This window comes from Streptomyces phaeolivaceus, from assembly GCF_009184865.1.
In the GTDB taxonomy this organism is placed as follows: Bacteria; Actinomycetota; Actinomycetes; order Streptomycetales; family Streptomycetaceae; genus Streptomyces; species Streptomyces phaeolivaceus.
In genome coordinates this window covers 4,242,284-4,357,626 of the sequence record NZ_CP045096.1, presented here as the reverse complement: position 1 = coordinate 4,357,626, position 115,343 = coordinate 4,242,284, and the positions used below count along the sequence as shown (strand labels likewise).

The following is a 115,343-nucleotide window of genomic DNA, read 5'->3' as shown; positions in this document are numbered from 1 at the left end:
CCTGGCCACCAGGGACCAGAGCGCCTCGAAGAGGAGGTCGCGGGGCGGGGAGGCCAGATCCGGTACGGCTTCGGCGGCCGGGCCGAGCGCGATACGGGCCTCGGCGCGGCGCTCCACGGCGTGCAGCCGGAGCTCGGTGAGCCGCGAGCGCTCGGCCCGAGCCCAGGGTTCGTCGGCGTGCACGGCACGGCCGCGGCCGTCGGCTTCCACCTCTACCTCATGGCCCAACCGCCCGGCCTGACCGAGCAGTTGATCGGCGCCGCCCCGGACGCCTTCTTCGGCTCCTCGACGCCTGGACCCGGGACCCCGAGGCGCTCCCGGACGACATCCGCGCCGCCTACCTCCGGGCCTCCCGCGAGGCCGTCCCCTCGATCGTCGCCGACTACCGCGCCTCCGCCGGTGTCGACGTCCGCCACGACCGGGACGACCGCGCCGCGGGCAACCGGCTGACCATGCCCGTCACCGTCCTCCAGCAGGACTGGGGCGCCGCTGTCGGCTACGACGCCACCGCCGTCTGGCGCGCCCGGGCCCCCGAGCCGCACCACTCCACGGTCCCCTACGGCCACTTCATGGCGGAGGAGGCCCCCACCGCCGTCACCGAGGCCCTCCGCGCCCTGCTCGCCCGCTGACCACCGACCCGCTCCCCGCCCAACAGCCAACAGCCGTGAGGGCCGCCCCGGTTCACTCCCGGAAGCGGCCCTCACCCCCTCAGACCCCGCTGGGCCTGGCCGCGCCCTTCCCGTGGTTCCCGTGGTTCCCTTGGTTCTCCTGGGCCGGTACCGCCGCCGCGGCCCCCGCACCGCCCTTGCCGTCCCCGTCGCCGTCCGAGTTGATGATCTCGATGATGGCGAGCCGCTCGGGGGTGTCCTCGGGCTTGATGAAGCCGATGACGATGTAGAGGACCAGCGAGACCGCCAGCGGGATGGACACCTGGTACTGGAGCGGCACCCCGTCCTCCAGGCTCCAGTCGATCGGGTAGTTCACCAGCCAGAAGGCGAACAGCCCGCACGCCCAGCTGGTGAGCGCCGCCGTCGGACCGGAGCGGCGGAACGGCCGCAGCAGACCGAGCATCATCGGGATGGCCATCGGGCCCATCAGTCCGGCGACCCACTTGATGACGACGGTGATGATGTCCTTGAAGGCGGGCGAGTTCACCTGCGTGGCCGCCGCCATCGACAGACCGAGGAAGACGACCGTGGTGATCCGGGCGACCCGCAGCCCCTGTCCCTCGCTCCACGTCCGTGCCCGGCGCCAGATCACAGGCGCGCAGTCCCGGGTGAAGACGGCCGCGATGGCGTTGGCGTCGGAGGAGCACATGGCCATCGTGTGGGAGAAGAACCCGACGATGACGAGGCCCAACAGGCCGTGCGGCAGCAGCTGTTCGGTCATCAGGGCGTACGAGTCGGAGCCGTCGCCCTTCTCCGAGGTCACCAGCAGCGGCGACATCCACATCGGGAAGAACAGCACCAGCGGCCAGACCAGCCACAGGGCCGCCGACAGCCGGGCGGAGCGCTCGGCCTCGTACGGGGTGGCCGTGGCCATGTAGCGCTGGGCCTGGTTGAGCATGCCGCCGTTGTACTCGAAGAGTTTGATGAAGAGGAAGGCGAGCAGGAAGATCGTGCCGTAGGGGCCGACGAGCGGTTCGGCGTGACCCTGCAGCTTCGGGTGGTCCCAGACGCCGAAGAAGCCTCCGTAGTCACCGAGTTTGGCGACGACGGCAATGAACATCGCGATGCCCGCGAGGAGTTGGATGACGAACTGGCCCAACTCCGTGAGCGCGTCCGCCCAGAGGCCGCCGATCGTGCAGTAGACGGCCGTGATCGTGCCGGTGATCAGGATGCCCTGGTTCAGGGACACGCCCGTGAAGACCGACAGCAGGGTCGCGATCGCGGCCCACTTCGCGCCGACGTCCACGATCTTCAGCAGCATGCCCGACCAGGCCAACGCCTGCTGGGTGCCCAGGTTGTAACGGTTCTTCAGATATTCGAGCGGGGACGCCACATGCAGTCGCGAGCGCAGCCGGTTGATACGCGGCGCGAACAGCTTGGAGCCGATGGCGATACCGAGGGCGATCGGGAACGACCAGGTCACGAAGGAGGTGACGCCGTAGGTGTACGCGATGCCGGCGTAGCCGGTGAACATCACCGCGCTGTAGCCCGACATGTGGTGCGAGATTCCGGAGAGCCACCAGGGCATCTTGCCGCCGGCGGTGAAGAAGTCGCTGACGTTGTCCACGCGCTTGTGCGACCAGACGCCGATGGCGACCATCACACCGAAGTAGCCGATGAGCACGGCCCAGTCGAGACTGTTCATGGGCCCCCTTCCAGGGTCCGCCGCCAGAGTCGGTCATGTGCACGGTCAGGCATGTGAACTCTGGATTCGGTGGCATGCCCACGGCAAGGAAGCGGAAGGTCAAGAGGAGGCAAAGAAGTTCCGAGCGATGACCTCAGTTTATGTATATGAACAGTGAGTGGCTGGAAAGGATCACCCTCGCCGCCCCGTGGGACCTCGGTGAGGGCAGGTCAGCGCATCAGTTCCCCGGCGTTGACGAGCAGCGACTGGCCGGTGATCGCCCGTGCGCGGTCGGAGGCCAGGAAGACCGCCGCGTCCGCCACGTCCCCGTCCGTGGCCAGCTCCGGCAGCGCCATCCGCTCGGTGAGCCGCGCCAGCACCTCCGCCTCGGGCACGCCCTCACCGTGCGCCGTGAACCGTACGTACGCCTCCACGGGCGGCCCCCACATCCAGCCCGGCAGCACGGTGTTGACCCGGATCCGGTGCGGCCCCAGCTCCCGGGCCAGCGAGTACATCGCGCTCGTCAGCGCGCCCTTGGACGCCGCGTACGCCGCCTGCTTCACCCGGGAGGGCGCGGCGACCGCCGACTGGGTGCCGATGATGACGACCGAGCCGCCGCCGGATGCCTTCAGGCCGGGCAGACAGGCCCGGGTCATCCGCAGGGTGCCCAGGAGATTCACATCGAGGACCGCCTGCCAGGTGGTGAAGTCGGCGTCCTCCAGGCCCCCGAAGTAGCTGTCCCAGGCGGCGACATGCACCACCGCGTGCACGCCCCCGAACCGCTCCCGCGCGAGCGCCGCGAGCGCCGTGCACTGCGCCTCGTCGGTGATGTCGGTCGCCCGGTACGCCGTGTGCGCGCCGTCCGGGTCCACGTCCGCCGCGGCCTTGGCGAGATTCGCCTCCGTACGCGCCCCCAGCACGGCGTTCCCGCCGTCCCGGACGACGGCCGCGGCGACCCGCTGGCCGAGTCCGGCCCCGACTCCCGAGACGACCACGGTCTTCCCCGCGAGCAGTGACATCGGAGACATCGGAGACATCGGAAACCTCCCGGCTCTGGCGCATTATCTGACGGAGCGTCAGAGTATGGGCGACCGCAGGTGGACGGAAGGGGACGCACATGACCGAGCGCGAGCACGACCGCACGGGCGAGGACACCCGCAGCGCCACGTACGCCGAACTGGCCGCCGTCGGCCCGTACGGCGTCCGCCCCGGCCATGCCCTGATCACCATGGTCGAGCCGCACCCGGGCCATGAGTACGCGTACAACCGGTGGTACGAGGACGACCACTACTACGCGGGCGCGATGGCCATGCCCTGGATGTTCGCGGGCCGCCGCTGGGTCGCCACCCGCGATCTCCAACTCCTGCGTACGCCCGAGAAGTCGGCGATGGTCCAGCCGGTGACCGCGGGCTGCTATCTCTCCACGTACTGGATCACCGACGGCCGCTACGACGAGCACATGCGCTGGACCGTCGCCATCAACAAGCGGCTGAATCGCGACGCTCGGGTCTACCAGGACCGTACGCATGTCTTCACGGCCTTCCAGGACCACGAGGCCACCGTCTACCGCGACGGCGCCGCCGGCCCCCGGGACTTCCACGCCCTGGACCACCCGTACGCGGGCCTCGTGCTCCAGGTGATCGACGCCGAAGGGCCGGGCGAGCGCGCCGAGTTGCTGGAGTGGCTGCGGGCCCGCCATCTGCCCAAGCGCCTCGCCGGGTCACCGTCCGCGATGGTCACCGTCTTCCGGCCGACCCCGCTTCCCCTCGACCGGATGTCGTACGTCAAGCAGGTCGAGGGCGTGGACACCCGCCTCACCCTCCTGTGGTTCCTGGAGGCCGATCCCCGCGACTGCTGGGAGTCCCACTTCGCCGGCCTGCCGGAAGCGGTCTCCGAAGCCGGCCACGGCCGGGTCGAGTTGCTGGCCCCCTTCGTCCCGACGGTCCCGGGCACGGACCGCCATGTGAGCGAACTGCGCTGACGGGGGCGGGGGTTGCGGTGGCGAGTCGGGGCTGGTGCCGGGCGGGGGCACAAGCCGAGCCCCCTCGGCCGGGACGGCGGGCCAGTCGAGAGGGCTCTGTCGGTGATGCTTGTGCGCTTGTCGTCGCGGATTTACGGCTTGATCGACGCCACGAAGGCATTCCACGCGTCGGTCGGGAAGGACAGGGAAGGCCCGTCGTGGACCTTGGAGTCGCGGACGCCGAGGGAGGCGGGGGCGGGCGACCTGACCTCGACACACTCACCGTTTCCGATGGAGTACGAGGACTTGATCCACTCGTCCGTGACGCCTTGCTGAATTGCCATTTCTGCTCCGGTGCGGTTCGTCGCTGAACTGCTGTCAGCGAACCCTGAACTCCGGCTGGAATCCATGGTTCAGTTTTCGCCAAGGCTGTTGCGCCCTGGCGTGATCGACGCTACTCGTCGCGATGAGCAGTCGAAGCGACTATTCACCCGTGCGGGTGGCATATTCGAGGAGCCATCACGTGGGAGCCGTGGATGGTGTACATTCCCGCCCCTCCAGGCTCGGACGCCACGCGATTGCTCAGCGGGCGTAGTCCTTCGCGATGTCCGCGATGAACTGGCGGGTCTGATCGGTGCTCAGGGCCTGGGCCCGCAGGTGCTCGTACATCACGCTGTAGTTCTGCACGTCGGGGGCCTTCTCCAGATAGAGATCGCTGGTGACGCCCTCGATGTAGACCACGCTCGAATCCGTGGTGTCGGGAAACTCCAGAATGGAGTACTGCCCGTTCAGGCCGGGGTGCGCGCCCGCGCCGAAAGGCAGCACTTGCAGGGTGACGTGCGGCAGTTGGGACGTTTCGACGAGATGCTCCAACTGCTCGCGCATCAGGGAGCGGGAGCCGACCACGCGCCGCAGCGCGGCCTCGTCCAGCACCGTCCACAGGCGCAGCGGGCCGTCCTCGGTGACGCGGTCCTGCCGCCGCATCCGTACCTGGACCCGCTTCTCGATCTCCTGCGTGGGGGTCTCGGGCAGCGCCCCGGTGATGACGGCCTCGGCGTACGCGCGGGTCTGGAGCAGTCCCGGGACGACCTGCGGGGCGAACACTCTGAGGCTCGCCGCGGCGGTCTCCAGGCCGATGTAGACGCTGTACGGGACGTCGCCGAACGCGTGCCACCAGCCCTGCTGGCGGGAGTCCTTGGCCATCTGCATCAGGGAGTCGACGATGCGCTGGTCCTCGACCTCGTAGACACCGCAGAGGTCACGGACGTCTCGCTGGCTGATGCTGCGGCGGCCGTTCTCCAGACGGCTGATCTTCGACTGGGAGACCAGCAGCCGCTCGGCGACCTCCTCGGCGGTCATGCCCTTGAGCTCGCGGAGCCGACGCAGCTCCTGGCCCAACCGGCGTCGCCTGACGGTGGGATTGACATTGGACGCCACGGGACGTGCACCTCCGGCTGCTGCCTCTACTTTGCGTATCTGCTGTTCAGCAGATTGCCACCAAGGTGCGGAGTACCGCTGGAAAACAGCGGATATGCGCTGTGCACGCGCCGTTTGCGCCGGTGTTTTTCCGCCGCGCGCATCGTGACGATGAGGCCGTGACCGCGAGGCCATGACCATGACGTCGTGCTTATGACGCCGTGCCCATGGCATCTGAACATGCGGTCGCGCGGGGCGTGTGCGGCCGTACGTACGGCCGCACACGCCCCGCGCGAACCTGCGGCTCCCGAACCGGGTCCTGGGGTCCCTGCGGCGGTTCGGCGCCGGCGGTGCAAGTAGCGCGAGCGGTGCGAGCGGGCAGCGCGGGCGAGAGGCGCGAGCGGTGCGCGTGACGCACGTGGTGCGGTGGGATGGGGACCTGCGGCTCCGGGGTCCTGCTCCCACACGCACCGCGATGCGTCGGCGCGTTGCTTCGGTGCTTCAGTGCTTCGCGTGCCGGTGCTGCCGTTGCTCAGTGCGCCACTACGCGGGCCATCGAGCCGCGGCGTGGCTGCATCGGAACGCCGCGCGCGGGTTCCGGTGCGGGTGGCCTGGCGCCGGGGGCGGCCTGACGGCCGGTCGGTGCCGGGCTGCGACGTGGCTGTGCGGCCACGCCGTTCTGCACGTCCATGACGGCGTGGGCCACCAGGCCACCCATGGGGTCGTGCCGGATCAGGTCCCGCAGCCGGGAGCGGGACGAGCGTCCCTCGTTCCCCGGATACAGGTGCTTGCCGAGGCCGACCGCGTGCGCCAGGGCGGCGAGCGCCGCGGTCCGCGGGTCCGGCGGTACGCCGGTGCGGATCGCGGAGTCCAGCCGGGTTCGGATCTCCCGGCTGATCTCGGTCTGACTCGCCTGATAGCGAGTCGTCGGCAGCACTCCGCACATCTGGCCCGCCACGGCATGCACCATGCCGCACCGCTCCAGATGCGAGAGGTAGGTCTGGCGCAGCCCGAGACGCGGCCCGCCAATCCAGTGGACCGCCCGTACGGGAGCGCCACGCCTTCGCAGCAACTCCAACGCGCAGTCCAAGGTCGGATCTCCAGTCGGCCGTGGGGACACCACGGCGATACGATCCCCGTCTGGGGCTATCCGTCCGGCCAGCGCCAGCTCCACTAGCTGCGCTCCGGCCAGACCAAGGTCGAGCGACTGCGGCTGTGCGGTGGTACCCGTGGCCGGGTCCAACGCCAGCAGCAGAAGCTCTTCCGGAAGTGTTCTGCGGCTCCTGCCCATCCATGCCTCCCCGCGTGGATGTACGACAGGGTGACCCCTCTCACATTGGTCTGTCGAGGGCGCGTGACCGGAATGTAGTGGAACCGGTAGGTATGTCGTTCTCGTCTACCGCGGTGGTTAAGCCCGCACACAGGACACTGGTACATGGTTCGGACAGCGGCGCGGCGCGGTGGCGCGGCGATGACTAGTGTCCGGGCGGCGGGATTTCACGGATTCTGGATCCACGGTTCGGTTGGGCGCGCGCCCTGGGACGGGCGGCGCGCGGGAGGAGGCATCGGTGGCGGGCACGTCCCCCGACAGGTCGAAGCGGTACGAGTCGTCGACGGAGTCGACGTCGGGGAGCGAGCCACCGGTTCCGGACCCCGGACGCTCGGCCCCGGCCCGGCCCTCCGGCACCCCGGACCCACGCCTCTCGATGTCCCGCCCCACCACCCCCCAACCCGACCAGGCAACAGCGGTCTTCTCCCGCCGAGCCCTCTTGGAGGCGGCGGAGTCGGAGGACGTGAGGCCGGAGGACGCGAGGCCGGACGCGACGGGGTCGGAGACGGGGTCGGAGACGGGGCCGGACTCCGGAACGGCGACGGAGCCCGCGGCACGAGAGGCCACGGGGACGCGATCCGGCGACGCGAAGACCGACCGGGCCACCACGGACGCCGCCGACGGTCCGGACGAGGCTCACGCGGACGCTGAGGGCGCGGATGCCGGGTCGGGTGCCGCCGGGTCGGGCGCCGCGGACTCGGGCGACGGGTCGGCCATTGGCACCGAGGGGTCGGCCGAGATCGCCGAGATCGCCGAGATCGCTGAGGACTCCGACGCCTCCGACGCCTCCGACGCCTCCGACGGCTCCGACGGTGACGAGGTCGCCGACGCGGAGCCGACTGCCGGGCGCGGGGCCGAGGAGACCGAGGAGGGCGACACGCATCCGCGCGAGCGGGGCGCCGCCGCGCCGGCCGACGCCGCCTCGCCGGTACGACCGACCGCAGGCGGGACGGGGGACACCACCGGCCCTGAGGCCGTCGACCCCGCCCAGGGTGCCGCTGACGATCACGGCGACGCCGACGTCCACGGCGACGCCCCCGAGGCCGCTGGTACCCGCGCCGGGGGCGACCTCGGCGTTCGGCGTGACGCCGCGCCGGTCGATGCCGCGCAAGCCGCTGCCGAGGCCGCGCGAGCCGAGGCTTCGGTCGATGCCGCGCCCCATGCCTCGCAGGACGGCGTCCGGGACGGCATCGCCGCCGACACCACCCCCGTCGCCGAGCCGAAGGCCGACAAGGCCGCCGGTTCGGCCGATGTGCGGTCCGGTTCGGCCGACGTGCGGTCCGGGGCGGCAGCCGCGGACCCGGATGTCGACGGACCGGTGGTCGATGAAGCGGCAGCGTCCGGCGCGGAAGTCGCCGATGGCGTGGAGCCCTCGCAGGGGCCACCCACGGGTGGCGACGAAAGCCGCGCGGGTGGCGACGAAAGCCGCGCGGGTGGTGCGGGTGGGGAGTCGGGGGGCGAGGGCGTAGCCGAGCCGGGGCGGGGGGTCGATCAGCCGACGGCGGTCTTCCGGGCGCCCCGGGTGCCCGCTGTCGACCAGCCGACCACCATGCTCAAGCTGGGCAACGTCCCCAGGCCCGCAGCCGAGGCCAAGGTCGACGCCGACGCCGACGCCGACGCCGATGCCAAGGGTGCCGTCGAGGTCGAGGGGGCCGGTGACGAGGGGTCGGCCGGGGGCGTCCAGGGGGCGCCGCCAGTCGAGCGCACCAGCAAATTCGTAGCACTGAAGTCACTGGACGAGACCGCCCCGCCCAAGCCCCCGGCGGCGACGACACCCCCGGCGACCACGCCCCCGGCGGAGGCGACGCGGGCCCTCCCGCAGGTGGGTCCGGAGCGGACGACGCAGCAGCCGCTGCCGCCGAGGCCGCCGCTGGACCTGCTGGCGGAGCTGACGAACACCCCGCCGCCCCGCCAGACACCGGTGCGCACGATCATCCGCCGGGTCAAGATCTGGACCCCGCTGGCGATCCTGCTGGTGATCGTGTTCGCGATCGCACAGGCCGTACGCCCGCTCCCCACCCCCGCACTCGCCCTGACCGCCGACGGTTCGTACGCGTTCAAGGGCGACAAGGTGGCCCTCCCGTGGCCCGACGAGGGCCAGGGCTGGATGGACGTCAACGGCATCGGCACGATGGACAGCTTCGGCGAGCAGAAGCCCGTGGCCATCGGCTCCGTCGCCAAGGCGATGACCGCTTACGTCATCCTCAAGGAACACCCGATGAAGCCCGGCGCGAAGGGCGCGACCATCCCCGTCGACGCGAAGGCGGAGACCGAGGGTGGTTACGACAAGGACGGTGAGTCCACGCTCAACACCGTCAAGGAGGGCGACCAGCTCACCCAGTACGACGCGATCGCGGCCATCATGATCCCGTCCGCGAACAACATCGCCCGGCTGCTCGCCCGTTGGGACAGCGGCGGTTCCGAGGAGGAGTTCGTCAAGAAGATGAACGCCGCCGCCAAGGACCTCGGGATGAAGAACACGACGTACACCGACCCGTCCGGTCTGAAGGAGACGACCGTCTCCACCGCCGAGGACCAGGTCAAGCTCGGCAACGAGCTGGTGAAGATGAAGGCCCTCACGGACATCACCAGGCTGCCCTCCTGGAAGGACCCCTCGGGCCAGCCCTGGACCAACTACAACCGTCTCGTCCCCTACAACAACTCGATCGGCATCAAGACCGGCACCACCTCGGCCGCGGGCGGCAACCTGCTCTTCGCCGCCACGCAGGAGGTCGGCGGCGAGACGGCGATCGTCGTCGGCGCGATCCTCGGCCAGCACACCCCGCCGATCATCGACACCGTCAACGCGGTCAGCAAGACCGCGATGATCGCCGCCCAGGAGGCGCTGACCTCCGACACGATCCTGAAGAAGGGCGATGTCGTCGGATACGTGGACGACGGGCTCGGCGGACGGACCCCGGTCGTGGTCACGAAGAACGTCTCGGCGGTCGGCTGGGCAGGCAAGACGGTCAAGCTCGAACTCGACGCGAGCGCGACCATCCCGCACGAGGCGAAGTCCGGTACCGAGGTCGGCAAGCTGATCGTCGGCGAGGGCTCCGGCGAAGGCGTGGAGGTCCCGGTCGCCCTCCAGCAGGACCTCACCGAGCCCGGCTTCCTCACCAAGCTGACCCGAGTGACCTGACCGACCGGAACCGACCCCCGCGGCGCCCCTTCCGACATCCGGACGGAAGGGGCGCTTGCGCGCGTGTGGGACTTGTTCCCAAGGTGGCGAGCGTCTCTTTCCTCACTGTCCATCGCCACGGGGAGATCGTCCCGACCGGAACAGAGGGCCCGACGAGGGTGGACCTCGGGATCGTCCCTCCCGTCCAGCTCGTCCAACCCGTCGGGGAACGACTCGCGCCGCTACGCCCTGGTGCTCGACCGGACCGGCCACGTCCGTGTCGACGACGGCCGGCGGAGCGTCGCGCCGGCCCCGGGCGACCTCACGTTCTGCGACACGGACCGCCATCTCCACGACGTCGTACGGCAGGCCGGCAGGCCGACAGGCCGACAGGCCGGGAGGACGTGCTGACGCGGGACTGCCTCGAAGCGAAGGGATGGACTGGACGCCCCGCGCGCCGGTGCGGCCCGCCGACGCGGACCCGCCGAACCGGCGCCGCTACGACATCCTCAACCGCCGTGCCCCGCGCGCCTTCGAGGAGTCACGGCGCGACCCCGGGGTGCGCGCCGTGTTCCGGGAGTGGAGCGCCTGTATGGCGAAGGACGGCTTCCGGCGCGCCGATCCGCCGGCCGCGGTGAACGACCCGCGCCGGGGCGGCTCGACGGGCCCCTGCGCCGACGAGATCGACACGGCCCGCGCCGACGTCCGCCGCAAGGCGGAGACCGGGGTGGTGGTCGTCTGGCGCGCCGCCGAGCCTCGGATCCAGCGGGCCGCGATCACCGCCGACCCGGCGGACCTCCGGGCCCTGAAGGCGCCCCGGGAGTCCCATCTCGCCGCCGCCCGGCAGGTGCTGGACCGGAAGGCCTGACCGCCCCCGCCCCCGCCCCCTCCTCCCGGCTCCCGCACCCGCTGCCGCCCCGCGGCGCTACTCCTCCCCGTCCCCCTGCTCCGCCTTCTCGTCCGCCTCCTTCTCGCACTCCAGGGCCGTCGTCCGGGACGGCCCGCCGTACTGGGAGCTGATCCGGACGTCCCCCGGCTCATGCACGGTGAGGCGGGTGAACTCGGTGAGGTCGCCGTCGGACTCGCGGTCGGCGGTGAGGCAGCCGTTGTCGGCCCAGAGCCAGGGGGAGTAGGCGACCCGGACGATGACCTCGCCGGCCTTCGGCATATGGACGACGAGATTGGCCCCGTCGGCGCTGACCACGGTGGCCGGCCTGTCGACCAGCGGGGTCGCGTTCCTCACCCGGTAGATCTTCCAGTTGGCGTCCTGCCAGACCGGCTCCAGATAGTCCGGCCCGCTGCTCACCAGCGCGTGTTCCAGCTCGGCGGGCCCGTCCGGCTCGCCGTTGACGAGGACGACGAAGCCGACGGCCCACTGCGACAGCCACGCCTTGTAGGCGGCCGGGGTGAAGGCCCCCTCGGGCACCTCGGTCCCGCCGTGGCCCTCGTAGAACAGCCGGCCGCGCTCGACGTCGGCCTGCCGGTTCCAGCCGCGCGCCATGTTGATGTACGGGGCGAGGATGGCGGCCTCGCGGTGGTCGCGGGCCGGGACCACCTCGACGCGGGTCTTCCAGGCGCCGAGCCGCTTCAGCTCCTTCACCACCCCGTCCGTCTTCACCGCCCACTCGGGCACCTTGGTGTTGGTGACGATGTCGGCGGTCGTCTTGCCGGTCAGCCAGGTCACGGACAGCACCAGGGCCACCGCACCGGCGACCACACGCCGCCGGGGCGTGAACCAGGACAGGGGGAAGCGGGCGCTGTCCGTACGCGCCTCGCCCCGGTACAGGCAGATCGCCAGGGCCGCCGCCGGGCCCGCCAGTTCGAGCAGACGTTCGACATTCGTGCCGATGGGGGTGGGGATCAGATAGCAGAGGACCACGCCGAGCGCGTAGATCCCGGCGCTCAGGCGGAGCACGCGCCAGGCGCTCGGCGCGACCAGCACCACCACCGCGCACAGCACGACCGGCGGCCATATCCGGCTGAACGCCATGGGCTGCTCGCCCTCGAAGGGGAACAGCAGTGTGGTCACGGCGACCACGGTCACCGGCGGCGCGATCAGCGCCGCCGCCCGGCCCCACTCACGGCACAGCAGATACGCGGCGCCGACCACGAGGAGGAACAGCCCGGAGACGGGGCTCCCCAGCGTGGAGAGCGTCGCGCACACCGCCGCCACCGCGAGCTGCCGCCCGCCGCGCCCGCTCAGCACCGCCAGCAGGGCGCCCAGCGAGAAGGCCGTGCCCAGCATGAACGTGGAGCGCCCCGACACCACCTGGCACCACAGCGAGAACGTCGCCGCCAGCGCGACCGGCACCGGCGCGCGTACACCCGTACGAGTGACGACCGCACCGGCCAGCCAGGACGCCGAGAGCCCCGACACCAGCGTCACCGGGACGACACCGAGGGCCGCCATCAGATACGGCGAGAGCACGCTGTAGTTCGCCGTGTGCAGACCCCCGTACCAGAACAGGTTGACCGCGGAGTCCGGGTACATCTTCGCGAACTCCGCCCACGCCACCTGGGCCGCGAGATCGCCGCCGCCGGTCGCGAAGACCGCCCACCACACGAAATACAGCGGCAGGGCGCACAGGGCGGCCGTGAGAGGCACCCGGTGGCGCCGCCGCCACACCCGGTGGCGCCGCCGCCACGGCTCGCGCGGCGGGGACGGTTCGTCCGCCCGCGAGACGGGTCGTCGTGGGGTCAGCTCGGCAAAGGCCACTGCGGCTCGTCCGTTCCGTTTCGACTCGTGCGGGCGGGTGTTCCTTGTTTGTTTGTGTAGACGCTAATCACCCGCTGACAGTTGGCCGACAGGAGCGGTGCGATCCGCCACGGCCGTAGGGAAACCCCTACGGTCGTACCCGTGTACCCGTACTACACGGCCGAGGACGCGACCGGGAACGCCACGTCGCACACCGGGTCCTCGGGGCCCGCCGCGTCCCAGTCCGCGAAGTAGATCTCCCGGCACGGGCCGGTGACCTCCAGGCCCCGCCCGGCGATCCACCGCTCGACCGCCTCGAACGCCGCGAGGATCTGCGGATGGGCCACCTGTGCCTTGCTGATCCGGGTGTACACGAGCCGTCCCGCCGGCTCCACCCGCACCCTCGTCTCCCAGGCCCGCCCGTGCTCCGCCGCCCACGCCCGCGCGGCGCTCTCGTCCGCCACCGGCACACACGACTCGGCGGGCCCGTCGCTCTCCATCGACACCTCGGAGTGGTACACGACGAACGGCGCGCCCGTGGTCCCGCCGCAGGCCGCCGCGCCCTCCTCCAGCCGCCCCAGCGACGCCCCGATCCACGCCGGCAACTCGTCGGCGAGGGTGTGCCGCGACTGGGTCAGCAGCACCTGCGGGGGCGTATCGACCGTTTCGACGGTGAAGTTCCCACATGTGTCGCTTTTCTTCTCTTCCATGCCTGACTCCGTTCCTGACAACCGTCCACGGAGGTAGGCGACCAGGGTCCGCTGGGACGCGAACCGCTCCTCGGCACCGGCCCAGTACGCGGCGAGCCGTTCGGCGGCGCGCCGGCCGTCCGTGTCGACGACGTCCACGATCTCGGCGATCCGCGCGAGCGGCATGTCCAGCTGCCGCAGCAGGGCCACCAGACGGGCACGTTCGGCCTGGTCGGCCCGGTAGTACCGGTAGCCGTTCACCTCGTCGACGTACGCCGGCGGAAGCAGCCCCAGCCGGTCGTACAGCCGCAGCGCCTTCGCCGACAGCCGCGCGCGGGCGGCGAAGGCTCCGATGGTGAGCAGGTCGTCCATGTCCCTCGGGTCCCCTGGTCGTCCTCCGTCGCCGGACGCCCTCCGCCCGGCGAGAGGGACGGTGCCCCTTGCCCCAGGGGGAAGGTCAACGGCGGCACCGGGCACTGTCGGCCTGGACCGAGAGTGTCAGCCGATGGCCTTCTCGACGGCGGCGACCAGCTCCGCCGACTCCGGCTCGGTCTGCGGGGAGAAGCGGGCGACGACCGAGCCGTCGCGGCCGATCAGGAACTTCTCGAAGTTCCAGCGGATGTCGCCGGTGTGGCCCTCGGCGTCCGCGTGGTCCACCAGCCGCTCGTACAGCGCGTGCCGGCCCTCACCGTTGACCTCGACCTTCTCGGTCAGCGGGAAGGTGACGCCGTACGTCGCCGAGCAGAACTCCGCGATCTCCTCGGCGGAGCCGGGCTCCTGCCCGAGGAACTGGTTGCACGGCACGCCGAGCACGGTGAAGCCCTGGGCGGCGTAGCGGGCCTGCAGCGCCTCAAGGCCGGTGTACTGGGGGGTGAGGCCGCACTTGGAGGCCACGTTCACGACGAGAACGGCCTGGCCGGCGTACTGCGTGAGGTCGGCGGAGCCGCCCTTCAGCGCGTCGATCTCGACGTCCAGGACGGAGGGGGTGGCGTTGTCTGTAGTCATAAACGGATGCTATCTCCGGAAGCGTTTTCGCCTCCGCGCCGCCCCTGCCGAGGGGAGGCCGCCCGCAGCAGCACCTCCCCCTCCGCCGTACGCGCGTACAGCACCGAGCGGCCCGCCCGGCCGCGCCGGACCAGCCCGGCGTCCAGCAGCACCCGCAGATGACGGCCGACGGACCCGAGCGCCTGCCCGGTCACCGCGCACAGCTGCGTCGTACTCATGGGGGAGTCGAGGAGGACGAGGATCCGGGCACGGTTGTCCCCGAGGAGGGGCCCGAGGGCGGCGGGCACGACGGTGGTGCTGCCGTAGCTGCCGCCCCCGTCCCTGTCCCTGTCCCTGTCCCTGTCCCTGGCCCCGTCTCCGTTTCCGTTTCCGTCTCCGTCGGCGAGGACGCCCGAGCAGGGGTAGACGACGGCGTACCGCTCCCGCTCCTCCCACGCCACCCACCCCGTCCGCTGCGGGGTGACCGGCACGAAGACCAGCCGCGCCCCGGAGATCTCACGCGGCGGGTACTCGTGCGCGTTGACCTGGAGCCGGTTCTCGCCGAGCCACCGCATCCCCGGCCGCAGCGCGTCCAGCACGGCCGCCCAGCCGCCCTGCCCGAGCCGCGCGGTCCGGGCGAGCACATCGGCCTCCAGCACCCGTCGCCGCCGCTGCCAGTACGGCCGTACGGTCTCCTCCCACACGTATGTCAGGAGGTCGGCCGCGCGGCCCGGCAGGTCGTCCCGGCGGAGGACGGCGGGCACGGGGCCGCGCAGGGAGAGCGCGAGATGGGCGCGGGCGGCGGCGGGATCGGCGCCCCGGACGCGGGCGACCTCGGCGGCGAAGGTCTCGTCCTCGCGGGGTGTGGGGGTCAGGAAGTCGGCGATCCACTCCTTGCCGAGTCCCGCGCGGACCAGCGGCGCGGTCACCGGGTCCCGGGCCAACTCGCGGCGGTACGCGGGCAGATGGGCCCGCAGCCAGGCCCGTTCCCCGGGGTGTGTGCCCGTGCCCGCGTGCAGCGTCTTCAGACTCGCGAACGTCTCCGCGAGCGGCGACACGACGAACCGGCTCCCGGCGAGGGTGTCGGCGTTGACCTGCCACCAACCCATGCGGAGACCTCCGGGATCCGACGCGAGCGTGCCCGTCCCGGCTTCGGTGGGGCGGCGGAGCTTTCGCGGGTGGGCGAAACATTACGGCGGGCGGGCGGCGGGCCGGAGGGTCCTGTCCCATGCGCAGCTATCAAGCCCTCTTCCGTACAAGGGAGTTCACCCCTCTCTTCCTCTCCTCCGCCCTCCAGGTCGCCGCCGTGACGATCGGCGGCCTGGCGCTCGGCACGTCCGTCTACGAGGCGACCGGCTCCCCGCTGCTGTCCGCCCTCAGCATGTTCGGCCCGTCCCTGGTCCAGGTGGTCGGCGCGACGACGCTGCTCTCGGCGGCGGACCGGCTGCCGCCGAGGACGACGCTGACGGGCCTGGCCGTCGTCTGCGCGGCGAGCACGGCGATCCTGGCGCTCCCCGGCCTGCCCCTGTGGACGGTCTTCGCGGTGATCGCCGCCCAGGGCCTGGTCGCCTCCCTCGGCGGTGGCGTCCGCTGGGGCCTGCTGAACGAGATCCTCCCGAAGGACGGCTATCTGCTCGGCCGCTCGGTGTTCAACATGCTGCACGGGCTGACACAGGTCGCCGGATACGCGACCGGCGGCGCCCTGGTGGTGTGGCTGTCCCCGGCGATGACCCTGCTGGTGGCGGCGGGCCTCTACACGGCGGCGGCCCTCTGCACGGCACTGGGCCTGACCCGTCGCGCCCCGCGCGCCTCCGGCCGCCCGTCCGTCGCCGAGACCTGGCGCACCAACGCCCGCCTGTGGTCGTCGGCCCCGCGCCGCCGCCTCTACCTCGGCCTGTGGATCCCCAACGGCCTGGTCGTCGGCTGCGAGTCCCTGTTCGTCGCGTACGCCCCCGACCGCGCGGGCCTCCTCTTCGCCTGCGCGGCGCTCGGCATGCTGATCGGCGACGTCACGGTGGGCCGCCTCCTCCCACCCGCCACCCGCGACCGCCTGGCCACCCCTCTTCTCCTGCTCCTGGCCACCCCGTACCTCCTCATTGCCCTCCACCCCCCGACCCCGGTCGCGGCGGCCTGCGCCGCCCTCGCCTCCATCGGCTTCGGCGCCAGCCTGATCCAGCAACAGCGCCTCCTCGCCCACACCCCACCCGAACTCACCGGCCACGCCCTGGGCCTGCACTCGGCGGGCATGCTCACGATGCAGGGGGCGGGCGCGGCCCTGGCGGGCGGCACGGCCCAACTGACCTCACCGGGCGTGGCGATGGCAGCGATGGCGGGGGCGTCTGCGGCGGTGACGGTGGGGTTGTGGGCGGCGGGGAGGAAGGGTGAGGACGCGAGGGCCGCGTCTACGGCGGATGCGTCGTGATCCCACCCGTCACACTCAGGTGCGACCTGGGCCACTGGCTCAGGCGGTCGCGGGGAGTCGGTCCAGGGACCGGCAGTCCCGGCACCGGCTGTGCCCCGAGGAGCGGAACCCCCGGTCGCAGCCGTCGCAGTTGCGCATGGTCAGGACCGCCGGACGTGATGGGGGTTCTGTGCTGCCGGTCGCTGCGGATGTCAGCGGGGACTCCTTGAGCCGGTAGGCGAGGATGCCGGCCGGGCGGACGAGCAGGTGGTCCGGGAGCCGTGTCGTGAGGTGGTCGGTGATATGGGTGGGCAGCAGACCTGCCGTCAGCCATCGGGTGACGGCAGGCGCGAGGCGGGCTGCTTCCCGCTCGGACAGGACGAGGCGGGGGTCGACGCGGCGCAGACCGGCGAGTACGGCAATGGCCCGGGGGTCGGTGTCGGCGAGCGGGCCCGGTGCCCCGGATGCGGTCTCGGCCTGCGCTTTCGGCCCCGCCTCCTCTTCCGCCGGTACGGGTGCCTCCACTGTGTCCCTTACGGCCCCGGCTCCCGACGCGGGCGCGGCAGCGGCGGGCCGCTTCCCGGGCCGACGGGGCGCGGGCGGCCTGGGCGGGCGGTCCGGACGCGGGTCGGGGTCCGGGTCGCAGTCGGGGTCGCTGCCAGGGACGTCGTAGAAGTACGTCCGGGTGCGGACCTGTCCGGTGGGCGTTCGCTCGCGGCGGCGTTCCAGGTACCCGGCCGCTTCCAGTTCCCTCACGCCGGACACGGCTTTCGCTTCGGAGCGCGATGGCGACGGCCGGGTGACGGCCGTGGAGTTGTGGGGAGCTGACGGCGCGTGGACGCGCGCCGAGGACGGTGGCGTACGGCAGGCCGGGCCGCGTCTGCTGTGGGACGCGGTAGAAGCGGCACACGAACTTTACGTCGAGTACGGCCGGCCGGGCCGGGAGCGCTTCGGCGTGACCTTGACCGCCGAAGGGCAACGGATCTGGCTCGACGCCCCCAACCGTCCGGTACCGGTTGCTGCCACCGTGGCCCAGCACCACGGTGCCGATTCCGGGGCGGGCCGCAGAACTCGCCTGTCCTGAACGTCTTCACCATGGCCGGAGCCTCCACGGACACAGTGCTCGACGCCGACCTCTCGGACAGCCTCCTGACCATCGTCGGCCCGTTCGTCCTAGGGCGGCACGGTATGGGAGGGGCGCGTCTGGAGGCCACGTCCGGAGCCGGGCGTCCGGCACACCCGACTTCTGTCTCCGATTCTGCCTCCGACCACCCATCGCTCGCTGGAACTTCGAAACCGGCCGCCGGTAAAGACCCTCAACCGCGCCGGCCTCCGGCCCACCTCGGCGCGACATACGGGCGGGCCACCGGAGGAGATCCGGTAGCCCGCCCCGGGGACCTGGTCAGCAGGAGAAGGCCGCTGATCAGCCGGCGTCGGACGTGATCAGCTGACGTCGGACGCGTCCAGGCGGTACAGCCCGCTGTCGCTGTAGTCGTTCACGGCGCTGCCGTTCGCCTTGACCCACTCGGCGATCTCGGAGGCGGCGGTGCTGCTGCCGCCCCGGCCGCTGTCACTGTCGCTGACGACGATGTAGTGGAGCTTGCCCGCCTTCACCAGCTCCTTGAGCTTGGCGAGGGTCATGGCCTCGTCGCCGCCGGACCAGCCGCCCATGGAGATCACGGGCTGACCGGACTCCAGGATGATCGAGGAGGCCGTCTGGTCGGTGGCCACCGCCACCAGCCAGGTCGCACCGTCCTGGTTCTTCTTCAGATACGTGATCATCTCGGACGAGACCTGGGAGCCGCCGCCCATGCCGCCACCCGTACCGCCGCCACCGCCCATGCCGCTCCCGGTGTTGGGCCCGGCCGTCGGGCTGGTGCCGTTGGCCGAGGCCGTGGTGGCCGCCGACACCGAGTACGCGGCGGGCCCGGCCAGCAGCGCGACGACCGCCGCGATCGAGGCCAGCCCCACGAGCTTGCGGCGCCGCATGAACCGTCCGACGAGCAGCCCGATCACCGCGACCGCACCGGCGACACCGGCCACCACCTGGGCGACCGTGTAGAGCGTGCCGGAGCCGGAGACCCGCTGGAGGACGTACGCCTGCATCATCTTCGTGTTGAAGGCGAAGCCGATCGCGACGCCGGACCAGACGAGAGGCATCGCGCGGCCGGTGCGTACGGCCTTCATGAGCGCCGCCGCGCCGAGCAGCATCAGGAAGACGAGGATCGGGTCGGGGTTGGTGTCCCGGGTGATCGCGACCGTGATCGGGGTCAGGGTGAGCGCGAGCGCGGCGATCGTGCCCGCGACGGCCCCGAAGTCCCGCTTGACCATGCGGTACAGCAGCGCCACGGACCCGACACCCACCGCGACCATCGGCAGCATCATCTGCCAGGTGCCGTAGCCGAACACCCGGGCCGACAGACCCATCACCCACAGCGCGAACGGCGGTTTGTCGACGGTGATGAAGCTGCCCGAGTCCAACGCGCCGAAGAAGAACGCCTTCCAGCTCTTCGTGCCGCTGTAGACGGCCGCGTTGTAGAAGGTGTTGCCGGTGATCGAGGACAGGTTCCAGGCGTACAGCGCCGTGGCCGGCACGAGGATCGCCCACAGCGCGGGGTGCGCCCAGCGCGGGTCCTCCGGCGCACCGGTGAACATCCGCCGGACCCGGGCGGCGGGACCGCCACCGACTCCGGTGACTCCGGTGGAAGGAGCTTCGGCCCGATGCCTCGGGCCACTGTCCCGCCCGGTGGCGGGCGGCGGAGCGAGGGTCGTCATGACGCGTACTCCATGTCCTTGAGGTTTCCGGGGAGTTGGGGGAGCTGTGGGAAGGAAGAGGGGGCGGTGGCGGCCGTACGAGGACGGGCGGCCGTATGGGCTTCGGAGTCGGCCGTACGGGCTTCGGAGTCGGCCGGGACCCAGGAACGGCGCGCCCGGTGCGGTACGTCGGCCACGCGCACCCGGCGTGCGGCGGTCGCGCGGAGCATGCGCCCCATGCCCCTGAGGTCGTCGACGGCCGTACGGACGAAGTCGACGCGGCTGTCGGGGCCGTCGACCCAGTCGACGGGGACCTCGTGGATGCGGAGCCCGTTGCGCTGGGCCAGCACGAGGAGTTCGGTGTCGAAGAACCAGGCGGTGTCCTCGATGCGCGGGGCGAGCGCCCGGAAGACGTCGGCGCGTACCGCCTTGAAGCCGCACTGCGCGTCGGAGAAGCGCGCGGCGAGGCCGAGCCTCAGCAGCAGGTTGTAGGAGCGGGAGACGAACTCACGCTTGGCGCCGCGGATCACATCGGCCTGCCGGTGCAGCCGGCTGCCGATCGCGAGGTCGCTGTGGCCGGAGAGCAGCGGCGCGACCAGCGGCAGAAACCCTTCGAGGCCGGTCGAGAGGTCGACGTCCATGTAGGCGACGACATCGGCGGTGGACCGGCTCCACACGTGCTTGAGCGCGCGCCCCCGCCCCTTCCGGTCGAGGTGGACGGCGTGGACGTGCGGGAGCCGGTCGGCCAGGGCGCGGGCCGTCTCCCAGGTGGTGTCCGTGCTCGCGTTGTCGGCGATCGTGATCCGGAACGGGAACGGGAAGGACGCTTCGAGGTATGCGTGGAGACGGCCGATGCTGCCGGCGAGGACGTGCGCCTCGTTGTACACCGGCACGACGATCTCGACCGAGCGCCGCCGGACGCCTCCCGCGTTCATTTCGTTCATGGCAGCGACTGTCGAGGCCGCTTCTGGGGCGACGCTGAGCGAGTACTGAGGGAAGAATGAGAATCAGCGAACTCACAGCTTCCCCACAGCGGGAGGCCTCAGCCCGTTCTCATGACCGGTACGGACTCATGACCGGTACGGCCTGATGGCCGCCAAGCCCTCATGACTGGTACGGCTGCTGCTGGGGCTGGCCGTGCGACTGGCCGCCGTGGACGCCCGCGTTCTGCGCCTGGAGCCGTTCGGCCTGCTCGGCGTCGATCTTCTGCTCGGCGCCGCAGAAGGTGCACTGCGTCTGGTACTTGGTCGAGATCGGGATCAGCGGCACGAAGAACAGCGTGAACTTCGTGACCCGCTTCCTGAGCGTGTGCGCGGCGGGGTTCCCGCACTGCCCGCACACCAGCGTCAGTATCGCGAGCTGGTACAGGTATCCCTTGGTGCCGAAGATGATGAACATCTGATCCTTCCCGGGGCTGTCTATCGACGCACTGCCATCCAGTGTGCCCGTCCGTGCCGGCCTCTTGCTTCTTCGCCTACTTCTTCACTTCACCGGTGAAGACCGCTTCCTCGGAGTCGTAGTCGGGGGAGACCTCGACCTGGAGGAACGTTTCGTCCTTGGGAAGTTCGCAGGCCCAGGGAACGGTGAGGGAGCGTCCCGCGAGGATACGGGTCTCGGGGAGCCCGTCGAGCCCGTCGTCGTAGATCGCCTCGCCCTCCTTGCCCTCGTCGCCGTAGGCGCAGTCGACGGTCATCTCGTTGGCGTCGACCGTGGCGTCCGACCCGTTGACGATCTTGATCGTGAACTTCGCGTACGGCGTGTTCTCCGGCGCCGCGTAGTCGCTGGACACCCCACGGTCGAACCCGGAGAGCGAGACCTCGACATCACTGTCGTAGATCACCGTGTCGTCGAGCGCGAAGACCCCGTCGTCGTCGGAGGCGGTGTCGCTCGCGTCGCCGGAGGAGTCCTCGGTCCCCTGGCTGCCCTCGCCCTCGCCCTCGCCCTCGCCGTCGTCGCCGGTGGTGTCGGCGTCCTCGGCCGCGACGGTCTTCGTGACGGTGACCGTCGGCGCGGGCGAGGCCGTCCCGTCGCCGTCGTTCGTCACGACGATGCCCGTGCCGATGACACTCGCGACGACGGCGACGGCACAGCCCACGATGATCAGGTTCGTCCGGTTCCCGCCCGGTGGCTTCGGCTGCTGTGGCGGCATCGGCGGCCCGTAGCCCGGCATGGGCGGTGGCGTGATGTCGTGGCTCATGTTCCCCCCCCGCGATGGTGCAGTTGAAGGGTGAATCATCCCGTACGCGAGCGATTTTTTGGAGACTGTGTGGCTGGATCGTGACGGTGAGGCGCAGGACACTCGCGTACGGCGGACCGTCAGGGCTGTGTGACGGCGACCTTGATGCCGAACCCGATCAGGACGACCCCGGTCACCCGGTCCATGGCCCTGCGCACGGCGGGCCTCTCGAAGAACCCACGAGCCCTGGCCAGCAGCATCACGTAGCCACCGAGCCAGACGAGGGTAAGCCCGGCGTGCAGCAGCACGAGGAGCGCCATCCCGGCCTCGGGGGACGGGCCGGTGGGCGCGAGCGTGGGCAGCAGACCGGTGTAGAAGACGGCGATCTTGGGGTTGAAGACGTTGGTGACCAGCCCTGTCCGCCAAGGATTCCCGGCCGGCGCGGACGCCGGCGTGGACGCGGGCGCGGATGCGGGCGCCGACGTGGGCACGTCCGTCCCGCCCTCACCGCCGTGCTTCCGCCGGCTGCTGAGCAGCGACTGCACGCCGAGGGCGACGAGATAGGCGGCTCCCACCAGCTTGACGACGGTGTAGGCGGTGGAGGACGCCGCCAGCACGGCCGCGAGTCCGGCCACCGTGAGCACACCCCAGATGAGCAGCCCGGCGGTTATCCCACCGACGGTCCTGAGCCCGTCCCGCCATCCCCCGACGACCGCCCGCTTCGTCACGACGGAGCGCCGCTGCGATCGTGTCGGCGATCGGTGTCGTCGGACGCCCGATCAGCCGGGCCAGGTCTCCGTTCGCTCCGGCCAACTCGCCCTTCGCGAACGACGCCTCCGCGCCCGCGAGGATCTCGGCGTACAGCGCGGGCATCCCCGCACCGGTCAACAGATCGACGTACGCCTCGACCTCGACCGGCGTGTAGACGATCTCCCGGCCGGTCTGCCCGCCCAGCTCGGCCGCGAACTCGGCGAAGCTCCAGGCACGGTCCCCGCTCAGCTCGTACGCCCGGTTCTCATGCCCCGTGCCGGTGAGCACGGCGACGGCCCCGGCCGCGTAGTCGGCACGGGTCGCGGACGCGATACGGCCCTCTCCGGCGGCCCGGACGAGAACACCGTGCTCGACCACCCGGTCCAGCCCGTCGACGAATATCTCGCTGTACCAGTTGTTGCGCAGCAGGACGTACGGCAGCCCGGACTCCACCAGCACCTTCTCCGTCCCGCGATGCGCTTCGGCGAGCGGGGTCTCATGGGTGCCGGCGGCGCTGGTGTAGGCGAGGAGCGCGACCCCGGAGGTCCGGGCGGCGTCGACGACGACCTTGTGCTGCGCCACGCGGTCCCGCCCCATCTCACTGCTGGAGATCAACAGGACCTTGTCACCGGCCGCGAAGAGGCCCTCGAAGGTCTCGGGCACGTTGTAGTCGGCGACCGCGATCCGCACACCGAGGGCTTCGAGGCCGACCCCCTTCTCCTCGCTCCGCACGACAGCGATGATCCCGTCGGCCGGAACCCGCTCCAGCAGGCCCTGGACGACAAGACGGCCGAGATGCCCGGCGGCTCCGGTCACGACAATGCGCATGATGCTGACAACTCCTGGTGAAGAGGAATAAGTGGGATGAAAGCGGTGAACCGCGTGAATGGTTCTCCGCCCCACCCTAGGAGCTACGGTCACTCTGCGTGAGTACGTACTTTGAAGTACGGTGCCGACATGGCGGCGAGCACCGAGAGGGACGACACGGCGGCCGGCGGGCGCGGCCCTGACTCCGGCCCCGGCCCCGGCCCCAAGGCCCTGTGTCCCCAGCGGCTGACCATGGAGCACGTCACCAGCCGCTGGGGCGTCCTCGTACTGATCCGGCTGCTGGAGCGCCCGCACCGCTTCGCCGAACTGCGCCGCTCCATCACGCCCGTCGGCCCGGTCAGCGAGAAGATGCTCGGTCAGACCCTGCAGAGCCTGGAGCGGGACGGCCTCGTCGACCGCGACGCCAAGCCGGTGGTCCCGCCCCACGTCGACTACTCCCTGACGGACCTGGGCCGTGAGGCGGCCGATCAGATCCGCGCGCTGGCCCTGTGGACCAACGACCGGATGGACGAGGTGGCGCAGGCCCGGCGGGACTACGACTCGGCGAAGGGCCGCGCCTGAGCGACGCCCACCCCTGGGTGACCGTGCCTGGGTGACCGCACCTGGGTGACCATCCCTCGATGACTGCCGCTTACTACCCCTCGCTTACTACCCCTCACTTACTACCCCTCGCTGACGATCCCTCGGTCGAGTCGACTGCAACCTGAGAGGCAGAAGAGGGTCCCTCTGCGGAGCGATGCGGTCTACGCCCCCGGTCCGGAAGGCTGTCTGTCAGGACCGGCAGGACGGATGGATGAGGGAAGGCAGCATGGAAGCGATCAAGGAGCCTGACTGGAACACCGTGGGCGTGCTGGGGGCGGCGCGGGGCGCGAGGGCCGACGGAGACGCCATCGGCACCGAGCACCTGCTCGCAGGCATCACCACGTCCAAGGGGCCCGCCCGCGAAGCCCTCGAACGCGAAGGGGCCACGCGGACCACGCTGTTGGCGGTATTACGGGACAGAAGGGCCCGGGGTGCCGAGTGGAGCGGTGCGGACGACACCGAGGCGACCGTCGGCGTCCGGGAGGTGCTGGGGGAGGACGGAAGCGACCGCTTCACGGGCGCCGCGGCCAGGGCGCTGACCGCGGCGATGGGGCAGGCGGGACACGAGGGGGCCGCGAAGTTCGGCGCGGTTCATCTGCTGCGCGCGCTGCTGGCGGAGGACAACCACGCGATGGAGCTGCTGAACGCCTGCGGCATCGCACCGGAGGACGTACGGACCCACCTCGACGCCGCCCGCGCCACCCGGAAGGACGGCCTGCCCCCGCTCCTCCACCCCACCCGCGACATACTCCTCGGCCGCACCCACTACCGCCACCTGCCCTTCTGGAAGCGATGGCTGGTCAAGGCCTCCGGCGTCAACTGGGCGTCGAGGCCCGCGTGGTGGGCCGCCCTGGAGACCCATGAACAGGCCCGCCGCCTCGGCCACCGCACGGCCGGCACGGAACACCTCCTCCTGGCGATCCTGGCCACCCACGAGGTCGCGCTCCGCTACCCGCACCTGGCGGCGGAGAACGCCCCCACCCCCGACCTCCGCTACACGGGCGGCGAACGCCTGACCCACCTGGGCCTGGACCACGCCACGGTCCACCGGGCCCTGACCGCCGCCCGCATCCCCCTGAAGCCCGACCCCCGCCCCCTCAAGCAATACCTCGACGCGGCGACAGCCCGCCCCACGACAGACCCGCCCGCCCCCACCGACGACCCCTGGCCCGACCAGGGCACCGGCCCCCTGCTCGACTCCCTCCTGACCGACCGGACCCGAGCCCGCCAACTGATCGAGGCCCTGACCACCAATCCCCATTGACGGCGCCCCCGATGACGGGTCGATGGCGCCCGGCCGCCGGTCCGCGACGTTCCGCTCGCCGTCGCACACCGCGCGACCCTCGCCCTCCCCCCCCCGGGTCCCGTCCCGCCCTTCTCGGAACCGTGAACCGTGCGTTCGATGTCGTGTCATGTCATGCACACAGCCGAGCCGGGATCCCCTTCCTGTCTCCCCTGGGCGGGCTCAGCGTTGTTCGGAGCCGTCATGGGCTGCGTCGCCTGGTCGCTGACCGTCTGGGCGCGCGCCTACTGCGACGCGGGTTACGACGCGGGCGGACGCTTCGAACTCAACTTCCTGCTCCCTCTCGTCGTGGGAGCCGAAGCACTCGTCGGCCTCGCGTCCCGGGCCATCGGCCGACGCCTGACGCTTCTGCCGCCTCGCATGCCGACGGCGATCCGCCGCTCACTGCCGACACTGCTGGTGATCGTCGCGACGGTGTGGTCGGCATGGTGGTTCTTCGCGACCCGAGGAACGCTGGACGGCTATCCCGGCGACTCCGGCCTCTGCCCCGCGAGTAACGTCCCACCACCGTGGCCCGACTGGATACCCGCCTGACCAGCCGCAGTTGAGGAGCGAGGAAAAGAGCGGGACGACGCAACCCCGAAACCGTCACAGCCGTATTGACGTACAGGTACGGGGAGCACCTGTGACGCCGTCCCGGATCGGGACATGACCGCACAGGCCGACAGATGGATGCGAGTACGGGCCACATGGATGAAATCCACGACGATGTAGCGGAGTTCGCGTTGCTGCTGACGCGTCTGAAGGAGCGAACGGACCGCAGCTACGCGGCGCTGGCCCGCCGCCTGAACATGCATGCCTCCACGCTGCACCGTTACTGCGTCGGCGAGGCGGTTCCCCTCGACTTCACCGGGATCGAGCGGTTCGCCGCGCTCTGCGGAGCCTCCCCCGAGGAGCGCGTGGAGTTGCACCGCCGATGGATCCTGGCAGTCGCGGCACGTCAACGAACCCGCCCATCCGCCGCCCGCCGGGCACCGAAGCCCCACGACACCACGAGCACCACGTGCACCACGAGCACCACCGCGCCATCGGCCGCACCCGAGACCCACAGCAGCCCCTCGACCACGCCGCACGCCCCCACAACTGGACCCCTCCCCCTACCCCTCCCCCTTCCCGTCCCCCTCGCCGTCCCTCTCCCCATCCGTCCCCGACGACGGCTCATGCGATCGATAACACTGGCGGCCTCGCTCGCCGTCGCACTCACCGGCCTGACCGCATCCGCTGCCGGACCCCCCTCGGGCGACGGCGAGTCGACGGCCTCAGCCCGCACCGCACCAGGCCCCTCGGCATCGCCCACACACAACGGCGACAGCCCGCACCCCTCCGCCGGATCCCCCTCTGCGGGCACCCCCTCCACCGGCGGCGAATCATCGGCCTCGGACCGCACCACACCAAAGCCCTCGGCATCGCTCACGGGCGGTGCCAGCCAGCAGGAGAACAGGGAGAGCGCAGACACAGGGGCGCCCCCGACGGCCCCACTCACCTGGACGGCCAACTCCCACATCTGGCGACCCGAATGCGACCACGACTACGTCGTAGCCAAGCCACCGCAGCAGGTCCCGCCGCCCCCGGCCCCACAGGACGCGGCGGCCTGGGCCTCGTCCCTGGGGGCGGTGCACGGGCGCACCACCCATCTGCGGATCTCGGTGCAGGGACGCGGCTCCGCAGCCGTCGTCCTGGAGGCACTGCATGTACGGGTGGTCGACCGCACGACCCCCGCTGCCCGCCGAGGCATCGCGTACTCCATGTACGAAGGCTGCGGCGCGATCCTCATCCCCCGCCACTTCTCCGTGGACCTGGACGCGCGCCGCCCCCTGGCCCGTTCGATTCCCGGCAACGAGACGGACAGGCCGAGCCCCGCGATCGACTTCCCGTACCAGGTGTCGCTGCAGGAGCCGGAGGTCCTGCTGCTCTCCGCGCGCACCGATTCCTGCACCTGCGACTGGTACGTGGAACTCGACTGGTCCTCACAGGGCCGGACCGGCACGGTACGCATCGACGACCACGGCCGCCCGTTCCGTACCACCGACATCAAGGGCCTACCGCACTACTGGTACCGCGACCCCGCCGGCTGGGTGCCCATGACCACCGTCTACGAGGAGGGGGAAACCGGCGACGGCGCCTGACGAGGCAACTCGACGAGGCAACACGACGAGACCACCGGGGCCGCCCGGCGCCCGGCGGACGGCGGACGCGATCACGCGCGCCACCCGCCCGGCATTCCCGCGCATTCAGCACCTGGAACTGCTGGATATCCGTATCCCGTTGACGATGTAGGAACTGCTGAACACGGTCTGGGTGTTCGGCCCGAGGCAGATCGAGCCCCCGCTCTGGAGCCGCAGGTGCACCACGTCGTCGTTCCGGGTGTTCAGGACCCCGTAGTGCGGCCGGGGCGTGACCGCCTGATAGCCACTGGTGACGTCCTTGTACTTCGAGAGCGGATTGCCCGCGATCAGGGCCCCGTTGTCCACGTAGAAGCAGACGTAGGGGTAGGGGCAGCCCTGGGTGGGGGACTCCGCGTGGGCCGCGGACGCACCGCTCATGGCCATGACCGCGACGGCCAGGCTCACCCCCGCGAAGCTTGCGACCTTACGGATGACGGGCTTCATCAGACCTCCAAGAATCAAGAATGACGTGAATGTTGCAGTCCGCCCGTGACAGGCGGCGGATCTGCCGGAAGCGGTCCCGATCGGGGCCCGTCACCTCGACATGATGAAATCCAGGGCGAATCCGGGAGCGGTCGTCCAGTAGGTGACGCGCTGGAAGTCGTTGGCGTACAACGTCTCCACGGGCATGGGGACGTCGATCGGCTTGCCCACGCTGCTGCCGGCCTTGCGCCCCTGGAGGCCGAGGGTGATGCTCTTGGCCTCGTACTCGTCCATGGGGCCGTTGACGACCAGACCGGCGTACCCCTCCTCACCCGGAGCGAGGGTGACGGGAACCCCCGGGTGCGGGTCGCTCTCCGCGATCACACGGGCCGTCTTCCGACCGTCGCCGAGCCGCACGAGGGGGTAGCGGTAGAGGTCGCACTTCTTGTCACCGGTGTTCTGAACGGTGAGAAGGAGATGCCTGGCATCCGCACTGTCCGCGGGCTCCTTGCTGGCAGACACCCCGAGCACCCTCTGGTCACAGACGGCAACGCCGCCCTTGGCCACACCGCCACCACTGCCACCGGTGGCGGAGGCCTGCGCCGACACACCACAACCGAGCGCCAACACAAGACCCGCAGCCACGGCCGCACGGCGACCGGCAAGGGACTTCACGTTCATCTGCGTATTCCTCTTCTGTTCAGTAGATAAATGAAACGGTGAAACGGTGAAACGGTGAAACGGTGAAACGGTGAAACGGTGGACGGGCGAGCCGGAGCGCCGTGGTGCCGCCGGGCGGCCGGCCGCTTCAGCCGGTGCGACAGCCGTAGCATCGGACGCCCCGCCGACCCGGGACAACAGCCGCCACCCCACCCGCAACAGCGGAACAATCCCAACCCGGTGACCTGCGGAAACACCGAAGCCTGGGATGCCCACCTGGGATGCCACCCCCCTGAGACGGACGACCGCCCACCCACCGAAAGCCCCCGGCACCGCCACCCTCACCCTCACCCCCACCCACGTGGATCGCCCGCTCAAGAGCCGCCCGGCTGCGACTGACCGCCCTCGCCGATGTCAGAAGCGAACGCCAAAGGCCCCGGACCAAGGTCGGATGCGGTTGGTTAATCCGGGGCCTGGCGTGACGTCGGCCTTCAAGACCCGGTTGTGGTCTTGAAGGCCGACGTTGTCGTATGGGGTGGGTGCGGATGTCGATGCAGCCGAAGGGATCTGGAGAGATCCCGGCGGAGACGGTGCGGGTGGCGCGGGCCGCGTTCCCGAAGGGGAGCCTGGCGATCCGGGTGCGGGACGAACTGGGGTCGCTGTTCACGGACGAGGAGTTCGTGGATCTGTTCCCGGTGCGGGGCAGGCCTGCCTGGTCACCGGGTCGGCTCGCGCTGGTCCTGGTGTTGCAGTTCGTCGAAGGGCTCACCGACCGGCAGGCCGCGGAAGCGGTCCGGGCCAGGATCGGCTTCAAGTACGCGCTCGGCCTTCAGCTCGACGATCCGGGGTTCGACTTCTCGGTGCTGTCGGAGTTCCGGGACCGGCTGGTGGAGGCTGACGCCGGGCGGCGGATGCTGGACGGCATCCTGGCCGCGGCCCGGGAGAAGGGCCTGCGATGCGGGACTGCCTGCCCGGTGAGCACTGGGTCGATGCCGGATATCCCACCACCGGCCAGGTCGTGACCGCCCGCCGCGAACACGGAGTCGTCCCGCACGGGCCGATGGCCGCCGACACCGCGGCATCGGCCGACGGCCCTTTCGGGCAGGACGCCTTCACCATCGACTGGGACCGCGAACAGGTGACCTGCCCCAACAGCGTCGTCAGTACGCAGTGGGCCGAGCGGCGTTCCCAGCAGAACCTGCCCGTCATCCGGGTCCGATTCAGCCCGGCCGACTGCCGCCCCTGCCCTCACCTGCGTGACTGCGTCAACTCACCCACAGCCCAGCGCCGCGAGCTCAACCTCCGGCAGGGCCGCGAAGAACACGAAACCGTCCGCACGGCCCGAGCCGAGCAGCGAACCGATGCCTGGAAGGAGCGGTACAAGATCCGTGCCGGTGCCGAGGGCACCATCTCCCAGGCCGTCGGGCGCTGCGGTCTGCGCGGATCCCGCTACCGAGGCCTCGCGAAGACCAGCCTCCAGCACCAGCTCACCGGCGCCGCGATCAACCTCGCCCGCATCGACGCCCACCTCACCGGCCAACCACGAGCCCTCACTCGCACCAGCCACTTCGCAGCACTTCGCCCCGCCGATCAAACGATCGACGGGGCGAAGTAGGCAAGCCCCGGATTAACCAACAGCATCCCTGGTCGGTCCGGGGCCTTTCGATCGGTGCCCCCGGCTGGGTGGGCGGCGTCTCGTCAGACTTTCTCCACTCGGACGGGGTGTCCCGCGAGGAGCTGATTCATGTCGTCGGTGTCGGAGGTGAAGACGGTTGCCTGAGCTCCCCGCATGGCTTCAAGCCCGGCCACAGCCGCCAGAACGGCGTCGATGGCGTACTTGCGCCCGTGCAGGCCGGCTGCCTTCAGCATGTCGCGCGCCATGGCGATCACCTGGTCGTCCGTGTGCACGATGCGGATCCGGGACAGCGTCCAGGTCCACAGTGCCTGCTTCGACGTTTCGCGAGGGTCCCACGCCTCCAAGGTCGTGAGCGAGGAGGTGACGATCGGGATGTCCAACCGCGGAGCCGTCTTGATCAGCGCGGCCACCTCCCGATCGCCCTGAACCGCCCTGGAGAGAGCCTCGGAGTCGAACACGAAGACTCTCTGCCGCGGCCGGTGCAGCTTCGCTCGGGCGGTGTGGCTCACGCGGCCTCGTCCGAACTGGGCCGCTGTTCGTCATGCCAGCCGTCAATCGCGGCGATGCGGTCCAGCGCTGCTTGCTGCTCGTCGTCCGTCACGGCGCCGTGCTCTTCTTCGAGACGTTCGGCCAGTTCGCGCAGTCGGTCCATGGCGTCCTGATGAGCGGCGGCAGCCGCGATGTAGCCGGACACACCGCGCGCATCGACGCGCTCTTTGATCGATTCCACCAGCTCTTCCGGCACGGTGATGGTGATCTTCCGAGTTGCCATACTTCGAGTATGTCAGATCTCGCCCGGCGCGGCTCGGCCTCCTCGGGGTCCCCGCCTGCCCAGGCTGCTCCCCGACGGATTCGCATGGGGACGTGGACTCTTTACGAACTCCAGACATGAGGAAGTACTGCTGGAGTAGAAGACCCCCGTCCGAACAGAACGGGGGCCTGCAACCCTCTGACCCGCTACGCAGGCGGTGCCCCCGGCAGGATTCGAACCTGCGACACCCGCTTTAGGAGTGGGATCGAATCCTTGCCGGGTGGTGCCGGAGACTGCCGCGTGGGGCTGTTGCACCTGGTCAGCGCCACGCCGCCTCGTGCTCAATCCTGCTCGTTGACACCTCGTGCCGGACTATCCGCTCACGCATCGCTCACGCGCCCGGAATGCTTCTCGCTCAAGGGGAGCGGGCACTGGTGCACGCGAGTCTCGACGACGGCCGAACGCTGGTTCTGGATCACTTTCCGTGCAGCACTGACGGACGGTCACGGGCCCGCCCCGGTCGCCGTACGGTCACCCGGCCAGGAGGACGCGCTTGCGGAGCAGGGCCAAGCCCGCGCGGCCGAACATCTGCCGCTTCAGCATCTTGATCCGGTTCACCTGCCCCTCCACCGCTCCCGAGCTGAACGGCAAGGTCAGCCCCGCCTCCACCGCCCGCAGATCACATCCGATCCCGTTCACGAACGACAGCGACGACTTGTGATCACTTTCGGTGCTTCCCTGCGCCGTCATCGCCGTATACCTGACGATCCAGGTCTGTGAGTGACATAGAGGTGGAGGATGTCCTGTTCGCCGACCTGGACGGCCTGCGGGTCGACGATGTCGGGCTGAGTGAGGAAGCGATCACCGTGACGGCCCGTGCACGCGCGGGTGACGCCGCCTGCCCGAGCTGCGGGGCAACATCACGGCGGGTCCACAGCGGTTACGAGCGTCGCTTGGCGGACGCTGCGGTGGGTGGGCGGCCGGTGGTCGTGCACCTGCAAGTCCGGCGTTTCCGCTGCCCGGTCGCGGCTTGCCCCCGAGCGACGTTCGTCGAGCAGATCAACGGACTCACCTTCCGGCACGGGCGGCGCAGTCAGCGGCTGCACAACGTCTTGCAGGTGGTCGCGCTGATGTTGGCCGGACGAGCCGGCGCCAGGCTGGCCGAAGTGCTGAGCGCCGACGTCAGCCGTTCCACTCTGTTGCGGTTGATCCGGGCCCTGCCCGATCCGCCGACCATGACGCCGCGCGTGCTCGGCGTCGACGACTTCGCCCTGCGTAAGGGCCACGTCTACGGCACTGTGCTGATCGACGTCGAGACCCGCCGCCCGATCGACCTGCTTCCTGACCGCGAATCGGCGACCCTGGCCCGCTGGCTGGCCGACCACCCCGGCGTCGAGATCATCTGCCGGGACCGCGCCAGCGGCTACGCCGAAGGCGCCCGCCTCGGAGCCCCCGATGCCGTGCAAGTCGCAGACCGCTGGCACCTTTACCACAACCTCACCGAAGCCGTGGAACGCTGCGTGGCCAGGCACTCCACTCAGCTGCGGGCCCCCGAACCAGCGCCCAGTCCCGAGGCGTCCGCCGCTGCGACCGCCGAGTTGGAGAAGATCACCGAGGCCGCGAAGGCGGAACGGAGCGCCCACCGTTGCGCCGACCGCACCCGCGACCGCCATCAGGAGATACACGCCCTGATCGGTAAAGGGCTCACCCTGCGTGCAATCAGCCGCGAGCTCGGCCTGGCCCGCAATACCGTGCGCAAGTTCGCCCGCGCGGACACGGCCGAGGAGCTGAGCGAGGGCAAATGGCAGGGCCGTGCGAGCATCCTCGATGACTACAAGCCCTACCTCCACCAGCGGTGGCAAGAGGGCTGCACCAGCGCCAAGAAGCTCTCCGACGAGATCACGGCTGCGGGCTTCCGCGGCGGTTACTCGGTCGTCCGCGACTATCTCAAACCCTTGCGTGCCGGGGCCAAGCCCGCCGACCGGAGGCGGCCCCCGTCGGTCCGGGACGTGACCAGCTGGATCGCTCGGCACCCCGACAACCTCACCCAGGACGAGACCCTGCGGCTCAAGGACATCCTGGCCCGGTGCCCCGAGCTCAACGCCACCGCTGAGCATGTCCGGGCCTTCGCCGAGATGATGAACGCGCGTGCCGGCGAGAAGCTCGGGACCTGGATCGACAGCGTGAAAGCCAGCAGCCTGCCTGAGCTGCTGTCGTTCGTGAACGGGATCGGATGTGATCTGCGGGCGGTGGAGGCGGGGCTGACCTTGCCGTTCAGCTCGGGAGCGGTGGAGGGGCAGGTGAACCGGATCAAGATGCTGAAGCGGCAGATGTTCGGCCGCGCGGGCTTGGCCCTGCTCCGCAAGCGCGTCCTCCTGGCCGGGTGACCGTACGGCGACCGGGGCGGGCCCGTGACCGTCCGTCAGTGCTGCACGGAAAGTGATCCAGAACCCGAACGCTGACCCTCTGACGGCGGATCAAAACTGACCCACTTGGTGATCTTCGTCTGACTCTGGCCTTGGTGATCAAGGGCAGGAGGGAAGGTGATCCTCGTGGAGGACTGGGCAGAGATCCGTCGGCTACACCGGGCCGAGCAGATGCCGATCAGGGCCATCGCACGGCATCTGGGCATCTCGAAGAACACCGTCAAGCGTGCCCTGGCCAGCGACCGGCCGCCGCAGTACCGGCGGCCGGCCAAAGGCTCGGCCGTCGACGCGGTCGACGTGCAGATCCGGGAACTGCTGCGGGAGACCCCGACGATGCCCGCGACGGTGATCGCCGAGCGGATCGGCTGGGAGAGGGGCATGACCATCCTCGAGGACCGGATCCGGGAACTGCGGCCGGCCTATGTCCCCATCGATCCGGTCTCGCGCACGGTCTATCGGCCCGGTGAGCTGGCCCAGTGCGACCTGTGGTTCCCCGACGCGGACATCCCCCTGGGCTATGGGCAGAGCGGACGCCCGCCGGTCCTGGTATCAGGGGATTTGGCTGCCATGTTCGTCTGAAGAGGGTGTTGGGATCGGCCTGTCCGCTCGCGCGCGTGGGCCTGTCGGAGCTCCTCTTGCTGAACGGGCTACCTCCGGTCGCTCTGTTGACTCCCCATGCCGGGACCTCGATGGGGATCCGGCGACCGCCGAGGCCACAGCCGGCTCGTACCGCGCGCCTGGGGCCCTTGGCTACTACCGGCGATGGTAGACTGTGAGAAAGTTACAAAGTTGGAGAGTCGCAGAGTCGCAATTTAACTAAATCCTGGGTAGTCTGAGTAGTGGAGAAGACATGGAAGGTGAGAGTGGGAGGTCATCCATGGCTGCGGCTACGTTCCAGGCCAGCGTGCGCGACAAGGGGCAGCTGACGCTGCCCGCAGGCGTACGCGAGGCGCTGGGGGTCTCCCCAGGTGACGAGCTTGAGTTCGAGATCAACGACGCCGGAGTCGTCGAGGTTCACGGGCTGAGGAAGATCCGCACCGATCAGGCATGGTTCTGGGCGGAGCGGTGGCAGGCGGGTGAGCGCGAGGCCAGCGAGGACATCGCGGCTGGGCGCACAACCCGTCACGAGGACGTGGACGGCATGTTCGCGCACCTCGACAAGGAGAGCTGACCCCGACCCGCCGGAGGCCCTATTGCCGACTTTCGCGACGACTGCCCGCTTCGACCGCGATTTCAAGAAGCTCCTTCCGCAGGAGCGAGAGCGGTTCGAGGACGCCGTCCGGAAGAAGTTCGTACCGGATGTCGCGACTGGGCAGTTTCGGCCCGGCCTCCGGGTCAAGCCGGTACAGGGAGTCAGGCTCCCTGACGGCGATCGTCCCATCATGGAAATGACTTGGGCGCCTGACGGGCGCGCCACCTGGCAGTACGGAGATGAACTCCGCCAAGGTGAGCCGCACGTTATCTGGCGCCGGGTTGGTGGACACGAGATCTTCGATCCCGGTCCCGCCTGAGAGACCGAGAGCGGCCCACCTGATACACGTGGTGGGCCGCTCTTGTGTGTGCGCCCAGCATGGGCGGTTGCTTGGGGGTGGAAGTCCCCTGGGGGAAGAGGTGGTGCTAACCCCGAGCCGGAGGCAAGGGCGTCATCGTGAGGTGGGGTCTGGAGGAAGCCCGAGGCGAGACCTGGGTACCGAGGAACACGAACCGTGTATGAGGCGTACTGGTCGGGTGAGCCTGCACGCGAAGGTGAAGCCCGTCACTGCCAAGAAGGCCAGTGCGTAGACGCGGCGGGGATCCAGGGACAGTGATCGTTCTTACCTGGGGAGATCTGTCCGGGTGTCGGTTGTGCTGAAGATGTCGCCGCGCCGACGGTCCGTGCTGGAAGGTGCGGGCTGACCGGGCAGAAGTCAGCAGAGGCCGTAGTACCAGCCGGGATGGGCACGGTGGCTGGGAAGGGCTGAACATCGAGTGGAACGGGTGATGTGGTGGTTGCTCGTGCTGGTCACAGGGACCGCAGCAACACTGCTTCGGCGGTGCCGCGGGGGGAGGAGCCGGTGCATCCGGCGGAGCCCACGGCGGAGCGTAGTGGCCGGTCGGCGCACTCCACGGAGGACGTTCACCGCGAACAGCGTTCCTCGCTTTGGGAGTTGATGCTCTCGAAGGAGAACCTGCTCGCGGCGCTCAACCGTGTCGAGGTGAACCGGGGTGCTCCCGGGGTGGACGGTATGACCACGGCCGAACTCAGGCCGTGGATCGCGGTGCACTGGCCCGAGGTCCGGGCCGAACTCGATGCGGGCATCTACCGGCCGGCGCCGGTCCGTCAGGTGATCATCCCGAAGCCTGGCGGCGGTGAGCGGATGCTGGGGGTGCCGCGGGTGCTGGACCGCTTGATCCAGCAGGCCGTCGCGCAGGTGCTCGTGCCCATTTTCGACCCTGGTTTTTCGGGGTCGTCCTTCGGGTTCCGTCCCGGCCGGTCCGCCCATCAGGCGGTCAGGGTCGCGCGGCGTGCCATCGAGGACGGCAACCGGTGGGTCGTGGACCTTGATCTGGACCGGTTCTTCGACCGGGTCCAGCACGATGTCCTGATGGCACGGGTCGCGCGCAAGGTCACTGACCGCAGGGTCCTGAAGCTGGTTCGCAGGTATCTGGAAGCCGGGGTCATGGTGGACGGCGTGAAGACGCCGGGCAGGGAGGGGACCCCGCAGGGCTCCCCGCTCTCGCCCGTCCTGTCGAACATCATGCTCGACGACCTGGACCGGGAACTGTTCAGGCGCGGTCACCGGTTCGCACGTTACGCCGACGATCTGCGGATCTTCGTGCGGAGCAAGCGGGCTGCTCAGAGGGTGCTCGACTCGGTCACGGCCGTGGTCGAGCAGCGGCTGAAACTGAAGGTCAACCGGGTGAAGTCGAAGGTGGTCCCAGCTTCCGTCATGACGATGCTGGGGTTCGGCTTCTACTTTGTCCGGGGTGGGAAGGTCAGGGTCCGGGTCGACCCGAAGGCGGTCGAACGCCTGAAGGTTCGGCTCAAGGAGCTGACCTCGCGCCGGTGGAGCGTTGCGATGGCTGACCGCATCGCGCAGATCAACCGCTTCACCACAGGCTGGATGGGCTACTTCCAGCTCGCGGACACTCCCAAGGTGTTCCAGGAGCTGGACAAGTGGTTCCGTCGCAGGATGCGGCAGATCCGCTGGAAGGAATGGAAACGGTACGCGACCAGACGTCGTAACCTGCGGGCGCTCGGGATCGGTGAGCGTGATGCTCGGGAATGGGCGGCCAGCAGCAAAGGCTACTGGCGGGTCGCGAAGTCACCTGTTCTGGACAGGGCACTGCCCATCTCCTACTGGGACGACCTGGGCCTGAAGATGCTCAAGCCGACCTGGCAACGGTTGAGACCAGCTTGGTGAACCGCCGGATGCGTGACCCGCATGTCCGGTGGTGTGGGAGGAGGGACGGGCGACCCGTCCCTCCTACCCGATTGCCCTGCTGGGGTCGTGCTGCCGAAAGTCATGGCGGGGTTTCACCGGTTGGAACGGAGAACCGATCCACCTCGCCCGCGTCACCAGGCGGTTCATCGAGCTGTGCGAGGAGAACGCCTCGCGCCGGTCCTGCTTCACGACCTGCGCGACGGCGCGGCAACGCTGGCCTATGCGGCCGGGTGTTCGCCATTCCTCGATCACCGTCACAGCCGACACGTATGTCAGCCTGCGCCCAGGCGGACTTGGCGATCACCGAGGCCGCAGGCCGGCTCGTACCGCGCCCGTGCCAGTTCCGAGAACGCCGTTCCTGGAGCGGAGGCCGAACCCCACAGCACACGGAGATACTCGACTCGAGTTCGTTTCGGATGCTCATCCGTTGGGAGATTCTCGGGAGATCAACTCCCCGTCCGCTCACGGAAACGGCCCCGGACGAGGAGTCCGAGGCCGATTGGAGCGCCTCCCTGGGGAGGAAACCCCAGGTCAGCGGCGTACTACATGGTGCCCCCGGCAGGATTCGAACCTGCGACACCCGCTTTAGGAGTGGGATCGAATCCTTGCCGGGTGGTGCCTGGCGCTGCCGCACGGTGCTGTTTGCCCTGGTCAGAGCCACGCGGTGAGCCACTTGATCCGGCTCATACCGCCCTGTCTCGGACCGTCCGCTCACGCATCGCTCACGCATCGCTCACGCATCGCTCACGCATCGCTCACGCCCTGCCGACTGCTGAGAAGCTGGTGGTCAGATCTGGCCGAGGTCGATCTCCACCGGGAAGGGGGCTGCTGCCTTGAGGACGCCGGTGAAGACGTCTCCGTCCCGATAGGTCTTCGTCGCGGGGTCGAGAACGTAGGTGTAGACGAGAGCCACGCCTGTCGCGGCCTGCTCGATCCGCCAGTAGAAGCCGATGCCTGCCTTGGCGTACTGATCGACCTTCACGATCCGGTCGGTGGTCTCCGAGCCCGGCGACACCACCTCCGCGACCAGCAGCACGTGTTCAGGGCGGGTCGGGGTGATGTCGATCGTGTCTGCGCGGTACACGACGACGTCCGGGCGACGATTGGTGAGCGGGACGTCCTGAAGCCGGACGTCGAAGTCCGTGTCGGCGTTCCACTCCGGGCCCGCGGCGGCATCCAGGGCGTTCGCGAGAATCCGCGCCAGTCGGTTGTGCCGCTTGGACGCGCTCGGACTCACGACGACCATCCCGTCCACGATCTCGATACCGGCGCACTGCTCCTCGGACCAGGACTCGTAGACCTCCGCCGTGATCTGCTCATGCATCCACGCCGGGGCCACCATCTCGGCCGTCATGAAGCACCTCCCGGACACTGTGCCGCGGGCCCGATCCCGCAGGATTCAGCGTACTGTCTGCCGTCCGTGCGGCATGCTGATCTCGCTCACGCCCACCCCCGTTACCTTTTCCGTGGCCCCGCAACGGGGCGCCTGGCCCCCGGGTCCGGTATGGCTGTGTGCCCCCTGTCGAAGTGCATGACCTGGGGGGTGTTGCCGCCGGGCTTCGGGGCACCGCTTGACCGCTGATGAGGGGCCTGACGACCGCCTGGTCCGGCGCAATGCCGGGCCGCTTCACGGGCGGCATGTCTGCGTAACGTGGTTGCCGGCGTGTGGTGCCGCAGGGACGGCCGGGAGTTTCAGGAGACGAGTGGCGAGGGGCAGGCGCGCATGGTCGACACGACCGCGATAGATCTCTTCCTCGGCCTGGACCTGGGCAAGGAGTTCCACCACGCCCACGGCCGGACCGAGGACGGCAGAACGGTGCACGACAAGCGGCTGCCCAACACCGAGCCGCGACTGCTGGAGCTGTTCACCAGGCTGGTGGCGAAGTTCGGCACCGTTCTGGTGATCGTGGACCAGGTCGCCAACATCGGTGCGCTGCCGCTGACGGTGGCCCGCGCGGCGGGCTGCCGGGTGGCTTACCTGCCGGGGCTGTCGATGCGGCGGGCCGCCGACCTGCACCCGGGTGAGGCCAAGACCGATGCCCGCGACGCGTTCGTGATCGCCGAGACCGCCCGCACCATGCCGCACACCCTGCGCGCGGTGGACCGCGACGACGAGGTACTGGCCGAGCTGACCATGCTCACCGGCTACGACAACGACCTGGCCAGCGAGGTCAACCGCACCACCAACCGGCTGCGCGGCCTGCTCTCCCAGATCCACCCTTCCCTCGAACGCGTCCTCGGCCCCCGCCTGGCCTACCCCTACATCCAGGCCCTCCTCCAGCGCCACGGCTCCCCGGCGAGGCTGAAGAAGCTGGGCCGGGCCCGCTGCGAGGCCCTGCTCAAGGTGCACGGTTCGCGCAAGGCCCATCACCTCACCACCGAGATCTTCGACGCGCTCGCCGAGCAGACCCTCGTCGTTCCCGGCACCGAGGCATCCGCGCTGATCGTGCCCGGTCTGGCCGCCCAGCTCGCCGCCGCCCACACCCAGCGCCGCCAGGCCGAGCAGGAGATCGCCGCCCTGCTGGAGGCCCTCCCTCTTTTCCACCTCCTGACGTCGCTGCCCGGCCTGGGCGTCAGGACCACGGCCGCCGTGATCGTCGCGATCGGTGACGGCACCGGTTTCCCCAGCTCCGGACACCTCGCCTCCTACGCCGGGCTCGCCCCGGCCACGAAGTCCTCCGGCACCTCGATTCGTGGCGAGCACGCACCCCACCGCGGCAACCGGCTCCTCAAACGTGCCCTGTTCCAGGCCGCGTTCGCGGCGATCGGCTGCAAGTCCGACCCGTCCTCCCGGATCTACTACGACCGCCAGCGCGCACGCGGCAAGACCCACACCCAGGCGATCCTCCGCCTGGCCCGCCAGCGCGTGAACGTCATCCACGCGATGATCCGCACTGGGGCTCTTTACGAAGCACGCACCCCGGGCGATGTCGGCCTCGCTGCCTGACGCCTCCGCCGCCTCTGCCCTCCAGGCCCCATCACACCCGCGCACCGGCACGGCCACTGCGGCCCTGGCCGGCCACCGGGCTGCCCATCAGCCACCCGATCCACCGGGAACATCCCGCTTCGCGGAACGTTCCCGAAAACCAGGATCAACCCCTACAAGCCGGCCCCACCAGGGTTGACGAAACAGATAGGGGCACCCCCCCGCGGTCGACCGGCAACGACGCGAGCCGGTCGACTTGTCAGCCACACCACTCGGCGACGTGAGCCGTCGCAGAACCCGGACCGCGGGACGCACCGAAACGCCGAAGCGCGGTCGAATTCGATGGTTCTGGCGTGAGCAGATCAGGCTGACTGGAGGACTGGGCCGAGATCCGTTGGCTGCAACGAGCCCAGAAGATGTCGCTCGCCGCCGTGATGGCGGAGCGAGAGCCACTCTTACGGCGTCGCCGAGGTGCCTGGGCCGTCCGATGCCGCGCTCCCACTTCACCTCGTCCGGCGTCTGTCCTGTCGTGCGATCGTCGGCTCCACCGACGTGGCCCCGTCCGACCGTCAGTCCAGGCAGCTCTCCACACCTTCCAGGAACGCAAGTACCTGTCCCCGAGCTGCTTCGACGCAACACCGAACCAGCTGACCACGATCGGCCCACACCAGGCCGCGGAGCGGGCGCCGAGTCGAGCGCTCGGCGCGCCACCGCCTACAGCGCCAACGGCCTCCGTACACCCATTCTTGTCATAGTGACAGGAATTGAAGTAGCTTAATCCGTATGCAAGTTGACGCGTGGTCACCCATCCCCGTACTGCTGACGGTCGATCTCGTGATCCTGACGCTGCGTGAGGGGCGACTGTGTGTCCTGCTCGTCGAGCGGGGCGAAGACCCTTTTCAGGGGATGCAGGCTCTGCCTGGCGGATTCCTCAATCACGCTGGTGAGGAGATCCTGGACGCCGCCCACCGCGAGTTGAGTGAGGAAACCGCTCTGGGTGCCCGGTCGGTGCATCTTGAGCAGTTGGCCATCTACGGGGATGCGGCCCGTGATCCACGGGGACGAGTCGTTTCTGTGGCCTACTTGGCGATCGCACCGGGACTCCCCGAACCGGTCGCGGGAACAGATGCCGTGGATGCCGCGTGGGTTCCGGCGGAATCCGTCCTGTCCGGTGAGCTGGAACTGGCCTTCGATCACCGCCGGATTGTGGCGGACGGAATCGAACGCGCTCGTACCAAGCTCGAATTCTCGGCGCTGGCCACCGCATTCTGCGGAGAACTCTTCACCATAGCCGAGTTGCAGAAGGTGTACGAGGCGGTTTGGGGTACCGAACTCGACACCCGTAATTTCTACCGGAAAGTCCAGGCTGTAAAGGGATTCCTTATACCCGCCGGCTCGGGGCGCAGAACCACGGGAGGACGCCCCGCGCGGCTGTACCGAGCCGGGCCGAAGACAGTGTTGTCTCCACCGCTGATCCGACCCATGCCGTCCGGGTTGGAAGAGGACACGGGAGAGGAAGGGGAGTAGATGTCGAATGACCTGGTGGTGATTCTCACCGCCCTCAATCTCGAGTACGAGGCTGTGCGCCGGAAACTGGCCGGTCCACAGCTTCACCGTCATGAGCGTGGAACGCGGTTCGAGGTGGGAACCGTGCAGGGCACTTCATGTCGTGTCGCGCTCGGTCTGGCGAACAAGGGGAATCATTCCGCCGCGGTGATCGCTGAGCGTGCGATTCAGCAGTTTTCGCCGGTGGCCGTGTTGTTCGTCGGCGTCGCAGGTGCCCTGTGGGACACCGCCAGGCTGGGCGACGTGGTGATGGCGACACACGTGTACGCCTACCACGGTGGGACCAGCGAGGACGACGGACTCAAGGCCCGTCCCCGCGTGTGGGAGACGGCGCACGGTATCAGCCAACTCGCCTCGCATCTGGCTCGTGTGAACGACTGGGCCGACTACGCACCCAGTCACGGGCGCGCGCCGCACGTGCACTTCGGCGCGATCGCCGCCGGCGAGGTCGTGCAGAACTCGACGATCTCGGCCGAGGCGCGGTGGATCCGGCAGCACTACAACGACGCGCTCGCGATCGAGATGGAGGCCGCCGGTGTGGCCCAGGCCGGTCATCTCAACGGGGCGCCGGTGGCCATCATCCGAGGAATCAGCGACCGGGCGGACGGTACGAAGGGCAGCGCGGAGGACCGTAATTGGCAGCCACGGGCGGCGGCGAGCGCGGCGGCATTCGCCACACGGCTGGCCGTGGAACTGGTCGGAGAACAGGAGCAGATCGCGATGTCCCAGGCAGACAAGGCACGTACGGCCAACGGACTCAAGGAGCACATCAGCAATACCGCACACAACAGCACCGTTGGCATCATGGCCGGCTCGGTCACCGGGAGCAGCGTCTATGTGAATGCGGACCCGAAGGTGACCGGTCCGGCGGACTTGGTCGCGGAACTGGACAGGTTCCGGGAGCATTTGAATCGTCACCACGCCGACGGCGCCCCCGACGACGACACCTACCGAGAGGCACTGGCCGAACTGGGCTTTGCCCGCCGGGCGGCAAGGGAGAGCACGCCCGAATCGTCCAAGAGGGCGACCATGGCACTCAAGAGGTTACGCGGTCTGATCGCGGAGTTTCCCGAGCTGGTCTCCAGGCTGGCACCACTGGTTGTCGCGGCGGGTGACTTGTCATGATCGACGGAAGCCCTGTCACGAACAATTCGGCCAGTTACTCCACCGTCGGAATCCAGGCCGAGACCGTACACGATTCCAACGTCTACTTCGTCCATCCTGATGCGTCGCCTCAGGAGAAGTACAGCGTCGGTGTCCGCTTCCTGGAGGATGGCATCCCCAGCCGTGCCCGCGACATGATCAGTGACGCGATCGCTCACGGATACGACAACGCGGAGGTCCGTTTCCACTGGGTGCTCGCCATGCTCAGTGGACGCGCCTACCACGACCTCAGCACAGAAGAACTCCATCGGCTGCACCATGCTTCCGGGCTCGTACGGAACTACGTCGACGGAGAGTGGAAAGACGCTCTGAGCATCGCCTTCGAACTGCTGGCGATGCTCAGCACCGCGGATGGCGAGACAAGACGCGTACTGGAGCGGCTGCGGGCCCTGTCACCTCGTCGGCGTGACGTGATCCTCCGCCACTTCGACCTCGTACTCACCGGAGGTCTGAAGGACGGTCTGTGGGCCGAGAACCGCGAACGGGCCGAGACGGATCGCTTCGCCAACGAACGGGTCAAACGGGTCTGGGCCTATTTCGAACCCGACCCGATCGGGGCACGGGCCATGCTGCCCCGTCCGAGCACCGCCGCTGCCGCCCGAGCAGCCCTCCCGGTCCGCGCCGGACTGTTCGCCGTCAGCAGCGCATTCCTCTGGATCCTGGCGCTGATCGCGAATCCGGCCGCAGCCGTCATCGAGTTGCTGGTGGCGCTCGGTGCGGGCCTGGCCGCGGCCTTCTCCGGGAGCCGATGGTGGTACCGGGAACATCAGCTGAAGGCCAAGAACGCTCAGCCCCACATCCCGCACCCACGTGATCCCGCCTCTCCCGGGGACGGGTTCACCAACCGCGTCCGTCATTCGTTCGACCATTACTTCAGTGTCCGCGCGCCGCATGGATTCGCCCCGCAGGAATGGCTCGGTCATACCATCCACATCCGTAATAGCCTCGTCGCCGAGATCGCGTTTCTCTACCGCGAGAGCCGAATCAGCGTGGACCGGGTCAACTGGCTTATCCGCTATCTTGCCGAGGATGCCCGAGACCGCCACAACAGAGGAACTCTGTTCGATCAACGTCGCCAGAACCAGACGGCTGCGGTGGCGCAAGGGCTGTGCGTGATTGCCCTCATCGCTCTCGGCGTCACCACTCTGGGCATGCTCGGAACAGTGGCTGCAGGTTCCGGCGAGTCGCTGCTGATGGCTGTCCTGGCCGTAGTCGGTGCGGTCTTGTCCGGACGCGCGGCCGCTTTCTCGTGGCTGGAGGCCCGAGGCGAAGAGCGCCGAATGGCCGAGGAAACCCAGCAGTATCAAGAGCAGTTGACCGCGCGGCAAGTCGCTTACCAGAACTGGAAGTCGTTCCTGGACACCACGCGACCCAGCGAGCTGGAAATGGAGAACTGGCTCACGTGCGACAAGACGCTGTTCGTCGACGAAGCACTCCGCCACCACCAACTCACCTGGCGTGACCTGATCACCCACGCCATCCTGATGACACCCGCACGCCCCTACAAGCGAGGGCGGGTGAAGGGCGGTCCTTGGCGATACTCGCGCTACAACTTCCGTCTTTTCCTGGTCACTCAGGATGGCGTTCGTGAAATCAGCACGGAATTCGATTTCACCGATGCGAAACGCGAGAAAGAGCAGCGAAGTAACTATCGGTTCGACGCGTTTTCCTCCGTGCAGGTCACGGAACGCACCGATGTTGGCTACGACCTGGAGCTCATCCTCACCAACGGGCCGGCCAGGAACATTCGTGTCAAGGACGCCGACACCCATCAACTGGCACCGGATGAAAACGCCCGGGAAATCGCCGAGATCAACCTCGCTTCGGCTGGTTTCACCCACACCTTCCGCCTCTTGGAGGGAATCGCGGCGGACGGAAAGGGTTGGCTCGAACGAAACAACCCCAACAACCTGCCGCCCTTCCGCGCCGCCGACTGACTCTTCCGGGTCCTTGGGGTGGGCAGGGGCCGGAGCGCCGGAGCCCTGCCCACCCACTCATCAGCCCAGCCGGGTTCCCAGCTCAGGAATGGCCATGACCGCCCCAGAAGACCTCACTGAGAGCAGACTGCTGCTGGCCGAGTACGGACCGCATCAAGGAGGAGCAGAAAACCCGGATAGGATTCCGTGACAACCTGCTCTACTTCACACTCGCCGCGTCCACCGCGGTCCTGGCCATCACCGTCCAGAGCAGGCAGGCTCAACTGCTGCTCACCATCCCTGTGATCTGCCTGGTCCTGGGCTGGACCTACCTGGTCAACGACGAGAAGATCTCGGCGGTGGGTCGCTACATCCGCGAACAACTGGGACCGCGGCTGGCCGAGCTCAGCGGCGCTCACGGCGCAGTGTTCGGCTGGGAGATCTACCACCGCGACGATGCGAGCCGCACCACGCGCAAGCGACTACAGACCGCTGTGGATCTGCTCACGTACTTGGCCTTGCCGATGATCTGCGTGACCGCGTTCTGGTGCTCTGCCGCCGTCCAGCCACTACTCGTGATCGTCTCCCTCGCTCAGACACTTGCCCTGGCAGTACTGGGGTGGCAGTTCCTTCGCTATGCGGAGCGGTAGCCCTGCTCTGCCGCCACGCTTCACGTTCAATTCGTCGTCCCGACCGGTACGGCCGAGTACCCCGGCCGCTCTCGCTGTTCCGATCCGGGAGACCTGGCCGGACCAGCTCCGGGCACTCGTGGCAAAGCACGATCTGCAGTGCCTGCTCCCTGAAGCGGCGGATCTGGCGATCGCCGAGGCCGCGGCCCGGCTCGTACCGCGAGCCCGCGCCACCTCCGAGAACACCGCTCCTGAAGCGTAGCCCGAGCCCGACGGCGCGGAGCATCCCAGCCCGGAGTCCGTGCCAGATGATGCTGATCCGTTGGGCGGTATTCGGGAGATCAACTCTCCGTCCGCTCACGCACCGCTCACGCAAACGGCCCCGGACGAAGAGTCCGAGGCCGAATAAGCGCCTCCCTGGGGAAGAAACCCCAGGTCAGAGCGGTAATGCGTTGTGCCCCCGGCAGGATTCGAACCTGCGACACCCGCTTTAGGAGAGCGGTGCTCTATCCCCTGAGCTACGAAGGCAGAGGCTTGTGGGAAACCTTGTCGGAAAGTCTGGGACGCAGACTCTCGGCTAGGACACAAACCTGCTGGTCGGTGGTGGTGTCATGTTCTCTGCATCGCTGCTCGGGCTGACAACATGGCGTACCGGCTACTGACCAAGGACAGGGTAGCGGATGTGGGCGGGCGAGGGTGGCGGGGATGGCGGCTGAAGTGGCCGATGGTGGGGGTGGATGCTCCTGACCTGCTGGTTCCGTCGTTGATGCAGAACGGTCGGTGGATGCTGAAGGGGACGGAAGAGGGAGCGGTTGGTCCGTTCCGTTCCCTGTGTTGGCTTGTGGGTGTGCTTGGCTGTGCGGCGGACTGACCCGGCGCGACGCTGCTCCTGGGGGATGTGTCCATGGCCGTGTGCGCGACCGCTCTGTGACGGTGTCGATAGGCGGTGTCGCTGGTTTCGTAAGGTCGTGGTTCGCGTTCCTGGGCTTGTTGTTCTTCTTCTCTCTCCTTGCTGACGGATTCATTGCGGCAGTACGAGGGGTCGACCAGTGTGATCGTCGGCGCACTGCGCTGGGACATCCTGATCGACTGGGTCCGGTATCTGAGCGATGAGGCGTTCCCGTTCGGCGAGTGGAATTTCGGCGGTGATACCTGTTCCGGAAGATCGCGATTGCGTCCGCAGCGGTTTTCCGGATCCTTTCCGAGGGCGAGATCGTCGGGATTCCGCGCAGGGCGCCGCAGCACCATGCGGCGATGCGTGGCAGCACGCGTTTTGCGCCGAAGACCCCCGTCCGGAGTGTGGGCGGGGGTCTGCGTATAGGGAACGCCAGCCACGACATGGGCGTGGTCCGGCCGCTGGATACGACCGGTGGTCGTGGGGCTACGCCGCTGTCCGCTGTGCGGCAATGGTTTGTGCGGCGGGCGGTCGCTCGAGGAAGAGGCGGCGGCTGGTGGCGTTCTGGGCGGCGGCGAAGGCGAGTGCGAAGACTTTCTGGCGTTCGAGGCCGTAGGAGATCATGCGTTCGTTCCACAGGCTCTTGTCGAACTGGTTGTGAACGGACTCGGCGTCGCTGCGGTAGGGGTAGAGCTGCTGGTGGGCGAGGGTGCCTTCAGGGATCTGCTGGAGGTGTTCGGCGCGGTGGAAGCCGCGTTCGGTGTCGCTCCTGATTCTGCGGCCGGTGTCGGGGTGGGTGGTGGTGCGGTCGTCGGGGGTGGTGGTGATGGCGACCGGGACGCGGTGGGAGTGGGCGCCGTGGCGGCAGGGGATGTGGAGCAGGTGGTACCAGCGTGATTTGGTGCGGCCTTTGCGGTGTTCGAGGCGGGTGACGGGGACGGGGAGGAGGGTGCTGGTGCCGTCGTCGAGGAGGACGCGTTCGGCGATGCGGCCGTCGGCGCACCACAGGTCGTGGCGGCAGCGTCCGGGGCGCAGCAGTTCGTAGGCGCGGGGGACGACGGAGCCGTGCTGGAGGTTGATGACCAGCAGGCCGAGGCGGGCCAGGGCGTCGCGGTGCACGCCGCGGAAGGCTCCGTCGTAGGCGACGCCCATGCAGCCGGGCAGGACGTGGCTGAGCTGGCTGAAGGCGCGTACGGCGACGGCGGCTTCGTCCTCGTAGTCGCCGCCGGCGACGTGGCGGACGCTCAGGATGACGCGTCGCCAGTAGCCGTCGTCCCTGGCAGAGGCGAAGAACCACTTCGTACCCCGTGCGACACGTTTCTCCTTCTCGCCGTTCTCGACGTAGAGCCGGGCGGCGGAGTCGACGCGGTGCTCGCGTATCTCACCGGTGACCGGGTCGACGGTGACGGCCTGTTCGGCCTTGGAGGGGGCCTTGGGGACGGTGGCGTCTCCGACGAGGAGCTGGCGGCGCTCGGGCCGGGACCAGTTGCGTACGGCGTCCGCCGGGAAGAGGCCCTGGTGCAGGGCCTGCTGGATGGCGTGCTGCTCGAAGAGGTCCTGCAGCAGGTCGATGTGAGGGGCCAGGATGTTTTCTTCGGCGTCCAGGTACTGGCCTCGGCTGGGCGGTGTGTCCGGTAGGCGGGCGGCGGCGACGCGGCCGGAGTGCCGGCGGACGGAGGCACGCAGGGAGCGCCACTGCTTGGGGTCGAGCGAGCCGACAGCGGAGCGCTTGGAACCGGTGACGGTCATCAGGGCGGAGAGCAGTACGTACACAACGGCCGGGTACCTGCGGGGCCGGCCGCGGTCGGCCGGGGCGGGCAGGAACTCGGCCATCTCGTGGAAGAGGGGGTCGTCGAGACAGTCCGCGATCCGCTGCTGTCGGCTGCGCTGGTCGCTGTCGCGCAGCTGGCGCTTTCTGGAGGGGCGCAGGTCCTGGGCCAGTGCGTCGCCGAATATGTCGTCAGGCACCGGGCTCCTCCTGGCCGTTCGGAGCGGCGGTGCGCCAGGTGTGGCCGATGACGGAGGCGGTGCTGTCCAGGGAGCGCAGGCCCAGAAGGCGGGCGGCGTCCTCGATGCGCCCGGTGCGCTCGAACTCCTGGACGCCGGCCCAGGCGGTGATGGAGGCGGGCTTGACGTCCTCTTCCTCGACGGGCAGACCGATCCATGTCAGGAGGTTGCGCAGCGCGACGCAGACGCGCGATTGCAGGACGTGGTCGGGGGCGGGCTTGTCGGATACGGCCAGACGGGTCTGGGGTGCCAGTTCGGGGCGCAGTCGGCGGGCGCTGACGAACTTGGCACGGTGGGCCAGGACGTTCAGGGACCAGTCGTCCAGCGGGCACCAGCGCGCGTCCACCTTGGTGGCCCCGTGCATCCACACACGGCGCCCCTCCAGGTCGAGGTCGCACACCCGGATGTGCCCGATCTCCCCACTGAGCGACTCTGTCGGGGATCTTGAGGACGGGCGTCACTTCCCTTGGCGCCACCACAGCGGCCGGGGTAAGTCGCGTGCGTCGAGGTACTGCTGGAATGCTGTGGGAGGGCGGGGCCGGTACGAGCTGTCGGCGGGTTCTTGAAGGCTCAGCCGCTCGATGTTGATCGCGAGTGCGGTCAGGACGTGCTGGACGTGCGTCTTGGCCAGGCCGCGGTAGCGGCACCGGCGTCCGCGGTGGCCGTCCGCGAACTCCTCGATGGTGCCCTCGGCCCCCGAGCGCCGCCTGTAGAGCCGGCGCCAGTCCGCATCCTGCTGATCGGCCCGGTTCTTGACCTGGAGTTCGTACAGGCGCCGTGTCGGGAAGTACAGGCTGCGAAACCGGCCCGGAGTGCACTTGGCCCGCTCGGGGCAGCGGCCGCACTGGCGGGCGTCGAACCGGACTGTGACCTTGGTCGGCTCGACTGTCGGCAGGTCCTGCCAGTTGCCGCTGACCTGCCCGTTGGGGCAGGTCACCTCGCGCTGGTCGAAGTCGATGATGAAGTTCTCCCGGCCGAAGCCGTCCCCTGCCCGGTGCTGCGGGGTGGTGCTGGGCGGAAGCGGCCCGATCAGGGTGACGCGGTGCAGGCGGGCGGCTTCGTCCATGCCGGCCACGGAGGTGTAGCCGCCGTCGACCAAGTGCCGATTCGGCAGTAGACGCCGTCGCCTGAGGCGGGCGTGGATGCCGGGCAGCGCCTGGCTGTCCGCGCTGGAGACGGCCGTGGCCACGTCGGTGATGATGTTGACCCGCTTGTCGTCGCAGGTCTCGGTCAGGTGCACGAGGTAGCCGGTCCAGCGTGTGTCACCGCGCATGGTGCAGCGGGCCTCGGTCTCGTACGGGGATTCGATTCGGACTCGGGAGGGCGGCTGGCCGTCGCGTTTCGTGCGCGGCCTGAACCGCCCCTTGGCATCCACCAAGAAGTGCTGCACCAGGATCGTTCGGAGCACGTTCGCCTGCGCCGGAGCGCCGCCGGGGAACCGGGCGTCGAGACGGTACAGCAGTTCGCGGGCGTCGTTGCCCACCTGCTCCAGGCGGGCGACGGGGTGGCTGGGCTGGGAGCACAGGCGAACCGGCCGGCCGTAGCGTTGGGCCCATTCGGCGGTGACCAGCTCGTCCAGCACCTCTGGCGCGTCGCGGGCCGCCTCTTCCAGCACGGCGCGGACCGCCTCGCACGCCAGCTCCAGGCGGGTCAGCTCCCGTGCGGCGGACAGGACGTGGGTGGAGTCGGTGCGCTGCGTGACCCGCCCTTTGAGCAGGCCGGCCCGTCGGATCCGGGTGAGTGCGAGGCCCAGTAGCCGGTCGGCGCGGTCGCCTTCGGCGAGCCGGTCGCGGAAGTCGGACAGGACGCTGTGGTGGAAGCCGGGATCGTCCAGGTCCAGGCCGAGGGCGTACTTGAAGTCGATTCGGCAGCGCACTGCCTCGGCGGCCTGGCGGTCGGAGAGGTTCATCGCGTACTGCAGCACGCAGACGGTGGCGAGTTGGGCGGGTGAGAGCCCAGGTCGGCCGTCACGCGGGTACCAGGCGGTGAAGTCCTCGTCGCTCCAGAGGCCGTCGAGGCGGTCGCGGATCCACATCGCGGTGGTGCCTTTGGGGTTGGCCGCGCGGGCAACCCGGGCGGTCAGCGGCGGGATCTCGGCTCCGGAGTGAGGCTGGAGGGACACATCGGGCTCCTGGGGAACGAGGGCGGAACGTTCCAACGAGCCTGACGCAACGTCACGATCGTTAACTGCCCATCCTCAAGATTCCCGACAGAGTCGCTCACTGGGGCCGCCCGCCAGGGCGAGCGCGGCGGCAGCCCCGTGACGGCGGGGCCGGTCGATGAAGGAGGCGTGGTGACGCAGGTCGATGACCTCGCCCTCCACCAGCGGCCGGACCTCACCGTTCGGGCGGGAGGGCAGGACGATGTCCCGGGTGGGGTCGGTGTCGCTCAGCCCGAGTTCGCGCAGGGTGCGGAAGGCGATCCGCAGGACCGAGCGCCGCCCCAGCATCGTCGAGGCCGCGGCATCGGTGACACGACCGTGTCGGCTGCGGCCCCGGGCGGTCACGAAGTCCTCCGCGAGATCCGCGGTCACGTCGTCCAGGACGACCGCGCCGCGTAGGTGCATGTAGCGCTCACTGCGCCTCAGCAGCAGGCCGAACTTGTCCAGTGTCTGCTCGGTGAACTCGCCGCGGGCGGCCATGGTCTGCCATTCGTCCCAGACCCGGCCGAACGCGTGGGTGAGAGACAGGTCGCTGCCCACGATGAGGTCCCTTCGCCAAGGCGGCACCACCGCGCCTTCCCCCGGCTCCCGCATGGCGGAATACCTGAAAGAAGATGAGAAATCCTGGAAAAAGGTGGTGTTCCGTACATGCGACACCCTGGGCATGGCTGATCTCCGCGGCAACAGGAAGGGCGTGGAAGAGTGAAGAGGAGAGCGAACGCCGTGCGGGCAGCAGCGGTCACGGCATGCCGGCAGGGCGGCGTGCCGGAGCTGTCAGAGGGCTCTCAGGCGGCACAGGCGCAGCGCATCAAGGACACGATGCGCGGGTGAAGGTGGGGGTGCGGGCCGCTCGACGGCGGGCCGCAGCACCCCTGCCGGGGAAAGGGACGCTCGGTCAGTTCCCGGACTGCTGGAGGCTCGGCGTGAGCTTCACGAAGACTGTCCGGTACGCCTGCAGCAGCGCGAGGAACTCGGCGTCGGGCAGTGCGGAGAACGCCTCGGCAGGCATGCTCAGGAAGGGGAACAGGACTCCGGGCGGCCCTGTCTGCTCCGGAGGGCGAGGAGCCGAGGCTGCCTGCTGCTCGGCCTGCTGCCTGGCGGGCAGGGTGACGCGCCCGTGCTCGTCACGGTCGATCAGCAAGGCGTACGCCATCCACTCGACCAGGAACGCGCCGCGCTCGGGTGTCGCGGACAGACCGGAACCCAGGTGGGCGGCGAGTTCCGCCTCTTCCGCAGGTCCGGGCGTCAGCCGCTCGAGCGCGCGCTGATGGAACCAGCTGTCCTGCCAGTGGTCGTGGAGCAGGAGCCGGGCACGCGCGGAATCGGTGGACCGCAGGCGGGCGAGGGAGTAGCCGATCTCGGTCAGTGCCCATTCGCCCCGGCCGGGCCGGAGGAGCCCGCCGTGGACGAGGAACGCCGCCGTCCTGCTGACGGTCTTCGGCGTGATGTCGAGCCGGGACGCCAGAACCTGGGCGGGCACGGGGTGGCGCTGGGGGCCGCCGAGTTCGCCCAGGACATCCACCACTTCGAGCTGGCGCCGCGTAGCGAGGCGTTCGCTCGGCATCACGTACGGAGACTGAGCCCCGGGAGCGGTCACCGGGCACCGCCTGCCTGGACGGGAGCGGACACCGCCGGAGCCGGTATGAGGCCGGCTCGGAGACAGGGAGGATGGAACGAATTCATTGTGGCCCTCAGAATATATGCGTAATTAAAGGGATTTACTGCTGAGGGCCGGTGTGAGCAGCGGGCACGCTGATCGAACAGAACATGATCATGCTCTAACCTCGATTCGTCAGCGGCTTTGATTGCCTGACCGGGCGATCGGTTTGCCCTGTTTGTTCCGCGTGATTGCGGGCGGGGCCTTCGCGTATCGCTGCGGCTGCGCCGGGGTCCACGGCTCCCGGAGAGTGCGGGTCCTGCTCCTTCCTGGTCTTCGTCGGGGCTGGCGGCCGATCGTCAGGTGACGGCTGGGAGGGCGGTGAGCCGCTGCCAGCAGGTGGTGAACGCGGTCGCCCAGGGCCAGGTCCGCTCGATCCGCAGCCATCGGCGGCGGGCGTGGTCGGCGAGGCGGGCGGGCAGGTGGTAGAGGCGGAAGCGCATAGTGTCCGGCTCGGCGTCGGCCAGGTCGTCGATGTCGTGCAGGGCCAGCAGCCGCACCCAGGCGTCGAGATCGGCGGCGAGGTTCGCAGCGAGCATCCAGCCGCGGTTCACCTCCCACGAGGCGGACGGCAGATTCCCCAGCCCCATCGCCTTGTTGGTGCGCACCCGGTCCTCGACGCCGGCGTGGGAGCGGTGCAGCACGTCCAGGAACTGGGCGTGGCCTGAGCCTGCGACGCCCCACATGCGGCCGATGTTGGTCGCGGTGATGCAGTAGCGCCAGCCGGTCTGCTTCTCGAACGCGGTCAGCTTCTTCAGGTGCCGCCGGGTGGGCTTGACACGGCGCACGATCAGCCGCATCCCCTCCGGCCAGCCCTCACGGGTGTTCACCCCGGTCAACTCGGCGACGAAGTAGCCCTCCTGGAGACTGCCGTCTTGGTGCACGGAGGTCTCCCAGGCGGTCTCGGGCAGCTTTGCGATGGCTCTCTCGTCGTCATCGGTGATCTTCCAGCCGACGGTGTAACGCACTGTGCGCCGCGTGGTGTTCAACGCTTCCAGGTGCTCCAGGAGCCCGTGGGTGGCTCCGGCGCCGTCCACTCGGACGAGGATCTTGGCTGCCGAGGAGCCGGGGATCTGGGCGAGGGCCTCGGTGAGCACGGCGAGGTGGTCGGCCACCGTGTTGGCCCCGGAGTTCCCCGGCCGCAGGAGCATGGCCAGGGACTCTGTGGTGTTGGCGCACCACGCGGCCAGCGGATGAAACCCGAACGTCTTTTTGAAGGTGACCGCAGCCCCGGCCTTCTTCGACGCCGAGGTGATGACGGTGGCATCGAGGTCGATGACGATCCAGCCGCACAGCCGCTTGCCCGCCACCGTCAGCCACGGGAAGCCGCCCGGCCGCAGATGCAGCAGACTCCACACGTGCCGACGCACCCGCGCCCGCGCCTTTGCGATCTTCGCCAGGGCGGCCTCGTCGAGCGCGGCCAGCGTGCGCCGGGCAGTGGAATCCGAGGCCGAACGCCCGAACAACGGCCGGTGATGAAGCTGGAGCTGCTCGGCCTCCGACAGGTTCGCCGCCCCCAGCACGATCGCGATCGCCAGGTGCACCAGTACCCCGGCACGGTCCCGCCAGCCGACTGCCGTGCTGGACGGCAACACCCGGGCCAGCGCCCCGCTCAGCCCTGTACGGTCCGCGCACCGGCGCAGCAGCACCGCTCCGACATGCCCGACCAGCCTCTTCCCGTCAGCCACCACGGACAGCCGACGATCCCACCCTGTACTCTCGACCACCAGAAAGGTGCCTTGCTCTCTGCCACGGATACGACCTAGTACTACAGCCGTGACTCGTGATCTCGTCTGTCGCGGGTGGTGTAGTGGCAGCGTTGTGCGCGGGTCTGGTGGGTGCGGCGCCAGCGTGACTGCTTGATCACGGTTGCCGGCGGTGGGGGTGCGGTGGCCCAGAGGAGCCGGTTGAGCAGGCGGCGGATCTCTTCGGCGGTGTAGCGGATCAGCTTTTCAACAGCCCTCGGTGTTCCCCCTTTTCGGAGGTCCTGGCCGGATCGGTCGGCGTGGGCAGGTCGGCAGTGCTGTCGGGTTCTGGGAGGTGGCGGGTGCGGGTGTCGGTGATGGTCAGGAAGGCGAGGGCGGCCATGGACAGGGTGATGTGGCGGTGCCAGGCGTCCCAGGTGCGGACTTCGTAGTGGTCCAGGCCGCAGTCGGACTTCGCGGTCTCGAAGCAGTCCTCGATACTCCAGCGCAGGCCCATCACGCGCACGATCTCGCCGATCGGGGTGCCGGCCCTGGCGTGGACGGCGAAGTAGGCGATCCGGGTGGGGTCGGTGACCGAGCGCCGCACCAGCAGGAGATGGACGTAGCCGCGGCGGGGGCCGCCCTCGGCGCCGCCGGGCCAGGTGACCTCGGCCAGTGCCCAGTCGTAGGAGCGCGGCCCCTTGGCGCCGGCTCCGCACGAGCGGCGCTCGAACAGGAGCGGGACGGCGGCGGCGAACGCATCCACGCGCAGGTTTCCGGTGCCGCGGGTGTGCACGGTCTCGTCGACCGGGACGGCCATGACGTAGGGGATGCGGCGGCGTTCGAGGGCGGCACGGAGCTTGCGGTCCTGGCCGTAGGCACTGTCGGCGGCCACCCATCCGAACGGGACCCTGGCCCGGCGGCACCGTTCGACCATGCGCCGCCCCAGTTCGGGCTTGGTGACCACGGCCTTCGCGCGGGGGCGGGGGATGCGCTGGAGCTGGCAGCGACCGGCGTCCTCGCACCATGCGGCCGGCAGGTACAGCTCGCGGTCGATCAACGCCCTGCCGGTGTCGGTGGCGTAGGCACAGAACACCGCGACCTGGCAGTTCTCGATCTGCCCGGTGATCCCGGCGTACTGCGGGGCCACCCCGGCCGACATCCGGCCCTTCTTCAAGAACGCTGTCTCGTCCAGCACCAGCACCCCGTCCGGGCGGGCCAGGAACTGCACGACGAACAACCGCAGAGCGTCGCGGAGTTGATCCGCGCACCAGGTCGAACGCGCCAGGAACCACTGCACCCGGTCCGGCGTCGCGTGCCCGACATGCTCAGCGATCTGCCAGCCGTTTTTCCGCTCGACCGGCGCGATCAACGCCTTCACATACGACATCGCCATCCGGCGCGGCTCGACCCGCCCGAAGACCCCCGCCAAAGAGGCGAAGAAGTCATCGAACCAGCCCGCCCAGACCAGCACCGCCCGTTCCGTATCCACGAACCGGACAACGCGTCACACACGGACCGGACACGGGAACGAGTCACGGCTGTAGTACTAGACACTCGCATCCTCGCAGGTCAACGGCACCTTTCTGCTATCGGGGCGTCAGGTCACCCAACTCCGCTGAATACCCAGGGCTAAAATGAACCCGATACGTGGGCCCTCAGCTGACGTGTCGCGGGTGTCGCCGGACCCTGGCCGGTCCTGGCGGCACCCCTTCTCTTGCGCACGTCCCTGGGGTGATACGGAGCGATCGTCACCTGGCCGTCGTGTGGTCCTCCGGAAGCTTCAGGAGACGGTAGACACCCCGGCGGACGTTCTCCACACGGCCGGCCTTGTGTAGTTGCGACAGCGCCGCGCGGACCGCGTTGTTCGCGACCTCGGGCCGCAGCGCCCACACCTTCTCGTAGATCTCGGGAACCGTGATGTCCTTGCCCGGCTCCAGCACGTCCACGATCAGATGGGCGAGAGTCCCGGAAGACGCCGGACCCTGCGGGTGCGTGGCATCGGCCCCGGGTTCGGCGGCGTCGGTCGGCGGTGTGTCGGTGAGGCCCAGCTCGGACGCGTAGGACTCGGCGGCCTGGACGGTCGCCAGGACCGCCTCGTACCGCTCGGCCGCGACGCGCTGCTCCCCGAGCGCGACACGCTGACCGTCGAGTGCCTCTTGCAGAATCCGTTCGGCCTCTGCGACGGCCGCCGCAGTGTCGGCCACTGCGGTGTCGGCCTTCTCCAGCTGGGCCCGCTCGATACCGACGATCTGCTGCAGATGGGCGATGAACGGCAGCGTGAACTTCGTGTCCGAGTCGCTCAACTCACCCTCCTCATCCGCGTGCGAGACCGAATCCGCCGCACCATCCCGGCCCCTTGCATGTGGCGTGCCGAGAGGCTAACCGGTCTGTGACCAGCCCTACCTGATGACTCGTCATGCTGCGCGAAGGGCCAGGTGACCCACTGCGCAGGACCGATTGAGCATGATCATAAAGCCTAAGAGGCGCTGCTTGTACGCGGGTTGGCGAATCGGAGCCCCGGAGGAATCCCCAACTGTCGCATTAGTGAGGGTATTTGCTCTGTGCGCAAGGAGCAGGGGCGGATGTCTGCTGCCTTGAGGGTTCCTGAGGGAGGCGGCCGGAGTGGTGGCCGGCAAGGGGGGGGTGCCGCGGTGTGCACTGCTTGGCAGGACCCGTACGGCCCGGCTTTCTCCACCGGGTTCCGGCAGGGCCCGGCGGCCTTTCGGTCTGCCGAAAGCAGCCTTGGCCGCATGGCACGATGCGGGCCATGCCCCGCAGCAACAACGACAAATTCCCCCTCTTCTATGTGACGGACGGTCCCTGGCCCCAGGTGGTCCTCGCTCCCACCGCCCCACTGAGCGCACACTGCGGTCTGCTGCTCGCCCGTGACCTGGACCGGACGATGCGATCGCGCGAGCTGTCCCTGCGGGGCCTCGCTGAGATGGCACAGGTCGCCCACTCCACCGTCGCCCGCGTCCTGAACGGCGAGGTCCTCCCCGACATCGGCACCCTCACCAGGCTGGAGGACGCCCTCGACTTACAGCTCTGGCCGGGGCCGGCCGCGGTCCGGGCCGCCGCTGCGGGCGGGACGGCGAACCCCGGGAGGCTGTGACGCTCTTTGCTGTGTGGAACGGAGCGACAGCCAGGCTGGGGGCGGTGCCGGTGTGGACCGTCGGGGGGCCCTGGCGCAGGATCGACGTTGAAACCTCCATGGCGAACTGGCCCGTGGCGGTTCAGGAGTCCGACCGTCCTTCATGTCAAGCGGTTCAACGTGAACGTGGACGATCGCGGGCTTCGGCGTTCTCCCCGCCCTCCACGGGCTTCGGCAGCCGCCTCATCTGTCTCGGTGGACGGACAATAGCCTCATGGCGATCAGTGACATCTCCTTCTGGCGGGCCTCGATGTTCGGTGAAAAGGACCTTCGCCAGGTTCTGTACGGCGAATTGACCAGGATGAAGAAGGAAGTGCAGAGCTGGCTGGCGGATGACCTGCTGCGGACCTCGCAGACCGAGATCGTCGACCACCTGGTCCAGAAGTACAGCGTGCCCTGCCCCGTCCTCGACCGCGAGGGGATCCAGCAGCTTCCGGTCGGGGAGGAGATCGTGGTCGTCCCCGACATTGCCGGTCGCCCCCACGAGCGTCAGCTCACGGTGCTGCAGATCGCGGTCCCCTTTCATGGGGAGGCGCGGGTCTTTCTGCTCAAGCCCAGCAGGCATTCGATGCGTGACTGGTACACGACGGTCGCCGAGAACGAACTCCGCATCCGCTGGAGCGGGCCACCAGGGGACATCGACGCGGCACGCCGCCGCTTCGAGGAGGAACTCGAAGCCGTGGAGAAGCACTTGGGCTGGGCACGGGAACTGATCGACCCTCATAACGCGGAGCTGGGCGCCCTTTCGATACGCCTGCTCGCCGAACGTCGGGCCAAGTTGCTCGCCGACCGCGGGATGGAGGCGGCACTCGGGTTCCCTGTCCGGCAGCGGCAGGGGGCGCCCTTGCATGCCGTTCCGGTCAACCGCCCCAGGATCACGCCTCGCCCGCGCCCTGACGGGTCAGGTCCGTACCGGCCTGAGCCCGAGTTGTCCGTCGGCGACTACGAGGCGGCCATCAGGGTCATCGTCCTCTTCCGCAACGGGCTGGAGCGGAGTCTGCCCACCGCAGCCAAGATGGGTGAGGAGGACATCCGGAACCAGTTGCTGTTCACGCTCAACACGCACTTCGAGGGGCAGGCCGCGGGCGAGGTCTTCAACGGTCATGGGAAGACCGACATTCTCATCCGGGTCGACGACAGGAACATCTTCATCGCCGACTGCAAGAACTGGAAAGGCCCCAAGGCGATCACCAAAGCGCTCGACGAGCAGTTGCTGGGACGTTACCTCGTCTGGCGTGACAGCAAGGCGGCCCTCCTGTTGTTCATCCGCGAGGGAAACCCCGGCGAAGTCATCCGCAAGGCGGCCGACTGCATCGGCCGGCACCCGCTCTGCAAGGAGAAGCTCCCTTCCAAGGAGGACGGGCGGCATGACTTCGTCTTCGCCTCCGCGCAGGACGACGGCCGGGAGATCCGTCTGGCGTTCCTCCCCTTCGTGCTTCCGTCCGCCCCACCCTCCGGCCCTTGACGTCAGCCGCTCAGTGCCTGTTCATCGCGGGGCCGAGCGGTCGACATGGGAGCAACCTTCGCGCACCGGGCCCTCTACCGGCACATCCGACTACTTCGGCTACTTCAGGACAATCACCTGGAGTGGTGCTTTGGCCAGGTTGCGCCGTACCTGAAGCCTGACCGGTCTTCCGTCCTGCGGCGCACGGTGCACGACCCGGCCCGGCACTTCACGACCTGGATCCGAACAGGCCGGATCCGCCCGCTTGATAATTACTCATTCAGGTATGTGGCAAATACTTTCGATTGCCGACCTGTGAACGGACATCCACCCTGATGTGTCGACTATGTCGTCGGCCTCTGCCCGCCCGTCGAGCGGGGGTAACGGCACTGACCATGGGGGACGCGTTGGACATCATGCAGGTTGCGGGTCTGGGGGCTGCGGCCCTGGTCACCGAGATGGCCAAGAGCACGTGGGAATCCGTGCGGGGCGGTGTGGCCCGGCTGTTCCGGCGGGGTGGGGAGGAGAGTGCCGAGCAGGAGCTGCGGCTGGTCGACGCGGCGCGGCAGCGGCTCGTCGACAGCGCCGAGAGCGAGCGCGGGACGGTGGAGGAGCGGCTGCGCGGGGAGCTGGTGATCCAGCTGGCGGCGTTCCTGCAGAAGCATCCGGACGCGGCACAGGAGTTGCGGGACCTGGTCGGCCAGTTCAGGGGAGACGGCGGGCGGGACGGGGCGTCGACGAGCGTGCACCACAACTCCCACAGCCAGGTCGTCATCTCGGCCGGTGACATCAACGCGTCGGGTGGCTTCCACTACCGCGCGCCGGAGCAGAGCCGGTGAGCGAGGGGACCGGTTCCGGGGCCGTACCGCCGCCCCCGTCATCACCACCGTCGTCCTCGCCGTCCTCGCCGTCCTCCGCCGTGATCCACCCGGAGCCCGCCGGTTTCCGGGTGGAGGTGGGCAACAACCAGAACTCGAAGATCATCGTGGCCGCGGGCTCCGTCTCGATGACGAGCAGACCCCAGCTGCCGGTGGCCGACATCCCACAGGCCGAGCTGGACGCCGTACGACTGGCATGGGTGGACGTGAGCGTGCGGGACGGGAGCACACGGACCGCGGCCAGGGCGCTTGAGCGGCTGACCGGGAGCGGGCCCCGGCTGGCCGTCGTCGCCGGTCCTCCGGGATACGGCAAGCGCACCGCCGGGATCAAGGCCCTGTGGGAGGTCTCCAGGGCGGAGGAGAACGCCCGGGGGCAGGCATTGAGCCTTCGGGAGATCGTGCCCGACTGGGAGAGGCCGGGTTTCCCGGACGTCTCGGTGCTGCCCGACGAGCCGGGTACGGGCTATCTGCTGGACGTGGCCGCGGAGATCGGTTCCTGGCAGAAGCCCGGCAGCGTCGCCGAGCAGCTGGTGGGTTACGCGGAGGGGTTGAGGTTCTCGGGCTCCTTCCTCGTGGTGATTGCCGACGAGCACGGCTGGCCCGAGGCGGTCTCGGGTGCGGTCGCCGGCGTCGTCGCGCGTGCCACGGCCCGGCCGTCCGCCCACCGGGTGGCCAGGGCGCACCTGGAGTACGTGCATCGTCGGCCGGACCGGGTCCGCTGGCTCGACACCGTGCCGCCGGACAAGGACACGGATCCGGGCGGTGAGGCGGCGCACCTGCTGACCGACGGCAGCCGTCCGGCCGATGCGGCCCGGCTGGCCGCCACCCTCGCCTCCGCCGACGACTCCCCGCAGAGCCTGGACAGGGCCGTGAGCACCTTCCGGGAGTGGCGCTCGGACGTGCGGAGTGTCTTCGCGAGCACTGAGGACAACCCGGACGACCGTGCGCTGCTCGTCTCCTCCCTCTTCCTCGACGGCAAGGACGCGCTGACGGTGCAGGACGGCGCCCGGAGCCTGCTGGGCGAGGACCGGGAGACCGATGTCCGCACGATTCTGACCGGGCCGGACCTGACCAGCCGGCTGACGGCGATGGGGGCCGAGGTCCGCGGGCGGATCGTTTCCCTCGGCCACAAGCCCGGATACGCCCGTGCGGTCCTGCTGCACCTGTGGCAGCAGCGCGCAGACATCCACCCGCACCTGCTGCGCTGGCTGGACACCGTCACCTCGCCCAGAGGCCCGGGCGCCGACCGGCTGGCTGCCATCGGTGACCTCCTGGTCGAACTGGCCGTCGCGGAGAACGACATACGTGTGGTCAGGAAGGTGCACGCCTGGATCGACAACGGTGACGACAGCCCCGGGCACCGCGAACTGATCGCCCGAGTCCTGACCGTCGCCGCCGAGGCGGACACCCTGGGCGCCGAGGTGCGGGCCCTGCTGCTGGACTCCGCGCAGGAGTCCTCGGAAGCGGTCGCGACCGTCGTCGCCCTGGTCTGCCAGGGCGCCTTCGCCCAGCACTACCCGCGCCAGGCCCTCGTCCGGCTGCGGCACGTCCTCGACCGGCCCGAACCGGACGAGGCCGTACGGACGGCCCAGAGAGCGCTCAGGGACATCGCGGCCCGCGAAGGCCAGTTGCCGCGGGTGTGGAGCACCGTCATCAAATGGGCCACCGAGAAGAAGCACCTCGCCGGGCACCGGGCGTTCCTCTCCCTCCTGGACCCCCGCGCCGACCCGTATGTCCTGCAGGTCATGCTGGCCGCCGCCGAGCAGCAGGACGACGTCAGGCAGGCGCTGGTGCGGGGATGGAACGCGGCACTGTCCGACAGCCGCGTCGACGCCGAGTGCCGGGAGCTCCTGCTCGCCTGGGCCCGGGCACGGCAGGCGGGGCAGGTGCCGGCGCGGTTCGTGGCGGAGATCCTCGACGAGGTCGTCACGGAGCACCTGTACTCCTCGCCGATCTCCGCTCTCGTCTTCGGAGAGCCCGGTGTGGCGCACGACGAGGCGGTGATCGAGCTGCGCAAGGAACTGCGCCTGCCCGCACCCCTGTCTGCCGGGGCCGGGAGACTTCCGCGTGAACACGCTCCCGCGGAGTTCTGAGCCGTGGCCTCCTCGGCATGGGCGCGCCGCCGTACGCGCCGGGCGGTACGGCGCGGCCTGACCCGCTTCGAGGCCCGGCTGCGCAGCGCCTGTCCCGGCATCGGCTTCACCGCGCGGATCACGGCCACGGTGCTGACCCCACCGCCCTACCCCGACACGGACGCGGAGATCGCCGCGGCGGTACGGGGCGCCCTGCGAGAGGCGGCGGCCGATGTCTCCCAGTCGTGCGACCCGTGGGACCTGCCCTCCGCGCGGGATGCGGTCGGCCGCCACCTGTCTCGTCGGCGCCGATTGCCGACCGACCCTCCGGTCGAGTTCCGGGCCGAGGTCGCCCTGGACCTGGCGCCCGACGACCGGGCCGCCGTGGCGGATCTGCTCGCCGCGCAGCGCGGGCAGGCCGTGGCCGACGCCCTGCGCCGGCAGAGGACCGACGCGGTCGCGGCGGAGCTGGCCGATCCGGCCGCCCTGCTGCTGCGGTGGATCGAGCGGGATGGCAGCGACTGGTCCAGGCTGTCGGCTGTTGTCACTGATGCCGAGAAAGTGGCGGAGGTGTTCGCCCGGCACCGCCCCGCACACGAACGGACTGTCGATCACGAGGCGTTGGAGGTGCTGCGGGAGTTCCTCGGCAGCTTCCCCGACCCGTCCCAGAAGCTGATGCTCTACACGCTGCTGGCGGCCGGCATGGATCACGCCAAGCGTCCGCAGCACGCCGCGAAGACACTGTCCCTGCTCAACGGGCACGCGCAACTCGGTGAAACGGGGGGTGGGTGAGCACCTCGGTGTGGCGGTGGGTGCTGGCACCGCGGACGAGCTGGCGGGCATGGCGGCTGGTACGGGCGAGTGGCGGGGGGCTTGCCTTCGACACGGCATGGCGGCGGGCCAGAATCGCGACTCACCCCGAGGAATGGCCCTATCTGGAGCGGGGACACCGCGCCGGGGAAAGGGCAGTGAACAACCCCACTCGGCGGCGGTGAGCGGGACTCCCGGGCTGGGGGAGCGACGGCCGCGCCTGCCGCCCGGACGTCGCCCGAGCCGGGCCGGTGAAGACACCAGGCCCGACTCGGGCAGCGGACGGCGGGTCAAGGCGCCGCATTCCGGCGGTGGGACCGGGAGGCCGGCTCGTGCCCGCGCCGCCACGCCACCCCCACCGCGCGTACTACCAGTTCGGCGACCAGCACGGTGGACGCCGTCGCCGCGCACACGGCCCACTGCCCGGCGTCGAGCGGCACGGTGCCGAAGGCGTCGCGGGCCCAGGGGAGGTGCACCGCTGCGGCCTGGATGGCGAGTACGCCGGTCAGGCACAGCCACAGGGTGCGGTTGCGCAGTTGGTGGCGGCCCAGCAGGGGGCCGCCCTCGGCGCGTGCGCACAGCGCGTTGAAGAGCTGGAACAGGACGAACGTGGTGAACGCCATGGTCAGGGCGGTGTCCGTGCCGACGCGGGGGCGGGCCAGGGCCAGCAGGGTCACCGTGCCCAGGGCCATCACCGCGCCGGCCCGGGAGATGGCGAGGAGGCGGCGGGCGTCCAGGATGCGTTCGCCGGGGTCGCGGGGCGGGTGGCGCATGTCGTCGTCGCGGGCCGGGTCGACGGCCAGGGCCATCGCGGGCGGGCCGTCCATGATGATGTTGATCCACAGGAGCTGGGCGGCGGTGAGGGGGGCCGGCAGTCCGGCCAGGGAGGCGCCCAGCAGGGTCAGGATCGCCCCGAAGTTGGTGGCCAGCTGGAAGCGTACGAACTTCACGATGTTGCCGTAGATCGCGCGGCCCTCGCGCACCGCCCGCACGATGGTGGAGAAGTCGTCGTCGGTGAGGACCATGTCGGCGGCTTCCTTGGCCACGTCGGTGCCGCCGCGCCCCATGGCCACCCCGATGTGGGCGGCGCGCAGCGCGGCGGCGTCGTTGACGCCGTCCCCGGTCATGGCGACGACGTGGCCCCGGCTCGCCAGCGCCCGTACGATCGCGACCTTGTGCTGGGGTGCGACGCGCGCGAAGACGCCGATGTCGTCGATGCGGGCGGCGAGTTCGTCCTCCGTCATACGGTCCAGGTCGGCGCCGGTGACGACATCGCCGGTGATCTCCAGTTCGCGGGCGATCGCCGCCGCCGTGTCCGCGTGGTCCCCGGTGATCATCTTGACGGCGACCCCGGCCGTCCGGCACAGCGCCATGGCCTCACGTGCCTGCGGGCGGGGCGGGTCCGCGATCCCGACGGCCGCCTGGAATGTCAGGGCGGGCAGGGCGGAGGCGTCGTAGGCGGCCGGGGGCTCGTCGAGCAGCGCCGTGGCCGCGCCGAGTACGCGCAGGCCCGCGCCGCCCATCCGCGAGGTGACGGCCAGGAGTTCGCCGCGGCGGGGCTCGTCGAGGGGGCGGACGCCGTCCTCGGTGACGATGTCCGCGCACAGGTCCAGCAGGACGTCCACCGCGCCCTTCACCAGGACACGGGTGCGGCCGTCGGGTTCGGGGTGGAAGGTCGCCATGTACTTGGTGGCCGCGTCGAAGGGCAGTTCGCCCGTGCGGGGCCGCTCGGCGCGCAGGCGGTCGGCGTCCAGGCCGGCCTTCGCGGCGAGGACGACGAGTGCGGCCTCGGTCGGGTCGCCGACGAAGCCTGACCCGCCTGCGTCGCTCTCGTCCGTGAGGCGGGCGTCGTTGCAGAGGGCGAACGGCAGCAGCGCATCCGTCAACTTGACAGCTCGCACCGGCTGTTGGGTGCCGGATGTGTGTATCTCGCCGCGCTTCGCGTATCCCTCGCCCGTGACGTCGTAGTGCTTCCCGGCGGTCCACAGGGACCGTACGGTCATCTCGTTGAGGGTGAGGGTGCCGGTCTTGTCGCTGCACACGACCGTGGCCGAGCCGAGCGACTCCACCGCGGCCAGGCGTTTGACGATGGCGCCCCGGCCGGCCATCCGGCGCACCCCGAGGGCCAGCGTCAGGGCGAGTACGGCGGGTAGGCCCTCGGGGATCGCGGCGACGGCCAGGGCCACGGCGCGCAGCGCGAGGTCGGACAGCGACTCGCCGCGGACCAGTGCGGTGAGGGCGTACAGCAGCACGGCGACCCCGCTGAGCAGGGCGAGCCGTTTGCCGAGGCTGTCGAGCTGGATCTGGAGGGGGCTGGGCGGTTCGGTGCCGGTGCGCAGCTCGGCGGCGATCGTGCCGAGCTCGGTGTCCATGCCGGTGGCGGTGACGACGATCTCGGCCCGGCCGCGGGTCAGGGAGGTGTTCATGAAGAGCATGCCGGTGCGCTCGGCCACCGGTACCGGGTCCGGGATGTCCGGGGCGGTGGCCGCGGTGTTCTTCGTGACGGGCTGGGACTCGCCGGTCAGGGCGGCCTCGGCGGCCTCCACCGACTCGGCGACGACGAGCCGCCCGTCGGCCGGGACCCGGTCGCCGGCCTCCAGGAGGACGAGGTCGCCGGGGACGAGGGTGTGTGCGGCCACGACCTGTTCCGTGCCGTCGCGGCGGACCCGGGCCGTGGGCACCAGCATCCGGCGCAGGGCTTCGAGGCTGCGTTCGGCGCGGCGCTCCTGGAGGTAGCCGAGGACGGCGTTGATCTGGAGGACGACGGTGATGACTATGGCGTCCTTGAGGTCTCCCATGGCGGCGGCCACCACGGCGGCCAGGAGCAGGATGCCGATGAGCCAGTTGCGGAACTGGTCCAGGAACTTCAGCCACTCGGGGCGGCGGGCGGGTTCGGCGAGCTGGTTGGGGCCTTGGACGGCCACCCGTTCGGCGGCGGCCTCTGTGGCCAGGCCCGCTGCCGGGTCGACGCCGAGCAGGGCCGCCAACTCTGCGGGGGCGAGCCGGTGGGCGTCCGTGGCCGCTGCGGGACGGGGTTCGGCGGCTCCGGGGTGTGCGGTCTTCGTGAGGGTCGTCGGCTCGGCCATGGTGAGTCTTCCTCCGGTCGGATCACGGCGACGGGTCGGTCCGCGTGGCGAAGGGCCGCCCGGCGGGGCATCGAGCTCGGCAGCCCGGTCCCGTTTCCCTCGGCTCAGGCTCTCCTCACGCACGGTGGCCGGGACAGGGCCGGTCGGTCCCCTGCGGCACACCGTCCGGCCCTGTCCCGGCCGTTGCCCGTCCCGTGACGCTGGTAGCCAGGACAAGACCGTGCTGCGCGGCCGGGTGTGACGGGTCGCGCCAGACCGAGGAGGTTTGCCATGACCGGACCTGTCGGCCCCGTCGTCGTCGGACTCGACGGCTCCCCCGCGAGCGTGACCGCCGCATGGTGGGCCGCCGACGAGGCAGCCCGCAGGCGGCTGCCCCTGGTCCTGCTGCACTCGTGGACCACCCAGCCGCTCAACGTGCCGATCCCGCAGGAGGCCCGCAGCAAGCAGCAGTACGGGCGGGACGTACTGCGGCGCGCGCAGGCCGAGTTGCTGCACCGCCACCCCGATCTCGACCTGACCACGGAGCTGGTGTCGGAGCCCGCCGCCAAGGCGCTGCTCGAACGCGCCGCGGACGCGGCAGTGCTGGTGCTCGGCTCCCGTGGGCACGGCTCGCTGGCCGGCTTCCTGCTCGGTTCCATCAGCCTGCACGTGCTGGGCCTCGCGCCGTGCCCCACTGTCACCGTCCGGGCCGGCGACCTGGCCGTGGAGGAGAGCTGGGAGAACCCGGCCGCAGCGGAACGGGACGAGGTGGTGGTGGGCGTACGGGACCCGGAGGCGGCCGCGGACCCGGTGCTGGAGTTCGCGTTCACCGCCGCGCAGGCGTACGGCGTCGGTGTGCGTGCCGTACGGGCGCGCGCTCACGAGGGCAGGGCCGAGGCCGAGGAAAGCGCCCTGCTCGGTGCCGCGTTGGCGCCCTGGCGGGAGAAGTTCCCCGACGTGCCGGTCGTCGTCGAACAGGTCGTCACGGGTACGGCCGCGCAGGCTCTGGTGTCCGCCTCCGCGCGCGGCCGGCTCATGGTGATCGGCCGCCGTCGGCACACCTCGCCCCTGACGTGGAAGCTCGGGCCCGTCGCGCACACGGTGCTGCACCACGCCGTGAGCCCGGTCGCCGTGGTCCCGCACGACTGACACCGACAGACAGAAAGGAAAAGGAGGGGCGGGCCGCTGGAAGCGGCCCGCCCCTCCTTTTCCCTGTTCGTCCGGCATCACTGACAGGTCGTTCAGTCGTGCGGCACCAGCACGACGGGCCGGGGCACGTGGTGGATCAGCGCGTGCACCACCGGACCGGTGTGCGGGCCGACGCCGACACGGCGCCTGCGGCGGCCCACGACCAGCAGACCGGCTCCCTCCGCGGCCCGCACCAGGACGTGCCCGGCGCGCCCCTCGTGCAGGGTCTCGTGGACGGTCACGCCTGGGTACTTCGCGCGCCAGGGTTCGAGGAGCGCGGTCAGTTCGCGTTCCGCCTCCTCCCTGATCCGCGCCCGTTCCTCCGCCCCCGCCACGCCCCGGCTGAGCGGCACGTGCCAGGCGTGCACCGCGCGCAGCGGCGAGTGCCGGAGTTCGGCGGCGCGGAAGGCGAAGTCCAGGACGTCGTCGCAAGGGCCGTCGGTGTCTACAGCGACCGCTACCTCCCGGTAGGGAGTGCGGGCCGACGCCTTCCGGGGACCGTCGGACAGGTGTTCGTCCGCCTCGGTCTCGGTGGCGCGGACGAGGACGACCGGGCGGTCCACGTGAGCCATGGTGGCGCCCGCGACCGACCCGGACATGAAGGCACCGACCCCGCCGAGCCCCTGGCTTCCGATGACGAGCAGCTCGGCGTTCTCCGCCTCGGCAAGCAGCGCCGGGCCGGGCTGCCTGCGTACCTGCTCGGCGGCGATGTACAGCCCCGGGTACCGGTCGTTGAGGTGTTCGACGGCTGTGCGCAGCACCCGGCGTGCGTGGTACTGCGGTGCGCGCAGCTCGGGCAGATCGGCGTCGCCGTCGTCCTCGGGCAGGCCCTCCCAAGCGTGCACCAGACGCAGTGGCAGTCCCCGCAGCAGGGCTTCCCGGGCCGCCCAGTCGGCCGCGGCGATACTCTCGCGCGAACCGTCGATACCGGCCACGACAGGCTTCAGCATGGTCGTCAACTCCCTTTGTTGTCAGGTATGTCGGCGTATCGCCGATGTTGGTGCAGTTGGTGTTCGGTGAACCCTCACAGATGCGGTACGACGGCCACGGGACAGCCGACGTGTTGGATCGCCGCGTGGGTGACCGGCCCGGTGCGCGGGCCGAGCGGCCGCTCGGTGAGGCGGTGGCCGACGACGAGGAGACTCGTTCCGGTCGCGGCCCGTACGAGCGCGGTGGTGGGCCTGTCCTCGACGACGCTCTCCAGGACCTCCACGTCGGGGTACTTGTCGCGCCACACCTGAAGCACGGCCTTGAGGAAGCCCAGCCACTCGTGGGACTGCTGGGGCTCCTTCACCAGTCCGACATCCCCGGCACCGAGGCTCAGCGGACCGGGCGCCTGCCAGGCGTGCACGGCCCGCAGACGGGCGTGGCGCAGCCGGGCCGCCTCGAAGGCGAACTCGATGACCTCGTCGCACGCGTCGGAGAGGTCGAGGGCGAGGACGACGTCCCGGTATCCGGTGTCCGTCGAAGGGCTCCCGTCGTCCTGGTCCGGGAGGTGCTCGTCAGCCGCCTCCTCGTCCGCCCGGACCAGGACGACGGGCCGGGTGGCCCGCGCGACGACGCCGAGCGCGACCGAACCCACCAGGAACCCGGTGAAGCCGCTCAGCCCGCGCGAGCCCAGCACCGTCAGTTCGGCCTGGTCGGCGACCTTCAACAGGGCCGCCGTCGCGGGCCCCTCGACCTGTTCGTCGGAGAGGTGGACCTCCGGGCACACGGCACGGATCCGCTGCTCCGCCTGCCGCAGTGAGCGCCGCGCCAGATGCCGCTGGGCCGCGTTCGCGATCTCCCTCTCACCCTCCTCCTGGCGCGGATGCCAGTTCCAGGCGTGCACCAGAAGCAACGGCCGCTCACGCCGTACGGCCTCGCGGGCCGCCCTCCCCCACTGCCTCAAGGGCGTGGGAGGTGCCCCCATGGCGGCGGCCAGGCTCTCGGCTGAACCGTCGACTCCGGCGACAACGGGCAGCACCATCACGACACCTCCGGGCTGGTCGGCTCTTCGTCCTGCTTCCAGCCTGGCGCCGCGACCCGCGCGCGGGGATGGGCTGCCAGGTCCCTTGCGGGGGCCGACCGGCCCTCGTCCAGCCCGTGCGCTCTGCCCCCGGCCCGTCCCCGGCCGGGCGATCAGTCCGTCAGGGCCAGTCGGCACGTCTCGCCGGGCGCCACGGACACCGTGCGGTCCGGCAGCCGGATGTCGATCGGCGCGCGGTCGGACGGCGGCACCTCGACCTCCAGGCACCCGTGCTCCAGCCGCAGCCGTACACCCCAGTGCCCCTGGTAGCGCAGGGAGAACGTGTACGACGACAGCTCGGGCAGTGGCACCGGGTCGAGCCACAGCGCGCCCTCACGGGTCTCCAGGCCGGTCAGTCCGCGCTGTACGAGGTCGAGGGTGCCGGCCATGGCGCCCAGGTGGATCCCCTCTCCGGTGGTACCGCCCTGGAGGTCGGCGACGTCACCGAGCAGGGCCTCCTGGCAGTACGCCCAGGCGTCCGCGCGCCGGGCCCGTGCCAGCACCCAGCCGTGGACCAGACCGCTGAGGGTGGAGCCGTGGCTGGTGCGGCGCAGGTAGTACTCGACAGTGCGCTGCCACCGGCCGTCGTCGAGGCGGTGGCCCAGCCGGGCGAGGAGGGAGCGGAGTTCGGCCGGTGAGAAGAGGTAGCCGAGCATCAGCGCGTCGGCCTGCTTGGAGGCCCGGTAGCGGTTGACGGTGTCGCCCTCGGCCTCCAGGATCCGATCCAGACGGCGGATGTCGCCGTACCGCTTCCGGTAGCCGTCCCAGTCGAGTTCGGCGAGGTCGCCGTAGCCCTCGAACTGGCTGATGACGCCGTCGTGGAAGGGCACGTGCAGGGTGCGCGAGACGTCCTCCCACTGTTCGAGTTCGCCGCCGTCCAGGCCGGTGCGTTCCGTCAGTTCACGTCTGCGCGGCTCGGGCAGGGTGCGCAGCAGGTCCAGGGCACGGGTGAGGACCCAGGCGGCGGTGACGTTGGTGTACGCGTTGTCGTCGAGGCCGGGCCGCTCGGCTTCCGGGTAGGCGTCGTGGTACTCGTCGGGGCCGACCACCCCCCGAATACGGTGGCGGCCCATGTCCTCGTCCCAGACGGCCGAGTCGGCCCAGAAGCGGGCGATCTCCAGCAGCGTCTCGGCGCCCTTGGTGTGCAGGAACTCGGTGTCACCGCTGGCCTCGCAGTACCGCCACACGTTGTACGCGATCGCCGAGCCGACGTGGTGCTGGAGCCGGGAGTGGTCCGGCAGCCAGCGCCCCGAGCACGGGTTGAGATGCAGTTCCTGTGTCTCCTCGCGGCCGTCGCTGCCGCTCTGCCACGGGTACAGCGCGCCGCGCCGGCCGATGGCGCGGGCCGAGGCGCGGGCCCGGTCCAGACGGCGGTGACGGTAGCGCAGCAGGGCGCGCGAGACCTCGGGGAAGTGCAGGTCGAGATAGGGCAGGACGAACAGCTCGTCCCAGAAGACGTGCCCGCGGTACGCCTCGCCGTGCAGTCCCCTCGCCGGTACCCCGACGTCGAGGTCGGCGGTGTGCGGGGAGAGGGTCTGGAGCACGTGGAAGAGATGCAGCCGCAGGACGCGGCCCGCTTCCCCGGGCACGTCCAGCTCGGCCCGCCGCCACAGCTGGTCCCACGCCGTCAGGTGCGACTCCAGCAGTTCGTCGAAGCCGGGCGCGGCGCCCACCCGGTCCACGGCCGCGCGCAGCGGGTCGCTGATCGCCGGGTCGTGGGAGGTGTGCACGGCGACGGTCTTGTCGACGGTCACGGTACGGCCGGGGGCCAGCCGCAGGTGGGCGCGCTGCACCGCGCGCCCGGACCGGTACGCGTCCGACACCGGCCCGTCGCAGGTCAGCCGGGCCGCCATCGCGATCCGGATGTCCGAGGTGCGGGTACGGCAGCGCAGCCACACCGTTTCCGGGGCGGCGCTTCCCGCGTGCGCATGCGTCAGATGACGGCCGTCCAGGTCCCGGTAGCGCGGCACACCGGAGTTGGTGACATTCCCGTCGAGCGCGGCCTCGACATCGAGTTCCCCGGTGAAGCCCTCGGCGGTGAACTCGGTGCGCAGGGCCGCCAGATGGGGGTCGGCCATGTGCAACAGCCGCTGCTGGCGCACCGCCAGCACCCGCCCGTCACCGAGCCCGTACCGTGTCCGGCGCTCCAGCAGACCGCAGGACAGGCGCAGAACGTGCCGGTGGTCGAGGACTTCGGCCGTGTCTGGTGTCAGCCACTCCTTGCGCCCGGCGGGCCGGAAGCGCAGTGGCAGCCAGTTCGGCAGGTTGACCATGTCCTCGTTCTCGACCCGCCGCCCGGCGACGTCCGAGGTGAGCCGGTCGTAGCAGCCGGCCGCGTAGGTGCCCGGGTAGTGCACGTCGTCCGCCGCGCACTCCGGGAGCGCGCCGCGCGTGGCCAGGTAGCCGTTGCCCAGGGTGCACAGCGACTCCCGAAGGCGCTCGGCGGAGGGATCGTAGCCGTCGTAATCCCAGGTCCAGGACGTCACCGGCGTACCCCTTCGTCTTAGTCTTCGCTTTCTTCTTCTTTTTCGTTTTCATCCGGTTCGAGCAGTTCCGCGAGATCGGGTACGACGATGTCGGCGCCGTGCCGCAGCAGGGCCGCCGCCGTGTCGGGGCCACCCGTGCGGTTCACACCGACGACCAGGGCGAACCCGCCGCGTCGGCCCGCCTCGACACCGGCCAGGGCGTCCTCCACGACCGCGCAGCGCCCGGCCGGCACGGCGAGGCGGCGCGCGGCCTCCAGGAACAGGTCGGGGTGCGGCTTGCCCGCGAGGCCCAGACGGGCTGCCTCGCCCCCGTCGACCAGGGCGTCGAAGAGGTCCAGCACACCGGCCCGGGTGAGCAGTTCACGGGCGTGGCGGGAGGCGGAGGCCGCGGCGAGCGGTGTCGACGCCCGGCGCAGGGCCCGTACCAGCCGGACTGTGCCGGGGTAGGCGTCGATGCCGTGCGCGCGCAACCGCTCGGTGAACAGCCGCTCCTTGTGCTCCGCGACGGCGCCCACGGCTTCCGGCGCCGGGTCGAGACCGCGTGCGGCGAGGAAGGCGGCGGCGCCGTCGAGTCGGGACCTGCCGTCCACGTACCGCAGGTAGTCGTCGCGGGCGTCGAAGGGGCGCCGTTGCGCGGGGTCGGCGGGCGGGTGTGTGGCCAGGTGGTCGTCGAAGGCGGTCTTCCAGGCGGCGGCGTGCACGCGGGCGGAGTCGGTGATCACCCCGTCGGTGTCGAACACGACCGCGTCGACGCCCCGCAGCGCGGGCGCGAGTACGTAGGGGGGCCGCTCGGTCAAGTCTCTTCTCCCTCCTCCGCCCGCCGTGCCAGCCTTTCGCCACGTCCAGGATCCCGCTCCCGCCCCGGGGAAGCGCGTGGGCCGAACGGCCTTCTCAAAGGCGCGGCGGGGAACCGGCGCTTCACCGTGCGCGCAGGTCGGGGTCGAGGTCCGGACGGCGCAACGGGCCCTCCAGCTCGCAGTCCACGTCCACCACGCCTTCGACGGCCCGCACCAGGCGGACGAGGAGCGGAATGAGGGTGGTGTCGCGGACGTGGCCGGTGAGGGTGACCACGCCGTCACGTACCTCCACGTCGACGGGGCGTACGGGAACCGCCAGCAGATGGGTCGCGATCTCGCGGCGCACATCCGCGGCGATCTCCTCGTCGCCGCGCAGGAACACGTCGAGCAGGTCGGAGCGGCTGACGATGCCCTTCAGCGTCCCCGCGGCGTCGACCACGGGCAGCCGCTTGACCCGGTGGCGGGCCATCAGCCGGGCCGCCCGGGCGAGGGTGGCGTCCGCGGTGACGGTGACCGCGGGGCTGGTCATCAGCTCTCCGGCGGTCACCGCGCGGGCCTTGGCCCGCGCGGTCGCGTGCCGGGTCCGGGCATCCGCCGGGTCTCGGTCGCGGAACGCCTCCTTCGGCAGCAGGTCGGCCTCGGAGACGACGCCGACGACCCTGCCGTCGGCGTCCAGCACGGGCAGCGCGCTGATCCGCCGTTGCCGCAGGGTCCTGGCGATGTCCTTGAACTCCGCCGCGTCACGCAGGGCGACGACGGTACGGGTCATCACGTCGTCGACGACGTACGGGGTGCCGGGCATGGTGTCCTCCCGTGGTGCTCCGTGACACCTCCAGGGTCGGACATCCCGGGGACCGGCGCTTGGGCCGAGCGGCCCATACTCCTCGTCGCGTCGGCCTCCTCGAACGCCCTCCCCGCTAGGCAGGCGCGACGGGCACCCACCACACCAACGCCGTGCCCCCGCCCTCCGGGCTGCTCAGTTCCAACTCGCCACCAAGCTGCTGTGCCCGTTCCGCCATGTTGCGCAGGCCGCTGCGGTGGCCGTCGGCCGGGATGCCGACGCCGTTGTCGGTGACGGTGAGCCGTACGCGGCCGGAGCCGGCCGTGAGGGCGATGTCGGCGCGGTCGGCACGGGCGTGGCGGGCGATGTTGGTGAGGGCCTCGGAGAGGACGGCGACGACGTGGTCGGCGGTCTCGCGCGGCACGTCCGTGTCGATCAGGCCCTCCATCCGCACGCCGGGCGCGAAGCCCAGCACCGGGGCCGCCTCACCGGCGATCCGCACCACACGCGCCCGCAGCCCGGTCCCGTCGGCCCCGTCGCGCGAGCGCAGGCCGAAGATGGTCGACCTGATGATCTTGATGGTCTCGTCGAGGTCGTCCACCGCGCGCACCACCCGCTCGGACGCCTCGGCGTGCTCGATGAACCGGCCCGCGCTCTGCAGCGTCATGCCCGTGGCGAAGAGCCGCTGGATGGCCAGGTCGTGCAGGTCACGGGCGATCCGGTCGCGGTCCTGGAGCACCGCCACCTCCTCGGCGTCCGCGCGCCGCTCCGCCAGCTCGATCGCGACCGCCGCCTGCGCCGCGAAGCCCTTCAACGGTTCGATCTCCTTGCCGGAGAACGCCGTGGCGCCGGCTTCCCGGACCAGCAGCACGACGCCCCTCACCGCCCCGGGGTCCGTCCCGATGGGCACCGCCACGGCCGGGCCGAGTCCGGCAAAGCCTCCGGGCTCGGGCGACACACGCTCGTCGTGCGACACGTCACCGCTGGTGACGGGGGTGCCGGAGGCGAAAGCCTCACCGATCAGGGTGCCCTCCCCGGGCACCACCAGGCCCCGGTGCGCCTCGGAGTCCGTCCCGACCGCGAGTTCCATGACGAGTGAGCCGGTGTCCGCCATCGGCACCGCGACCACGGCCAGCGCCGCACCGGTGATCTCCCGGGCCCGGTCGGCGATCAGCGCGAGGACCGTGCCCTGCTCACCGCCGGACATCAGGGTGTGGGTGATCTCGGCGTTCGCCCGCAGCCAGCGCTCGCGCAGCCGGGACTCCTCGTAGAGGCGGGCGTTGTCGATGGCCACCCCGGCTGCCACGGCCAGCGTCGACGTGACCGAGACGTCCTCCTCGTCGAACTGGACCCCGCCCCGCTTCTCGGTCAGGTACAGGTTGCCGAAGACCTGCTCGCGCACCCGGATCGGGACGCCGAGGAAGGTGTTCATCGGTGGGTGGTTGGGCGGGAAGCCGTAGGACGCCGGGTGTTCGGAGATCTTCGCGAGCCGCAGCGGCTCCGGGTGGTGGATCAGCTCGCCGAGGATGCCGTGGCCCTCGGGGTAGGGGCCGATCCGGGCGATCTGCTCCTCGCTGACGCCGACGGTGTGGAAGGCGGACAGTCGCTTGCCGTCCGGCCCGATCACGCCGAGCGCGGCGTACTCGGCGTCGACCAGTACCGCGGCGGCCTCCACGATGCCCCGCAGGGCCTGTTCCAGGTCCAGCTCCCGGCCGACGGACAGCACCGCCTCCAGCAGGCTGTGCACCCGGTCCCGGGTGCCGCGCGCGGCGTCCAGGCGGGCCTGGAGCTCCTCCAGCAGCTCGTCCAGCCGCAGCTGCGGCAGCCGTACCCGGGCCCGTTGGGTCTCCCGGGGCTCTTCGGGGCTTCCCACCTGCGTCTCCTCCGCTCCCCGGGGCGGGCTGACACCGGCCGCTCCGGTCAGCGGCCACGCTACCGGCGCGGGGCGCGCGGTGGTACGGGATCGGGCCTTGTTCACGGACCGTCCGGTGACCGTCTGGGGCCGTTCGGCCCCTGGGGGAGGGACGGACAGCACCTGCCGGGCCGCGGCGCGGACGTCCGAAGCTGAGGGCACGTCCGACCGGAGAACCCGAGAACCGGAGAGCCGGAGCCGGGAAGACCCCGGCGTACCGGTCCGTCCAAGCCCCGAGCCGAGGAGTACGGCGTCATGGTCCGTTACGTGTACGACTTCCGCGAGGGCCGCCGGGAGATGGCCGACCTGCTGGGCGGCAAGGGCGCGAACCTGGCCGAGATGACCCGGCTGGGCCTGCCGGTCCCGCCGGGTTTCACCGTGACCACGGACGCCTGCCGGGCCTTCCTGGCCACGGGCGCCGAGCCGCCCGGCATGACCGTGGAGGTCTCCCGGCACCTGTCCGCCGTCGAGGCGGGCGCCGGCCGCCGACTGGGCCAGCGGGACGACCCGCTGCTGCTGTCCGTCCGCTCCGGGGCCCGCTTCTCGATGCCCGGAATGATGGAGACGGTTCTCGACATCGGCCTCAACGACGACTCCGTGCTGGGATTGGCCAAGGCCACGGGAAACGACCGGTTCGCCTGGGACTCCTACCGCCGGCTGGTGCAGATGTTCGGCGCGACGGTCATGGGCGTCGACCCGGCCCTGTTCGAGGAGGCCATGACCCTCCTCAAGGAGGCCCGTGAGGCCCCGGACGACCTCCACCTGGACGCGAACGATCTGGCCTGGCTCGTGGAGACGTACAAGCGCCTGATCCGCGACGAGACCGGGGAGGAGTTCCCGCAGTCCCCCGCCGAGCAACTGCGCCGGGCGATCCTCGCGGTCTTCGACTCCTGGAACGGCGAACGTGCCCGCCTCTACCGGCGCCGTGAACACATCCCGGACGACCTCGGCACCGCCGTCACCGTGCAGCGCATGGTCTACGGCAACCTGGGCGCCGACTCCGGCAGCGGCGTCGCCTTCACCCGTGACCCGGCCACCGGCCGCCCCGGCCTCTACGGCGACTACCTGCCCAACGCACAGGGCGAGGATGTCGTCGCGGGCATCCGCAACACCGTGCCACTGGCCGAACTGGAACGGTTCGACCCGACGTCGTACGCCCAACTCCGCGACCACATGCGCACGTTGGAGACCCACTACCGGGACCTGTGCGACATCGAGTTCACCATCGAGCGCGGCCGGCTGTGGATGCTGCAGACCCGGGTCGGCAAGCGCACCGCCGAGGCCGCGTTCACCATCGCCGCCCAGCTCACCGACGAGGGGCTGATCACCACGAACGAGGCCCTCGCGCGGGTCGACGGCGACGGGCTGGCCCGGCTGATGTTCCCGGCCTTCGACACCTCCGCGGCCGGTGCGGCGCTCGCCCACGGCATCCCCGCCTCGCCGGGCGCGGCGGTCGGCGCGGCGGTGTTCGACTCGGCGGAGGCGGTACGGCGGGCTGCCGCCGGGGAGAAGGTGGTCCTGGTCCGCCAGGAGACCACCCCCGACGACCTGCCCGGCATGATCGCTGCCCAGGCCGTGCTCACCAGCCGGGGCGGCAAGACCAGCCACGCGGCCGTGGTGGCCCGGGGCATGGGCAAGGTCTGCGTGTGCGGGGCCGAGGAACTCACCGTGGAGGAGCGGCGGTTCACCACGCGCGGCGGTGTCGTCATCGAGGAGGGCACCGTGATCTCCGTGGACGGTTCCGCCGGCGCGGTGTACCCGGGGGCCGTGCCGCTGGCCGACTCGGCCGTCATGCGGTTCCTGGAGCGCGGGGGAGAGCGATCGGCGGGCGTGGTCGACACCGTGGCCCGTGCGCTCGAACACGCCGACTCCGTACGGCGGTTGGAGGTGCGGGCCAACGCCGACACCCCGGAGGACGCGGCCCGCGCCCGCCGCTTCGGCGCCCAGGGCATCGGACTGTGCCGTACCGAGCACATGTTCCTCGGCGAGCGCCGCAAGCTGGTCGAGGAGATGATCCTGGCCGGAGACGACACGGAACGGGAGCGGGCGCTGGCTGCCCTGCTGCCGCTCCAGCGGGCGGACTTCACCGGCATCCTGGAGGCGATGGACGGCCTGCCCGTCACCATCCGGCTCATCGACCCGCCGCTGCACGAGTTCCTGCCCGACCGCACCGAACTCGCCGTACGCGTCGCCACGGCCGAGCAACCGGACGCGCACGACGTCGAGTTGCTCGATGCGGTCAACCGCATGCACGAGGAGAACCCGATGCTCGGCCTGCGCGGCGTGCGCCTGGGCTTGGTGATACCGGGACTGGTCGCCATGCAGGTACGGGCCGTCGCCGAGGCCGTCGTGGCCCGCACCCGGGCCGGAGGCTCCCCGGAGGCCGAGATCATGGTGCCGCTGGTTGGCGCGGTCGAGGAGCTGCGGATCGAGCGGGCGGAGGTCGAGCGGGTCCTCGCCGAGGTGTCCGAGGAGTCCGGCGTTCCCGTGCGCTGCCCGGTCGGCACGATGATCGAGCTGCCCCGCGCCGCCCTCACCGCCGGCAGGATCGCCGAGGAGGCGGAGTTCTTCTCCTTCGGCACCAACGACCTCACCCAGACCACCTGGGGCTTCTCCCGCGACGACGTCGAGGCGGCGTTCTTCTCCGCCTACCTCGACAAGGGCGTCTTCCCCGCCTCGCCGTTCGAGACCCTCGACCGCGACGGAGTGGGCCGCCTGGTCCGCATCGCCGTCGACGAGGGCCGCGCCACCCGGCCCGGTCTGAAGATCGGCGTCTGCGGCGAACACGGCGGCGACCCGGCCTCCGTGCACTTCTTCCACACAGCCCGGCTGGACTACGTGTCCTGCTCGCCCTTCCGGGTGCCGGTGGCGCGGCTGGAGGCGGGGCGGGCGGCGCTGGCCGGGACCGAGGGGAGCGACAGCCGGTGAGAGCCCGGCACCCCGCACAGACGGAACAACCACCAAGAGGAGCAAGGCACATGACCGACACAGACCTGGGCACCCAGGACGTGCTCGCCGCCGTCCGGTTCCGCACGGACGGCGACGTGGACGACGAGACGCTCACCCACCTCCGGGCCAAGACCGGCGCGGTCCTCGCCCGGCCGGGGCTGCCGGCCGTGAGCGGCCGGGTGACGATCGTGAGGGACACCGCGCACCACGTCGCGCTGCCGTGGGCGGCCCTGGCATCGGTCCAGGTGGGCGACCAGCACGTCGTCGTCCATGCCCGCGAGGCGGACGCGCTCGCGCTCGCTGACCGGCTGGAGGACCGGCTGCGGGCGCAGGTGGAGCGATCCGCGCATCGGGCGGAGTCGGCCCGCAGGACGGCGGGGCCGCCGCCGTGGCGCGGTGGAGCGGCGGGGGAAGGCCATGGTCTTTTGCCCGCCGACGGTCCCTCGTCCGCCGAGGGATCTTCTCCGGCGGCATAAGGGCCGACCGGACCGTCATCAGGGCCCATCGGCCCTTGGGACGGGCTGTGCCCCGGACGACAGTGGAAGCAGGAGCGGCACCGGCCCCCGCGGTGCCGCTCCTGTTCGTAGCCCGGCAGCCCCCATCCGCAGAGGTCCGCGACCCACCGCCGGCCCGAGACGACAGCGACACACCCTACGCACCCACACGGAAGTTCCGATGGCCCACGACGACAGCCCAGCAGCCGCAGCACCCCACCGCCGTGTCGAACTCGACAGCGCCGAGGCGCTGCGGCTGCTGGGCAGCGTGTCGCTGGGCCGGATCGTCTTCACCCGGCACGCCCTGCCGACCGTCCGCCCGGTCAACCACATCCTGGACGGCGGAGACATCGTCATCCGCACCCACGAGACCGCCGCGCTGACCTCGCATGCGCAAGGGAACAGCGGCCCGGGTGTCGTCGTCGCCTACGAGGCCGACGCCATCGACCCGGAGACGCATCTCGGCTGGAGTGTGGTGGTGACGGGGTACGCCCGGCTGGTGACCGACCCCGGGGAACTCGCCCGCTACGAGCGGATGTTGCGGCCGTGGGTCGAGCAGAGCATGGACCGGGCCGTCCGGATCCGGCCGGACCTGGTCACCGGCGTCCTGCTCACGACGGACGGGCGGCCGGACACGGCGTGAACCGTGTCCGGCCGCCCGAGGTGAACCGAGGAGAGCGGAACCGGGGTGGTGGCCGTTCACCCGCCGGGGACGATGACCACGGGGCAGTGCGCGCCGTGCAGCAGGGCGTGGGTGACCGGTCCCGGGTGTCCGCCGTGCCGGCCGCCGGGCCGGTGGGATCCGACGACCACGACGGCGGCGTCCCGGGTCGCCTCCACCAGGGCGTGCGCGGGCGCGGTGCGGACCGTGCGGGCCTCCACCTCCACCCCAGGGTGAAGTTCCCGCATCCCGGCCAGGGCGAACCGGGGCACGGCCTCCTCGGCGCGGTACAGCGCGGCCTGCCGCCGCTGCCCGGGGCTCGTCGCCGGGATCGGTGAGGGAGGTTCGGGCGTGGTGTGCCGGTGTGTCCAGGAGTGCAGCACGCGCAGCCGCGCACCACGGGTCTCGGCCTCCCGGAGGGCGTAGTCGGCGGCCTCCGTGTCGGTGTCGTCCGCCAGGCCGAGCAGTACGTCTCGGCAGCGGTCGTCATCCGAGTGGTCGCCGCGCGGGCAGTCGCCGCGTACGACCATCAGCGGGCCGCGCGTACGGGCGGCGAGCCGCGTGCTCACTGCGCCGAGCACGAACCCGGCGAGGCCCCCGAGGCCCCGGGTGCCGACGACGGTGAGCACCGCGTCCGCGCTCTCCCGCGCCAGCGCCCGTACGGCGTCGCCCTCCACGGCGTGGGTCTCCACCGGCAGGTGGGGATGGCGTTCCCGTACCCGCGCGGCGGCGGAGGCTAGGACCGGTCCCGCCTCGTCGCGGTCGGGCACGGCGTACAGCACACGCAGTACCGCGCCGCACCTGGCCGCCTCGCTCGCGGCTTGGTCCAACGCCCGTATGGAGACCAGTGAGCCGTCCACTCCGGCGACGACGTGTTGCTGAGTCATGATCTGCTTCCCTTCTCCTCGTCCTGTCCGTACCGGGTGCCTTCACCGCGATGCTCGTCGCCCGCCGTGGTGGCGTGCAGGTGCCGTGGGTACCGGCCGGGACGCCGAACGGCCTGCGGGGGAAGGGCCGTTCGGGCCCTGGTGCAAGTGCAGGCGCAGGTGCGGCACAGCCGTGTGCCGGGCGGCGGGCTTCAGGCCCCGACGTCCAGGCAGCCGTACAGGCTGCGCCCGCCGACGAGTTCGCGTCCGGTCACCAGCTCGGGCTCGATGCGGACGAAGACCTCCTCGGGCGCGGGTGCCCAGGAACGCGGGCCCGTGCGGGCCAGACGGGTGTGGACCGCCGGATCGGTGACGACGGTGGCGGTGCCGGTGACGACGACGCTCCAGCCGGAGTGCCGGGCCGCGTCGACGGCGTCGGCCTCGAAGGCGACGACCGCGCCGTCGACGGCGCGCGCCAGCTCCGAGGCCGCCGAGGTGCGCAGCACCACCACTCCCCCCTCGTCCAGGGCGAAGTTGACCGGCAGCACCGCGGGCAGGGCCCGGCGGGTGTGGACGACACGGCCGATGGGCGCGCGCGCCAGCAGCCGCAGACACTCGTCTCGGTCGAGTTCGCGGAACCCGTCGTTGGCGTACATCGGCTGCTCGTCTCTTGTCGTCTCTTCGCGTGGGTGGGGTGTGGCGGCGCCGGGTCACACACTGATCCGGCGACCGGTGACCGTGTCCGGCTCGACCCGCATCCACAGGTCGCGGCCACCGCCGGCCCAGGGGCCGCTGTGGACCTGGCCGTCGAGCCGACGCCTCTCGTCGGGGTCGGTCACGGTCCGCGCGCTTCCGCGTACGAGTACGCTCCAGCCGGAGCTGAGGGCGTCGTCGACGCGGCGGCCCAGGTCGCCCCGGGGGCGCTCCGCCGTCGTAGTCCCGTCGTCGGCGGGTGTCCGTTCGGTCATGACCGTCATCTCCCTGCCTTCTTCAGGCCGCGCTCGCGGCCACGACGTCGTGACGTTCTCCGCCGAGGACGACCTTGAGGGCGCCGGTGTCGGCGGCGCGGCCGAAGACGTCGTACGCCTCTTCCATCCGGTCGAGCGGGAAGGTGTGGGTGACCAGCCGCGAGGTGGGCAGGCGGCCGGCGGCGGCCATGCGCAGCAGGGTCGGGGTGGAGTAGGTGTCGACCAGGCCGGTGGTGATGGTGATGTTCCTGATCCACAGGTCTTCGAGGTGCAGGGTCGCGGGGGCGCCGTGTACGCCGACGTTGGCGACGTGGCCGCCGGGGCGGACCACGCGGGTGCACAGTTCGAAGCTCTCCGGGACGCCGACGGCCTCGATGACGACGTCCGCGCCGAGCCCGTCGGTGAGGTCGGCGACCAGTTGCTCGGGGGCCTCGCGGGCGTCGGCCACGGCGTCGGCGCCGAACTCGCGGGCGGCCTCCAGCCGGGCCGGGGCCAGGTCGACGGCGACGATCCGCTCGGGGGAGAACAGCCGGGCCGTGCTGATCGCGGCGAGCCCGATGGGCCCGGCGCCGACCACGACGACGGTGTCTCCGGGGCGGACGTGGCCGTTGAGGACGCCCACCTCGTAGGAAGTGGGGAAGATGTCGGCCAGCAGGACGGCGTCGGCACTGTCCATGGCGGCGGGCAGCGGGTGCACGGACAGGTCCGCGTACGGCACGCGGACGTACTCGGCCTGGGTGCCGTCGATCAGGTGGCCGAGGATCCAGCCCCCGCCGCCCCGGCACTGGCCGTAGCCGCCCTGACGGCAGTAGGCGCAGCGCCCGCAGGCGGTGATGCAGGAGACCAGGACCCGGTCCCCGGGACGCACCGTCCGCACGTCGCCGCCGACCTCTACGATCTCGCCGACCGCCTCGTGGCCGAGCACGGTACCTGGGCGCACCTCGGGCACGTCGCCCTTGAGGATGTGCAGGTCCGTGCCGCAGATGGTGACCGAGTCGACGCGTACGACGGCGTCGGTGGGCTCTTTGACGGCCGGGTCCGGGACGTCTTCCCAGGCGGACTGTCCGGGACCGTGGAACACGAAGGCTTTCATGACGCTCCTCACCCCAGTCGGTTGCGTTGCGGGGCTCGGGGGCCCGGTGGCGAGGTGACGGCGGCCGGTAGGGGACCGGTGGCGCCCTCACGCCGGAATCGCCCCGCATGTCCAGCCTGGCCCTCGTGCGTGCGTGCCGCTTGGGCCGGTCGGGCCCTTGTCTCCGGCCGGACGGGAGCGGGGACATGGCTGGCCGCTCAGGGGGAGCCAGGGACCACCGGACCGGGACGAAGGGGACCGTTCGGCCCTTCCGGACGGTCCGCCGACACGGCTTGGATCTGACCATGTCCGACAACCTCACGAGGTCCCTGCCGCCCCACACGGTCCGTACCGTCGCCGGAACGACCGTCGTGACACCGACCGGCGAGATCGACCTCGCGACGGCGGTCCCGCTGACGGCTCTCCTCGACTCGCTGACCCGTGGCGCGCACCCCGACCTGGTGGTCGACCTGACGTCCGTGTCCTTCATCGACTGTGCCGGCCTCGGAGCCCTGTGCCGGGCCCGCAACCGCGTTCTGGACCGAGCCGGACGACTGCGGCTGGTCGCCGACGGTGACAGCTTCTCGCGCGTCGTTCGTGCCGCCGGGCTCGGTGGGGTCTTCGAGATGCAGCCCCGCCTGTCCGATGCTCTGCCAAGTCCCGTTGTGATCTAGGCCGTTCGGCCCCCTGCCCCGTCGCGAACAGGTCCCGGTCGGCCCCACGACAGCACCTGGTCGGCCCGTGTCCGGCCCCCGGCGGGACTGCCACCTTCGAAGGGTGACGAACGACCGGAGGAGGTGCGGAGCCATGGGACGTGGAAAGCCGATGAGGAAGCGGTTCTGGCGTTTGCGGAGCAACCCGCTGCGCCGGCGCGACGACATCGTCGAGGGCTGGGTCGTGGCGGCCGTATGGACAGTCGCCGTCGTGGGAGGCACCACGGTCGGCCTGGTCGCGGCACACGCCACCGAGGCGACCCTCGACCAGCAGCGCGCGCAGCGGCACCCCGTGAACGCCGTCCTCGTCGCCGACGTACCGAAACCCACGGTGGGCAAGTGGTCCTCCGGCGACAAGACACTGGCCAAGGTCCGCTGGACCACCCCCGACGGCTCCAGCCGCACCGACCGCACCCTGGTCGACACCGGCCTGAAGTCCGGAACCCACCTCGTCGTCTGGCAGGACGGCCGGGGCACGCTGGTCACCGAGCCGCCGAGTGCCACGGAGGCCGCCGTCGAGGGAGCCGTGATGGGCGGCTTCGCGGGGATGTCCCTCGTCGGCGGCGTGTACGCCGTGGGCGCGCTCGCCCGCTGGCGGCTCGACCAGCGGCGCATGGCGGGCTGGGACCGGGAGTGGGACCTGATCGGCCCGAAGTGGGGGCACCGCACCGGCTGAGGCCCCCGGCCTCCGCACGAAACCCCAGAGGAGGTATCGCCATGAACAGCACCCCGGCACACCCTGCGGCGCACCCCGAGCGGTCCGCCGCGCCACCGGCCCCCGGACGCGCCGTCGTCGTCCACGTCGGCCGCTCGGTCCCCTGCCGGGCGGCCGTTCGCTGGGCCTCCTGGGAAGCGACCCGGCGCGGGCTGCCGCTCCGGGTGAGCCGTCACTTGACGCCTGCGGTCCCCGCGACGGCGGAGCTGGTCGTGGCCGGCGTGCGGGACCTGGACACCGTGGCCGGTTCGCCCTGTCCCGTCGTCCTGGTCCCCGAGGAGTCCGGGGAACCCGTCCTCGCGGAGGTGGTGCTCGGCCTGGACGCCCACGGCCCCGCGGCCGGAGCGGTCGGCTTCGCCTTCGACACCGCCCGGCGCTGGGGCGTACGGCTGCGTGCCGTGCACGCCTGGCGGTTCCCCTCCTGCGCCGCCGAACTGCCCTTCGGGATACCGGAGGAGGACCGTGCCGCCTGGGAGGACCACGAGGTGCAGTTGCTGTCCGACGCGCTGCGGCCCTGGCGGGAGAAGTACCCGGAGGTGGCGGTGCTGGCGGACGTCCGGCTGCTCACGCCCCTCCAGGCACTCGTACGGCGGTCCGCGCGTGCCGGGCTGCTGGTCGTGGGCCGAAGGGAGCGGGGCAGGCCCGGCGCGGTCGCGCGCGGGCTCGTACGCGGGTCCCTGTGCCCCGTCGCCGTGGTGCCCTCATAGCGGTACGCCACGCACGTCACGGGGGGCGGTCCTGTTCCAGGACCGCCCCCGCCCCGCTCGCCACTCACCTCACCGTCGGATCAGCTCGGCGGCCACCCGCCCCGCCCACTCCTCGATGACGGTGAAGTCCCGGAAGTCCCCGCCCTTCCCCGAGCGCAGGATCATTCGGGCCACCCATCCCTTCGCCCCCTCCTCCAGGCAGCCGCCGAAGGTGACGTGCTCGCGGGCGTCCAGCCGGATCACGGCCTTCTTCACGCCCGGCACGGGCGGGATGTCCCGCCCGACCGCCTCGGCGCCGAGCGGGCCACTGCTGAACAGCCACAGCGGGCGTTCGGCGAGGGCCCGGCGGTGGCGGTGGACGAAGCGGCGGGCGTCCCTGTGCCAGCGCCCCGCGTACAGGGCGCCGCCGACCACGACGGCGTCGTACGGGGTGATGTCCCTGACGGACGCGGCCGGGGCCGCCTCCGCCGTGAGCCCCGCCTTGCGAAGCACGTCGGCGACGGCCTCGGCGATCTCCGCGGTGGATCCGTTGGTCGTCCCGTAGGCGACCAGCACCTTGCCGGTCATGGTGGTCATGGCGGTCCGCCTCCTCTCCTCAGGGGTCTGTGCTCACCGTCGGCGCAGCCAGTCGTCGGCCACGCCGTGCACGGCCGGTTCGTCGGGGCGCAGCCGGTCGTCCTCCACGTGCCAGGTGAGCCGGTCGACCACGCCGACCACACCGTCGATCTGCCGGACCATCGAGACGGCGATCTCCGTCTCGCTCTTGCGTTCCATCTGCCCGCTGAGCGTGACGACCCCGTCGGTCACGGAGACGTCGATGCTGCGGGGCGGTATCCACAGGGCGCGCACGAGCACCTCCTGGACGACCACGTCGCGGATCTCCTCGTCGGGCCGCAGGAAGACCTGGAGCAGGTCGCGGCGGGTGACGATGCCCACCAGCCGGTCCGCCTCGTCGAGCACCGGCAGCCGCTCGACGCGCCGCCCGGCCATGGTGCGGGCGGCCTCGACGATCGAGTCGTCGGCGTGCACGGTGACCGGGGGCTTGGTCATCAGCTGTCCGGCGGTCCGGGCATGGGCCTTGGCGGCCTGCCGCCGGGCGCCTCGGGTCAGGTCGGCCAGACGCCGGCGGCGCGGCGGGTCGAGGGGGTCGGGGGTCGCCGCCTGGCGGACCATCAGGTCCGTCTCGGAAATGACGCCGACGACCTTGTCGCGTCCTCGTCGACCACCGGGAGTCCGCTGATGCGGTGGTCGGCCAGCAACCGTGCCACCTCCTTGAACGGGGTGCCGTACGTGGCCCGGACGACCTCACTGGTCATCACGGAGCCGACCTTGTCGTGCTTCATGGCTCTTGCCTCCTCGAAGGATCGGTGCGATCAGCGCAGTCGGCGCAGATAGGGGTCGTGCGGGCGGCGTGGCAGCAGCCGGATCCGTGCGTCGAGCACGGTGACCCGGCCGGGTGCCGCGAGCACCGGGTTGAAGTCGGCCTCGGCGAGCTGCGGCAGGTCCGCGGCCATCCGGGACAGCCGTGCCAGCAGTTGTTCCAGGGCTTCGAGGTCGACGGGCGGGCTGCCGTGCGCGCCGAACAGGAGCGGGGCGCAGCGCGGGGAGGTGATCAGGCCGTGCACGTCGTGGTCGGTGAGCGGGGCGAGCCGGGCCGCGTGGTCGGCGAGCACCTCGGTGGCGGTGCCGCCGAGCCCGAACAGGACGAGCGGCCCGAAGACCTCGTCCTGCACCACACCCGCGAACAGTTCGGTGCCGCGCGGGGCCAGGGGCTGGACGACCACTCCGGTCATCAGCCCGGCGAACCGTGTCCGAAGGTCCTGGAACGCCGCCCGCACCTGGGAGTCGCCCCGCAGATCGAGGTGGACCGCGTGCTCGGCGGTCTTGTGCACCAGGCCCGGCCAGTGGGCCTTCATGACCACCCGGCCGTCGAAGCCGCGCAGCCGGTCGGCGGCCAGCACGGCGTCATCCTCCGTCTCTGCCCAGGCCCACGGGAGCTGCGGGATGCCGTAGCAGGCGAGCAGCGCGGCGCAGGTGCGCGGGTCGAGCCAGCCGCCGTCGGGGTTGGCGGCCAGGTACTCCTCGACCGCCCTGCGGGCCCGCTCCGTCTCGACGCCGTCGAGGTCGGGGACGGTACCGGCGGGCCGGGCGAGCCAGGCCGCGCGGTCGGCGGCGTGCGCCAACGCCCGTGCAGCCGCCTGCGGTTCGGCGTACGTGGGGATCGTCCCGCCGCCGTCGGCGGGCAGCAGCTCGACGGACCGGTCCTGCTCCAGGCGTACGACGGTGACGGGCTTCGGCCGGTGCGCGGGCGCCCGCGTCACCGCCCGCACCAGGTCGTCGCCGGTCGCCTCGGCGACCGCCGTGGGAACCAGAGCCACCAGCACCGCATCAATGTCCGGACAGCGCATGAGCCGCTCCACGCACGCGCCGAGCTGTTCCTCGCTCACGGCGGCGGTGGCGTCGACCGGGTTGCCGGTCGCGGCGCCCTCGGGCAGTACGGCTCGCAGGTCGTCGACGGTCGAGGGCGTGAACGGCGGCAGGGCGAGCCCGGCCTCGGCGCAGGCGTCGGCCGCGAGGACGCCCGCGCCGCCCGCGTTGGTGAGGATGGCGACCCGGGACCCGGCGGGCAGCGGCTGGGCGTGCAACAGGGCGGCGGTCTCCAGGAGTTCACCGACCGAGCGGGTCGCGGTGACGCCCGCCTGGGTGAACAGGGCCTGCCGGGTCATGGTTCGGGTCGCCGCGGCGGCGGTGTGCGAGGCGTCGGTGCGGCGGCCCGCGTCGGTGCGGCCCGCGTCGACGGTCAGCACCGGCATCCGGCGGGCCACCCGGCGGGCCGTTCGGGAGAAGGCGCGCGGGTTGCCGAAGGACTCCAGGTGCAGCAGGGCGAGTTCGGTGCGGCCGTCGCTCTCCCACCACTGGAGCAGGTCGTTGCCGCTGACGTCGTACTTGTCGCCCAGGGAGGCGAAGGAGGAGACGCCGATGCCGAGACGGGACAGCCCGTCGAGCAGGGCGATACCGATGCCGCCGGACTGCACGGCGACGCCCGCGCTGCCGGGGCGCGGATGGCCGGCGGCGAAGCTGGCGTCGAGGCGCAGGGCCGGGTCGGTGTGGGCGATGCCTAGGCAGTTCGGGCCGACCAGGCGCATGCCGTGGGTGCGGCAGGCGGCGAGCAGGTCCCGTGCCTGGCCGGCGTCGAGACCGGCGGTCACCACGAGCAGGGCCCGCACGCCCGCCTTGCCGCACTCCTCGGCGGTGGCCGGGACGGCCGTGGCGGGGACGGCGAGCACCGCCAGGTCGGGCGTCCTGGGCAGGGCGCTGACGGAGGGGTGGCAGGGCACCGAGAGGATCGAGTGCGCGGCCGGGTTCACCGCGAACAGGCGCCCGGTGTAGCCGCCCTCGCGCAGATGGTGCAGGATCGCCCGGCCGACCGAACCGGGCCTGCGCCCGGCGCCGACGACCGCGACGGCGTCCGGCCGTAGCAGAGGTCGCAGACTGGCCACGTCGGCCGCCCGGCCCCGGGCCTCCACGGCCGACAGGTAGGTGTCGTCCTCGGCGAGCCGGATGGTGCAGCGCACCTCCGGGCCCTCGAAGCGCCGGGCGGTGCGCAGGCCGAGGTCGGCGAAGAGCCGCAGCACCTCGTGGTTCTCGCTCAGCGCGTCGGCGGTGAAGGCCGTCACGCCCTCCGCGCGCGCCGCCGAGATCAGGTGCTCGACGAGCAGGGTGCCCACGCCCCGGTGGTGCAGCCCGTCCGCGACGGCGATGGAAATCTCCGCCTCGCTGCTGCCGTCACAGCTGTCGCTGTCGCTGCTGCCGGTGTCGTACTCGGCGAGTCCGATCACCTGACCCTGGGCCTCGGCCAGCAGGGCCCGGTATCCGGGACGCCTGGTGCCGCAGGCCCGGTCGGCGGCCATGGTGGCGGACCGCCGGCTCGCGGCGAAGAACCTCAGGCGCAGGTTCTCCGCGGACATCTCCTCGTACAGGCCCTCCACCTGGTCGTGGTCACCCGGCACCACCGGGCGGATGCACACGGTGGTGCCGTCCGCGAGCAGGGCGTGTACCGGGGGGGGGGCGGTCGAGCGTCGCGTCCGTCATCTGGCTCTCCTTCGGCCTGTCCTAGCGCTTCGAGCATCCAGCGGATCGGCGAGGGTGCCCATGGGCTGTCCGGGGTGGACCGGGGGCCGCTCGGCCCCGGTTCCGCGCCGGCCGACCCTGTCAGCCTCCGTAGGCCGTGCCTCGGCACCTGCCGCGCCCAGCCGTGGCGGATCGATCACCGGGCGCCCGGCCACGGCCCACAGCGGCCGGCACGGTGCCTGTTCTCTTCACACCACCGTGGCCGCGGATTCGGCGCAGCCACGGCTTCCGCAAGCCAGGGTCCCTCGGCAGCCGCGATCTCCGTAGCAGTCCGGGGTTCCCCTGTTCAGTCCGGTTCCATGTAGGGACGCCGGAAGACGGGAGCCCCGCTGTCCGCGTGCGGGCGGATGGCGGCCAGTGCCTGGAGGACCGCGGCCTCCAGGGAGCTGCCTGTGTCGACGCCGACGGCCTCGGGCCAGGGTGTCGCCGAAGCGGCCATGGCGGTGGCCACATCGGGGCCCGCGTCGGACATGCCGGGCGCGCGTGCGGCGAGACGGGTGGTCGTCACGTCGCCGGGAGCGTGGCAGTGCAGGGCGACGAGGTCGGCGTGCGCGCGTTCGGCCATGCTCAGGGCGGCTTCACGCTGTGTGGGGTCACGCCAGGTGGCGTCCAGGACGACGGACTCACCCCGGGACAGCAGGCTTGACGCGCGGCCGAGGAGCGCCGCGTACGTCCTTCCGGTCCATTCGGGCCCGTACAGGCCCTCGCCGTAGGCGGCGGCAGCGGACTGCTCGGCGGGGATGCCCGCGAGTTCCTTGCGGAGGCGGTCGCTGCTGAGCAGCGTGACGCCCATGCGGTCGGCGAGCGCGCCGGACAGGGTGGACTTCCCGCTGCCCGGGAGCCCGCCGACGAGGGTCACACCGACCGCGGAGACACGCAGGTGGCGAAGGGTGGTCGTGATCAGCCGGCGGGCTGCCGCCGCCGTGCCGGGGGCGCCCTGGTGTGCCTGGACGAGCGAGACCTTGGCGCGGACGAACGCGCGGTAGGCGACGTAGTGGTGGCGCAGTGAGGGCGGTGCCGGATCGCCGGAGTACTCCCCGTACGCGGCGAGGAAGGACGCCGCGGCCTCCGGCGCGCCCAGTTGTTCCAGGTCCATGGCGAGGAAGGCGGCGTCGTCGAGGCCGTCGACGTAGCGCAGGTGGTCGTCGAACTCCAGGCAGTCCAGGACGCGCGGGCCGTCGTCGAGGCAGAAGACGTCCTCGGCGAGGAGGTCTCCGTGGCCGTCGACCACCCGCCTCTGCTCGATCCGCGTCGCGAACAGCGGCTCGCGCCCGGCGAGATAGCGGCGCACCAGGCGCTCGGTCTCCTCCACCCCCTCGGGGGCGGTGCCGTCGTCGGACAGGGCGCGGACCTGGGCGAAGCTCGCCTCCCAGCGCGACAGCAGCGCGTCGCGTGTCCCCTGTTCGTCGATGTCCCGGCCGCGCGGCGCGCTCGCGTGATGCGCCGCGAGCAGCCGGGCGACGGCCCGCAGGGCGTCGTCGACGGGGGCGCCCTCCCGGACGAGGAGGGAAAGGCGGCGGTCGGCGGGCATGCGACGCATCACCACGACGGGTTCGGGTTCGTCCGTGTCCGGGCCGTGGAACTCGCCGACGCCGAGGTAGACGTCGGGGGCGAAGCGGCGGTTGAGGAGCACTTCCCGCTCGCAGGCCGCGCGCCGGGCGGCCACCGTGGTGTGGTCCAGGAACGTCAGGTCGAGCGGCTTCTTGAGCTTGTAGGCACGGTCCCCGACGAAGAGCACGACCGCGGTGTGGGTCTCACACACCTCGGCGCGCCGGAACGGCCCGCTGTCGGGGGCCCCGGCCCGCCGTACCGACGCCGCGGACCGCCGGTGACCGCCCCGCTCAGCCATGGGGGACGACGGCGACGGGGCACCGCGCGTGGTGGACCGCGGCGTGGACCACGGGGCCCAGACGCGGGGCCAGGGTGCGGTGGTGCCGGCGCCGTCCCACGATCAGTAGTCCGGCGCCCTTGGCGGCTGTCACAACGGCCCTCGCGGGACTGTCGAGGAGGACGGTGTCGGTCACGGCCACGCCCGGGAACTTCTCGTGCCAGGGGCTCAGGGCCTGATCCAGGTCGTGCCGTGCCTCCTGCCTGGCCTCATGGGTGACGGCGTGGTCCACCCCCCACGGGGTGTAGGCGTGGAGCGGCACCGCCCGGCTGTGCACGGCCTGGAGAGGCGCGCCCCGTGCGGCGGCGGTGGTGAAGGCGAATTCGAGCAGGTCGTCGGAGGGCTCGTGCAGCTTCAGGGCCACCACCACGCCCCGCGTCCGGCCCGCTTCGGGAGCGCTCTCCCCGTCGCGCCGCTCGGCACGCACCAGGACCGTCGGCTATTCGGCGTGTGCCACGACGGACATGCTGATGTCGCCGAGGAAGTAGCTCTCCATCTGCGTCAGACCCCGTGAGCCGAGCACGACCATTTCGGACTCCTCCGCCGCCTGGAGGAGTGCGTGCTGGGCATCGTCGGCGACCAGGTTGCCGAGGACGGTGAGGCCCGGGTGGCTCGACTGGAGTTCCGCCCGGGCGTTGTGCACGAGCCGTCTCGCCCAGTAGTTCTGGTCGACCTCCGAGGGGACCCGGGTCGGTTCGGGGACCAGCGGGGGCCACGCGTGCAGCAGGCGCAGCGTGAGGTTGCGCCGCTCCGCCTCGTCGGTGGCCCAGCGGGCTGCGGCGAGGCTCTCGGGTGAGCCGTCGAGACCGACGGTGAGGGCTCGTTGCATGGCGGCTGCCTCCGTCTCGTACGAAGCTGGAAGGGCCGTGGACGTGGTCACCGCCGCCCACACCGACGCCGGCCGGGCGGATCACGGTGGCTCTCCATCGAGGAGTACCGCAGTTCCGGTCGCGGCGCATGCGGTCCGTGAGTCGGGCCCTCGCTCGGGCGGGATGTCCGGGACAAGGAGGAGTGGGAACCGTCGGCGGGTCCCGTGGTGGTCGGCGTCGACGGGCCCGAGGCGAGCCTTGAGGTGGTGGACCGGGCGGCGGACGAGGCGGTCCGGCACGGGGTGCCGGTGCCTTGTCGTGCACGCGGCGCCGTCGGCCCGCCGAACGGGACCGGGCGGGGCCTGTGCGGTCCGCGTGGTTCCGCGGGTGACGGGCCGACTGCCTGGCCCGCGTGGAGGAGGCGACACCGGATGTCCGATGCGACGGTCACCGACCTGTACGAGGTCACGATGGCGATGTCGTACCTGCGCGAGCGGATGACCCGCCCGGCGACGTTCAGCCTGTTCGTCCGCGACCTGCCGCCCGAGCGGGGCTTCCTGGTGGCCGCCGGCCTGGAGTCGTCGCTGGACTTCCTGTCCGGTTTCCGGGTCGGCGCCGAGGATGTCGACGCCTTCGCCTCGGCACTGCACCGGCAGCCACGGGATCTGGCACCGCTGCTGGGCATGGAGTTCACCGGAACGGTGCGGGCGGTGCCGGAGGGGCGGATCGTTCTCGCGGGAGAGCCGCTGCTTGAGGTGACCGCTCCGCTCCCGCAGGCCCAGCTGGTCGAGACGTACGTGCTCAACCAGGTGAGCCACCAGACGGTGATCGCGTCGAAGGCCGCACGGTGCGTCCTGGCCGCGGCGGGACACCCGGTCGTGGACTTCTCGCTGCGGCGCACCCACGGCCCCGAGGCCGGCTGCCACGCCGCCCGGCTGAGTGCCATGGTCGGCTTCGCGGGGACGAGCAACGTCGCCGCGGCCACCGCCGATGGGCTGACGGCCGTCGGCACGATGGCCCACTCGTACATCGAGGCGTTCACGACCGAGGAGGAGGCGTTCAGGGCCTTCGCCCGGTCCCACCCCGGCCCGCTGACGCTCCTAGTGGACACCTACGACACCGAGGAGGGAGTCCGCGTAGCCGCCCGCGTGCTGCGGGACCTGGAGCGCGGGCCCGGCTCGGCCGTACGGCTCGACAGCGGCGACCTGGAGGTCCTGGCCCGCAGGACACGCTCCCTTCTCGACGCGGCCGGGCTGCCGGATGCACGGATCATCGCCAGCGGCGGTCTCGACGAGTACGCCGTGGACGACCTGGTCCGCTCCGGCGCGCCGATCGACGTCTACGCCGTCGGCACCCGTGTCGGGGTCTCGGCCGACGCCCCGTTCCTGGACTCCGCCTACAAGATGGTCGAGTACGACGGCAGGCCGGTGATGAAGCTCTCCTCGGCCAAGATGACCGCTCCCGGGCCCAAGCAGGTGTTCCGCCGCCCCGGATACGCGGACGTGATCGGAGTTCGGGACGAACCGCCGCCGACGGACGGCGTGCCGGTGCTGGAGACGGTGATGCGCGACGGAACGCGCACCGCCGAGCGTCCCACCCTGGAGGAGAGCCGGACCCGGTTCGCCGAGGACATGACGAGACTGCCGCTGGCGGCGCGCCGCGTCAGGGCGCCCCTCGCGCCACGGGCGGCGCTCTCCGGTCGACTGACCACCCTCACCGACCGGGTCCGGCGGCACATCGAGGACGACGTCCTGGCCCCGTCAGCCGACTCCCGCCGCCACGAGCGGGGCGCCACCGGATCACCGCGCTCCGTACCGAGACGAGGAGGACAGTGATGTCGCATACCGTGGAATGGAAGGCTCGTCTCCTCCTCTTCGAGGAGGAGGGAACGACCAAGGCACGCGTGGTACTCGACACGGGGACCTCGCAGCTCACCGGGCGCGGGGCCGCGCACCGCAACCCCGCGGACACGGACGTGCCGGAGATCGGTGACGAACTGGCGGCGGGCAGGGCCCTGTACGACCTGGGCCGGCGGCTGGTGGACATCGCCGAACGTGACATCGAGGGCATGGAGACGGCGGCGACCGGGCGGAGCATCCGTCCGCGGACCGGACCGGAGACCGGCTGGCCGATGCCGGACCAGACGCGAGGAGGATGAGCGGTTACGCGGCCTGTCCGTCGTGGAGGGGGTTCCCTCACGGTGTGGGACACCTTCCGCGAACTCGAGGACCCGCACACCCGCATCCGGAGATCCGGGCCCACCTGTGTTCGCCCGAAGCGGCGGCATGCCGCGCGTGGCACGTTGGGTTACGGCAGCCTTCTGAGGAAAGGGCGGCGATCATGCGAGCTCAACTCGGCGACCACCTTGTGATCGAGAGCCCCACCACCGGCGTCACCAAGCGTGACGGCGAGATCATCGGACTTCACCACGAGGACGGGACTCCTCCCTACGATGTGCGCTGGTCGGACAACGAAGAGGTGACCCTCGTCTTTCCCGGGCCGGACGCACACGTCCGCCACATCGAACCCGAGTCCGGCGACACGCACACGGCTGCCGGGCCACGCATGGACCGGGCCGACGCGCGGACAGCGGCCGAGTCCCACGGAGCCCCATCTCCAGCCCCTCGCCCCGGTGACATCGGCCGCCGCGTCGCCGCCGAACGCACCCACCGGGGCCTGACCCGGGAGGAGACGGCACGCCGCGCCAGGCTGGCGCCGGGATATCTGGCGTACCTCGAAGAGCAACCGGCCAACCCGACCACCGCCACCCTCATCAACCTGGCCGACGCGCTGGGCACCACAGTCGTCGCGCTGCGTGGCGGCACCGCGGATCTCCCTCCCGGACAGGGCCAGGCACTCCTGCACCCCCGGCTGCGGGACCTCGACCCCGACGAGTGCCGCGCCCTGCTCTCCACGCACGGCGTGGGACGCGTGGCGGTGTCGACGGAGCACGCCCCGGCTGTGGTTCCGGTGAACTACGACGTCGTCGACGGCACGATCGTCTTCCGGACCGCGCCGGACTCGGTCCCGGCGGCAGCCGTGGGCACCGAGGTCGCCTTCGAGGTCGACCATGTCGACGAGGCCATGAGCAAGGGCTGGAGCGTGCTCGTCGTCGGCTCCGCGCGGGTGGTCACCGAGCCCGACGTGGTGCGGGAGCTCTCCGACCGCGCCCACAGCGAGCCATGGGCCGGGGGCGGTCGCGAGATGTGGGTGCAGGTGCAGCCCACGCGCATCACGGGGCGCCGTATCACTTCGGAACGAGAGTGAGGCGACCTGGCACCTGGCGGGAACGCCAGGCGGTTATACCCGGGCACGAGGCGTGTCAGGATCAGCGAGGCGTCGCCGATGTGTCGGCGCGGCCCCGCGGAGCCCTGCACCACCGCGCCCGCGCGCCGACCCGGAGGCTCGGCCGGTCCGCATGCTGCTGTGCGACTCCCGCTCACGGACTCCGGCTCCCGCGTCGGTCAGCCCGCCACCGGTCGTGGCCGAGGGGGCGTCCGACAGCCGATGACCAAGGTCTCAGGTGCGTTCGATGTTCAGCTCCAGGAAGTGGGCCGAGCACGAGATGCACGGGTCGTGGTTGCGGACGGCACGCTCGCACAGCCGAGTGAGCTCGGCTTCGGAAGCCTCGCCCCGGTCGAGCCCCGCCTGGACCAGCCTGCGCAGGTCCTCCTCGATGGCGCCCTGGTTCTGCGCGGTGGGCGGGACGATGCGGGCGTCGGTGACCCGGCCCGTGTCGTCGAAGGCGTAGCGGTGGTGGAGCAGGCCGCGTGGCGCCTCCGTGGCGCCGTGTCCCACGCCGGCCCGGGGCGGCACCTCCACGTACGGGCGCGCCGGTTGCTCGTACGCGGCGATGATCCTCAGGGCCTCCTCCACCGCGTACAGAACCTCCACGGCGCGGACGAGGATGCTCCGGTAGGGGTTCCTGCAGACCTCGCCCCGCCCGGCGCCCGCCGCCCCCGCGCGCAGCGGGGGTTCGCCCAGCCCGGCCTCCCGCGCCGCCTGGACGGCCAGGGGGGACAGCAGGTGGCCGTTGACGGCATAGCGGGCGAGGGAGCCGGTGAGCTGACGGCGTCCGTCCAGGCGGAGTGGAGCGCGGTGGAGTGGGGGACCTGCTCCTCCGCGACGTGATCGGAGAAGTCCCGGACGGGGAAACTGTGTGCCGCGAGCGTCTCGTCGTACGGGAGCACGGTCGGGGTGCCGGACTCGATGGCGTACGTGCCCGTCTCGGCGAGGGCGAGCAGGTCGGCCTCGCACTCGGCGTCGGGGAACTCGAAGCCCGCGACCCAGCGCACGGTGTCCCAGGCGTCGTCGAGGGCGGTCCGCAGCCGCTCCGCCAGGGGGCGGAGTTCGGTGCGGGTCGGGGTGCGGTGGAAGCCGCCGAGCCGGACGTTGACCGGGTGGATCGCGCGTCCCCCGAGCAGTTCGACCACCGCGTTGCCGGCCTGCTTGAGGCGCAGTCCGCGCTCGACGTGCGCCGGATGGTCCCGGGACATGCCGATCACGTCGTCGTGGCCGAGGAAGTCCGGTGCGTGCAGCAGGTGGATGTGCAGCGTCTGGCTCTCGATCCACTCGCCGCAGTACAGCAGGCGGCGCAGGGCGGCGAGTTGGCCGTCGACGCCGACCCCGCAGGCGTCCTCGACGGCCCGGCAGGCGCTCAGTTGGTAGGCGACCGGGCAGATGCCGCAGATGCGGGAGGTGAGGTCGGGGGGTTCGGTGTGGGCGCGGCCCCGCAGGAAGGCTTCGAAGAACCGCGGCGGTTCGTAGATGCTGAGCCGGGCCTCGGTGACGGTGCCGTCGTGGACGCGCAGGTGCAGCGCGGTCTCGCCCTCGACACGGGTGAGCGCGGGGATGCGCAGGACCCGTGACCCGGGCACGGGCTTGCTCATGCGGGGCCCTCCCCTTCCCCTGGAGGCTCCTCGCGGGGCCCTTGCCCCTCCACGGCGGTGAAGGCGGTGACGTTGAAGGTGTGCAGCAGCCTGCCGATGTCCTCCTCGCTCATCCCGTCACGGTGCATGAGCGGGACGAGCGCGGGCAGGTTCGTGGTCCCGGCCGGTCCGAAGCAGCCGTAGCAGCCGCGCCCGTAGGTCGGGCAGAGGGCTCCGCAGCCCGCGTGGGTGACGGGGCCGAGGCAGGGTGTGCCGTGGGCGACGGTGACGCACACGTTGCCGCGCCGCTTGCAGGCGAAGCAGACGGCGTGGTTCGGAATGCCGGGCTTGCGTCCGGCGAGGAACGCGGTGATGACCTCCACGAGCTGGCCGCGGTCGATGGGGCAGCCGCGCAGCTCGAAGTCGACGGGTACGTGTGCCGAGATCGGTGTCGAGGTCGCGAGGGTCTCGATGTAGTCGGGGCGGGCGTAGACCGCTGCCAGGTACTCCTCTGCGTCGGCGTAGTTGCGCAGCGCCTGGACGCCTCCGGCGGTGGCGCAGGCGCCGATGGTGACGAGGTGGCGGGAGTCGGCGCGGATGCGGTGGACGCGTTCCAGGTGCTCGGGGGTGCTGACCGACCCCTCGACGAGCGACAGGTCGTACGGGCCCGGCGCGACCTCGCCGGACGCCTCCGGGAAGTGTGCGATCTCCAACTCGGCGGCGACGGCGAGCAGTTCGTCCTCGCAGTCGAGGAGGGTGAGCTGGCAGCCGTCGCACGAGGCGAACTTGAACACGCCGAGCCGCGGACGGGTGGGCCGTGCGGTGCCGGCGCCCAGGTGCCTCGGCTCGCTCGGGTGCCTCAGGGCGCTCGGGTCTCCCGGTTCGTTCCGGTCGCTCATGTCACAGCTCCCTTACGGCGAGCAGGGGCTCGGCCTGGTCGTGGCCGACGACGGGGCCGTCGCGGCAGAGCAGCAGCGGCCCGAGCTGGCAGTGGCCGCAGTGGCCGGTGGCACAGCGCATGTTGCGTTCGAGGGAGACACGGATACGGTCGGGGCGCACTCCCTTGCCGGCCAGCGCGCGTGCCGTCGCGCGGATCATCACCTCGGGCCCGCAGACGAACGTGGTCGTGTCGGCCGGCGTGAACCGGGCTTCGGGGAGCAGGGCGGTGACGACTCCGACCCGGCCCCTCCAGCCACCGGACGGCCGGTCCACGACGACGGCGGCGAACGGCCGTGCCCAGGTGGGGAACTCGTCCTGGTAGAGGAGATCGCCGGGGGTGCGGGCACCGGCGAGGACGTTCAGCCGCCCGTACCCGTGCGGCTCGGTGAGGACGGCGTCGATCAGGGGGCGCAGCGGGGCGAGTCCGATGCCGCCGCCGATGACGAGCAGATCGTGACCGCGGGCGGCCGCCGGATCCCAGCCTGTGCCGAACGGGCCGCGCACACCGACCGCCGCTCCGGCCCGCAGGCCGCACAGCGCGCGGGAGACGGCCCCGACGGCCCGGACGGTGTGCGTCAGCCGCTGTCCGTCGGCGGCGGCCCTGGACACGGACACCGGGATCTCGCCGACGCCGAACGCGTACACCATCGCGAACTGGCCCGGCGCGAAGGGACTCAGGGCCTCTCCGTCGGGCTCCAGTACGAGGGTGACCGTGTCGTGCGTCTCGTCGCGGCGGTCCACCACGCGGTAGGGAAGGGGGGTGAGGGTCATGGCGCCGAAGAGCTCCCCTGCGATCCCGTCGGACCGTAGAGGTCGAGCAGCCGGGTGCGGGTGGCTCGAAGCCGGTCCCCGATGGTCTCGGCCACGACGGTGACCAGCGCCATGCCCAGCGCCGGGTGCTCGGCGCACAGGTCGCGCACGGCGTCGGCGTCGAACTCCCAGGCGTGGACGGCGTCCCGGGTCTCGGCCCCGAGGTGCCACTGCCGGGGTGGGCACAGCCACGACCAGCCGAGCAGGGCACCCTTGCCGATGGTCTCGACGACGGCGCGCCCGCGGCCGGGCACCTGGACGTCGAGCGCGACCGTGCCCGAGCGGACGATCCAGAAGCGGTCCGCCCGCTCGCCCTCCTCGAAGATCCGCGTGGCGGCGGGGAAGACGGCCTCGCGGGCGAGAGCCGTCAGCCGCCCGCTGTGCTCGGCGGGCAGGGCGGCGAGCACCCCCGCACCGCCTGGCCCGTCCGGCTGCCCGGTCACGGCGCGCCCTCCCGTCGCGTGGCCTCCTGGTGCAGGGCGTGGGCCTCTTCGGTGAGGTCGATGCCGGTGGGGCACCAGACGATGCAGCGACCGCAGCCGACACAGCCGGAGCTGTCGAACTGGTCGTGCCAGGTGCCCAGCTTGTGGGTGAGCCACTGCCGATAGCGGCTGCGCGCGGAGGCTCTGACCGGACCGCCGTGCAGGAGCGAGAAGTCCAGGTCGTAGCAGGAGTCCCAGCGGCGCCAGCGCTCGGCGTGGTCGCCGGTGAGGTCGGTCACGTCCTCCGTGGTGGTGCAGAAGCAGGTGGGGCAGACCATGGTGCAGTTGCCGCAGCTCAGACACCGGGCGGTGACGTCGTCCCAGCGCTCCGCCTCCAGGCTGTCCCGCATCAGCGTGCGCAGGTCCACCGGCGGCATGGACCGGCCCATGCGGTCGGCGGCGGCGCTCACGGCCTCGGCCGCGGCCGTGCGGGTGGGGTCGTCGGCGCCACGTCGCGGCAGTTCCGCGAGGACCGCGGCTCCCTCCTCGCTCCCGCTCCGGCACCAGAAGCGGTGACCGGCGTCGTCCACGACCTCGGTGAGGGCGAGGTCGTACCCCGCGTCCACGGCCGGGCCCGAGCCCATCGAGACACAGAAGCAGGTGGCACCCGGCTCGGTGCACTCCACCGCGATCAGGAAGGCGCCGGTCCGCCGGGAGAGGTAGACGGGATCCGGGTACTGGCCGCCGGACATGACACGGTCCAGGATCCGGATGGCCCGCAGATCGCAGGGCCGCACACCGAGGAACGCGTACGACACCTTCCGCCGCGTCTCCTCGCGCGCGGTGACCCCGCCGCCGGGGTCACGGTCCGCGGTCCACTGCCGGACGCGCTCGGGGTGCAGGAACGACTTCCAGGACTGCGGTCCCGCGCTGTGCGCGAAAGCCGCCCCGTCCTCGCGGCGGCGGACCCGGTACTGTCCCGCCTCCAGTTCGACCCCCCACCCGAAGGGGAGCGCGTCGGCGGAGTCCAGTTCGTCGAGGACGATCGCGCCATCACGCAGGGTGGGGCCGATCACCGTGCGGCCGCGCCGCCTCAGAACACCTACGAGCGCGTCCAGACCGTCGCGGTCGAGAATCGCCTCGGCCGGGTGGCCGAGGTCGGTTCCGGAGTCTGAGGCATCGGTCATGGTGTGTCTCCCGCTCTCCGAGCCGGCTGGTCTGACAGCGTGTCAGACGAGCGTGTCTCCTCACGAGAAGCCGGTCCGGTGTATGCGCCGATCGTGTGCTGAAGGTCTCCTTCGATGCGTGGGACCAGCCGGGGCACAGCGGCCGCCACCGCTGGGGTGAGCCCCGTTCCCGGTGACCGGTCCGTTCCCTCCACCGCGTACACGACGAGGCGGCCCGGACCGCGCCCGAGATTCTCGGCGAGGCGCAGTGCCTCGGCCAGTCCGAGCCCATGGGTGCTCTGCCTGCCCGAGGCGGCCGGGCGCAGCGCGCCGCCCGGGTCCCGGGACCACCGGTGCACCCGCCCCGGCTGTGCCGACGGCGGGAAGCAGGCGTCCACGACGACCGTGAGAACGGCGTTCTCCCAGAGGGCGATCAGCCGGCCGGGGTCCCCGTCGCACAGCGCGAGCACCGTGCCGCCGGGCAGGGGCCGCTGTTCGGCGCGCTCCCTCAGCAGCGCGATGACGGACCACCCGACCCCGTCGTCACGCCGGAACTCGTTGCCGATCCCGATGACCACCCTGTCGGCGCACGGCTGCATCGATCTCCGCGTCCCTCTCTGCCTCTGCTGAGCCTCGTTGGGAACAGGTCGGCGCGCTCACGGGCGAGGTCCGGGTGGCAGCGGGTACGACGTGGTCGGCGACGGTGTCATGGAGCCGGGTGCGCCCGGTGACCGTGAGGCACGGACGCCCAGCACAGCGGGACGCCGTCTTCCGCAGGGGGAGACACGCAGGCGCTCCCCCGTATGCCGGAGGCACGTTGCCCCTCCCGGTGCGAACGCCGGTACCTGGTGCCTGGTGACAGATGATCGGCGGCACCGGTCACTTCCGGGGTGTGATCATTCCCCGGCGACCAGGGCGGTGAGGTCGAGGAGCCGGTTGGTGTAGCCCCACTCGTTGTCGTACCAGCCGAAGACTTTCACCAGCGTCCCGTTGGCCTGGGTGAGCGCCGGGTCGAAGACGCAGGAGGCGGGGTCGCCGATGACGTCGCGGGAGACGATCGGGGCCTTGGAGACGCGCAGGATGCCGTGCAGGGGCCCGGCGGCGGCCGTGGCGAACGCCTCGTTGATCTCGTCCGCGCTCGCCTGGCGGCGCAGCACCACGGCGAGGTCGGTGAGCGAGCCGTCCTCGACCGGCACCCGGACGGCGATCCCGTCCAGCGTGCCCGCCAGTTCCGGCAGCACGAGCCCTACGGCGCGGGCGGCGCCCGTACTGGTCGGGATGATGCTCAGGGCTGCCGAGCGGGCCCGGCGCAGGTCCTTGTGCGGGCCGTCGATGAGGGCCTGGTCGTTGGTGTAGCCGTGGATGGTGGTCATCACACCGCGCTCGATACCGAAGGCTTCGTGCAGCACCTTCACCATCGGGGCCACGCAGTTGGTGGTGCAGGAGGCGGCAGAGACGATCCGGTCGCGGTGACGGTCGTACGTCCCGTCGTTGACGCCCATGACGATGGTGGCGTCCGCGTTCTTGCCGGGCGCCGACAGCAGCACGGTGTGCGCTCCGCCCTTCAGGTGCAGGGCGGCGGAGTCACGGTCGCGGAAGCGGCCGGTGGACTCCACGACGACGTCGGCGCCGTGGTCGGACCAGCGCAGGGCGGCCGGGTCGCGTTCCGCGGTGACGGCGATGCGCCGGCCGTCGACGGTGATCGAACTGTCGTCGTGCGCGACCTCGCGTCCGATGTGCCCGAACGTCGAGTCGTACTCCAGGAGATGGGCGAGCGTGGCGGGCGAGGTGATGTCGTTGATCGCGACCACCTCGACGTCCTGGGTGCCCGCCTCGGCGCGGTCCAAGGCGGCGCGCAGGTAGGTGCGGCCGATGCGGCCGAAGCCGTTGATGCCGACGCGTACGGTCATGGCGGTGAACTCCTCTCAGGGGAACGGCTGTTCAGCTGTTCCAGGTCCAGTCGGCGACCTCGGGCAGGTCGGTGCCGTGCTCGCGGATCCAGGCCGCGTGGCGGGTACGGGCGTCGGCCATCCGCTGGCGTACGGCGGTGGCGCGGACGGCGAGACCGGGCACGCGGTCGATGACGTCCATGACCAGGCGGTAGCGGTCGAGGTCGTTGCGGACGACCATGTCGAACGGCGTGGTGGTCGTCCCGGACTCCTTGTAGCCGCGCACGTGCAGGTGGGCGTGGCCGGTGCGGCGGTAGGCGAGGCGGTGGATGAGCCACGGGTAGCCGTGGTAGGCGAAGATCACCGGTTTGTCGGTGGTGAACAGCCCGTCGTACTCGAAGTCGCTCATTCCGTGCGGGTGTTCCTCGCGCGGCAGCAGCCGGGTCATGTCGACGACGTTGACCACGCGCACGGCGAGGTCGGGGAGGTGGCGGCGGAGCAGCTGGGCGGCGGCCAGCACCTCCTGGGTGGGCACGTCCCCGGCGCAGGCGAGGACGACGTCCGGCTCACGGGAGCCGTCCTCCGTGCCCGCCCAGTCCCAGATCCCGGCGCCGCGCGCACAGTGGGCGCGTGCCTGGTCCATCGACAGCCAGTCGAAGCAAGGCTGCTTGCCGGCGACGATCACGTTGACGTAGTCGCGGCTGCGCAGCGCGTGGTCTGCCACGGAGAGCAGGGTGTTGGCGTCCGGCGGCAGATAGACCCGTACGACCTCGGGGCTCTTGTTGAGGACGTGGTCGACGAAGCCGGGGTCCTGGTGGGAGAAGCCGTTGTGGTCCTGCCGCCACACGTGAGAGGTGAGCAGGTAGTTGAGGGAGGCGATCGGGGCCCGCCAAGGCAGCTCCCTCGATGTCTTGAGCCACTTGATGTGCTGGTTGACCATGGAGTCGACGATGTGGACGAAGGCCTCGTAGCACGAGAACAGTCCGTGCCGACCGGTGAGGAGGTAGCCCTCCAGCCAGCCCTGGCAGGTGTGTTCGGACAGGATCTCCAGCACCCGGCCGTGCCGGTCGAGGTGTTCGTCGACCGGCAGGCGCTCGGCCTGCCATGCCTTGCCGCTGGCGTCGAAGACGGCCTGGAGGCGGTTGGAGGCGGTCTCGTCCGGGCCCACGACGCGGAAGTCCCGGCGCAGCCGGGTGTCGTGCATGACCCGCTCCAGTAGATCGCCGAGAACGCGGGTGGGCTCGTGCAGGGTCGTGCCCGGTTTCTCCACCGGTACGGCGAAGTCGTCCAGGGGCCGGACGGGCAGGTCGCGGACGAGGAGTCCGCCGTTGGCGTGCGGGCTGGACCCGAGCCGCTTGGCGCCGTCGGGGACGCAGGCGAGGACGTCGGCGCGGGGGCGGCCGTCGGCGTCGAAGAGTTCCTCGGGCCGGTACGAGCGCAGCCATGCCTCCAACTGCCGCAGATGGTCGGAGTTCTCGCGTACGGCGGCCAGCGGGACCTGGTGGGCCCTCCAGGTGCCCTCGACGGGTACGCCGTCGACCTCGGCGGGGCCGGTCCAGCCCTTCGGGGTGCGCAGCACGATCACCGGCCAGTGCACGCGCCCGGCGACGCCGTCCTCGCGGGCCGTGCGCTGCATGTCGGCGATGCGGTCCAGGGCGGTGTCGAGGGCGGCGGCCATGGCGCGGTGGACCGTCGCCGGGTCGTCGCCCTCGACGTGGAGGGGCACGTGGCCGTAGCCCCGGAGGAGGTCGTCGAGTTCGTGCTCGGGGAGGCGGGACAGGACAGTCGGGTTGGCGATCTTGTAGCCGTTGAGGTGCAGGATCGGCAGGACCGCTCCGTCGTGGACCGGGTCGAGGAACTTGTTCGAGTGCCATGCGGCGGCCAGCGGCCCGGTCTCCGCCTCGCCGTCCCCGATCACACACGCCACGAGCAGGTCCGGGTTGTCGAACGCGGCGCCGTAGGCGTGGGAGAGGGAGTAGCCCAGTTCGCCGCCCTCGTGGATCGAGCCGGGGGTCTCGGGGGCGACATGGCTGGGCACCCCGCCCGGGAAGGAGAACTGCCGGAACAGCCGCTCCATGCCCTGCCCGTCGCGCGCCACGTCCGGGTAGGTCTCGCTGTAGCTGCCCTCCAGCCAGGAGTTGGCGAGGACGGAGGGCCCGCCGTGCCCCGGCCCCCACACGCACAGCGCGTCGATCCCGCGCGCCTTGATCACGCGGTTGAGGTGGGTGTACACGAGGTTGAGGCCGGGCGAGGTACCCCAGTGGCCGAGCAGGCGCGGCTTGATGTGCTCCGGCCTCAGCGGCTCGCTCAGCAGGGGGTTGGCGAGCAGGTAGATCTGCCCGGCTGCCAGGTAGTTGGCGGCCCGCCAGTGGGCGTCCAGGGTGCGCAGTTCGTCGTCGGAGAGGGCGGAAGGTGCGGAGGGTGCGGTGGTGTTCTGGGATACGGCGCGTTCGGCCTTCGGCATGAGAGGGCTCCGTCGTGGTGGGTAGGCGGGCGATCGGGGCGGACAGGGGTGTCCGTCGCGCTCCGCGTGATCCATGGCCGGGCCCGGATCACGCGGCGGGCCTCTGAGCAAGCCGGTCGCCGCCCTCACACCCGCTCGGGCACGATCACGACCGGGCAGGCGGAGTGGTGCAGCACGCCGTGGGCGACTCGGCCCAGCTGGAGCCCGAAGTGCCGTTGCCTGCGGCGGGCCCCGAGGACCAGGAGGTCGGCGTCGCGCGAGGCGTCCACCAGGACGGTCCGGGCGTGGCCCTCGGCTGTACGGCGGCGTACCTCGACCCCGTCGGGGACGTCCTGGAGCGCCTTCTCCAGCGCCTCCGCCGCCTGCTGCTCGTGCAGCCGGGCAGGCCCCCCGGCGAGCAGCGGGTGGTCGGTGGTCTCGTGCGCCGGGCACCGCCAGGCCCGTACGGCCTCCAGTTCGGCTCCGCGCCGCCGCGCCTCCTCGGCGGCGAAGCGCACCGCCGCCGAGGCCGCCGGCTGCTCACCCACGCCGACGACCACGCGGTCGTGGGTCGCGGGCAGGGTCTGGTTGTCGTGACTTCCGCGCACGACGACCACGGGGCAGTGGGCGTGCCCGGCCACGGTCAGGCTCACGGAGCCCAGCAGCGCCTCGGTGACGCCGCTGCGGCCTCGGGTGCCGGTCACCAGGAGGGAGGCGGTGCGGCTCTCCCGTACCAGCGCGTATTCGGGTTCCTCGGGCTGCACGTCGGTGGAGACCTTCACCTCGGGCCGTCGGCCGGAGGCGCGCCGGGTGGCGGTCGCCACGACGTCCTCGGCCAGTACTTCCTCGGACGGCTTGTCCATGTCCTTGGCGAGGTAGGCGCCCTCGTACCGCTCCCACAGCGAGGCGTACACCAGCCGCAGCGGCGCCCCGCGCCGGGCGGCCTCGTCCGCCGCCCAGTCCACGGCCCGCAGGGCGGGCTCGGAGCCGTCGACGCCGACGACGATCGGCAGATCCTTCGCCATGCCCGTCACCGCCCCGCGTCCAGGTCGAAGACGATCCGGGCCTTGACCTCACCGCGCAGCACCTCGTCGATGCACTCGTTGACGGAGGCCAGCGTGCGGGTCTCGCTGATGACCCGGGTCCGGCCGGCCGCGTGGAGTTGGAAGACCTCGGCGAGGTCCTGCCGGGTGCCGACGATCGAGCCGATCACGCTGGTGCCGTTGAGGACGGTGTCGAAGATGGGCACGCGGACCGTGCCGTGCGCGGGCAGCGCGACCATGACCAGCTTGCCGCCGCGCCGCAGCCCGGCGTTGACCGCCTCGAACGCCGCGTCGTTCACGGCGAGCGCGATCGCGGCGTGTGCGCCGCCGTGCTGCTTCAGGACCGCGCCGACGTCGTCCTTGCGGGCGTCGACGATGATGTCGGCGCCCAGTTCGGCGGCGAGTTCGAGCTTCTCGTCGGTGACGTCGATCGCGGCGACGGTGGCCCCGGCGATCTTCGCGTACTGCACGGCCAGGTGCCCGAGCCCGCCGACACCGGAGATCGCGACGAGCTGCGCGGGCTTCACCTCGGCAACCTTGAGCGCCTTGTACGTCGTGACGCCCGCGCAGGTCAGCGGGGCTGCGTCGACGGCCGTGACGCCGTCCGGCACGGGCTGCGCGAAGTCGGCCCAGGCCAGCATCTTCTCGGCGTACCCGCCGTCGCAGCCGTACCCGGTGTTGACCTGCTGCTCGCACAGGGTCTCCCAGCCGGACAGGCAGTGCTCGCACCGCCCGCAGGCCCTGCCGAGCCAGGGCACGGCGACCCGTTGTCCGATGCTGAGGTGGGTGACGCCGTCGCCGAGCTTCTCGACCAGGCCGACGCCTTCGTGGCCGGGCACGAAGGGCGGGCTGGGCTTGACGGGCCAGTCGCCGTGGGCGGCGTGGATGTCGGTGTGGCACAGCCCGGAGGCCTCGACGCGGATACGGACCTGGCCGGGGCCGGGCTCGGGGTCGGGGCGGTCCTCGATGACCAGGGGCTCGCCGAAGGCTCGTACGACCGCTGCCTTCATGGGGTTCAACTCCTCGGTTTCCTGGGGGACTTCGGGGGACGCGTCGTCAGTGGTGGGGGACGACGGCGACGGGGGCGGCGGAGTGGTGCAGGACGGCGTGGGCGACCGGGCCGATGTGGGTGCCGAACGGGTTGCGGCGGATCCGGCGGCCCACGACGACCAGGGAGGCCTCGCGGGAGGCGTCGACGAGGTGGTTGCCGGGGGTGCCGTAGTGCGACTCCTCGGTGACCTCGACGTCCGGGTGCTTCTCCCGCCACGGGTGCAGGAACTCGGTCAGGGCGACGGTCTCGCGGCGGGCGAGGGCGCCGTGGAGTTCGAGGTCGGCGGCGAGGCCGTAGGCGTAGTACGGGGGCGGGTTCCAGCCGTGCACGACCCGCAGGGACGTCTTGCGGCGGGCCGCGGCGGCGAACGCGAACTCGATCAGCTCCTCGTTCGGGCTCTCGATGTCGAGGCCGAGGACGACGGGCCGGAACGGGGTCGCGGCGGACGGGATGCCGGCCGGGTCCATCTCGTGCTCGTCGGCGGCCTGCTCCCCGGCCCGGACCAGGACCACCGGCCGCTCCGCGTGCGCCACGGTCGACAGACCGACCGAGCCGACCATGAAGCCGCCTATGCCACTCATGCCCCGGGACCCCAGGACCAGCAACTCGGCGTCCTTCGCCACGTGCGCCAGGACGTCAGCGGGGTGGCCGGACAGCTGCTCGGTGGTCACTTCCAGTCCGGGGTGACGCAGCCGGATGCCGTCGGCCGCCTCGCGCGGAATCCGCTCGGTCCAGTGCGCTTGCGTCTCCACGCCGAGCAGCGGCGCCTGAGCCATGGGAACCGGCACCGGCTCCCACACATGCACCAGCCTCAGCGGCAGGCCCAGCAGCCCGGCCTCACGGGCCGCCCACTCGGCGGCGGCCAGGCTCTCGCTCGAACCGTCGAGGCCGACGGTGATGGTGCGGGTCATGTTCTCCACCTCTTGAATCGGGTGATGCGGGGGCTCCGATACGAGCCTTGTCTCCGGACGAGGCCCTCGGCAGGGGCCGCAGGTCCCTGCCAAGGGCCGACCGGCCCAACCGGCGGCCGGTGCTGCGGGGCAGGGGACCCATCGGGCAGGTCCGCCGCTCCTGCCGCGGTCGGCGTCAGCGCAGCCAGGAACTGCGGCGCACGAACGGGAGCCTCGCCCACAGCCGGCCGAGGCCGAGGGTGTCCCCGGCGGCGGTGGCGGCCAGAGCGATCAGGACGACGGCGTAGACGACGTGGTACTCGGCGAACGGGTTCGTCGACATGCTCGGCGAGCCGTCGGAGAGGTGCCGCGCGGGCGGCCACTCGGCGACCCACATCAGCGCCATCATCAACGTGCCCGCGACGGCCGCGAAGCGCAGCGCCACACCGGCGATCAGCGCGACGCCGATCCCGAGCAGACCCAGCATGAACAGCCAGTCCGCCCAGGCGGCCCCGGCCCAGTCGTGGAAGGTGGACTCCATCGGCCCGGCAGCCACTCCGCTCAGGAAGCCCTTGGTGGGCGAGCCGCCGTCGATCCAGCCCTTGCCGGACGAAGTGGCATAGCCGAGGCCGAAGGTCTTGTCGAGGAAGGCCCACAGGAAGACGAACCCGGTGAGCAGGCGCAGGGACGCCAGGACGTAGGCCTGCGCGGTGTGTGTGTCGCTGAGTGCCGACACGGCGGACTCGGAGGTGGAGGCCTTCCGGTTCCTGCGGAAGGACGGCAGGTGGAAGCCCGAACTCCGGTGCGGGTGCTCGTGCACGGCCATGGCGGTGGTCCCTTCGGTAAGGGTGGGCATGGGGGTGAGGTGGGCGTCGGTCACTGTCCGACGCCCCTCACTCTCGTGCCGTGAGACCGCTGCCGCCGGATGCCGAAGGTCCGCGGCCGTTGGGCTGAACGGCCCTGTCCGCCAGGCCCGTTGGGGTACGCGCCCGACGGCCGACGGGCCGGACCCGTACGGCCTCTCGTCAATGTGGAGGGGCCGGTGGATCATGTGGCCCGACGGGAGAGAGGTGACTCATGGCACGTGGCACGGTCGGGTCGACGGAGAGGGCGCGTCGTCTGGCGCCCGGAGCGGTCGTCCTCCTCGGCTACCGGCGCGCCTGGCTGCGGGGCGACCTGCTGGCCGGTGTCACCGTGGCCGCGTATCTCGTCCCGCAGGTCATGGCGTACGCGGGGGTGGCCGGACTGCCGCCGGTGGCCGGGCTGTGGGCGATCCTGCCCGCCCTCGCCCTGTACGCCCTGCTGGGCTCCTCACGTCTGCTGTCGGTCGGCCCCGAGTCCACGACCGCGCTGATGACCGCGACCGTGGTCGCCCCGCTCGCCGCCGGCGACCCCGGCCGGTACGCCGCCCTGGCGGCCACCCTGGCCGTCACGGTCGGCCTGCTGTGCCTGGTCGCACGGGCGCTACGCCTGGGCTTCCTCGCGGACCTGCTCTCCCGGCCCGTCCTGATCGGGTACATGGCGGGCGTGGCACTGATCATGATGGTGGACCAGCTGCCGAAACTCACCGGGGTCGAGACGACAGGCAGCGAGTTCTTCCCGCAACTGTGGTCCTTCCTGCGGAACCTGCCCGACGCGCACACGGCCACCGTCGTCCTCTCCGCCGCCGTGCTCGTCCTCCTCTTCACCGTCGCGCGATACGCCCGTGCCGTCCCCGGCCCGCTGCTCGCCGTTGTCCTCGGCACGGCCGCCGTGGCGGCCTTCGACCTCGACGGCCGGTACGGCGTCCCGGTGATCGGCGAAGTCCCGTCCGGCCTGCCCGGCCTCGTGTGGCCGGACTTCGGCGAGGTACCGGGCCTCGTGCTCCCGGCCCTCGGCGTGCTCCTGGTCGCGTACACGGACTTCGTCCTCACCGCACGGGCCTTCGCTGGCAGGAGCGGCGACGACCGGACCGGAGACGACGCCGGTCCCGGTCTCGACGCGAACCAGGAGTTCCTGGCCCTGGGCGCGGCCAATCTCGGCGCGGGCGTCCTGCACGGCTTCCCCGTCAGCAGCAGCGCCAGCCGCACCGCGCTCGCCTCTTCAGCGGGCGGGCGCAGCCAGGCGTATTCCCTGGTCGCCGGGGCCGCGGTGCTCGCCGTCCTGCTCTTCCTCGGCCCGCTGCTCACCCGCACACCGTCCGCGGTCCTCGGCGCGCTCGTCGTCTACGCCGCCGTCCGCATGATCGACCTCGCCGGCTTCCGCCGTTTGGCGTCCTTCCGCCGCCGCGAACTCCTGCTCGCCCTCGGCTGCCTGGCCGGAGTGCTGGCCCTGGACATCCTCTACGGCGTCCTGGTGGCCGTGGGCCTGTCGGTGGCGGAGCTGCTGACACGGGTGGCCCGCCCGCACGACGCCGTGGAGGGCCTGGTCCCCGGGGTCGCCGGCATGCACGACATCGACGACTACCCGACGGCCCGCACCGTCTCCGGCCTGCTGGTCTACCGCTACGACTCCCCACTCTTCTTCGCCAACGCCGAGGACTTCCACCGCCGAGCCCTGGCCGCCGTCGACGAACAGGCCGGCCCCGTCCGCTGGTTCGTCCTCAACACCGAGGCCAATGTGGAGGTCGATATCACCGCCCTCGACGCCGTGGACCGGCTGCGCCGCGAACTCACCGACCGGGGCGTCGTGTTCGCCCTGGCCCGCGTCAAGCAGGACCTCATGGACGACCTCAAGGCGTACGGCCTCGCGGACTCCGTCGGGGCGGACCTGATCTTCCCGACCCTGCCGACGGCGGTGGCCGCGTACCGTACGTGGCGCCGCGACCAGAAGCAGACGTAGTCAGTAGGCCGCCAACCCGCGGGCCCGGAACGACGCACGGACGCTCTCGGTCAGTTCGGGGGTGGGGACCGGGTTGTCGCGCAGCGGGAACGGGATGCCGAGGGCCTCGTACTTCGCGGCGCCGAGCTTGTGGAACGGCAGGACGTCGACCCGGTCGACGGACCCGAGCCCGGCGATGAAGCCGGCCAGTCCCGTCACGGCTTCGGGGGCGTCCGTCCAGCCCGGGACAAGGACGTATCGGATCCACATGGGGACGCCGAGGCGGTCGAGGCGGGTGGCGAAGTTCAGGGTGGGAGCTAGTTCCCCGCCGGTCAGCCGCCGGTAGGCGGGGACGTCGAAGGACTTGATGTCCAGCAGCACCAGGTCGGTGTCGGCGAGGAGTTCGTCGGAGGCGCGGGCGCCGAGGAAGCCGGAGGTGTCGAGGGCGGTGTGCAGCCCGGCCTCCTTGCAGCGGCGCAGGATCTCGCCGGTGAAGGCGGGTTGCAGCAGCGGTTCGCCGCCCGTGACGGTCACTCCGCCGCCGGCCGTGGTGAGGAAGGCGCGGTACTTCTCGACCTCCGCCATCACCTCGTCGACGGTGGTCTCCTGGCCGTCGCGCATGTGCCAAGTGTCGGGGTTGGCGCAGTACAGGCAGCGCAGCGGGCAGCCGGAGACGAAGAGGACGAACCGGGTCCCGGGCCCGTCCACGCCGGTGGACAGGTCCCAGGAGTGGATCCGGCCGCTCACCACCGCACTCACAGCGATCCGTGGAAGGTCCGGCTGATCACGTCGAGCTGCTGCTCCCGCGTCAGCCGGACGAAGTTGACCGCGTACCCGGAGACGCGGATGGTCAGGTCCGGGTACTTCTCCGGGCGCCGCATCGCGTCCTCCAGGGTGGCCCGGTCGAGGACGTTCACGTTCATGTGGAAGCCGCCGGAGGCCGTGTAGGCGTCCAGGATGCCCACCAGGTGCCCGGCCCGCTCGTCGGGGTTGTGGCCCAGCCCCTCGGGTGTGACGGTCGTCGTCAGTGAGATGCCGTCGCGGGCCTGTTCGTACGGCAGCTTGGCCACCGACAGCGCGGAGGCGGCGACCCCGTGCCGGTCGCGGCCGTTCATCGGGTTGGCGCCGGGCGCGAAGGGCGCTCCGGCGGGGCGGCCGTCGGGGGTGTTGCCGGTGTGGTGGCCGTAGACGACGTTCGAGGTGATGGTGAGCACGGACTGGGTGTGCTCGGCGTCCCGGTAGGTGGGGTGCCGGCGCACCTTCGCCATGAAGGACTCCACCAGCCCCACGGCGATGGAGTCGGCGCGGTCGTCGTTGTTGCCGTACGCCGGGAAGTCGCCCTCGGTGCGGAAGTCGACGGCGAGCCCGGTGGCGTCCCGGAACACCTTCACGCGCGCGTACTTCACGGCGGACAGGCTGTCGGCCGCGACGGACAGCCCGGCGATGCCACAGGCCATGAAGCGGTGCACGGGGTGGTCGTGCAGGGCCATCTCCAGTCGTTCGTAGGCGTACTTGTCGTGCATGTAGTGGATGACGTTGAGCGCGTCGACGTACGTCTTCGCCAGCCAGTCCAGGACCCGGTCGTACGCCGCCGACAGCTCGTCGTAGTCGAGGTACTCGCCGGTCAGCGGGGGCGTCGCGGGCGCGATCTGCTCGCCGGTCATCTCGTCCCGGCCGCCGTTGACCGCGTACAGCAGGGCCTTGGCGAGGTTGACCCGGGCGCCGAAGAACTGCATCTGCCTGCCCACCGCCATCGCCGAGACGCAGCAGGCGATCGCGGTGTCGTCGCCGGTGCACGGGCGCGTCAGCTCGTCGTTCTCGTACTGGACGGCGCTGGTGTCGATGGAGACCCGGGCGCAGAACTCCTTGAACCCGGCGGGGAGCCGGGGCGACCAGAGCACGGTCAGGTTCGGCTCCGGGGCCGGGCCGAGGTTGTAGAGGGTCTGCAGGAAGCGGAAGGAGGTGCGGGTGACCAGGGTGCGGCCGTCCTCGCCGATGCCGCCGATGGACTCGGTCACCCAGGTCGGGTCGCCGGAGAACAGGGCGTCGTACTCGGGGGTGCGCAGGAACCGGACGATCCGCAGCTTGATCACGAAGTCGTCGATCAGCTCCTGGGCACGGGACTCGTCAATGGCCCCCTCGTCCAGGTCCCGCTGGAGGTACACGTCGAGGAACGTGGACGTGCGACCCAGGGACATCGCGGCGCCGTTCTGCTCCTTCACCGCGGCCAGGTAACCGAGGTAGAGCCACTGCACGGCCTCGTGCGCGGTGGCGGCGGGCCGGGTGACGTCACAGCCGTAGGCGGCCGCCATCTCGGCCAGTTCGCCCAACGCCCGTATCTGCTCGGCAAGTTCCTCGCGGTCGCGGATGACGTCGGCGGTGGAGGGGCGGGCGTCCAGCAGGGCCCGCTCGGCCTTCTTGGCCGCGATCAGCCGGTCCGTGCCGTACAGCGCCACGCGCCGGTAGTCGCCGATGATCCGGCCACGGCCGTAGGCGTCGGGCAGCCCGGTGATGATCCCGGCCTTGCGGGCGGCACGCATCTCGGGGGTGTAGGCATCGAAGACACCGGCGTTGTGGGTCTTGCGGTAGGTCCCGAAGACCCGTGTGACGAACGGGTCGGGCTCGTAGCCGTACGCCCTGAGCCCGCCCTCCACCATCCGCAGGCCGCCGTTCGGCATGATCGCGCGCTTGAGCGGGGCGTCGGTCTGGAGGCCGACGATCAGCTCGCGGTCACGGTCGATCCAGCCGGGGCCGTGCGAGGTGATCGTGGAGGGGGTGGCGGCGTCCACGTCGAGGACACCGCGGCGCCGCTCCTCCGGGAACAGGCCGCTGACCTTCTCCCAGACGGCGCGGGTGCGGTCGGTGGGGCCTGTCAGGAAGGCCGCGTCGCCTTCGTACGGTGTGTAGTTGGCCTGGATGAAGTCGCGCACGTCGACGCGCTCGCGCCAGCCATTGCCCGTGAAGGCCCGCCAGGCGTCGGCCGTCCGGTTCTCCGTTGTCACGGTGATGGTCATCGCCGTTTCCTCCCGCGCTCGTGGTCCGCTTCCGATCCTGGTGGTCGGTGGTGGCCGTGGGCAGAGCCGACCGGGGCCCGGGGCAGGGCCGTACGGCCCCACCCCACCCGCTGTACGGCCTCAGGCGGCGGTGAGATCCGGGCGTACGAGCGTGCCCGACCGGCCGTGGACGATCTCGTACGCCGCGTCGAGGGCCCCGATCGCCGCCAGCCCGCCGGTGCGTTCGACGAAGCGGGCGGCGGCCTCGGCCTTCGGTCCCATGGAGCCGGCCGGGAAGCCGCCGCCGCGCAGCTGGGCGGGGGTGGCGTCGAGGACGGGCCGCTGGTGCGGGGTGCCGTAGCCCTCGTAGACGTTCGGGACGTCGGTGAGGATGAGCAGGAAGTCGGCCTTGAGGTCCTCGGCGAGCAGGGCGGCGGTGAGGTCCTTGTCGACGACCGCCTCCACCCCGGTCAGCGCGCCGGTGTCGCGGTCGGCGGTGACGGGGACGCCTCCACCGCCGGCGCAGACGACGAGTGTGCCTCCGGTCAGCAGTTCGTGGATGGTGTCGGTCTCCACGATCCGCTCGGGGGCCGGTGAGGGGACGACGCGACGCCAGTCCGCCCCGTCCCTGGCGATGTGCCACCCGTATCTGCGGGCCAGGAGTTCCGCCGACTGCCGGGGATACACCTGGCCGACGAACTTTGTGGGCCGCTCGAAAGCCGGATCGTCGGCGCGGACGACGGTGTGGGTGACCAAGGCGGCAATGCGGTGGCCGGGCAGGACGTTGTGCAGGGTGCGGGCCAGCAGGGAGCCGATCATGCCTTCGGTCTGGGCGCCGAGCAGGTCCAGCGGATAGGGGGCGGTGAGGGCGCGGTCGGCGGCGCTCTCCATGGCGAGCAGGCCGACCTGGGGGCCGTTGCCGTGGGTGACGACCAGTTCGTGGTCGTGGGCGAGGGCGGCGAGCGCCGCGGCGACGCGCTCGATGTTGGCCGTCTGTACGGCGGCGTCGGGGCGTTCGCCCCGGTGCAGCAGCGCGTGTGCGCCCAGCATGGGCGGTTGCTTGGGGGTGGAAGTCCCCTGGGGGAAGAGGTGGTGCTAACCCCGAGCCGGAGGCAAGGGCGTCATCGTGAGGTGGGGTCTGGAGGAAGCCCGAGGCGAGACCTGGGTACCGAGGAACACGAACCGTGTATGAGGCGTACTGGTCGGGTGAGCCTGCACGCGAAGGTGAAGCCCGTCACTGCCAAGAAGGCCAGTGCGTAGACGCGGCGGGGATCCAGGGACAGTGATCGTTCTTACCTGGGGAGATCTGTCCGGGTGTCGGTTGTGCTGAAGATGTCGCCGCGCCGACGGTCCGTGCTGGAAGGTGCGGGCTGACCGGGCAGAAGTCAGCAGAGGCCGTAGTACCAGCCGGGATGGGCACGGTGGCTGGGAAGGGCTGAACATCGAGTGGAACGGGTGATGTGGTGGTTGCTCGTGCTGGTCACAGGGACCGCAGCAACACTGCTTCGGCGGTGCCGCGGGGGGAGGAGCCGGTGCATCCGGCGGAGCCCACGGCGGAGCGTAGTGGCCGGTCGGCGCACTCCACGGAGGACGTTCACCGCGAACAGCGTTCCTCGCTTTGGGAGTTGATGCTCTCGAAGGAGAACCTGCTCGCGGCGCTCAACCGTGTCGAGGTGAACCGGGGTGCTCCCGGGGTGGACGGTATGACCACGGCCGAACTCAGGCCGTGGATCGCGGTGCACTGGCCCGGGGTCCGGGCCGAACTCGATGCGGGCATCTACCGGCCGGCGCCGGTCCGTCAGGTGATCATCCCGAAGCCTGGCGGCGGTGAGCGGATGCTGGGGGTGCCGCGGGTGCTGGACCGCTTGATCCAGCAGGCCGTCGCGCAGGTGCTCGTGCCCATTTTCGACCCTGGTTTTTCGGGGTCGTCCTTCGGGTTCCGTCCCGGCCGGTCCGCCCATCAGGCGGTCAGGGTCGCGCGGCGTGCCATCGAGGACGGCAACCGGTGGGTCGTGGACCTTGATCTGGACCGGTTCTTCGACCGGGTCCAGCACGATGTCCTGATGGCACGGGTCGCGCGCAAGGTCACTGACCGCAGGGTCCTGAAGCTGGTTCGCAGGTATCTGGAAGCCGGGGTCATGGTGGACGGCGTGAAGACGCCGGGCAGGGAGGGGACCCCGCAGGGCTCCCCGCTCTCGCCCGTCCTGTCGAACATCATGCTCGACGACCTGGACCGGGAACTGTTCAGGCGCGGTCACCGGTTCGCACGTTACGCCGACGATCTGCGGATCTTCGTGCGGAGCAGGCGGGCTGCTCAGAGGGTGCTCGACTCGGTCACGGCCGTGGTCGAGCAGCGGCTGAAACTGAAGGTCAACCGGGTGAAGTCGAAGGTGGTCCCAGCTTCCGTCATGACGATGCTGGGGTTCGGCTTCTACTTTGTCCGGGGTGGGAAGGTCAGGGTCCGGGTCGACCCGAAGGCGGTCGAACGCCTGAAGGTTCGGCTCAAGGAGCTGACCTCGCGCCGGTGGAGCGTTGCGATGGCTGACCGCATCGCGCAGATCAACCGCTTCACCACAGGCTGGATGGGCTACTTCCAGCTCGCGGACACTCCCAAGGTGTTCCAGGAGCTGGACAAGTGGTTCCGTCGCAGGATGCGGCAGATCCGCTGGAAGGAATGGAAACGGTACGCGACCAGACGTCGTAACCTGCGGGCGCTCGGGATCGGTGAGCGTGATGCTCGGGAATGGGCGGCCAGCAGCAAAGGCTACTGGCGGGTCGCGAAGTCACCTGTTCTGGACAGGGCACTGCCCATCTCCTACTGGGACGACCTGGGCCTGAAGATGCTCAAGCCGACCTGGCAACGGTTGAGACCAGCTTGGTGAACCGCCGGATGCGTGACCCGCATGTCCGGTGGTGTGGGAGGAGGGACGGGCGACCCGTCCCTCCTACCCGATTGCCGCCGAGGGCTACGACGATGCGCATGGCTCAGGCCTCCGTGTCGGTCAGGGTCGCGACGAGCACGGCCTTGATGGTGTGCAGCCGGTTCTCGGCCTGGTCGAAGACGATCGACGCCGGGGAGGCGAACACCTCGTCGGTGACCTCCAGGCCGTCCAGGCCGTAGGTGTCGAAGAGGTTCTCGCCGAGGCGGGTGCGGCGGTCGTGCAGGGCGGGCAGGCAGTGCATGAACCTGACGTCCGGGTTTCCGGTGGCCGCGAGGGTCTTGTCGTTGACCTGGTAGGGCAGCAGCAGCTCGATCCGCTCCCGCCAGGTGTCGGCGGGCTCGCCCATGGACACCCATACATCGGTGTGCAGGAAGTCGGCCCCTCGTACGGCGGTCTCGACGTCCTCGGTGAGGGTGAGCCGGGCCCCGCTGTCCTCGCTCAACACCCGGCAGGCGGCGACCAGTTCGGCCGCCGGCCACAGTTCCCTGGGTGCGGCGATCCGCACGTCCATGCCGAGCAGGGCGCCCATGGACAGCAGCGAGTTGCCCATGTTGCTGCGGGCGTCACCGAGGTAGCAGTAGGCGATGTCCGGCAGCGGTTTGGCGCTGTGCTCACGCATGGTCAGGACGTCGCACAGGCTCTGGGTGGGGTGGGCGGTGTCGGTGAGCCCGTTGTAGACCGGGACACTTGCGTGGACGGCGAGTTCGGTGACGAGGGCCTGGTCGGAGCCCCGGTACTCGATGGCGTCGAACATGCGGCCGAGGACGCGGGCGGTGTCGGCGACGGACTCCTTGGCGCCGATGTGGGTGTCGCCGGGGCCGAGGTAGGTGGTGCGGGCGCCCTGGTCCGCGGCGGCGACCTCGAAGGCGCAGCGGGTGCGGGTCGAGGTCTTCTCGAAGATCAGGGCGAGGTTGCGGCCGGTCAGCCGGGGCCGCTCGGTGCCGGCGCGCTTGGCGGCCTTCAGTTCGGCGGCGAGGTCGAGGAGGTGCTGGATCTCGCGGGCGGTGAAGTCGAGTTCGCTCAGGTAGGAGCGGCCTCGCAGGTCGACGGTCATGGTGGCGCTCCCCTTGCTGGGTCAGGTGGCCGGGTCGCGTTCGATCGGGCAGCTCATACAGCGCGGGCCGCCTCGGCCCCGCCCGAGTTCGGC

Annotated in this window: 93 protein-coding genes, 1 tRNA gene and 8 pseudogenes (2 of these 102 running past the window's edge); 37 read left to right on the top strand and 65 right to left on the bottom strand. The window is 71.0% G+C overall.

What is annotated here, in order from left to right; translation table 11 throughout:
* Positions 1-183, bottom strand: the 5' portion of a protein-coding gene (locus F9278_RS20360) for a BTAD domain-containing putative transcriptional regulator (protein ID WP_404819018.1). It extends 159 nt beyond the left edge of the window; only the first 183 of its 342 coding nucleotides appear in the window; the start codon lies at positions 181-183; the stop codon falls past the left edge of the window.
* On the opposite strand from F9278_RS20360, the pseudogene F9278_RS20355 reads away from it, so the two are divergent.
* Positions 178-629 (top strand): annotated as a pseudogene (locus F9278_RS20355) (alpha/beta fold hydrolase); the annotation flags it as partial. The gene F9278_RS20360 and the pseudogene F9278_RS20355 sit on opposite strands and share 6 nt — an antisense overlap.
* Positions 630-708: 79 nt before the next feature.
* Here the strand turns inward: F9278_RS20355 and F9278_RS20350 are convergent.
* Both F9278_RS20350 and F9278_RS20345 read right to left on the bottom strand, forming a co-directional pair.
* On the bottom strand, positions 709-2,313 hold the full coding sequence (locus F9278_RS20350) for a sodium:solute symporter family protein (RefSeq protein ID WP_152169642.1): 1,605 nt from the start codon (positions 2,311-2,313) through the stop codon (positions 709-711).
* Between the two features lie 209 nt (positions 2,314-2,522).
* The gene (locus tag F9278_RS20345; protein ID WP_152173974.1) at positions 2,523-3,311 is read right to left on the bottom strand and encodes an SDR family oxidoreductase; all 789 of its coding nucleotides are present in this window, start codon (positions 3,309-3,311) and stop codon (positions 2,523-2,525) included.
* Positions 3,312-3,409: 98 nt separating this feature from the next.
* Here F9278_RS20345 and F9278_RS20340 point away from each other — a divergent pair, with 98 nt between their 5' ends.
* Positions 3,410-4,273, top strand: coding sequence for a hypothetical protein (locus tag F9278_RS20340; RefSeq protein ID WP_152169641.1), 864 nt, complete (start codon positions 3,410-3,412; stop codon positions 4,271-4,273).
* 131 nt (positions 4,274-4,404) lie between these two features.
* Here F9278_RS20340 and F9278_RS20335 read toward each other — a convergent pair whose 3' ends face one another.
* The 3 genes from F9278_RS20335 to F9278_RS20325 all read right to left on the bottom strand — a co-directional run bounded on the left by F9278_RS20335 (position 4,405) and on the right by F9278_RS20325 (position 6,959).
* Positions 4,405-4,596: a DUF397 domain-containing protein gene (locus tag F9278_RS20335; RefSeq protein ID WP_152169640.1), complete on the bottom strand. Its 192-nt coding sequence runs from the start codon at positions 4,594-4,596 to the stop codon at positions 4,405-4,407.
* A 238-nt stretch (positions 4,597-4,834) separates the two neighbouring features.
* Complete coding sequence (locus tag F9278_RS20330; protein ID WP_152169639.1) at positions 4,835-5,689, bottom strand: helix-turn-helix domain-containing protein; 855 nt, start codon at positions 5,687-5,689, stop codon at positions 4,835-4,837.
* A gap of 511 nt (positions 5,690-6,200) precedes the next feature.
* Entirely contained in the window at positions 6,201-6,959 is a 759-nt protein-coding gene (locus F9278_RS20325; RefSeq protein WP_152169638.1) for a GOLPH3/VPS74 family protein, read from the bottom strand.
* Positions 6,960-7,374: 415 nt separating this feature from the next.
* Here F9278_RS20325 and F9278_RS20320 point away from each other — a divergent pair, with 415 nt between their 5' ends.
* Positions 7,375-10,140 (top strand): D-alanyl-D-alanine carboxypeptidase, encoded by a 2,766-nt coding sequence (locus F9278_RS20320; RefSeq protein ID WP_450373544.1) that lies wholly within the window; start codon positions 7,375-7,377, stop codon positions 10,138-10,140.
* Between the two features lie 415 nt (positions 10,141-10,555).
* Entirely contained in the window at positions 10,556-10,987 is a 432-nt protein-coding gene (locus F9278_RS20310; RefSeq protein ID WP_226966822.1) for a hypothetical protein, read from the top strand.
* A 57-nt stretch (positions 10,988-11,044) separates the two neighbouring features.
* On the opposite strand, the gene F9278_RS20305 is transcribed toward F9278_RS20310, so the two are convergent.
* The 4 genes from F9278_RS20305 to F9278_RS20290 form a co-directional block, all read right to left on the bottom strand.
* Entirely contained in the window at positions 11,045-12,724 is a 1,680-nt protein-coding gene (locus tag F9278_RS20305) for a hypothetical protein (RefSeq protein WP_152169636.1), read from the bottom strand.
* 263 nt (positions 12,725-12,987) lie between these two features.
* Positions 12,988-13,875, bottom strand: coding sequence for a MerR family transcriptional regulator (locus F9278_RS20300; RefSeq protein WP_152169635.1), 888 nt, complete (start codon positions 13,873-13,875; stop codon positions 12,988-12,990).
* A 126-nt stretch (positions 13,876-14,001) separates the two neighbouring features.
* Positions 14,002-14,508 (bottom strand): glutathione peroxidase, encoded by a 507-nt coding sequence (locus F9278_RS20295; protein WP_152169634.1) that lies wholly within the window; start codon positions 14,506-14,508, stop codon positions 14,002-14,004.
* Positions 14,505-15,596 carry an ArsR/SmtB family transcription factor gene (locus F9278_RS20290; RefSeq protein WP_152169633.1) on the bottom strand — a complete coding sequence of 364 codons (1,092 nt, stop codon included), beginning with the start codon at positions 15,594-15,596 and terminating at the stop codon, positions 14,505-14,507. The genes F9278_RS20295 and F9278_RS20290 overlap by 4 nt, the downstream gene beginning before the upstream one ends.
* 119 nt (positions 15,597-15,715) lie before the next feature.
* Between F9278_RS20290 and F9278_RS20285 the strand changes: the two genes are divergently transcribed.
* A complete protein-coding gene (locus F9278_RS20285) occupies positions 15,716-16,909 on the top strand; it encodes an MFS transporter (RefSeq protein WP_152169632.1) in 1,194 nt (397 codons plus the stop codon).
* 39 nt (positions 16,910-16,948) lie between these two features.
* On the opposite strand, the gene F9278_RS20280 is transcribed toward F9278_RS20285, so the two are convergent.
* Positions 16,949-17,644, bottom strand: a complete 696-nt coding sequence (locus F9278_RS20280; RefSeq protein ID WP_319023111.1) for a hypothetical protein — start codon at positions 17,642-17,644, stop codon at positions 16,949-16,951.
* 43 nt (positions 17,645-17,687) lie between these two features.
* Here F9278_RS20280 and F9278_RS20275 point away from each other — a divergent pair, with 43 nt between their 5' ends.
* Positions 17,688-17,972, top strand: a complete 285-nt coding sequence (locus F9278_RS20275; RefSeq protein WP_226966821.1) for a hypothetical protein — start codon at positions 17,688-17,690, stop codon at positions 17,970-17,972.
* A gap of 359 nt (positions 17,973-18,331) precedes the next feature.
* Here the strand turns inward: F9278_RS20275 and F9278_RS20270 are convergent, their stop codons facing one another.
* The 6 genes and pseudogenes from F9278_RS20270 to F9278_RS20245 form a co-directional block, all read right to left on the bottom strand.
* On the bottom strand, positions 18,332-19,663 hold the full coding sequence (locus tag F9278_RS20270; protein ID WP_152169631.1) for an ArnT family glycosyltransferase: 1,332 nt from the start codon (positions 19,661-19,663) through the stop codon (positions 18,332-18,334).
* Positions 19,660-20,586 (bottom strand): dolichyl-phosphate beta-glucosyltransferase, encoded by a 927-nt coding sequence (locus tag F9278_RS20265; protein WP_152169630.1) that lies wholly within the window; start codon positions 20,584-20,586, stop codon positions 19,660-19,662. Before F9278_RS20265 ends, F9278_RS20270 begins: the two co-directional genes overlap by 4 nt.
* Before the next feature lie 160 nt (positions 20,587-20,746).
* The gene (locus tag F9278_RS20260) at positions 20,747-21,040 is read right to left on the bottom strand and encodes a zinc-ribbon domain-containing protein (RefSeq protein ID WP_152169629.1); all 294 of its coding nucleotides are present in this window, start codon (positions 21,038-21,040) and stop codon (positions 20,747-20,749) included.
* Between the two features lie 76 nt (positions 21,041-21,116).
* Positions 21,117-21,839 (bottom strand): hypothetical protein, encoded by a 723-nt coding sequence (locus F9278_RS20255; RefSeq protein ID WP_152169628.1) that lies wholly within the window; start codon positions 21,837-21,839, stop codon positions 21,117-21,119.
* Between the two features lie 119 nt (positions 21,840-21,958).
* Positions 21,959-22,546 (bottom strand): LysE family translocator, encoded by a 588-nt coding sequence (locus F9278_RS20250; RefSeq protein WP_404818927.1) that lies wholly within the window; start codon positions 22,544-22,546, stop codon positions 21,959-21,961.
* A gap of 1 nt (position 22,547) precedes the next feature.
* Positions 22,548-23,396: pseudogene (locus F9278_RS20245) on the bottom strand (SDR family oxidoreductase); the annotation flags it as partial.
* A gap of 231 nt (positions 23,397-23,627) precedes the next feature.
* Between F9278_RS20245 and F9278_RS20240 the strand changes: the two are divergent.
* The 4 genes from F9278_RS20240 to F9278_RS20225 all read left to right on the top strand — a co-directional run bounded on the left by F9278_RS20240 (position 23,628) and on the right by F9278_RS20225 (position 27,407).
* A complete protein-coding gene (locus F9278_RS20240) occupies positions 23,628-23,957 on the top strand; it encodes a winged helix-turn-helix transcriptional regulator (protein WP_226967310.1) in 330 nt (109 codons plus the stop codon).
* Positions 23,958-24,204: 247 nt separating this feature from the next.
* Positions 24,205-25,242: a Clp protease N-terminal domain-containing protein gene (locus F9278_RS20235; protein ID WP_152169624.1), complete on the top strand. Its 1,038-nt coding sequence runs from the start codon at positions 24,205-24,207 to the stop codon at positions 25,240-25,242.
* Between the two features lie 222 nt (positions 25,243-25,464).
* On the top strand, positions 25,465-25,815 hold the full coding sequence (locus tag F9278_RS20230) for a hypothetical protein (RefSeq protein WP_152169623.1): 351 nt from the start codon (positions 25,465-25,467) through the stop codon (positions 25,813-25,815).
* Between the two features lie 155 nt (positions 25,816-25,970).
* Positions 25,971-27,407, top strand: coding sequence for a helix-turn-helix domain-containing protein (locus tag F9278_RS20225; RefSeq protein ID WP_152169622.1), 1,437 nt, complete (start codon positions 25,971-25,973; stop codon positions 27,405-27,407).
* 105 nt (positions 27,408-27,512) lie between these two features.
* On the opposite strand, the gene F9278_RS20220 is transcribed toward F9278_RS20225, so the two are convergent.
* Together F9278_RS20220 and F9278_RS20215 are read right to left on the bottom strand one after the other, a co-directional pair.
* Positions 27,513-27,890, bottom strand: coding sequence for a hypothetical protein (locus F9278_RS20220; RefSeq protein WP_152169621.1), 378 nt, complete (start codon positions 27,888-27,890; stop codon positions 27,513-27,515).
* Between the two features lie 90 nt (positions 27,891-27,980).
* Positions 27,981-28,436 carry a DUF4232 domain-containing protein gene (locus F9278_RS20215; protein WP_404819017.1) on the bottom strand — a complete coding sequence of 152 codons (456 nt, stop codon included), beginning with the start codon at positions 28,434-28,436 and terminating at the stop codon, positions 27,981-27,983.
* A gap of 638 nt (positions 28,437-29,074) precedes the next feature.
* Between F9278_RS20215 and F9278_RS20210 the strand changes: the two are divergent.
* Positions 29,075-30,144: pseudogene (locus tag F9278_RS20210) on the top strand (transposase).
* Between the two features lie 83 nt (positions 30,145-30,227).
* Here the strand turns inward: F9278_RS20210 and F9278_RS20205 are convergent.
* The 3 genes from F9278_RS20205 to F9278_RS47170 all read right to left on the bottom strand — a co-directional run bounded on the left by F9278_RS20205 (position 30,228) and on the right by F9278_RS47170 (position 31,666).
* Positions 30,228-30,674 carry a hypothetical protein gene (locus F9278_RS20205; RefSeq protein WP_152169619.1) on the bottom strand — a complete coding sequence of 149 codons (447 nt, stop codon included), beginning with the start codon at positions 30,672-30,674 and terminating at the stop codon, positions 30,228-30,230.
* A complete protein-coding gene (locus tag F9278_RS20200) occupies positions 30,671-30,937 on the bottom strand; it encodes a hypothetical protein (RefSeq protein ID WP_152169618.1) in 267 nt (88 codons plus the stop codon). The genes F9278_RS20205 and F9278_RS20200 overlap by 4 nt, the downstream gene beginning before the upstream one ends.
* Before the next feature lie 510 nt (positions 30,938-31,447).
* Complete coding sequence (locus tag F9278_RS47170; protein WP_152169617.1) at positions 31,448-31,666, bottom strand: hypothetical protein; 219 nt, start codon at positions 31,664-31,666, stop codon at positions 31,448-31,450.
* 26 nt (positions 31,667-31,692) lie between these two features.
* Here F9278_RS47170 and F9278_RS20190 point away from each other — a divergent pair, with 26 nt between their 5' ends.
* The 4 genes and pseudogenes from F9278_RS20190 to ltrA (F9278_RS20170) all read left to right on the top strand — a co-directional run bounded on the left by F9278_RS20190 (position 31,693) and on the right by ltrA (F9278_RS20170) (position 36,746).
* Positions 31,693-33,303, top strand: coding sequence for an ISL3 family transposase (locus tag F9278_RS20190; protein ID WP_152169616.1), 1,611 nt, complete (start codon positions 31,693-31,695; stop codon positions 33,301-33,303).
* A gap of 156 nt (positions 33,304-33,459) precedes the next feature.
* Positions 33,460-33,870, top strand: a pseudogene (locus tag F9278_RS20185) (helix-turn-helix domain-containing protein); the annotation flags it as partial.
* A 349-nt stretch (positions 33,871-34,219) separates the two neighbouring features.
* Positions 34,220-34,513 carry an AbrB/MazE/SpoVT family DNA-binding domain-containing protein gene (locus tag F9278_RS20180; RefSeq protein ID WP_152169615.1) on the top strand — a complete coding sequence of 98 codons (294 nt, stop codon included), beginning with the start codon at positions 34,220-34,222 and terminating at the stop codon, positions 34,511-34,513.
* A gap of 979 nt (positions 34,514-35,492) precedes the next feature.
* A complete protein-coding gene (ltrA, locus tag F9278_RS20170) occupies positions 35,493-36,746 on the top strand; it encodes a group II intron reverse transcriptase/maturase (protein WP_152169613.1) in 1,254 nt (417 codons plus the stop codon).
* Between the two features lie 808 nt (positions 36,747-37,554).
* Here the strand turns inward: ltrA (F9278_RS20170) and F9278_RS20165 are convergent.
* A complete protein-coding gene (locus F9278_RS20165) occupies positions 37,555-38,121 on the bottom strand; it encodes a Uma2 family endonuclease (RefSeq protein WP_152169612.1) in 567 nt (188 codons plus the stop codon).
* A 369-nt stretch (positions 38,122-38,490) separates the two neighbouring features.
* Here F9278_RS20165 and F9278_RS20160 point away from each other — a divergent pair, with 369 nt between their 5' ends.
* The 5 genes and pseudogenes from F9278_RS20160 (at position 38,491) to F9278_RS20140 (ending at position 44,989) form a co-directional block, all read left to right on the top strand.
* On the top strand, positions 38,491-39,714 hold the full coding sequence (locus F9278_RS20160) for an IS110 family RNA-guided transposase (RefSeq protein ID WP_152169611.1): 1,224 nt from the start codon (positions 38,491-38,493) through the stop codon (positions 39,712-39,714).
* A 762-nt stretch (positions 39,715-40,476) separates the two neighbouring features.
* A complete protein-coding gene (locus F9278_RS20155) occupies positions 40,477-41,220 on the top strand; it encodes an NUDIX hydrolase (RefSeq protein WP_152169610.1) in 744 nt (247 codons plus the stop codon).
* Positions 41,221-42,384 carry a 5'-methylthioadenosine/S-adenosylhomocysteine nucleosidase family protein gene (locus tag F9278_RS20150; RefSeq protein ID WP_152169609.1) on the top strand — a complete coding sequence of 388 codons (1,164 nt, stop codon included), beginning with the start codon at positions 41,221-41,223 and terminating at the stop codon, positions 42,382-42,384.
* Positions 42,381-44,360, top strand: coding sequence for a hypothetical protein (locus F9278_RS20145; RefSeq protein ID WP_193241556.1), 1,980 nt, complete (start codon positions 42,381-42,383; stop codon positions 44,358-44,360). The genes F9278_RS20150 and F9278_RS20145 overlap by 4 nt, the downstream gene beginning before the upstream one ends.
* Positions 44,361-44,454: 94 nt before the next feature.
* A pseudogene (locus F9278_RS20140) lies at positions 44,455-44,989 on the top strand (hypothetical protein).
* A gap of 434 nt (positions 44,990-45,423) precedes the next feature.
* Here the strand turns inward: F9278_RS20140 and F9278_RS20130 are convergent.
* The 9 genes from F9278_RS20130 to F9278_RS20090 form a co-directional block, all read right to left on the bottom strand.
* Positions 45,424-45,496: transfer RNA gene (locus tag F9278_RS20130), tRNA-Arg, on the bottom strand.
* Between the two features lie 853 nt (positions 45,497-46,349).
* Positions 46,350-47,831, bottom strand: a complete 1,482-nt coding sequence (locus F9278_RS20125) for a hypothetical protein (protein ID WP_152169608.1) — start codon at positions 47,829-47,831, stop codon at positions 46,350-46,352.
* The gene (locus tag F9278_RS20120) at positions 47,824-48,234 is read right to left on the bottom strand and encodes a hypothetical protein (protein ID WP_152169607.1); all 411 of its coding nucleotides are present in this window, start codon (positions 48,232-48,234) and stop codon (positions 47,824-47,826) included. Before F9278_RS20120 ends, F9278_RS20125 begins: the two co-directional genes overlap by 8 nt.
* 93 nt (positions 48,235-48,327) lie before the next feature.
* Entirely contained in the window at positions 48,328-49,992 is a 1,665-nt protein-coding gene (locus F9278_RS20115; RefSeq protein WP_193241490.1) for an IS1182 family transposase, read from the bottom strand.
* 75 nt (positions 49,993-50,067) lie between these two features.
* On the bottom strand, positions 50,068-50,571 hold the full coding sequence (locus tag F9278_RS20110; protein WP_152169606.1) for a hypothetical protein: 504 nt from the start codon (positions 50,569-50,571) through the stop codon (positions 50,068-50,070).
* Between the two features lie 355 nt (positions 50,572-50,926).
* On the bottom strand, positions 50,927-51,598 hold the full coding sequence (locus F9278_RS20105; RefSeq protein ID WP_193241555.1) for a helix-turn-helix domain-containing protein: 672 nt from the start codon (positions 51,596-51,598) through the stop codon (positions 50,927-50,929).
* Between the two features lie 389 nt (positions 51,599-51,987).
* A complete protein-coding gene (locus F9278_RS20100; protein WP_226966820.1) occupies positions 51,988-53,415 on the bottom strand; it encodes an IS1380 family transposase in 1,428 nt (475 codons plus the stop codon).
* Between the two features lie 217 nt (positions 53,416-53,632).
* A complete protein-coding gene (locus tag F9278_RS20095; protein ID WP_450372093.1) occupies positions 53,633-54,865 on the bottom strand; it encodes an IS701 family transposase in 1,233 nt (410 codons plus the stop codon).
* A 259-nt stretch (positions 54,866-55,124) separates the two neighbouring features.
* Complete coding sequence (locus tag F9278_RS20090) at positions 55,125-55,679, bottom strand: helix-turn-helix domain-containing protein (RefSeq protein WP_152169604.1); 555 nt, start codon at positions 55,677-55,679, stop codon at positions 55,125-55,127.
* A gap of 464 nt (positions 55,680-56,143) precedes the next feature.
* On the opposite strand from F9278_RS20090, the gene F9278_RS20085 reads away from it, so the two are divergent.
* The 5 genes from F9278_RS20085 to F9278_RS20065 all read left to right on the top strand — a co-directional run bounded on the left by F9278_RS20085 (position 56,144) and on the right by F9278_RS20065 (position 61,713).
* Positions 56,144-56,488 (top strand): helix-turn-helix domain-containing protein, encoded by a 345-nt coding sequence (locus tag F9278_RS20085; protein WP_193241554.1) that lies wholly within the window; start codon positions 56,144-56,146, stop codon positions 56,486-56,488.
* Positions 56,489-56,741: 253 nt separating this feature from the next.
* Positions 56,742-57,992, top strand: coding sequence for a hypothetical protein (locus tag F9278_RS20080; RefSeq protein WP_152169602.1), 1,251 nt, complete (start codon positions 56,742-56,744; stop codon positions 57,990-57,992).
* A 374-nt stretch (positions 57,993-58,366) separates the two neighbouring features.
* A complete protein-coding gene (locus F9278_RS20075; RefSeq protein ID WP_152169601.1) occupies positions 58,367-58,810 on the top strand; it encodes a hypothetical protein in 444 nt (147 codons plus the stop codon).
* A complete protein-coding gene (locus F9278_RS20070; RefSeq protein ID WP_152169600.1) occupies positions 58,807-60,942 on the top strand; it encodes a hypothetical protein in 2,136 nt (711 codons plus the stop codon). The genes F9278_RS20075 and F9278_RS20070 overlap by 4 nt, the downstream gene beginning before the upstream one ends.
* A 3-nt stretch (positions 60,943-60,945) precedes the next feature.
* The gene (locus F9278_RS20065) at positions 60,946-61,713 is read left to right on the top strand and encodes a hypothetical protein (RefSeq protein WP_152169599.1); all 768 of its coding nucleotides are present in this window, start codon (positions 60,946-60,948) and stop codon (positions 61,711-61,713) included.
* Between the two features lie 308 nt (positions 61,714-62,021).
* On the opposite strand, the gene F9278_RS20060 is transcribed toward F9278_RS20065, so the two are convergent.
* On the bottom strand, positions 62,022-64,817 hold the full coding sequence (locus tag F9278_RS20060; RefSeq protein WP_152169598.1) for a cation-translocating P-type ATPase: 2,796 nt from the start codon (positions 64,815-64,817) through the stop codon (positions 62,022-62,024).
* 270 nt (positions 64,818-65,087) lie between these two features.
* On the opposite strand from F9278_RS20060, the gene F9278_RS20055 reads away from it, so the two are divergent.
* Positions 65,088-65,945 (top strand): universal stress protein, encoded by an 858-nt coding sequence (locus F9278_RS20055; RefSeq protein ID WP_152169597.1) that lies wholly within the window; start codon positions 65,088-65,090, stop codon positions 65,943-65,945.
* A gap of 92 nt (positions 65,946-66,037) precedes the next feature.
* Here F9278_RS20055 and F9278_RS20050 read toward each other — a convergent pair whose 3' ends face one another.
* From F9278_RS20050 to F9278_RS20025, 6 genes are all read right to left on the bottom strand, one after another.
* Positions 66,038-66,934 carry a universal stress protein gene (locus F9278_RS20050; protein ID WP_152169596.1) on the bottom strand — a complete coding sequence of 299 codons (897 nt, stop codon included), beginning with the start codon at positions 66,932-66,934 and terminating at the stop codon, positions 66,038-66,040.
* Positions 66,935-67,008: 74 nt separating this feature from the next.
* Positions 67,009-67,953 carry a universal stress protein gene (locus F9278_RS20045; protein ID WP_152169595.1) on the bottom strand — a complete coding sequence of 315 codons (945 nt, stop codon included), beginning with the start codon at positions 67,951-67,953 and terminating at the stop codon, positions 67,009-67,011.
* Between the two features lie 152 nt (positions 67,954-68,105).
* On the bottom strand, positions 68,106-70,478 hold the full coding sequence (locus F9278_RS20040; protein WP_152169594.1) for a glycoside hydrolase family 65 protein: 2,373 nt from the start codon (positions 70,476-70,478) through the stop codon (positions 68,106-68,108).
* A gap of 17 nt (positions 70,479-70,495) precedes the next feature.
* Positions 70,496-71,275, bottom strand: a complete 780-nt coding sequence (locus F9278_RS20035) for an HAD family hydrolase (protein ID WP_152169593.1) — start codon at positions 71,273-71,275, stop codon at positions 70,496-70,498.
* 121 nt (positions 71,276-71,396) lie between these two features.
* The gene (locus F9278_RS20030) at positions 71,397-72,077 is read right to left on the bottom strand and encodes a CBS domain-containing protein (protein ID WP_152169592.1); all 681 of its coding nucleotides are present in this window, start codon (positions 72,075-72,077) and stop codon (positions 71,397-71,399) included.
* Between the two features lie 115 nt (positions 72,078-72,192).
* Positions 72,193-73,929 (bottom strand): sensor histidine kinase, encoded by a 1,737-nt coding sequence (locus F9278_RS20025; protein WP_152169591.1) that lies wholly within the window; start codon positions 73,927-73,929, stop codon positions 72,193-72,195.
* A gap of 294 nt (positions 73,930-74,223) precedes the next feature.
* On the opposite strand from F9278_RS20025, the gene ppdK reads away from it, so the two are divergent.
* The 3 genes from ppdK (at position 74,224) to F9278_RS20010 (ending at position 78,054) form a co-directional block, all read left to right on the top strand.
* Positions 74,224-76,896, top strand: a complete 2,673-nt coding sequence (ppdK, locus tag F9278_RS20020) for a pyruvate, phosphate dikinase (protein ID WP_152169590.1) — start codon at positions 74,224-74,226, stop codon at positions 76,894-76,896.
* A gap of 50 nt (positions 76,897-76,946) precedes the next feature.
* Entirely contained in the window at positions 76,947-77,393 is a 447-nt protein-coding gene (locus F9278_RS20015) for a hypothetical protein (protein WP_152169589.1), read from the top strand.
* A 199-nt stretch (positions 77,394-77,592) separates the two neighbouring features.
* Positions 77,593-78,054: a pyridoxamine 5'-phosphate oxidase family protein gene (locus F9278_RS20010; protein WP_152169588.1), complete on the top strand. Its 462-nt coding sequence runs from the start codon at positions 77,593-77,595 to the stop codon at positions 78,052-78,054.
* A gap of 56 nt (positions 78,055-78,110) precedes the next feature.
* Here the strand turns inward: F9278_RS20010 and F9278_RS20005 are convergent, their stop codons facing one another.
* The 4 genes from F9278_RS20005 to F9278_RS19990 all read right to left on the bottom strand — a co-directional run bounded on the left by F9278_RS20005 (position 78,111) and on the right by F9278_RS19990 (position 80,999).
* Positions 78,111-78,959 (bottom strand): universal stress protein, encoded by an 849-nt coding sequence (locus F9278_RS20005; protein ID WP_152169587.1) that lies wholly within the window; start codon positions 78,957-78,959, stop codon positions 78,111-78,113.
* 191 nt (positions 78,960-79,150) lie between these two features.
* Complete coding sequence (locus tag F9278_RS20000) at positions 79,151-79,594, bottom strand: pyridoxamine 5'-phosphate oxidase family protein (RefSeq protein WP_152169586.1); 444 nt, start codon at positions 79,592-79,594, stop codon at positions 79,151-79,153.
* A 54-nt stretch (positions 79,595-79,648) separates the two neighbouring features.
* A complete protein-coding gene (locus tag F9278_RS19995) occupies positions 79,649-79,906 on the bottom strand; it encodes a pyridoxamine 5'-phosphate oxidase family protein (RefSeq protein ID WP_404818926.1) in 258 nt (85 codons plus the stop codon).
* 22 nt (positions 79,907-79,928) lie between these two features.
* Complete coding sequence (locus F9278_RS19990) at positions 79,929-80,999, bottom strand: zinc-dependent alcohol dehydrogenase family protein (RefSeq protein WP_152169584.1); 1,071 nt, start codon at positions 80,997-80,999, stop codon at positions 79,929-79,931.
* 284 nt (positions 81,000-81,283) lie between these two features.
* Between F9278_RS19990 and F9278_RS19985 the strand changes: the two genes are divergently transcribed.
* From F9278_RS19985 to F9278_RS19975, 3 genes are all read left to right on the top strand, one after another.
* Positions 81,284-81,652 (top strand): STAS domain-containing protein, encoded by a 369-nt coding sequence (locus F9278_RS19985; protein ID WP_152169583.1) that lies wholly within the window; start codon positions 81,284-81,286, stop codon positions 81,650-81,652.
* Between the two features lie 133 nt (positions 81,653-81,785).
* The gene (locus F9278_RS19980; protein WP_152169582.1) at positions 81,786-82,367 is read left to right on the top strand and encodes an Rv1733c family protein; all 582 of its coding nucleotides are present in this window, start codon (positions 81,786-81,788) and stop codon (positions 82,365-82,367) included.
* Between the two features lie 41 nt (positions 82,368-82,408).
* Positions 82,409-83,113, top strand: a complete 705-nt coding sequence (locus F9278_RS19975; protein ID WP_152169581.1) for a universal stress protein — start codon at positions 82,409-82,411, stop codon at positions 83,111-83,113.
* 69 nt (positions 83,114-83,182) lie between these two features.
* Here the strand turns inward: F9278_RS19975 and F9278_RS19970 are convergent, their stop codons facing one another.
* The 5 genes and pseudogenes from F9278_RS19970 to F9278_RS19950 all read right to left on the bottom strand — a co-directional run bounded on the left by F9278_RS19970 (position 83,183) and on the right by F9278_RS19950 (position 89,961).
* Positions 83,183-83,680, bottom strand: coding sequence for a flavodoxin domain-containing protein (locus F9278_RS19970; RefSeq protein ID WP_152173971.1), 498 nt, complete (start codon positions 83,678-83,680; stop codon positions 83,183-83,185).
* Between the two features lie 42 nt (positions 83,681-83,722).
* Positions 83,723-84,456 (bottom strand): annotated as a pseudogene (locus F9278_RS19965) (CBS domain-containing protein).
* Between the two features lie 30 nt (positions 84,457-84,486).
* Complete coding sequence (locus F9278_RS19960; RefSeq protein WP_226967309.1) at positions 84,487-87,081, bottom strand: bifunctional acetate--CoA ligase family protein/GNAT family N-acetyltransferase; 2,595 nt, start codon at positions 87,079-87,081, stop codon at positions 84,487-84,489.
* Positions 87,082-87,530: 449 nt separating this feature from the next.
* Complete coding sequence (locus tag F9278_RS19955; protein ID WP_193241553.1) at positions 87,531-89,093, bottom strand: bifunctional aminoglycoside phosphotransferase/ATP-binding protein; 1,563 nt, start codon at positions 89,091-89,093, stop codon at positions 87,531-87,533.
* Positions 89,086-89,961 (bottom strand): annotated as a pseudogene (locus F9278_RS19950) (universal stress protein). The gene F9278_RS19955 and the pseudogene F9278_RS19950 overlap by 8 nt, the downstream one beginning before the upstream one ends.
* Positions 89,962-90,372: 411 nt before the next feature.
* On the opposite strand from F9278_RS19950, the gene F9278_RS19945 reads away from it, so the two are divergent.
* The 3 genes from F9278_RS19945 (at position 90,373) to F9278_RS19935 (ending at position 93,208) form a co-directional block, all read left to right on the top strand.
* Positions 90,373-91,776, top strand: coding sequence for a nicotinate phosphoribosyltransferase (locus tag F9278_RS19945; protein WP_152169579.1), 1,404 nt, complete (start codon positions 90,373-90,375; stop codon positions 91,774-91,776).
* Entirely contained in the window at positions 91,776-92,099 is a 324-nt protein-coding gene (locus tag F9278_RS19940) for a DUF1876 domain-containing protein (RefSeq protein WP_152169578.1), read from the top strand. Before F9278_RS19945 ends, F9278_RS19940 begins: the two co-directional genes overlap by 1 nt.
* 182 nt (positions 92,100-92,281) lie before the next feature.
* Positions 92,282-93,208: a pyridoxamine 5'-phosphate oxidase family protein gene (locus tag F9278_RS19935; protein ID WP_152169577.1), complete on the top strand. Its 927-nt coding sequence runs from the start codon at positions 92,282-92,284 to the stop codon at positions 93,206-93,208.
* Positions 93,209-93,460: 252 nt separating this feature from the next.
* Here F9278_RS19935 and F9278_RS19930 read toward each other — a convergent pair.
* From F9278_RS19930 to F9278_RS19875, 12 genes and pseudogenes are all read right to left on the bottom strand, one after another.
* Positions 93,461-94,830, bottom strand: a pseudogene (locus F9278_RS19930) (Ni/Fe hydrogenase subunit alpha).
* Entirely contained in the window at positions 94,827-95,708 is an 882-nt protein-coding gene (locus F9278_RS19925; protein ID WP_152169576.1) for an NADH-quinone oxidoreductase subunit B family protein, read from the bottom strand. The pseudogene F9278_RS19930 and the gene F9278_RS19925 overlap by 4 nt, the downstream one beginning before the upstream one ends.
* A 1-nt stretch (position 95,709) precedes the next feature.
* The gene (locus tag F9278_RS19920; RefSeq protein WP_152169575.1) at positions 95,710-96,519 is read right to left on the bottom strand and encodes an FAD/NAD(P)-binding protein; all 810 of its coding nucleotides are present in this window, start codon (positions 96,517-96,519) and stop codon (positions 95,710-95,712) included.
* On the bottom strand, positions 96,516-97,001 hold the full coding sequence (locus tag F9278_RS19915; RefSeq protein WP_152169574.1) for a cyclic nucleotide-binding domain-containing protein: 486 nt from the start codon (positions 96,999-97,001) through the stop codon (positions 96,516-96,518). Before F9278_RS19915 ends, F9278_RS19920 begins: the two co-directional genes overlap by 4 nt.
* Positions 96,998-98,167 (bottom strand): 4Fe-4S dicluster domain-containing protein, encoded by a 1,170-nt coding sequence (locus tag F9278_RS19910; RefSeq protein ID WP_152169573.1) that lies wholly within the window; start codon positions 98,165-98,167, stop codon positions 96,998-97,000. Before F9278_RS19910 ends, F9278_RS19915 begins: the two co-directional genes overlap by 4 nt.
* Positions 98,164-98,745, bottom strand: coding sequence for a hydrogenase maturation protease (locus tag F9278_RS19905; RefSeq protein ID WP_152169572.1), 582 nt, complete (start codon positions 98,743-98,745; stop codon positions 98,164-98,166). Before F9278_RS19905 ends, F9278_RS19910 begins: the two co-directional genes overlap by 4 nt.
* A 297-nt stretch (positions 98,746-99,042) precedes the next feature.
* The gene (gene gap, locus F9278_RS19900; protein ID WP_152169571.1) at positions 99,043-100,056 is read right to left on the bottom strand and encodes a type I glyceraldehyde-3-phosphate dehydrogenase; all 1,014 of its coding nucleotides are present in this window, start codon (positions 100,054-100,056) and stop codon (positions 99,043-99,045) included.
* A gap of 31 nt (positions 100,057-100,087) precedes the next feature.
* Positions 100,088-102,499 carry a phosphoketolase family protein gene (locus F9278_RS19895; protein WP_152169570.1) on the bottom strand — a complete coding sequence of 804 codons (2,412 nt, stop codon included), beginning with the start codon at positions 102,497-102,499 and terminating at the stop codon, positions 100,088-100,090.
* A 125-nt stretch (positions 102,500-102,624) separates the two neighbouring features.
* Positions 102,625-103,503, bottom strand: coding sequence for a universal stress protein (locus tag F9278_RS19890; protein WP_152169569.1), 879 nt, complete (start codon positions 103,501-103,503; stop codon positions 102,625-102,627).
* Positions 103,504-103,508: 5 nt separating this feature from the next.
* Positions 103,509-104,531 (bottom strand): zinc-dependent alcohol dehydrogenase, encoded by a 1,023-nt coding sequence (locus tag F9278_RS19885; RefSeq protein WP_152169568.1) that lies wholly within the window; start codon positions 104,529-104,531, stop codon positions 103,509-103,511.
* A gap of 46 nt (positions 104,532-104,577) precedes the next feature.
* On the bottom strand, positions 104,578-105,483 hold the full coding sequence (locus F9278_RS19880) for a universal stress protein (RefSeq protein ID WP_152169567.1): 906 nt from the start codon (positions 105,481-105,483) through the stop codon (positions 104,578-104,580).
* A 175-nt stretch (positions 105,484-105,658) separates the two neighbouring features.
* Positions 105,659-106,288, bottom strand: coding sequence for a DoxX family protein (locus F9278_RS19875; protein WP_152173969.1), 630 nt, complete (start codon positions 106,286-106,288; stop codon positions 105,659-105,661).
* 251 nt (positions 106,289-106,539) lie between these two features.
* Between F9278_RS19875 and F9278_RS19870 the strand changes: the two genes are divergently transcribed.
* Positions 106,540-108,282, top strand: coding sequence for a SulP family inorganic anion transporter (locus F9278_RS19870; RefSeq protein WP_152169566.1), 1,743 nt, complete (start codon positions 106,540-106,542; stop codon positions 108,280-108,282).
* Here F9278_RS19870 and pflA read toward each other — a convergent pair whose 3' ends face one another.
* The 3 genes from pflA to F9278_RS19855 all read right to left on the bottom strand — a co-directional run bounded on the left by pflA (position 108,283) and on the right by F9278_RS19855 (position 112,304).
* Positions 108,283-109,020, bottom strand: a complete 738-nt coding sequence (pflA, locus tag F9278_RS19865; RefSeq protein WP_226966819.1) for a pyruvate formate-lyase-activating protein — start codon at positions 109,018-109,020, stop codon at positions 108,283-108,285. It abuts the gene before it with no gap.
* Positions 109,017-111,275, bottom strand: coding sequence for a formate C-acetyltransferase (pflB, locus tag F9278_RS19860; protein ID WP_152169565.1), 2,259 nt, complete (start codon positions 111,273-111,275; stop codon positions 109,017-109,019). The genes pflA and pflB overlap by 4 nt, the downstream gene beginning before the upstream one ends.
* Before the next feature lie 120 nt (positions 111,276-111,395).
* On the bottom strand, positions 111,396-112,304 hold the full coding sequence (locus F9278_RS19855) for a carbamate kinase (protein WP_152169564.1): 909 nt from the start codon (positions 112,302-112,304) through the stop codon (positions 111,396-111,398).
* Between the two features lie 578 nt (positions 112,305-112,882).
* Here F9278_RS19855 and ltrA (F9278_RS19850) point away from each other — a divergent pair.
* Positions 112,883-114,136: a group II intron reverse transcriptase/maturase gene (ltrA, locus tag F9278_RS19850; RefSeq protein WP_152169518.1), complete on the top strand. Its 1,254-nt coding sequence runs from the start codon at positions 112,883-112,885 to the stop codon at positions 114,134-114,136.
* Between the two features lie 103 nt (positions 114,137-114,239).
* Here ltrA (F9278_RS19850) and argF read toward each other — a convergent pair whose 3' ends face one another.
* Together argF and F9278_RS19840 are read right to left on the bottom strand one after the other, a co-directional pair.
* A complete protein-coding gene (argF, locus tag F9278_RS19845) occupies positions 114,240-115,250 on the bottom strand; it encodes an ornithine carbamoyltransferase (protein ID WP_152169563.1) in 1,011 nt (336 codons plus the stop codon).
* 21 nt (positions 115,251-115,271) lie between these two features.
* A protein-coding gene (locus tag F9278_RS19840; protein ID WP_152169562.1) for an arginine deiminase crosses the window boundary here: on the bottom strand, positions 115,272-115,343 show its final stretch. 1,158 nt of this gene lie beyond the right edge of the window; 72 of the gene's 1,230 nt are visible here — the last part of the coding sequence; the start codon falls outside the window, past its right edge; its stop codon occupies positions 115,272-115,274.

Coding starts and splice junctions, on each gene's coding strand:
- F9278_RS20180 (WP_152169615.1), top strand. CDS start 34,220: ATGGCTGCGGCTACGTTCCAGGCCAGCGTGCGCGACAAGGGGCAGCTG.
- F9278_RS20050 (WP_152169596.1), bottom strand. CDS start 66,934: ATGCTGAAGCCTGTCGTGGCCGGTATCGACGGTTCGCGCGAGAGTATC.
- F9278_RS20075 (WP_152169601.1), top strand. CDS start 58,367: ATGGGGGACGCGTTGGACATCATGCAGGTTGCGGGTCTGGGGGCTGCG.
- F9278_RS19980 (WP_152169582.1), top strand. CDS start 81,786: ATGGGACGTGGAAAGCCGATGAGGAAGCGGTTCTGGCGTTTGCGGAGC.
- F9278_RS20200 (WP_152169618.1), bottom strand. CDS start 30,937: ATGGCAACTCGGAAGATCACCATCACCGTGCCGGAAGAGCTGGTGGAA.
- F9278_RS20165 (WP_152169612.1), bottom strand. CDS start 38,121: ATGACGGCCGAGATGGTGGCCCCGGCGTGGATGCATGAGCAGATCACG.
- F9278_RS19985 (WP_152169583.1), top strand. CDS start 81,284: ATGTCCGACAACCTCACGAGGTCCCTGCCGCCCCACACGGTCCGTACC.
- F9278_RS47170 (WP_152169617.1), bottom strand. CDS start 31,666: ATGACGGCGCAGGGAAGCACCGAAAGTGATCACAAGTCGTCGCTGTCG.
- F9278_RS19935 (WP_152169577.1), top strand. CDS start 92,282: ATGCGAGCTCAACTCGGCGACCACCTTGTGATCGAGAGCCCCACCACC.
- F9278_RS20345 (WP_152173974.1), bottom strand. CDS start 3,311: ATGTCACTGCTCGCGGGGAAGACCGTGGTCGTCTCGGGAGTCGGGGCC.
- ltrA (WP_152169613.1), top strand. CDS start 35,493: ATGCTCTCGAAGGAGAACCTGCTCGCGGCGCTCAACCGTGTCGAGGTG.
- F9278_RS20155 (WP_152169610.1), top strand. CDS start 40,477: ATGCAAGTTGACGCGTGGTCACCCATCCCCGTACTGCTGACGGTCGAT.
- F9278_RS20290 (WP_152169633.1), bottom strand. CDS start 15,596: ATGGGTTGGTGGCAGGTCAACGCCGACACCCTCGCCGGGAGCCGGTTC.
- F9278_RS20145 (WP_193241556.1), top strand. CDS start 42,381: ATGATCGACGGAAGCCCTGTCACGAACAATTCGGCCAGTTACTCCACC.
- F9278_RS20340 (WP_152169641.1), top strand. CDS start 3,410: ATGACCGAGCGCGAGCACGACCGCACGGGCGAGGACACCCGCAGCGCC.
- F9278_RS20285 (WP_152169632.1), top strand. CDS start 15,716: ATGCGCAGCTATCAAGCCCTCTTCCGTACAAGGGAGTTCACCCCTCTC.
- F9278_RS20325 (WP_152169638.1), bottom strand. CDS start 6,959: ATGGGCAGGAGCCGCAGAACACTTCCGGAAGAGCTTCTGCTGCTGGCG.
- F9278_RS19870 (WP_152169566.1), top strand. CDS start 106,540: ATGGCACGTGGCACGGTCGGGTCGACGGAGAGGGCGCGTCGTCTGGCG.
- F9278_RS20240 (WP_226967310.1), top strand. CDS start 23,628: ATGGAGCACGTCACCAGCCGCTGGGGCGTCCTCGTACTGATCCGGCTG.
- F9278_RS20335 (WP_152169640.1), bottom strand. CDS start 4,596: ATGGCAATTCAGCAAGGCGTCACGGACGAGTGGATCAAGTCCTCGTAC.
- F9278_RS20010 (WP_152169588.1), top strand. CDS start 77,593: ATGGCCCACGACGACAGCCCAGCAGCCGCAGCACCCCACCGCCGTGTC.
- F9278_RS20235 (WP_152169624.1), top strand. CDS start 24,205: ATGGAAGCGATCAAGGAGCCTGACTGGAACACCGTGGGCGTGCTGGGG.
- F9278_RS20295 (WP_152169634.1), bottom strand. CDS start 14,508: ATGACTACAGACAACGCCACCCCCTCCGTCCTGGACGTCGAGATCGAC.
- F9278_RS19880 (WP_152169567.1), bottom strand. CDS start 105,483: ATGACCCGCACCATCACCGTCGGCCTCGACGGTTCGAGCGAGAGCCTG.
- F9278_RS20045 (WP_152169595.1), bottom strand. CDS start 67,953: ATGGTGCTGCCCGTTGTCGCCGGAGTCGACGGTTCAGCCGAGAGCCTG.
- F9278_RS19990 (WP_152169584.1), bottom strand. CDS start 80,999: ATGAAAGCCTTCGTGTTCCACGGTCCCGGACAGTCCGCCTGGGAAGAC.
- F9278_RS20265 (WP_152169630.1), bottom strand. CDS start 20,586: ATGAACGAAATGAACGCGGGAGGCGTCCGGCGGCGCTCGGTCGAGATC.
- F9278_RS20055 (WP_152169597.1), top strand. CDS start 65,088: ATGACCGGACCTGTCGGCCCCGTCGTCGTCGGACTCGACGGCTCCCCC.
- F9278_RS19970 (WP_152173971.1), bottom strand. CDS start 83,680: ATGACCGGCAAGGTGCTGGTCGCCTACGGGACGACCAACGGATCCACC.
- F9278_RS19975 (WP_152169581.1), top strand. CDS start 82,409: ATGAACAGCACCCCGGCACACCCTGCGGCGCACCCCGAGCGGTCCGCC.
- F9278_RS19890 (WP_152169569.1), bottom strand. CDS start 103,503: ATGGCGAAGGATCTGCCGATCGTCGTCGGCGTCGACGGCTCCGAGCCC.
- F9278_RS20120 (WP_152169607.1), bottom strand. CDS start 48,234: ATGCACGGGGCCACCAAGGTGGACGCGCGCTGGTGCCCGCTGGACGAC.
- argF (WP_152169563.1), bottom strand. CDS start 115,250: ATGACCGTCGACCTGCGAGGCCGCTCCTACCTGAGCGAACTCGACTTC.
- F9278_RS20320 (WP_450373544.1), top strand. CDS start 7,375: ATGTCCCGCCCCACCACCCCCCAACCCGACCAGGCAACAGCGGTCTTC.
- F9278_RS20225 (WP_152169622.1), top strand. CDS start 25,971: ATGGATGAAATCCACGACGATGTAGCGGAGTTCGCGTTGCTGCTGACG.
- F9278_RS19885 (WP_152169568.1), bottom strand. CDS start 104,531: ATGAAGGCAGCGGTCGTACGAGCCTTCGGCGAGCCCCTGGTCATCGAG.
- F9278_RS20000 (WP_152169586.1), bottom strand. CDS start 79,594: ATGTACGCCAACGACGGGTTCCGCGAACTCGACCGAGACGAGTGTCTG.
- F9278_RS19910 (WP_152169573.1), bottom strand. CDS start 98,167: ATGACCGATGCCTCAGACTCCGGAACCGACCTCGGCCACCCGGCCGAG.
- F9278_RS19895 (WP_152169570.1), bottom strand. CDS start 102,499: ATGCCGAAGGCCGAACGCGCCGTATCCCAGAACACCACCGCACCCTCC.
- F9278_RS20220 (WP_152169621.1), bottom strand. CDS start 27,890: ATGAAGCCCGTCATCCGTAAGGTCGCAAGCTTCGCGGGGGTGAGCCTG.
- F9278_RS19955 (WP_193241553.1), bottom strand. CDS start 89,093: ATGGCTGAGCGGGGCGGTCACCGGCGGTCCGCGGCGTCGGTACGGCGG.
- F9278_RS20300 (WP_152169635.1), bottom strand. CDS start 13,875: ATGGACGACCTGCTCACCATCGGAGCCTTCGCCGCCCGCGCGCGGCTG.
- F9278_RS19925 (WP_152169576.1), bottom strand. CDS start 95,708: ATGAGCGACCGGAACGAACCGGGAGACCCGAGCGCCCTGAGGCACCCG.
- F9278_RS19875 (WP_152173969.1), bottom strand. CDS start 106,288: ATGGCCGTGCACGAGCACCCGCACCGGAGTTCGGGCTTCCACCTGCCG.
- F9278_RS19940 (WP_152169578.1), top strand. CDS start 91,776: ATGTCGCATACCGTGGAATGGAAGGCTCGTCTCCTCCTCTTCGAGGAG.
- F9278_RS20350 (WP_152169642.1), bottom strand. CDS start 2,313: ATGAACAGTCTCGACTGGGCCGTGCTCATCGGCTACTTCGGTGTGATG.
- F9278_RS20310 (WP_226966822.1), top strand. CDS start 10,556: ATGGACTGGACGCCCCGCGCGCCGGTGCGGCCCGCCGACGCGGACCCG.
- F9278_RS20150 (WP_152169609.1), top strand. CDS start 41,221: ATGTCGAATGACCTGGTGGTGATTCTCACCGCCCTCAATCTCGAGTAC.
- gap (WP_152169571.1), bottom strand. CDS start 100,056: ATGACCGTACGCGTCGGCATCAACGGCTTCGGCCGCATCGGCCGCACC.
- F9278_RS19920 (WP_152169575.1), bottom strand. CDS start 96,519: ATGACCCTCACCCCCCTTCCCTACCGCGTGGTGGACCGCCGCGACGAG.
- F9278_RS20260 (WP_152169629.1), bottom strand. CDS start 21,040: ATGTTCATCATCTTCGGCACCAAGGGATACCTGTACCAGCTCGCGATA.
- F9278_RS20085 (WP_193241554.1), top strand. CDS start 56,144: ATGCCCCGCAGCAACAACGACAAATTCCCCCTCTTCTATGTGACGGAC.
- F9278_RS19905 (WP_152169572.1), bottom strand. CDS start 98,745: ATGCAGCCGTGCGCCGACAGGGTGGTCATCGGGATCGGCAACGAGTTC.
- ltrA (WP_152169518.1), top strand. CDS start 112,883: ATGCTCTCGAAGGAGAACCTGCTCGCGGCGCTCAACCGTGTCGAGGTG.
- F9278_RS20080 (WP_152169602.1), top strand. CDS start 56,742: ATGGCGATCAGTGACATCTCCTTCTGGCGGGCCTCGATGTTCGGTGAA.
- F9278_RS20015 (WP_152169589.1), top strand. CDS start 76,947: ATGACCGACACAGACCTGGGCACCCAGGACGTGCTCGCCGCCGTCCGG.
- F9278_RS20160 (WP_152169611.1), top strand. CDS start 38,491: ATGGTCGACACGACCGCGATAGATCTCTTCCTCGGCCTGGACCTGGGC.
- F9278_RS20005 (WP_152169587.1), bottom strand. CDS start 78,959: ATGACTCAGCAACACGTCGTCGCCGGAGTGGACGGCTCACTGGTCTCC.
- F9278_RS19945 (WP_152169579.1), top strand. CDS start 90,373: ATGTCCGATGCGACGGTCACCGACCTGTACGAGGTCACGATGGCGATG.
- pflB (WP_152169565.1), bottom strand. CDS start 111,275: ATGACCATCACCGTGACAACGGAGAACCGGACGGCCGACGCCTGGCGG.
- F9278_RS20060 (WP_152169598.1), bottom strand. CDS start 64,817: ATGGCCGAGCCGACGACCCTCACGAAGACCGCACACCCCGGAGCCGCC.
- F9278_RS20255 (WP_152169628.1), bottom strand. CDS start 21,839: ATGAGCCACGACATCACGCCACCGCCCATGCCGGGCTACGGGCCGCCG.
- F9278_RS19995 (WP_404818926.1), bottom strand. CDS start 79,906: ATGACCGAACGGACACCCGCCGACGACGGGACTACGACGGCGGAGCGC.
- F9278_RS19855 (WP_152169564.1), bottom strand. CDS start 112,304: ATGCTGGGCGCACACGCGCTGCTGCACCGGGGCGAACGCCCCGACGCC.
- F9278_RS19960 (WP_226967309.1), bottom strand. CDS start 87,081: ATGTCCGCGGAGAACCTGCGCCTGAGGTTCTTCGCCGCGAGCCGGCGG.
- ppdK (WP_152169590.1), top strand. CDS start 74,224: ATGGTCCGTTACGTGTACGACTTCCGCGAGGGCCGCCGGGAGATGGCC.
- F9278_RS20230 (WP_152169623.1), top strand. CDS start 25,465: ATGGGCTGCGTCGCCTGGTCGCTGACCGTCTGGGCGCGCGCCTACTGC.
- F9278_RS20030 (WP_152169592.1), bottom strand. CDS start 72,077: ATGCCCGGCACCCCGTACGTCGTCGACGACGTGATGACCCGTACCGTC.
- F9278_RS20270 (WP_152169631.1), bottom strand. CDS start 19,663: ATGACGACCCTCGCTCCGCCGCCCGCCACCGGGCGGGACAGTGGCCCG.